At 62.4% G+C, this 110,207-nt stretch carries 123 protein-coding genes, 3 tRNA genes and 1 pseudogene (2 of these 127 only partly in view); 56 read left to right on the top strand and 71 right to left on the bottom strand.

The genetic code is table 11. The features are described 5' to 3' along the window. The 3 genes in view from V1286_RS15165 to V1286_RS15155 are tightly spaced (at most 40 nt apart) and all read left to right on the top strand, a layout consistent with a single transcriptional unit that may run on beyond the window. On the top strand, positions 1-54 hold the 3' portion of the coding sequence (locus V1286_RS15165; RefSeq protein ID WP_334480673.1) for a type II and III secretion system protein family protein. 1,389 nt of this gene lie to the left of the window's left edge; the window shows 54 of its 1,443 coding nt (coding positions 1,390-1,443); its start codon lies off the left edge, out of view; its stop codon occupies positions 52-54. A gap of 40 nt (positions 55-94) precedes the next feature. After that, the gene (locus V1286_RS15160) at positions 95-838 is read left to right on the top strand and encodes a CpaD family pilus assembly protein (protein WP_334480671.1); all 744 of its coding nucleotides are present in this window, start codon (positions 95-97) and stop codon (positions 836-838) included. Next, on the top strand, positions 835-2,118 hold the full coding sequence (locus V1286_RS15155; protein ID WP_334480670.1) for an AAA family ATPase: 1,284 nt from the start codon (positions 835-837) through the stop codon (positions 2,116-2,118). Before V1286_RS15160 ends, V1286_RS15155 begins: the two co-directional genes overlap by 4 nt. A 38-nt stretch (positions 2,119-2,156) precedes the next feature. Here V1286_RS15155 and V1286_RS15150 read toward each other — a convergent pair whose 3' ends face one another. Next, positions 2,157-2,984 carry a tetratricopeptide repeat protein gene (locus V1286_RS15150; protein ID WP_334480668.1) on the bottom strand — a complete coding sequence of 276 codons (828 nt, stop codon included), beginning with the start codon at positions 2,982-2,984 and terminating at the stop codon, positions 2,157-2,159. Between the two features lie 169 nt (positions 2,985-3,153). Then, the gene (locus V1286_RS15145) at positions 3,154-3,399 is read right to left on the bottom strand and encodes a PilZ domain-containing protein (protein ID WP_334480666.1); all 246 of its coding nucleotides are present in this window, start codon (positions 3,397-3,399) and stop codon (positions 3,154-3,156) included. A 260-nt stretch (positions 3,400-3,659) separates the two neighbouring features. On the opposite strand from V1286_RS15145, the gene V1286_RS15140 reads away from it, so the two are divergent. Further along, the gene (locus tag V1286_RS15140) at positions 3,660-5,348 is read left to right on the top strand and encodes a Na/Pi cotransporter family protein (protein ID WP_334480664.1); all 1,689 of its coding nucleotides are present in this window, start codon (positions 3,660-3,662) and stop codon (positions 5,346-5,348) included. Here V1286_RS15140 and V1286_RS15135 read toward each other — a convergent pair whose 3' ends face one another. From V1286_RS15135 to V1286_RS15110, 6 genes are all read right to left on the bottom strand, one after another. Continuing rightward, entirely contained in the window at positions 5,349-5,687 is a 339-nt protein-coding gene (locus V1286_RS15135) for a lipid-A-disaccharide synthase N-terminal domain-containing protein (RefSeq protein ID WP_108519444.1), read from the bottom strand. Further along, a complete protein-coding gene (locus tag V1286_RS15130; protein ID WP_334480661.1) occupies positions 5,687-6,442 on the bottom strand; it encodes a glycosyltransferase family 2 protein in 756 nt (251 codons plus the stop codon). Before V1286_RS15130 ends, V1286_RS15135 begins: the two co-directional genes overlap by 1 nt. A gap of 58 nt (positions 6,443-6,500) precedes the next feature. Then, positions 6,501-7,346, bottom strand: a complete 846-nt coding sequence (locus V1286_RS15125) for a phosphatase PAP2 family protein (protein ID WP_334480659.1) — start codon at positions 7,344-7,346, stop codon at positions 6,501-6,503. A gap of 1 nt (position 7,347) precedes the next feature. Next, on the bottom strand, positions 7,348-9,090 hold the full coding sequence (locus V1286_RS15120) for an ArnT family glycosyltransferase (protein ID WP_334480657.1): 1,743 nt from the start codon (positions 9,088-9,090) through the stop codon (positions 7,348-7,350). A 79-nt stretch (positions 9,091-9,169) separates the two neighbouring features. Beyond that, the gene (gene pbpC, locus V1286_RS15115) at positions 9,170-11,299 is read right to left on the bottom strand and encodes a penicillin-binding protein 1C (protein WP_417021144.1); all 2,130 of its coding nucleotides are present in this window, start codon (positions 11,297-11,299) and stop codon (positions 9,170-9,172) included. Between the two features lie 110 nt (positions 11,300-11,409). After that, entirely contained in the window at positions 11,410-16,620 is a 5,211-nt protein-coding gene (locus V1286_RS15110) for an alpha-2-macroglobulin family protein (protein WP_334480655.1), read from the bottom strand. A gap of 327 nt (positions 16,621-16,947) precedes the next feature. On the opposite strand from V1286_RS15110, the gene V1286_RS15105 reads away from it, so the two are divergent. From V1286_RS15105 to V1286_RS15095, 3 genes are all read left to right on the top strand, one after another. After that, positions 16,948-17,024: transfer RNA gene (locus V1286_RS15105), tRNA-Arg, on the top strand. 265 nt (positions 17,025-17,289) lie between these two features. Beyond that, positions 17,290-17,979, top strand: a complete 690-nt coding sequence (locus V1286_RS15100) for a PEPxxWA-CTERM sorting domain-containing protein (protein WP_334480652.1) — start codon at positions 17,290-17,292, stop codon at positions 17,977-17,979. A gap of 296 nt (positions 17,980-18,275) precedes the next feature. Beyond that, positions 18,276-18,527 carry a PepSY domain-containing protein gene (locus V1286_RS15095; RefSeq protein WP_334480650.1) on the top strand — a complete coding sequence of 84 codons (252 nt, stop codon included), beginning with the start codon at positions 18,276-18,278 and terminating at the stop codon, positions 18,525-18,527. A gap of 353 nt (positions 18,528-18,880) precedes the next feature. On the opposite strand, the gene V1286_RS15090 is transcribed toward V1286_RS15095, so the two are convergent. Beyond that, positions 18,881-19,309 (bottom strand): H-NS histone family protein, encoded by a 429-nt coding sequence (locus V1286_RS15090; protein WP_334480648.1) that lies wholly within the window; start codon positions 19,307-19,309, stop codon positions 18,881-18,883. Between the two features lie 381 nt (positions 19,310-19,690). On the opposite strand from V1286_RS15090, the gene V1286_RS15085 reads away from it, so the two are divergent. Both V1286_RS15085 and V1286_RS15080 read left to right on the top strand, forming a co-directional pair. Next, entirely contained in the window at positions 19,691-19,948 is a 258-nt protein-coding gene (locus tag V1286_RS15085) for a hypothetical protein (protein ID WP_108519525.1), read from the top strand. A gap of 219 nt (positions 19,949-20,167) precedes the next feature. After that, positions 20,168-20,404 (top strand): DUF3551 domain-containing protein, encoded by a 237-nt coding sequence (locus V1286_RS15080; protein ID WP_334480646.1) that lies wholly within the window; start codon positions 20,168-20,170, stop codon positions 20,402-20,404. 56 nt (positions 20,405-20,460) lie between these two features. On the opposite strand, the gene V1286_RS15075 is transcribed toward V1286_RS15080, so the two are convergent. The 3 genes from V1286_RS15075 to V1286_RS15065 form a co-directional block, all read right to left on the bottom strand. Continuing rightward, positions 20,461-20,739, bottom strand: coding sequence for a hypothetical protein (locus V1286_RS15075; RefSeq protein ID WP_334480645.1), 279 nt, complete (start codon positions 20,737-20,739; stop codon positions 20,461-20,463). A 223-nt stretch (positions 20,740-20,962) separates the two neighbouring features. Continuing rightward, positions 20,963-21,313, bottom strand: a complete 351-nt coding sequence (locus V1286_RS39130; protein WP_334480644.1) for a hypothetical protein — start codon at positions 21,311-21,313, stop codon at positions 20,963-20,965. 720 nt (positions 21,314-22,033) lie between these two features. Next, positions 22,034-22,357 carry an H-NS histone family protein gene (locus V1286_RS15065; RefSeq protein ID WP_244608466.1) on the bottom strand — a complete coding sequence of 108 codons (324 nt, stop codon included), beginning with the start codon at positions 22,355-22,357 and terminating at the stop codon, positions 22,034-22,036. 588 nt (positions 22,358-22,945) lie between these two features. Between V1286_RS15065 and V1286_RS15060 the strand changes: the two genes are divergently transcribed. Continuing rightward, entirely contained in the window at positions 22,946-23,248 is a 303-nt protein-coding gene (locus tag V1286_RS15060; RefSeq protein WP_334480643.1) for a septal ring lytic transglycosylase RlpA family protein, read from the top strand. Positions 23,249-23,900: 652 nt separating this feature from the next. Here the strand turns inward: V1286_RS15060 and V1286_RS15055 are convergent. Together V1286_RS15055 and V1286_RS15050 are read right to left on the bottom strand one after the other, a co-directional pair. Continuing rightward, positions 23,901-24,212 carry a hypothetical protein gene (locus V1286_RS15055; RefSeq protein ID WP_334480641.1) on the bottom strand — a complete coding sequence of 104 codons (312 nt, stop codon included), beginning with the start codon at positions 24,210-24,212 and terminating at the stop codon, positions 23,901-23,903. A 593-nt stretch (positions 24,213-24,805) separates the two neighbouring features. Continuing rightward, positions 24,806-25,111: a hypothetical protein gene (locus V1286_RS15050; protein ID WP_417021258.1), complete on the bottom strand. Its 306-nt coding sequence runs from the start codon at positions 25,109-25,111 to the stop codon at positions 24,806-24,808. Here V1286_RS15050 and V1286_RS38900 point away from each other — a divergent pair. After that, positions 24,999-25,313 carry a hypothetical protein gene (locus V1286_RS38900; protein ID WP_417021257.1) on the top strand — a complete coding sequence of 105 codons (315 nt, stop codon included), beginning with the start codon at positions 24,999-25,001 and terminating at the stop codon, positions 25,311-25,313. The two genes, V1286_RS15050 and V1286_RS38900, sit on opposite strands and share 113 nt — an antisense overlap. Here V1286_RS38900 and V1286_RS15045 read toward each other — a convergent pair. Further along, positions 25,228-25,473, bottom strand: coding sequence for a hypothetical protein (locus tag V1286_RS15045; protein ID WP_334480638.1), 246 nt, complete (start codon positions 25,471-25,473; stop codon positions 25,228-25,230). The two genes, V1286_RS38900 and V1286_RS15045, sit on opposite strands and share 86 nt — an antisense overlap. 223 nt (positions 25,474-25,696) lie before the next feature. After that, on the bottom strand, positions 25,697-26,068 hold the full coding sequence (locus V1286_RS15040) for a hypothetical protein (protein ID WP_334480637.1): 372 nt from the start codon (positions 26,066-26,068) through the stop codon (positions 25,697-25,699). A 129-nt stretch (positions 26,069-26,197) separates the two neighbouring features. Between V1286_RS15040 and V1286_RS15035 the strand changes: the two genes are divergently transcribed. Then, positions 26,198-26,551 carry a DUF6481 family protein gene (locus tag V1286_RS15035; protein WP_334480635.1) on the top strand — a complete coding sequence of 118 codons (354 nt, stop codon included), beginning with the start codon at positions 26,198-26,200 and terminating at the stop codon, positions 26,549-26,551. 218 nt (positions 26,552-26,769) lie between these two features. Here V1286_RS15035 and V1286_RS15030 read toward each other — a convergent pair whose 3' ends face one another. Further along, positions 26,770-27,009, bottom strand: a complete 240-nt coding sequence (locus V1286_RS15030) for a pentapeptide MXKDX repeat protein (protein ID WP_334480634.1) — start codon at positions 27,007-27,009, stop codon at positions 26,770-26,772. 391 nt (positions 27,010-27,400) lie between these two features. Here V1286_RS15030 and V1286_RS15025 point away from each other — a divergent pair, with 391 nt between their 5' ends. Continuing rightward, the gene (locus V1286_RS15025) at positions 27,401-28,423 is read left to right on the top strand and encodes a TRAP transporter substrate-binding protein (protein ID WP_334480633.1); all 1,023 of its coding nucleotides are present in this window, start codon (positions 27,401-27,403) and stop codon (positions 28,421-28,423) included. 42 nt (positions 28,424-28,465) lie between these two features. Here V1286_RS15025 and V1286_RS15020 read toward each other — a convergent pair whose 3' ends face one another. Beyond that, on the bottom strand, positions 28,466-29,122 hold the full coding sequence (locus V1286_RS15020; protein WP_334489680.1) for a GntR family transcriptional regulator: 657 nt from the start codon (positions 29,120-29,122) through the stop codon (positions 28,466-28,468). A 174-nt stretch (positions 29,123-29,296) separates the two neighbouring features. Between V1286_RS15020 and V1286_RS15015 the strand changes: the two genes are divergently transcribed. The 4 genes from V1286_RS15015 (at position 29,297) to V1286_RS15000 (ending at position 33,195) form a co-directional block, all read left to right on the top strand. Beyond that, a complete protein-coding gene (locus tag V1286_RS15015) occupies positions 29,297-29,920 on the top strand; it encodes a TRAP transporter small permease (protein ID WP_108519465.1) in 624 nt (207 codons plus the stop codon). Next, positions 29,920-31,185, top strand: a complete 1,266-nt coding sequence (locus V1286_RS15010; RefSeq protein WP_334480631.1) for a TRAP transporter large permease — start codon at positions 29,920-29,922, stop codon at positions 31,183-31,185. The genes V1286_RS15015 and V1286_RS15010 overlap by 1 nt, the downstream gene beginning before the upstream one ends. A gap of 25 nt (positions 31,186-31,210) precedes the next feature. Next, positions 31,211-32,194 (top strand): TRAP transporter substrate-binding protein, encoded by a 984-nt coding sequence (locus V1286_RS15005; protein ID WP_334480630.1) that lies wholly within the window; start codon positions 31,211-31,213, stop codon positions 32,192-32,194. Between the two features lie 74 nt (positions 32,195-32,268). After that, positions 32,269-33,195, top strand: a complete 927-nt coding sequence (locus V1286_RS15000) for a dihydrodipicolinate synthase family protein (protein WP_334480628.1) — start codon at positions 32,269-32,271, stop codon at positions 33,193-33,195. Between the two features lie 5 nt (positions 33,196-33,200). On the opposite strand, the gene V1286_RS14995 is transcribed toward V1286_RS15000, so the two are convergent. The 4 genes from V1286_RS14995 to V1286_RS14980 form a co-directional block, all read right to left on the bottom strand. Next, positions 33,201-34,109: a hydroxymethylglutaryl-CoA lyase gene (locus tag V1286_RS14995; protein ID WP_334480627.1), complete on the bottom strand. Its 909-nt coding sequence runs from the start codon at positions 34,107-34,109 to the stop codon at positions 33,201-33,203. Then, positions 34,106-36,112, bottom strand: coding sequence for an acetyl/propionyl/methylcrotonyl-CoA carboxylase subunit alpha (locus V1286_RS14990; protein ID WP_334480626.1), 2,007 nt, complete (start codon positions 36,110-36,112; stop codon positions 34,106-34,108). Before V1286_RS14990 ends, V1286_RS14995 begins: the two co-directional genes overlap by 4 nt. A gap of 2 nt (positions 36,113-36,114) precedes the next feature. After that, entirely contained in the window at positions 36,115-37,719 is a 1,605-nt protein-coding gene (locus V1286_RS14985) for a carboxyl transferase domain-containing protein (RefSeq protein ID WP_334480624.1), read from the bottom strand. Between the two features lie 112 nt (positions 37,720-37,831). Further along, positions 37,832-39,001, bottom strand: coding sequence for an isovaleryl-CoA dehydrogenase (locus V1286_RS14980; protein ID WP_417021143.1), 1,170 nt, complete (start codon positions 38,999-39,001; stop codon positions 37,832-37,834). 176 nt (positions 39,002-39,177) lie between these two features. Between V1286_RS14980 and V1286_RS14975 the strand changes: the two genes are divergently transcribed. Continuing rightward, positions 39,178-39,846 carry a TetR/AcrR family transcriptional regulator gene (locus V1286_RS14975; protein WP_334480621.1) on the top strand — a complete coding sequence of 223 codons (669 nt, stop codon included), beginning with the start codon at positions 39,178-39,180 and terminating at the stop codon, positions 39,844-39,846. An 18-nt stretch (positions 39,847-39,864) separates the two neighbouring features. Next, a complete protein-coding gene (locus V1286_RS14970; RefSeq protein WP_334480620.1) occupies positions 39,865-40,362 on the top strand; it encodes an Lrp/AsnC family transcriptional regulator in 498 nt (165 codons plus the stop codon). A 53-nt stretch (positions 40,363-40,415) separates the two neighbouring features. Here V1286_RS14970 and V1286_RS14965 read toward each other — a convergent pair whose 3' ends face one another. Next, positions 40,416-40,721: an ETC complex I subunit gene (locus tag V1286_RS14965; RefSeq protein WP_108519475.1), complete on the bottom strand. Its 306-nt coding sequence runs from the start codon at positions 40,719-40,721 to the stop codon at positions 40,416-40,418. A gap of 229 nt (positions 40,722-40,950) precedes the next feature. Between V1286_RS14965 and V1286_RS14960 the strand changes: the two genes are divergently transcribed. After that, positions 40,951-42,096, top strand: a complete 1,146-nt coding sequence (locus V1286_RS14960; RefSeq protein ID WP_334480618.1) for an OpgC domain-containing protein — start codon at positions 40,951-40,953, stop codon at positions 42,094-42,096. 30 nt (positions 42,097-42,126) lie between these two features. On the opposite strand, the gene V1286_RS14955 is transcribed toward V1286_RS14960, so the two are convergent. The 4 genes from V1286_RS14955 to V1286_RS14940 all read right to left on the bottom strand — a co-directional run bounded on the left by V1286_RS14955 (position 42,127) and on the right by V1286_RS14940 (position 47,641). Beyond that, positions 42,127-43,938 (bottom strand): carbamoyltransferase family protein, encoded by a 1,812-nt coding sequence (locus V1286_RS14955; RefSeq protein ID WP_334480617.1) that lies wholly within the window; start codon positions 43,936-43,938, stop codon positions 42,127-42,129. 755 nt (positions 43,939-44,693) lie between these two features. Further along, positions 44,694-45,791 carry an amidohydrolase family protein gene (locus V1286_RS14950; protein WP_334480615.1) on the bottom strand — a complete coding sequence of 366 codons (1,098 nt, stop codon included), beginning with the start codon at positions 45,789-45,791 and terminating at the stop codon, positions 44,694-44,696. Positions 45,792-45,832: 41 nt separating this feature from the next. Beyond that, positions 45,833-46,609 carry a cyclase family protein gene (locus V1286_RS14945; RefSeq protein WP_334480613.1) on the bottom strand — a complete coding sequence of 259 codons (777 nt, stop codon included), beginning with the start codon at positions 46,607-46,609 and terminating at the stop codon, positions 45,833-45,835. 48 nt (positions 46,610-46,657) lie between these two features. Next, a complete protein-coding gene (locus V1286_RS14940; RefSeq protein ID WP_334480612.1) occupies positions 46,658-47,641 on the bottom strand; it encodes a fumarylacetoacetate hydrolase family protein in 984 nt (327 codons plus the stop codon). An 86-nt stretch (positions 47,642-47,727) separates the two neighbouring features. Here V1286_RS14940 and V1286_RS14935 point away from each other — a divergent pair, with 86 nt between their 5' ends. The 5 genes from V1286_RS14935 to V1286_RS14915 are packed head-to-tail and all read left to right on the top strand — an operon-like array spanning position 47,728 to position 51,697. After that, positions 47,728-48,654, top strand: a complete 927-nt coding sequence (locus V1286_RS14935) for an ABC transporter substrate-binding protein (RefSeq protein WP_417021142.1) — start codon at positions 47,728-47,730, stop codon at positions 48,652-48,654. Between the two features lie 11 nt (positions 48,655-48,665). Next, on the top strand, positions 48,666-49,364 hold the full coding sequence (locus V1286_RS14930; RefSeq protein ID WP_334480610.1) for a GntR family transcriptional regulator: 699 nt from the start codon (positions 48,666-48,668) through the stop codon (positions 49,362-49,364). Between the two features lie 4 nt (positions 49,365-49,368). Further along, positions 49,369-50,172 (top strand): ABC transporter ATP-binding protein, encoded by an 804-nt coding sequence (locus tag V1286_RS14925; protein WP_334480609.1) that lies wholly within the window; start codon positions 49,369-49,371, stop codon positions 50,170-50,172. Next, positions 50,169-50,933 (top strand): ABC transporter permease, encoded by a 765-nt coding sequence (locus tag V1286_RS14920; protein ID WP_334480607.1) that lies wholly within the window; start codon positions 50,169-50,171, stop codon positions 50,931-50,933. Before V1286_RS14925 ends, V1286_RS14920 begins: the two co-directional genes overlap by 4 nt. Then, positions 50,930-51,697, top strand: coding sequence for an ABC transporter permease (locus V1286_RS14915; protein WP_334480606.1), 768 nt, complete (start codon positions 50,930-50,932; stop codon positions 51,695-51,697). Before V1286_RS14920 ends, V1286_RS14915 begins: the two co-directional genes overlap by 4 nt. 82 nt (positions 51,698-51,779) lie before the next feature. On the opposite strand, the gene V1286_RS14910 is transcribed toward V1286_RS14915, so the two are convergent. The 8 genes from V1286_RS14910 to V1286_RS14875 form a co-directional block, all read right to left on the bottom strand. After that, positions 51,780-52,070 carry a hypothetical protein gene (locus V1286_RS14910; protein ID WP_334480605.1) on the bottom strand — a complete coding sequence of 97 codons (291 nt, stop codon included), beginning with the start codon at positions 52,068-52,070 and terminating at the stop codon, positions 51,780-51,782. A 76-nt stretch (positions 52,071-52,146) separates the two neighbouring features. Next, entirely contained in the window at positions 52,147-52,371 is a 225-nt protein-coding gene (locus V1286_RS14905) for a hypothetical protein (protein WP_334480603.1), read from the bottom strand. A gap of 72 nt (positions 52,372-52,443) precedes the next feature. Then, complete coding sequence (locus V1286_RS14900) at positions 52,444-52,971, bottom strand: CAP domain-containing protein (protein WP_334489676.1); 528 nt, start codon at positions 52,969-52,971, stop codon at positions 52,444-52,446. Positions 52,972-53,120: 149 nt separating this feature from the next. Beyond that, positions 53,121-53,197: transfer RNA gene (locus V1286_RS14895), tRNA-Pro, on the bottom strand. 88 nt (positions 53,198-53,285) lie between these two features. After that, a complete protein-coding gene (locus V1286_RS14890; RefSeq protein ID WP_334489674.1) occupies positions 53,286-53,732 on the bottom strand; it encodes a DUF192 domain-containing protein in 447 nt (148 codons plus the stop codon). 178 nt (positions 53,733-53,910) lie between these two features. Next, positions 53,911-54,576 carry a cold-shock protein gene (locus V1286_RS14885; RefSeq protein ID WP_334480601.1) on the bottom strand — a complete coding sequence of 222 codons (666 nt, stop codon included), beginning with the start codon at positions 54,574-54,576 and terminating at the stop codon, positions 53,911-53,913. Positions 54,577-54,774: 198 nt separating this feature from the next. Further along, positions 54,775-55,536, bottom strand: coding sequence for an SIR2 family NAD-dependent protein deacylase (locus V1286_RS14880; protein ID WP_190241983.1), 762 nt, complete (start codon positions 55,534-55,536; stop codon positions 54,775-54,777). 150 nt (positions 55,537-55,686) lie between these two features. After that, positions 55,687-55,923 (bottom strand): hypothetical protein, encoded by a 237-nt coding sequence (locus V1286_RS14875; RefSeq protein ID WP_334480599.1) that lies wholly within the window; start codon positions 55,921-55,923, stop codon positions 55,687-55,689. Between the two features lie 197 nt (positions 55,924-56,120). On the opposite strand from V1286_RS14875, the gene V1286_RS14870 reads away from it, so the two are divergent. The 4 genes from V1286_RS14870 (at position 56,121) to V1286_RS14855 (ending at position 58,068) form a co-directional block, all read left to right on the top strand. Next, positions 56,121-56,288, top strand: coding sequence for a hypothetical protein (locus V1286_RS14870; RefSeq protein ID WP_334480597.1), 168 nt, complete (start codon positions 56,121-56,123; stop codon positions 56,286-56,288). 645 nt (positions 56,289-56,933) lie between these two features. Then, positions 56,934-57,080, top strand: a complete 147-nt coding sequence (locus V1286_RS14865) for a hypothetical protein (protein ID WP_190241975.1) — start codon at positions 56,934-56,936, stop codon at positions 57,078-57,080. A 239-nt stretch (positions 57,081-57,319) separates the two neighbouring features. After that, positions 57,320-57,514, top strand: a complete 195-nt coding sequence (locus V1286_RS14860) for a hypothetical protein (RefSeq protein ID WP_108519492.1) — start codon at positions 57,320-57,322, stop codon at positions 57,512-57,514. Between the two features lie 323 nt (positions 57,515-57,837). Then, positions 57,838-58,068 carry a hypothetical protein gene (locus V1286_RS14855; protein ID WP_334480594.1) on the top strand — a complete coding sequence of 77 codons (231 nt, stop codon included), beginning with the start codon at positions 57,838-57,840 and terminating at the stop codon, positions 58,066-58,068. A 12-nt stretch (positions 58,069-58,080) separates the two neighbouring features. On the opposite strand, the gene V1286_RS14850 is transcribed toward V1286_RS14855, so the two are convergent. Together V1286_RS14850 and V1286_RS14845 are read right to left on the bottom strand one after the other, a co-directional pair. Continuing rightward, positions 58,081-58,377, bottom strand: coding sequence for a putative quinol monooxygenase (locus V1286_RS14850; protein ID WP_334480593.1), 297 nt, complete (start codon positions 58,375-58,377; stop codon positions 58,081-58,083). A 76-nt stretch (positions 58,378-58,453) separates the two neighbouring features. After that, complete coding sequence (locus V1286_RS14845; protein WP_334480592.1) at positions 58,454-58,609, bottom strand: hypothetical protein; 156 nt, start codon at positions 58,607-58,609, stop codon at positions 58,454-58,456. 250 nt (positions 58,610-58,859) lie between these two features. Between V1286_RS14845 and V1286_RS14840 the strand changes: the two genes are divergently transcribed. Beyond that, a complete protein-coding gene (locus V1286_RS14840) occupies positions 58,860-59,018 on the top strand; it encodes a Flp family type IVb pilin (RefSeq protein WP_108519496.1) in 159 nt (52 codons plus the stop codon). 112 nt (positions 59,019-59,130) lie between these two features. On the opposite strand, the gene V1286_RS14835 is transcribed toward V1286_RS14840, so the two are convergent. Together V1286_RS14835 and V1286_RS14830 are read right to left on the bottom strand one after the other, a co-directional pair. Beyond that, positions 59,131-59,319 (bottom strand): hypothetical protein, encoded by a 189-nt coding sequence (locus V1286_RS14835; RefSeq protein ID WP_334480591.1) that lies wholly within the window; start codon positions 59,317-59,319, stop codon positions 59,131-59,133. Positions 59,320-59,488: 169 nt separating this feature from the next. Continuing rightward, positions 59,489-59,755, bottom strand: coding sequence for a hypothetical protein (locus tag V1286_RS14830; protein WP_334480590.1), 267 nt, complete (start codon positions 59,753-59,755; stop codon positions 59,489-59,491). 305 nt (positions 59,756-60,060) lie between these two features. On the opposite strand from V1286_RS14830, the gene V1286_RS14825 reads away from it, so the two are divergent. From V1286_RS14825 to V1286_RS14815, 3 genes are all read left to right on the top strand, one after another. Continuing rightward, on the top strand, positions 60,061-60,513 hold the full coding sequence (locus tag V1286_RS14825; protein ID WP_108519499.1) for a VOC family protein: 453 nt from the start codon (positions 60,061-60,063) through the stop codon (positions 60,511-60,513). A 48-nt stretch (positions 60,514-60,561) separates the two neighbouring features. Then, on the top strand, positions 60,562-60,732 hold the full coding sequence (locus V1286_RS14820; RefSeq protein ID WP_190241977.1) for a hypothetical protein: 171 nt from the start codon (positions 60,562-60,564) through the stop codon (positions 60,730-60,732). Between the two features lie 342 nt (positions 60,733-61,074). Beyond that, complete coding sequence (locus V1286_RS14815) at positions 61,075-61,722, top strand: glutathione S-transferase family protein (protein WP_334480588.1); 648 nt, start codon at positions 61,075-61,077, stop codon at positions 61,720-61,722. Between the two features lie 85 nt (positions 61,723-61,807). On the opposite strand, the gene V1286_RS14810 is transcribed toward V1286_RS14815, so the two are convergent. Together V1286_RS14810 and V1286_RS14805 are read right to left on the bottom strand one after the other, a co-directional pair. Continuing rightward, a complete protein-coding gene (locus V1286_RS14810) occupies positions 61,808-62,059 on the bottom strand; it encodes a porin (protein ID WP_334480587.1) in 252 nt (83 codons plus the stop codon). A gap of 36 nt (positions 62,060-62,095) precedes the next feature. Continuing rightward, complete coding sequence (locus V1286_RS14805) at positions 62,096-62,356, bottom strand: PilZ domain-containing protein (protein WP_417021256.1); 261 nt, start codon at positions 62,354-62,356, stop codon at positions 62,096-62,098. Positions 62,357-62,600: 244 nt separating this feature from the next. Here V1286_RS14805 and V1286_RS14800 point away from each other — a divergent pair. From V1286_RS14800 to V1286_RS14745, 12 genes are all read left to right on the top strand, one after another. Then, positions 62,601-62,675: transfer RNA gene (locus V1286_RS14800), tRNA-Glu, on the top strand. Positions 62,676-63,411: 736 nt separating this feature from the next. Then, positions 63,412-64,062 (top strand): PEPxxWA-CTERM sorting domain-containing protein, encoded by a 651-nt coding sequence (locus tag V1286_RS14795; RefSeq protein ID WP_334480585.1) that lies wholly within the window; start codon positions 63,412-63,414, stop codon positions 64,060-64,062. 70 nt (positions 64,063-64,132) lie between these two features. Further along, positions 64,133-64,459 carry a hypothetical protein gene (locus V1286_RS14790; protein WP_334480583.1) on the top strand — a complete coding sequence of 109 codons (327 nt, stop codon included), beginning with the start codon at positions 64,133-64,135 and terminating at the stop codon, positions 64,457-64,459. 418 nt (positions 64,460-64,877) lie between these two features. Then, complete coding sequence (locus V1286_RS14785; protein WP_334480582.1) at positions 64,878-66,107, top strand: Zn-dependent hydrolase; 1,230 nt, start codon at positions 64,878-64,880, stop codon at positions 66,105-66,107. A 20-nt stretch (positions 66,108-66,127) separates the two neighbouring features. Next, positions 66,128-67,342 carry an MFS transporter gene (locus V1286_RS14780; protein WP_334480580.1) on the top strand — a complete coding sequence of 405 codons (1,215 nt, stop codon included), beginning with the start codon at positions 66,128-66,130 and terminating at the stop codon, positions 67,340-67,342. Between the two features lie 109 nt (positions 67,343-67,451). Further along, positions 67,452-68,495, top strand: a complete 1,044-nt coding sequence (locus V1286_RS14775; protein ID WP_334480579.1) for a PrsW family glutamic-type intramembrane protease — start codon at positions 67,452-67,454, stop codon at positions 68,493-68,495. Between the two features lie 116 nt (positions 68,496-68,611). Continuing rightward, on the top strand, positions 68,612-69,196 hold the full coding sequence (locus tag V1286_RS14770) for an HdeD family acid-resistance protein (protein ID WP_334480577.1): 585 nt from the start codon (positions 68,612-68,614) through the stop codon (positions 69,194-69,196). A gap of 221 nt (positions 69,197-69,417) precedes the next feature. Continuing rightward, a complete protein-coding gene (locus V1286_RS14765; RefSeq protein ID WP_334480576.1) occupies positions 69,418-70,506 on the top strand; it encodes a 3-deoxy-7-phosphoheptulonate synthase in 1,089 nt (362 codons plus the stop codon). 229 nt (positions 70,507-70,735) lie between these two features. Then, positions 70,736-70,969: a hypothetical protein gene (locus tag V1286_RS14760; RefSeq protein WP_334480574.1), complete on the top strand. Its 234-nt coding sequence runs from the start codon at positions 70,736-70,738 to the stop codon at positions 70,967-70,969. 52 nt (positions 70,970-71,021) lie between these two features. After that, positions 71,022-71,354: a hypothetical protein gene (locus V1286_RS14755; RefSeq protein WP_334480572.1), complete on the top strand. Its 333-nt coding sequence runs from the start codon at positions 71,022-71,024 to the stop codon at positions 71,352-71,354. A 385-nt stretch (positions 71,355-71,739) separates the two neighbouring features. Beyond that, positions 71,740-72,951, top strand: a complete 1,212-nt coding sequence (thrS, locus tag V1286_RS14750) for a threonine--tRNA ligase (RefSeq protein WP_334480570.1) — start codon at positions 71,740-71,742, stop codon at positions 72,949-72,951. Between the two features lie 264 nt (positions 72,952-73,215). Further along, on the top strand, positions 73,216-73,584 hold the full coding sequence (locus V1286_RS14745; protein ID WP_334480568.1) for a hypothetical protein: 369 nt from the start codon (positions 73,216-73,218) through the stop codon (positions 73,582-73,584). Positions 73,585-73,900: 316 nt separating this feature from the next. Here the strand turns inward: V1286_RS14745 and V1286_RS14740 are convergent, their stop codons facing one another. The 7 genes and pseudogenes from V1286_RS14740 to gvpJ all read right to left on the bottom strand — a co-directional run. After that, entirely contained in the window at positions 73,901-74,206 is a 306-nt protein-coding gene (locus tag V1286_RS14740; protein ID WP_334480566.1) for a gas vesicle protein K, read from the bottom strand. Continuing rightward, positions 74,203-74,400 carry a gas vesicle protein gene (locus V1286_RS14735; protein ID WP_334480564.1) on the bottom strand — a complete coding sequence of 66 codons (198 nt, stop codon included), beginning with the start codon at positions 74,398-74,400 and terminating at the stop codon, positions 74,203-74,205. The genes V1286_RS14740 and V1286_RS14735 overlap by 4 nt, the downstream gene beginning before the upstream one ends. After that, complete coding sequence (locus V1286_RS14730; protein WP_334480563.1) at positions 74,397-75,188, bottom strand: GvpL/GvpF family gas vesicle protein; 792 nt, start codon at positions 75,186-75,188, stop codon at positions 74,397-74,399. The genes V1286_RS14735 and V1286_RS14730 overlap by 4 nt, the downstream gene beginning before the upstream one ends. Continuing rightward, the gene (locus V1286_RS14725; protein WP_334480562.1) at positions 75,185-75,499 is read right to left on the bottom strand and encodes a gas vesicle protein; all 315 of its coding nucleotides are present in this window, start codon (positions 75,497-75,499) and stop codon (positions 75,185-75,187) included. The genes V1286_RS14730 and V1286_RS14725 overlap by 4 nt, the downstream gene beginning before the upstream one ends. Continuing rightward, positions 75,496-75,744 carry a gas vesicle protein GvpG gene (locus tag V1286_RS14720; RefSeq protein WP_334480561.1) on the bottom strand — a complete coding sequence of 83 codons (249 nt, stop codon included), beginning with the start codon at positions 75,742-75,744 and terminating at the stop codon, positions 75,496-75,498. The genes V1286_RS14725 and V1286_RS14720 overlap by 4 nt, the downstream gene beginning before the upstream one ends. Positions 75,745-75,746: 2 nt before the next feature. Beyond that, a complete protein-coding gene (locus V1286_RS14715; RefSeq protein WP_334480560.1) occupies positions 75,747-76,481 on the bottom strand; it encodes a GvpL/GvpF family gas vesicle protein in 735 nt (244 codons plus the stop codon). Between the two features lie 117 nt (positions 76,482-76,598). After that, positions 76,599-76,790: pseudogene (gene gvpJ / locus V1286_RS14710) on the bottom strand (gas vesicle protein GvpJ); the annotation flags it as partial. Positions 76,791-77,301: 511 nt separating this feature from the next. On the opposite strand from gvpJ, the gene V1286_RS14705 reads away from it, so the two are divergent. After that, positions 77,302-77,904 carry a DUF4337 domain-containing protein gene (locus V1286_RS14705; protein ID WP_334480559.1) on the top strand — a complete coding sequence of 201 codons (603 nt, stop codon included), beginning with the start codon at positions 77,302-77,304 and terminating at the stop codon, positions 77,902-77,904. Positions 77,905-78,268: 364 nt separating this feature from the next. On the opposite strand, the gene V1286_RS14700 is transcribed toward V1286_RS14705, so the two are convergent. The 7 genes from V1286_RS14700 to V1286_RS14670 form a co-directional block, all read right to left on the bottom strand. Beyond that, positions 78,269-78,625, bottom strand: coding sequence for a DUF6665 family protein (locus tag V1286_RS14700; protein ID WP_334480557.1), 357 nt, complete (start codon positions 78,623-78,625; stop codon positions 78,269-78,271). Positions 78,626-78,757: 132 nt separating this feature from the next. After that, positions 78,758-79,951, bottom strand: a complete 1,194-nt coding sequence (locus V1286_RS14695) for a lanthionine synthetase C family protein (protein WP_334480555.1) — start codon at positions 79,949-79,951, stop codon at positions 78,758-78,760. Positions 79,952-80,126: 175 nt separating this feature from the next. After that, positions 80,127-80,378 (bottom strand): single stranded DNA-binding domain-containing protein, encoded by a 252-nt coding sequence (locus V1286_RS14690; protein WP_334480554.1) that lies wholly within the window; start codon positions 80,376-80,378, stop codon positions 80,127-80,129. Positions 80,379-80,406: 28 nt separating this feature from the next. Continuing rightward, positions 80,407-80,613 (bottom strand): hypothetical protein, encoded by a 207-nt coding sequence (locus tag V1286_RS14685; protein WP_334480553.1) that lies wholly within the window; start codon positions 80,611-80,613, stop codon positions 80,407-80,409. Positions 80,614-80,619: 6 nt separating this feature from the next. After that, positions 80,620-81,711, bottom strand: coding sequence for a lysine-2,3-aminomutase-like protein (locus tag V1286_RS14680; protein ID WP_334480552.1), 1,092 nt, complete (start codon positions 81,709-81,711; stop codon positions 80,620-80,622). Next, complete coding sequence (epmA, locus tag V1286_RS14675; protein ID WP_334489671.1) at positions 81,708-82,760, bottom strand: EF-P lysine aminoacylase EpmA; 1,053 nt, start codon at positions 82,758-82,760, stop codon at positions 81,708-81,710. The genes V1286_RS14680 and epmA overlap by 4 nt, the downstream gene beginning before the upstream one ends. Before the next feature lie 321 nt (positions 82,761-83,081). Further along, positions 83,082-83,381, bottom strand: a complete 300-nt coding sequence (locus V1286_RS14670; protein ID WP_334480550.1) for a hypothetical protein — start codon at positions 83,379-83,381, stop codon at positions 83,082-83,084. Between V1286_RS14670 and efp the strand changes: the two genes are divergently transcribed. Together efp and V1286_RS14660 are read left to right on the top strand one after the other, a co-directional pair. Then, the gene (gene efp, locus V1286_RS14665; protein WP_214489432.1) at positions 83,371-83,937 is read left to right on the top strand and encodes an elongation factor P; all 567 of its coding nucleotides are present in this window, start codon (positions 83,371-83,373) and stop codon (positions 83,935-83,937) included. The two genes, V1286_RS14670 and efp, sit on opposite strands and share 11 nt — an antisense overlap. Before the next feature lie 51 nt (positions 83,938-83,988). Beyond that, a complete protein-coding gene (locus tag V1286_RS14660; RefSeq protein WP_334480547.1) occupies positions 83,989-85,566 on the top strand; it encodes a M23 family metallopeptidase in 1,578 nt (525 codons plus the stop codon). A gap of 138 nt (positions 85,567-85,704) precedes the next feature. Here V1286_RS14660 and V1286_RS14655 read toward each other — a convergent pair whose 3' ends face one another. From V1286_RS14655 to V1286_RS14635, 5 genes are all read right to left on the bottom strand, one after another. Continuing rightward, positions 85,705-88,881: a DEAD/DEAH box helicase gene (locus V1286_RS14655; RefSeq protein ID WP_334480545.1), complete on the bottom strand. Its 3,177-nt coding sequence runs from the start codon at positions 88,879-88,881 to the stop codon at positions 85,705-85,707. Positions 88,882-88,934: 53 nt separating this feature from the next. Further along, on the bottom strand, positions 88,935-89,726 hold the full coding sequence (locus V1286_RS14650) for a hypothetical protein (protein WP_334480543.1): 792 nt from the start codon (positions 89,724-89,726) through the stop codon (positions 88,935-88,937). 163 nt (positions 89,727-89,889) lie between these two features. Next, complete coding sequence (locus tag V1286_RS14645) at positions 89,890-90,078, bottom strand: carboxymuconolactone decarboxylase family protein (RefSeq protein WP_334480542.1); 189 nt, start codon at positions 90,076-90,078, stop codon at positions 89,890-89,892. Beyond that, positions 90,075-90,821: a C13 family peptidase gene (locus V1286_RS14640; RefSeq protein WP_334480541.1), complete on the bottom strand. Its 747-nt coding sequence runs from the start codon at positions 90,819-90,821 to the stop codon at positions 90,075-90,077. Before V1286_RS14640 ends, V1286_RS14645 begins: the two co-directional genes overlap by 4 nt. Positions 90,822-90,963: 142 nt before the next feature. Continuing rightward, complete coding sequence (locus V1286_RS14635; protein ID WP_334480540.1) at positions 90,964-91,443, bottom strand: carboxymuconolactone decarboxylase family protein; 480 nt, start codon at positions 91,441-91,443, stop codon at positions 90,964-90,966. Positions 91,444-91,634: 191 nt separating this feature from the next. On the opposite strand from V1286_RS14635, the gene V1286_RS14630 reads away from it, so the two are divergent. Both V1286_RS14630 and V1286_RS14625 read left to right on the top strand, forming a co-directional pair. Further along, a complete protein-coding gene (locus V1286_RS14630; protein WP_417021141.1) occupies positions 91,635-92,084 on the top strand; it encodes a MarR family winged helix-turn-helix transcriptional regulator in 450 nt (149 codons plus the stop codon). 67 nt (positions 92,085-92,151) lie between these two features. Then, on the top strand, positions 92,152-93,378 hold the full coding sequence (locus V1286_RS14625; protein ID WP_334480536.1) for a lytic murein transglycosylase: 1,227 nt from the start codon (positions 92,152-92,154) through the stop codon (positions 93,376-93,378). Here V1286_RS14625 and V1286_RS14620 read toward each other — a convergent pair. Then, on the bottom strand, positions 93,333-94,055 hold the full coding sequence (locus tag V1286_RS14620; RefSeq protein WP_334480535.1) for an FMN-dependent NADH-azoreductase: 723 nt from the start codon (positions 94,053-94,055) through the stop codon (positions 93,333-93,335). The two genes, V1286_RS14625 and V1286_RS14620, sit on opposite strands and share 46 nt — an antisense overlap. 110 nt (positions 94,056-94,165) lie before the next feature. Between V1286_RS14620 and V1286_RS14615 the strand changes: the two genes are divergently transcribed. Then, positions 94,166-95,056: a LysR substrate-binding domain-containing protein gene (locus V1286_RS14615; protein ID WP_417021140.1), complete on the top strand. Its 891-nt coding sequence runs from the start codon at positions 94,166-94,168 to the stop codon at positions 95,054-95,056. A gap of 43 nt (positions 95,057-95,099) precedes the next feature. On the opposite strand, the gene V1286_RS14610 is transcribed toward V1286_RS14615, so the two are convergent. Next, on the bottom strand, positions 95,100-95,909 hold the full coding sequence (locus V1286_RS14610; RefSeq protein WP_334480531.1) for an SDR family NAD(P)-dependent oxidoreductase: 810 nt from the start codon (positions 95,907-95,909) through the stop codon (positions 95,100-95,102). Between the two features lie 33 nt (positions 95,910-95,942). Then, entirely contained in the window at positions 95,943-97,784 is a 1,842-nt protein-coding gene (gene recJ / locus V1286_RS14605; protein ID WP_334480529.1) for a single-stranded-DNA-specific exonuclease RecJ, read from the bottom strand. Between the two features lie 305 nt (positions 97,785-98,089). On the opposite strand from recJ, the gene V1286_RS14600 reads away from it, so the two are divergent. The 3 genes from V1286_RS14600 (at position 98,090) to V1286_RS14590 (ending at position 99,822) form a co-directional block, all read left to right on the top strand. Then, positions 98,090-99,184: a methyl-accepting chemotaxis protein gene (locus V1286_RS14600; protein WP_334480528.1), complete on the top strand. Its 1,095-nt coding sequence runs from the start codon at positions 98,090-98,092 to the stop codon at positions 99,182-99,184. Between the two features lie 120 nt (positions 99,185-99,304). Beyond that, the gene (locus tag V1286_RS14595) at positions 99,305-99,532 is read left to right on the top strand and encodes a hypothetical protein (RefSeq protein WP_334480527.1); all 228 of its coding nucleotides are present in this window, start codon (positions 99,305-99,307) and stop codon (positions 99,530-99,532) included. Then, positions 99,529-99,822: a type II toxin-antitoxin system RelE/ParE family toxin gene (locus V1286_RS14590; RefSeq protein ID WP_334480526.1), complete on the top strand. Its 294-nt coding sequence runs from the start codon at positions 99,529-99,531 to the stop codon at positions 99,820-99,822. Before V1286_RS14595 ends, V1286_RS14590 begins: the two co-directional genes overlap by 4 nt. 60 nt (positions 99,823-99,882) lie before the next feature. On the opposite strand, the gene V1286_RS14585 is transcribed toward V1286_RS14590, so the two are convergent. The 5 genes from V1286_RS14585 to V1286_RS14565 all read right to left on the bottom strand — a co-directional run bounded on the left by V1286_RS14585 (position 99,883) and on the right by V1286_RS14565 (position 104,980). Continuing rightward, complete coding sequence (locus V1286_RS14585; RefSeq protein ID WP_334480524.1) at positions 99,883-100,602, bottom strand: haloacid dehalogenase type II; 720 nt, start codon at positions 100,600-100,602, stop codon at positions 99,883-99,885. Positions 100,603-100,752: 150 nt separating this feature from the next. Beyond that, positions 100,753-101,754, bottom strand: coding sequence for a class II fructose-bisphosphatase (gene glpX, locus V1286_RS14580; protein WP_334480523.1), 1,002 nt, complete (start codon positions 101,752-101,754; stop codon positions 100,753-100,755). 75 nt (positions 101,755-101,829) lie between these two features. Next, positions 101,830-103,149 (bottom strand): homoserine dehydrogenase, encoded by a 1,320-nt coding sequence (locus tag V1286_RS14575; protein ID WP_334480521.1) that lies wholly within the window; start codon positions 103,147-103,149, stop codon positions 101,830-101,832. Between the two features lie 27 nt (positions 103,150-103,176). Next, entirely contained in the window at positions 103,177-104,397 is a 1,221-nt protein-coding gene (locus tag V1286_RS14570) for an LL-diaminopimelate aminotransferase (RefSeq protein WP_334480520.1), read from the bottom strand. A gap of 289 nt (positions 104,398-104,686) precedes the next feature. After that, entirely contained in the window at positions 104,687-104,980 is a 294-nt protein-coding gene (locus V1286_RS14565) for a hypothetical protein (RefSeq protein ID WP_334480519.1), read from the bottom strand. A 293-nt stretch (positions 104,981-105,273) separates the two neighbouring features. Here V1286_RS14565 and V1286_RS14560 point away from each other — a divergent pair, with 293 nt between their 5' ends. After that, positions 105,274-107,079 (top strand): PHA/PHB synthase family protein, encoded by a 1,806-nt coding sequence (locus tag V1286_RS14560; RefSeq protein WP_334480517.1) that lies wholly within the window; start codon positions 105,274-105,276, stop codon positions 107,077-107,079. A 70-nt stretch (positions 107,080-107,149) separates the two neighbouring features. Further along, positions 107,150-107,548, top strand: a complete 399-nt coding sequence (locus tag V1286_RS14555) for an MAPEG family protein (RefSeq protein ID WP_334480515.1) — start codon at positions 107,150-107,152, stop codon at positions 107,546-107,548. A 163-nt stretch (positions 107,549-107,711) separates the two neighbouring features. Here the strand turns inward: V1286_RS14555 and V1286_RS14550 are convergent, their stop codons facing one another. From V1286_RS14550 to argC (V1286_RS14540), 3 genes are all read right to left on the bottom strand, one after another. Next, positions 107,712-108,305: a class I SAM-dependent methyltransferase gene (locus V1286_RS14550; RefSeq protein WP_334480514.1), complete on the bottom strand. Its 594-nt coding sequence runs from the start codon at positions 108,303-108,305 to the stop codon at positions 107,712-107,714. Between the two features lie 14 nt (positions 108,306-108,319). After that, positions 108,320-109,369, bottom strand: coding sequence for an N-acetyl-gamma-glutamyl-phosphate reductase (gene argC, locus V1286_RS14545; protein WP_334480512.1), 1,050 nt, complete (start codon positions 109,367-109,369; stop codon positions 108,320-108,322). Between the two features lie 123 nt (positions 109,370-109,492). Beyond that, positions 109,493-110,207 carry the 3' portion of an N-acetyl-gamma-glutamyl-phosphate reductase gene (argC, locus tag V1286_RS14540; RefSeq protein ID WP_334480510.1) on the bottom strand. The gene runs 278 nt beyond the window's last position, so only the last 715 of its 993 coding nucleotides appear in the window; its start codon lies beyond the right edge, outside the window — the gene reads right to left on this strand; it ends in the stop codon at positions 109,493-109,495.

Here is a 110,207-nt window from a genome sequence, read left to right as displayed (position 1 = left end):
CGCGTCGATCCCGTCGGCGGAATCCAGGGCAATTTCGGCTTCATCATTGATTGAAACGCAGAGCTGTTCACCGAGTGGGGACGAGGACAGAACGATGACAACGAGAATTCCGCTCCATCGCGGCAAGGCCTTGCACATGCTTGGCGCCCTCCTCGGCCTCTCGGCCGCGCTCGGCGCCTGCACGCCGCAGACCACGGAAATCGTGACGACCGCCAGCGTGTCCGATGATTATCGCCACCGGCATCCGATAGCAGTGACCGAGGCCAGCCGCTCCATCGTGGTGTTCGTCGGTCATGCCCGCGGCGGCCTCTCCGGGTCGCAACGCACCGACGTCATCGGCCTGGCGCAAACCTGGGTGCGTGAAGGCACCGGCGCCATCATCGCCGACGTCCCGATCGATACGCCAAATGCGCGCGCGGCCGCGGCCTCGTACCAGGAAATCCGGTCGGTGCTGATGGCGGGCGGCGTGCCCTCGCGCGCCATCACGATGCGTCACTATCGGCCGGAAGATCCGCGCACGCTGCCGACGATCAGGCTCAGCTATCCGAAGATTACGGCCGTGGCGGGACCTTGCGGCCTGTGGCCGCAAGACCTCGGACCGAACATCGACAACGTCGCCTACAATGAAAATCGCTCGTACCACAATTTCGGCTGCGCCACCCAGCGCAACCTTGCTGCGATGATCGACAATCCCGCCGACCTCGAACAGCCACGTCCCGAGAGCCCCGCCTATACGCCGCGCCGCGATGCCGCCTTCGAAAAGTATCGCAAGGGCATTGCGACAACGACCACCTATACCGAATCCGACAAAGCCAAACTCAGCGATACAGGCAAATGATCAGCCGCGTCTTTCAAAACTCCGACGATCAAATCGACGACACGCCGGCGCAGCCCGAGGAATACATCTCGCCTGCGCCACGCGTATCGGTACAGGCCTTTTGCGCCAGCGTCGCGGTCGCAACCGCGGCGCGCGCGGCGAGCGAAGACCGCCGTCTCGGCAAGGCCCACCTTTCGGTGCACATGGGCGGCCTGGCCGCCGCCATCGAGGCCTATCATACGGCGCCGACGCCGAACGTCATTGTGCTGGAGACCGAGCCCGGCAGCGATATCCTCGAAGGACTCGACGAACTCGCGACCGTCTGCGACGCCGGAACCCGCGTCGTCGTGATCGGCAACGCCAACGACGTCACGCCTTATCGTGAACTGGTGCGGCGCGGCGTCAGCGACTACGTGACCGGACCGGTCGAACCGATCGACGTCGTGCGCGCAATCTGCGGTCTCTACGCGGCCTCCGAGGCCGTGGCCGTCGGCCGCATCATCGCCGTGGTCGGCGCCAAGGGCGGCGTCGGCGCCTCCACCGTCGCGCACAACGTGGCCTGGGCGATCGCGCGCGATCTCGCGCTCGATTCCGTCGTGATCGATCTCGACCTTGCCTTCGGCACCGCCAGCCTCGATTACAACCAGGATCCGGTTCAAGGCATCGCCAATGCCGTCTTCCAACCGGAACGGCCGGATTCCGCCTTCATGGAGCGCCTGCTGGCGAAATGCACCGACCGCCTCAACCTGCTGGCGGCGCCGGCAACATTGGACCAGGTCTATGATTTCGGCGCCGATGCGTTCGATGCGATCTTCGATACGATGCGCATGACCACCCCCTGCATCGTGCTCGACGTCCCCCATCAATGGTCGGCATGGACCAAGCGCACGCTGGTCGGCGCGGACGACATTCTGATCGTGGCCGAGCCCGATCTCGCCAACATGCGCAACGCCAAGAACATGCTGAACGTGCTGAAGGCGGCGCGGCCCAACGACCGCCCGCCGCTCTATTGCCTCAACCAGGTCGGCATGCACAAGCGCCCGGAGATCTCCACGCGCGAATTCGCCAAGGCGATCGAGAGCCAGCCGATCGCGGCCATTCCGTTCGATTCAAAGATGTTCGGCACCGCCGCCAATAACGGTCAGATGATCGCGCAGATCTCCGCCAAGCATCGCACCACCGCGATGTTCCTGCAGATGGCGCAGCGCCTGACCGGCCATGCCGTGACCAAGCGATCCCGGGTCTCGTTCCTGGAGCCGATCCTCAAGAAACTGCAGGGCACGAAGGCTCGCAGGGCCTGATCAAGAACAACGGCGGCAGCGCCCTGAGCGCTGACGCTCTATTCGACGCGTCCGGCGGCCGCGATCGGCATCTTCCCGGCCTCGGCGCGCGCGTTCTCTTTTTCCTTCCGCGACAGGATCTGTTTCAACAGCGCGACGTTGGCTGCAGCCTCGGCGGGCGGCAGGTCGGCCTTCACGATCTTTTCGGCATCGGCGACACGGCCCTGCAGGCCAACCGCCAGCGCCAGATTGGCGCGCACGCGCGGATCGGTCGCCGCAATGCCGTGGGCGCGACGCAGCGTCTCCTCGGCCTTGGGCAAGTCCTTCGAAAGCACGTAGGACAGTCCGAGATTGGACAGCACCAACGGCTGGTCGGGCGCGATCTTCAGCGCGCTCGCATAATATTGCCGCGCCTCCTCATATCGGCCGAGTTGATCCAGTGTCGCGCCCTGCGCCGAGAGCAACCGCCAATCGGGATCATCGGGGCTGTGGGCGCGGCCGAGCACGTCGAAGGCCTGCTGGAAATTGCCGTTGTCCGCCAGCGCGCGGCCATACGCGGCGAGCAGCAGCCTGTTGCCGGGATTGGCGATGGAGGCCTGTTCGAGCACCGCAACCGCCTGCGACCGCTGTCCCGTCGCGCGCAGCGCCCTGCCGTATTTCAGCGCCGCGTCGGTATCCTTCGGATTGGCGCGATAGCGTTCCTGGTAGAGCTCGACGTCGCGGCGCGGATCGCTGGCGCGGCCGGTATCAGCCTTTTCGTCGATCGAACCGGTAATGTCCGATAGTCCTGAAGTCTGGCAAGCGCCAAGCCCTAACGCCAGGATCAGGGTCGACGTGCACGCGAGAAGTCGCGCAAGGCGGGACGGATGGAGCAACTTCTGTCGCATGTACCTGGGACTCACGGCGGGAACTGTCCAGGAACACTCACAGCTTAACCCTAAGCTCAGGTTAAGTTCACCCATGTTTGCGGTAATCCGTGACCTTTGCGGCGCGCTACGCGCCGGCCAGGCGCTTGCGCCCCGCCTGCGCCGTCCCGTACCCACGCAGCCCAGCAGCCTAGTCGACGAATTGCGCGCCGAGTTCGCAGCCGATCCGCCAGGCCAGCCGGCACTGACGCGGCCTGCCCTCCGAAAAGATCACCGTAAATTCGGAAGGAATTTCGGGATATTCGGCGATGATCTTCACCCCGCCATCCGACATGTCGGAAATCATGCAATCGCGCGGCAACCCGCCGGTCGCGAACTGTATTTTTGCAAAGCTTCTGCACGCCCGTCGTTCGCTGCTGCGGCGATTCGCATACATTTCGATCCCTGGCCTTGTTAGATGTGATCCACCCGTTGGTGCACCAGCTTTACCGAAGAATTGTTGGAATTGGCCTATCGCAACGGCTCGCAATATAACGGTTGCATTCGAACTCCGTTTACCGAACCGGGTGCCCTGGCTGAAGGCCGAGGTCCTCGAACGTGCCTGCGCGGCGCAATTTTCGGCAAATTAAAGGGTTGATCCCCCCTCGTTAGGCGATAGCCTGACCCCTCGACTCGATTTGGCGGAACGAAAAGCGCATGGGAAGTCTGGTTCTTCTCGACCTGATGGGCGGCGTCGCGTTGCTGCTGTGGGGCCTGCACATGGTCCACAGCGGGATCCTGCGCGCGTTCGGACCCGATCTGCGCCTGTTGCTGGCGAAGGCGCTGAGCAACCGCTTCACCGCCATTGGCGCCGGCCTTGGTCTCACCGCCCTGCTCCAGAGCAGCACCGCCACGGCGCTGATCACGAGTTCATTCACATCGGAGGGGCTCGTCAGCCTCGTCCCCGCACTCGCCATCATGCTCGGCGCCAATGTCGGCACCACGCTGATCGTGCAGATCCTGTCGTTCAACATCTCGGCCGTGGCCCCCGTGCTGTTCATCATCGGCCTGGTCGCCTTCCGCAGTGGGCCGCGCTCGCGTGTCAAGGACATAGGCCGCGTCTTTATCGGCCTCGGCCTGATGCTGCTGGCGCTGCACATCCTGCTCAATACGCTGGCGCCGGCGGAGAATGCGCCGGGCGTGCGCGTGTTCATGAATGCCATCACCGGCGATCCCGTGCTCTGCATCCTGTTCGCCGCGATCGTGACCTGGCTGGTGCATTCCAGCGTCGCCAGCGTGCTGCTGGTGATGTCGCTGGCCTATGCGCATTTCGTCACGCCCTACGCGGCGCTGGCGCTCGTGCTCGGCGCCAATCTCGGCAGCGCCATCAATCCGATCGTCGAGGGCGCGCGCCGCGACAATCCCGCCAGCTACCGCCTGCCGCTGGGCAACCTCGTCAACCGGCTCGCCGGCATCCTGCTGGTGGCGCCGTTCCTGCAGCCGATCGCGGACCTTCTGATCTCGTGGCAGCCGGATGCAGCCAAGGCAACCGCCCTGTTCCACATCGCCTTCAACGTTGCGACCGCAGCTCTCTTCATCGGCCTGCTCGACGGCATGGCGCGGCTGTTGAAGAGGTTGCTGCCCGAGCGCGTCAAGGAGGCCGGCGAGTCAGGGCCGCGCTATCTCGACGAGAGCGCGCTGGAGACGCCCTCGCTCGCGCTGGCCGATGCCGCCCGCGAGACCCTGCATATGGGCGATCACGTCGAAATCATGCTGCGCAAGGTGATGGCGGCGATGATGACCAACGACCGGGCACTGGTCGACCAGGTCTCGCAGATGGACAACAGCGTCGACAGCCTCGACGAGGCGATCAAGCTCTACGTCACAAAACTCACCCGCGGCAGTCTCGACGAGCGTGAGGGACAGCGGGCGATGGAGATCGTCTCCTTCGCCATCAACCTCGAGCATATCGGCGACATCATCGACAAGAATCTGAGCGAGCTCGCAACCAAGAAGATCAAGCGCCGCTTCCAGTTCTCGGTCGAAGGCGCCGAGGAGCTGTCCGCCTTCCACAAGCGCACGATGGATTCGCTTCGGATCGCGTTCGGCGTCTTCATGTCCGGCGACGTCAACGAGGCGCGAAAGCTTCTGGTCGAGAAGGCCGCGTTGCGCAATGCCGAACTGGCCGCGACCGAACGGCATCTCGACCGTTTGCGCGAAGGCCGGCCCGAAACAATCGAGACCACCTCGCTTCACCTCGACGTGCTGCGCGACCTCAGGCGCATCCACTCGCACATCTGCTCGGTCGCCTACCCCGTGCTGGATGCCGCGGGCGAACTGGCCGCCTATCGCTCGACGGAGAGCGATCTGGCGGCACTGCCGGCACCGGCGCCCAGCCGGCCCTGATCACCGATCCAGCGTCTTCGACGCCTTGCCGCGATGCTTGACGATCAGCATGATGTTTCTGATGTAGATGATCGTGGCCATCGACTGGCCGACGATGATCACAGGCTCGCGTTTGGCGATACCGTAGATCAGCGTCATCAGCCCGCCGCCCATCGAGAAGAACCAGAACGCAATCGGTATCACGCTTCGCCCGGCGCGCTCACTCGAGATCCACTGCACCAGGAAGCGCGCGGTGAACAGCAATTGCGCGACCAGGCCGAAAGCCAGCCAGAAGTCGAATTTGGCGACGAAGACGTCATAGAGATAATCGCCGAGCGCCTGCCCGAACTGGATGAACATCAGAAAACCTCGGTGACAGCGGGCGTGGACTTCTTGCGGCGGATCAACCACCACACGCCGGCGAGATCCATGATCCCGATCCATAGGCGGTCGAAGAAGCCGTAATTTGATACGCCGGAACGGCGCGGACGGTCGACGACGTCGACATAGGCGATGTCGAAGCCTTCACGGCGCACCAGCGCCGGCAGGAAGCGATGCAGTCCGTCGAAGTATGGCATCGAAAGAAACACCTCGCGCGGAAACGCCTTCAGCCCGCAGCCGGTGTCGCGGGTACCGTCGCTCAGGATAGCCTTGCGCACGCCGTTGGCGATTTTCGACTGCAGCTTCTTGAAGCCGGTGTCCTTGCGCCCGACCCGCTGGCCCGCCACAAGACCCACGCGGCCGCCGCCGCTTTCGACCGCCGAGATCAAGTCGGGCAGGAACGCCGGATTATTCTGGCCGTCGCCGTCGAGCGTGGCCACGATGACGCCGCGCGCGGCCCGCACCCCGCTGCGCACCGCCGCCGATTGGCCGCAAGAGTTGGCATGTTTCAGTTGCCGGAGCTGACTGTGCTGCTTCATCAGATCAGCCAGCCGTTCGGCGGTCGCATCGGTCGAGCCGTCATTGACATAGATGATCTCGTAGACCCACCGGCCGTCGAGCGCGCCGATGATTTCCGCAACCAGCGGCGCGACGTTCTCCGCTTCGTTGCGCACCGGCACAACGATGGAAACGGCGACAGTACCTCTGTCGGAAGTAGTCAAATCGGCACTCATCTGGTTGGTTTGGAAAGGCCCGGAACCGGGCATATCGGCCGCCTGGCGGCGTCCGCTTTTATGGGGCGAAAGCGCCGCGGGCAACCCTTTTGAGGCGCCGGGACGAGGGCCCTACAAGGGACACAATGGTGCCGTCGCGCTGGATCGCAAAACCGAGCCGGCGGGCCGCAAACCAGTAACGCACGAACATCGCGCCGATGAGGCCAACCAGTGCCCCGGCAACCACGTCACTCGGATGGTGGGCGACCAGCACCAGACGGGTCGCCGCAATGACGATGGCATAGACTGCCATCGCAACGCGAGCCTTGGGCCAGATGACCGACACAGCGAAAGCCAGCGCAAAGGCGGTCGTGGCGTGGCCGGAAGGAAAGCTGAAATAAGCGGGGTTGCCTGCGAAGTGCGAGAAGTGGAAGGCATTGGCCTCGCCGCCGACAAATGGCCGACCGCGACCGATGCTGTACTTCAGCACCTCGGTGACCAGACTGGACACGGCGACGGCGCAAAAGATGAACTGCAGCCGTGTTCCGAGACCGAGCAGCAATGAGCGCCTGATGCCATGCAGGACCGGCGAGACGATCGCGACCGCGATCAGCAATCCCCCCAGCACCGCCAGCACATATTCGTCCTTGCCGAAATCGGTGAGAATGCGGACCCACCACAGCGACGGCGTGCCGCGTTTCGGCATCTGGGCGATTTCCCACGCGTCGATCGCGTACATCAGGACGATGATCGCTGCACCAAGACCAGCCGACAGCCACAACACGTGTCGCGCCGCCCGCCGTGCCGCCTCGGCGCGGCGCGAATGCGACGGCGAGCGCACGAGCTGCGCCAGCGACAGCCACGCCAGCGTCCCGAAGCGCGAAAGATAGTTTTTGGATTCGACGACAGCAGGGCTCGCGGCCATCTTACTCCGTACCTTCCGAGCGGAAGATGGCGATCGAGATCGCCTTGCCCTGCGAAATGTTATAGCCCTCGATCCGTTTCGCCACGTTGTAGCGCAGCCCGATGGCTTCGGCGCGCTGGACGAAGGCGCGTTCGGTGCGCGATTCCACCAGTGCGAAGCGGCAACTGCCCTGCCCGAGGAAATCGGCAGCGCCCGATCCGTCGGTGAGCAGCGTGCCGGTGCCGGTCATGAAGACCAGGCTCGGCTCGTGAAAACCTGCCGCGGCGGCTTTCGGCCCGACGCAGACCACGTTGCGAAGCGCGCGCGCGACCTCGGCGCTCGGAAACATGGTGGTCAGCGACGGCATGACGATGCCGTAGATTCCAACCGCCAGAAACATCGCCGCGACCACCGCATTCAGCAGCGAGCGCTCGGCGCGGCTGTCCTCGAACATCCACCACGCGATCAGGCCGAAGATCATCGCCGCCGCCAGGAAGGGCCAGGCCGGAAAAGCCGGGTAATGCGTCAGCTTGATGGCTCCGATGACGGCGATCACGGATGCCCCCGCCGGAACGACAAACCACCAGGCCGCACCGCGCACCAGCCAGGACCGCGACAGCACGCGGCGCTCCAGCGCGCCGGCGGTGAGAATCGCAATCGCCGGATAGAGCGGCAGCACGTAATGCGGCAGCTTGGTCAGCACCAGTTCGAACACGATCCAGGACGGCACCAGCCACGCCAGCAGATATTGCGCGCCGGGCTCGCGCCGCGCGCGCCATACCGCCGGCGCCGCCATCCCGGCCAGCGCCGCTCCCGGCCAGAACGTGACCCAGAACAGCAGCAGATAGAGGCCGGGCGGCGCGCCATGGGATTCCTGCGCGCCGAGCTTGCTCAGCATGTCGCCGCCGAGCGAATTGGAGAAGAATGCCTCGCCCGCGCGCCAGAAGATGGCGACGAACCATGGCAGCACCAGCACCAGCGTCCACATCAGGCCCCAGACCGGGCGCAGCCGCCACAGCCATGCCGCCGAGCGGTCGAGGATCGCGAGCGCCAGGATGGTCAGGCCGACGAACATCAGGATCAGCGGCCCCTTGAGCAGGATGCCGCCGGCCAGCCCGGTCCAGAAGATCGCGGGCGCGCTCCAGGACGGATGCACCGGGTCCTCGCCGCGCTGCCAGGACAGATAGACCCGCGCCATCGCCCCCATCGCGGCGACAACGGTCAACAGCAGCATCGCGTCCGTTTTGGCGAGCCGGGCTTCGGCGCCGAGCAGGACGGAACTGCACATCATCAGCGCCGCCAGCGCGGCCCCGCGCCGCGTGACGAAGGCGAGCGCCGCCCAATAGGTCAGGAGAACCGCGCCGATGGCGCCGATCAGGGAGGGAATCCGGTAGAGCCAGATGCGCAACTGCGCCCGCGGCAGGCCGAGCGATGAGGCGGTTTCGACCACGGCGGCCTGCAGCCAATAGATGCCGACCGGCTTCTTGTAGCGGACGTCGTCCTGAAAGCGGATGTCGACGAAATCGCCACTTTCGACCATCTGCTTGGTCGCCTGCGCGAACCGCGCTTCATCCCGGTCGATCGCCGGAATATTGAAGAAGCCGGGCAGGAAAAGCACGATGCCGCAGAGCACCAGGAACACGATGGCGCGAAAATGGCTCGTGGTGGCGAAGTCGAACGCGGCGGCCAGCCTGCGACCGGAATGCGCAGGTTTTACAGGCTGTTGGCCTGCTCCAAAGCGTGGGGGCTGGAAGGTTTCCACCATGTTGTTCGCATACGATGAAACCGCACTGCAAACAACACCACAGATTCGCCCTATCCGACTGTCCCCAAGCGCTTTTTCCTTACTGTACCCGGATCACAACGGTATCGGCCGCCCCCGTCGCGTCGATCACGGTCAGGCGCGCAAAACCGGGCCCGGGCGGATCGACCAGGCGCTGGCGCCGGCTGTCGATTTCGCCGACCGAGGTGCCGTTCAGCATGATGGTCAGCGGCAGCACGCCGCCGGCCACCTTGACCGGCATCGGCGCGGCCTGCCCGCCGCCTGAACGGTCAACGTCGATCCGTGAGCCGTTCAGCGGAAACTGGATCCGCGGCACCTGATCGCTGCCGGTCCGGATCAGTTCGCCGACGGGACGGAAGCGCCGCAGCGGCAGCGGCAGCTTGGCGTTGCTGGCGATCAGCGCCCCCTTCGGCGACTTCGGCAGCGCCGCCGGGATCTTTCCGGTGCGCGCAAACGCGTCGAACAGGATCGGGGCTGCGGCGGTGCGGCCGACCAGGCCCGGCACCGGCGCGCCGTCGGGCCGCCCGACCCACACGCCGATCGTGAGGCGGCCATCGAAGCCGACTGACCACGCATCGCGATAGCCGTAGCTGGTGCCGGTCTTGAACGCGATTCTGTTGTGCACGCCGTTTTCCGGCGGCGGCGTGCCGAGCAGCACGTTGCCGACCTGCCAGGCGGCGACCTGGTCCATCAGCCGCAGCGGCTCCCGATCGTCTTTATCTTTTTCTTGCGCCAGCATGATCTCGCGCAGCGGCCGCGCCACACCAAGCCGCGCCAACCCAGTGTAGAGCTGCGCCAGGTCCTGCAAGGTGACGCCGACGCCGCCAAGGCCCATCGCAAGGCCCGGCGCCTCATCCTTCGGCAGCACCAAATTGCCGCCGGCCTGCTTCAGCCGCGACGACAACCGGCTGGAGCCGACGCGGTCGAGCAGCGCAATCGCCGGCACGTTCAGCGAGAGCTGCAGCGCCTTGCGCACCGGCACCGTGCCCTGGAACGTCATGTCGAAATTTTCCGGCGCATAGGAGCCGAAGCGAATGGGCCGGTCGTCGATCAGGCTTTCCGGATGGACAAAGCCGTCCTCGAAGGCGAGGCCGTAGATGAACGGTTTCAGCGTCGAGCCCGGCGAGCGCACCGCGCGGGTCATGTCGACCTGCCCGGCGCGCCGCTCGTCGAAATAATCCGACGAGCCGACGCGCGCCAGCACGTCGCCGCTTTCATTGTCGACCGCGATGATGGCGACCGAAATGTTCGGCCCTTGCGCTACGGCACGGTCGCGCGCCAGCGCCTCCAGCGTTTTCTGCAAGGCAGAATCCAGCGTGAGCCTGATCAGCGGCGTATCCTTTACCGTCGCCATCGCGGCGTCAGAGGAATGCGGCGCCAGGATTGGCATCGGCTTGCGCAGCCGCGGCACCGCCACAGCCCTCGCCTGCGCGGCGTCCTCTTTCGACACCACGCCATCCTCAACCATCCGTGCCAGCACGCGGTCGCGCGCGGCGTGGGCGGCTTGCGGATAACGGTCGAGCCGGCGGCGTTCCGGCGATTGCGGCAACGCGACCAACAATGCGGCTTCCGTAAGCGAAAGCCGCTTCGGTTCCTTGCCGAAATAGGCGATGGATGCGGCGCGGATACCTTCGAGGTTGCCGCCGAACGGCGCCAGCGCCAGATAGAGATCGAGAATTTCGTCCTTACTCAGTTGCCGCTCGAGCTGGACCGCGCGTACCATCTGGCGCAGCTTTGCGTACACCGAGCGCTCGCGCCGCGGCTCGATCAGCCGCGCCAGCTGCATCGTAATGGTCGAGCCGCCGGAGACAATGTGGCCGCTGCTGCCGAATTGAAGCGCCGCGCGCCCGAGCGCCAGCGGATCGACGCCGCCATGCGACCAGAACCGGCGGTCTTCATATGCCAGCAGCAGTTTGAGATATCCGGGGTCGACCGCGCTCTTCGCATCGACCGGCAGCCGCCAACGGCCATCCGCCATCGCATAGGCGCGCAGCAATTTGCCGTTGCGGTCCACGACCGTGGTGGAAACTTTTCGGGCCTCTTCCAGCGGCAGCGGCCCGAGCGATACGATCCAAGCCGAGAAGGCGGTGGTGATTACGATGAGCACGAACGCCAGAGCTACAGCCATCCGGAAAAAGCGGCGGCGCCGAACGCCACCGCCGTGATGGCCGGGCTTGTCCCGGCCATCCACGTCTTTGCTTCCGTCAACCAAGGAAGGCGTGGATGCCCGGGACATCTGCGCGAAGATGCGCTTCGCGCTTTTGCCCGGGCATGACGATGAACTATGGTTTCCTGCCTCGCTCATTTCGCCGCGCGCACCTCAACCGTACCTGTGCCGGTCCGGCCGTAGCGCGAGGGGTTGTACATGTCTTCCACATAGGCCTGCGGCAGCACGTACTTGCCCGGCGATACCGCGCGCACGATGTAGGCCACCGTGAACACCGACTTGTCGTCGCTGGCGCGGTCGATGGCTGCCGTGAAGCGGTCATCGCGGAACTCGGTATGTTCCGGCTCCTCGCCGTCCTCGATCCAGTCCAGCGTGCCGCTATCGCCCGACGACACCAGATGCGGGTTGTCGATCTCGAGGCCAGCCGGGAGATAATCGGCCACCATGATGTGCCCGTATTCCGGCTTGGTCTCGGTGATCTTCAACACCACCGCGAAGCGGTCGTTCTGCTTCGCCTTGGTGACGTCGGCGGGCTTGCCGTCGAGCGTGAAGTAATTGCGCTCGATCTTGAAGCCGTTCGACGCCGCGGGCTCGGGGGTAACCGGCGAACCCGAGACCGAGACCACCGCCTGCAGCGGCGCATCGCCGGTGTTGGTGATCTTGACCGGCTTGCCGGCCACCGCCTCGGCCTTGTAGCTGCGATAGACCGCGGCCTTGACCGGCGACCCATCGATATCCAGCGCCAGTGTCTCCTTTGATAGCGCGCGCGCGGCCAGCACCAGCCAGGCATTCTCCTGCGTCGAGGTGTAGGGCGAAAGCCCCCGCGCCACTTCGACCCGCTGAACGGCTTGCGTCAGCGTCGCCCGCGGCGCGTTGCCTTCGCTGGCGAGCGACACCAACGCCGCCGCATCGCGCAGCGCCGAGCCGTAGTCGACGCGGCCGAACTCGAGCACGGGTTTTGGCGCCAGCGCATCAAGCGCCGCGCCATAGACCCGCTCCGCCCGCGTTTTGTCGCCGACCAAAGCCAGTGCGGCTGCGAGCTGCGACTTCGCAATTGGGGTGGCGAGATTGGAGAGCTTGGTGTCGGCGAGATAGCGCAGGTCGCCGATCGGGGCTGCGCCATTGCGGGCGAGCACATAGAGGCCGTAGGCGAGATCGCGGCCGCCGTCCTTTTCCGGCTCGTTGGCGTTGACCACGGAGTTACGGATACGGTCGAGCGCGTTCTTGAACAGCACATCCGGCACCGCAAAGCCCTTTTCGCGGGCGCGGGTCAGGAAATCCGTCACGTAGGCGTCGAGCCAGGAATCGTCGCCGCCGGCCGACCACAGGCCGAACGAGCCGTTCGAGCCTTGGCGGGCCAGCAGCCGTTCGATGGCGTCCTTGATGCGCTGGTCGACCGCGGTATCCATCGCCAGATGCGCACCCGCCGCGAGATCGTTGACATAGAGCAGCGGCATGGCGCGGCTGGTGATCTGCTCGGAACAGCCGTGCGGATAGCGATCCAGCGCCTTCAGAATGGTCGCCGCATCGAGCGCGGTGGACAGGCTGACCGACAGCGACACACTGCCGGTGCCTGACACGAGGTCGGAGAACATGTCCGGCGTCAGCGTCAGGCTCTCGCCTTTTGCCAATGTCCGGATCGAGCGCCGCGCCAGAACCTGCGTCGCCGCCTTGACGTCAAGCGCATAATGCCGCGCCAGTGTCAGCCCGTTCGGGCCCTTGATGTCGACGTCGAGATTGGCGGTGCCGGCGCCGCCGGCGTCGAGCGCCAGCGACATCGAGGTCCGCTGCTTGGCGGCAAGTTTCACCGTGGTGGTCGGATTGCCCGTCACCTTCACCGGCCCCGACGTTTTCACGCTGATGCTGTAGTCGCCGGGCGCGCCCTCGACATTGTCGAGGTCGAAACTCATGGTGCCCTTGTCGCCATTGAGCAGGAAGCGTGGCAGCGTCGCCGTCAGCACCACGGGATCGCGCACGGTGACGTCGATGGTCGCCCGGCCGAGCTTGGTCGAATTCCACGCCACAGCCATGACGCGTGCGGTGCCGGCGAACTCCGGAATATCAAAACTGATTTCCGCGGTACCGTCGGCGCCGACCGTGACGATCCCCGAATAGAGCGCCAAAGGCTTTTGCGTGGGGGGTGAGCCCTTTAGTTCGGCGCCGGCGGAATCGCCGCCGGTCCGGATCTGGCCGCGCGTGCCCTGCATGCCGTCGATCAATTGCCCATAGAGGTCGCGGATCTCGGACGTCAGGCGGCGCTGGCCGAGATAGTAATCATCAGGCGCCGGCGGCTTGTAATTGGTCAGGTTGAGAATGCCGACATCGACCGCGGCAACCACGATCTTGGCGTCCTCGCCGGGATTGAGCCCGCCGAGTTTGACGGGGATCTTGAGCGCTGTGCCGGGCCGCACCAGCGGCGGCGGCGACAGCGCGACCTGCAGCGTGCGCGTCTTCTTGTCGATGCCGAACCACTTTAGGCCGATCGCACGCCCCGGCATCCGCAGCGCTGCCGCATCCAGCGGACGCCGCAGCGTCGCCAGCACATAGGCGCCGGTGCCCCAATCCTTGCCGACGGTAAGCCTAACCTGCTGGGTACCTTCCTTGACGTCGACAGTCTGCGTCGTCAGCAGGCGGTCGCCGAGCACGTTGATGGTGAGCTTGCCGGCAGTGCGGGCATTGACCGACACCACCATGGTGTCGCCGGAAGCGTATTCCGGCTTGTCGACCGAGGTTTCCAGAAGATCCGGCGTATCAGCGCTGCCGTCGGAGTACCAGCCGACGTCGAATTGCACCGACGTGACCGGCCCGTCCGCTTCGGTCGACTTGACGTCGAGGCGATAGCGGCCCGGCTGCGGCGCGAGCGACACCCGCGCCGCCTTGTCGGCTGCAAGCGTCAGGTCGCCGTCGGCGACGCGCTTGGTCGATTTGACCGGCTCATATTCCCAGGACGAGTTTTGGCGATACCATTGATAGCGCGACTCCATCTTCAGGAGTTCGTAGCGCAGGCCATCGCGCGGCAGTTGCTTGCCGTCGGGACCGACGAACACGACGTCGAACTCAGCCTTGTCGCCCTCGGCGACGCTCTTGTCGCCGAATAGCGGCTTGATGCCGATCAGCGCCGCCTGCGGCGCCACGGGCAGCACCAGCTTGCGCTCGACGGCGCGGCCGCCGGTCTCCACCATGCGGATAAAGATCTGTGCTTCCTGCGGACGGGTCGAGGTCGGCGCCTTGGCAAGCGACACCGGGAACGTCGCAACGCCACTGGCGTCGGCCTCGGGCAGGTTCTCGATCGGGGTGCGCTCGTTGGAGGCGGTTTCCTCATCCGCCACGCCGAACTGGTAGCCGGGATAGCCCGGCCGCCCGGAGGCAGCCGGCGCGACCAGCATGTCGCCTTCGAGCTGGAGGCCCGAGGCCGGGGCGCCATAGAGAAACTTGCCGGCGACCTTCAGTTCAACCGGAGTATCAGCCTTGATCACCTTCTCCTTGGCCGAGACGTCGAATTCGATCCGCTCGGGGATGTAGTCCTCGACCATGAAGGTGGTTTCGCCGACGGACGAGCCCTTGGGATCGGTAAACGCGCGCACCCGCCAGGTCCCGGTCGGGACCGCCGAATTGAGTGGCAGGACAAGAGAGCGGCCGCCCGCGCCCTGATCCGGCAACACGGCGCGGCGGAATTCGACGCCATCGGGCCGCTCGATCACCAGCGTCAGCGGCCCGCCGGCCATCGCGTTGCCCTGCCCGTCGCGCAGCAGCGCGGTCAGGTAGACTGTCTCGTTGGAGCGGTAGACCCCGCGCTCGGCATAGACGAAGGCGTCGGCGCCTGATGGTACCACCCGCCCCGACACGCCGCGATCGGTGAGGTCGAAGGCGTTGGTCTTCAGGCTGAGGAAGGCGTAGTCCGCCTTGTCGCTCATGACCGTCAGCAGCGCCGGCGAAAGCCCGCCCTCGCCGCGTGCGAGCCCCGCCTCGAACAGCACGTGGCCGGCATCGTCGGTCTTGCGGGTGGCAAGGATCTCGTTGTTGCGCGCAACCAGCCGCACTTCGGCCTTCGCGACGGCCTCGGTCGAGGCCAGCGAATTGACGAACACATGGATGCCGTCATTGCCGGAAAACGCCGTCAGGCCCATGTCGGAGACGATGAACCATTGCGTCGCCAGCGAGCCGTCATCGTCGCCGCTGCCGGGGCCCTTGGCCGACGCCGTCATCACATAGACGCCGGGCTGCAGGTCACCGAGCGCCTGGTCGACCGGGAACGCCGTCACCACGTCCTGGTTCAGCGTGGAAGCGGTCGCAAGTTCACCCGTCCAGACCTTGACGCCGCGCTCGTTGCCCAGATCCGAGAGCTGGTAGCTGGAGAGCGTCTTCTGGAAATCGCTGTCCACCACCGTGTTGATCAGGTTGCGGTCGCCGATCCGGAACACGTTGACGTTCACCGACGGCGTATTGACGCTGACCAGCGGAATGCCGCGCTGGCCGGTGCGCGGCAGCACATAGGCGCGGCCCGTGAAGCGCACGAACGGCTTGCGGTCGCGCACATAGATGTTGAACTCGGCCGATTTCGGTAAGGATTCCTTAACCGTGGACGGCAGGCCGGCGCGCAGGTTGATGTTGTAGCGCTCGCCGTGCTTCAGCCCGTCGACGCAGAGCTGCTTGCCCTCGCTGGTCAGCGCCGGCTTGTCGATGCCGGCCAACGCCAGGAACGGCGCGAAATCGACCCGCTTGGCGAGGTCCTCGGAGAACTGGAAGCAGGCGCGCGGCGAAGCCCCGTCGGAATCGACGGTGTAGTCCAAGAGCCGGAAACCGTGTTGGTCGCGCATCTTCTCGTACTGGCCGCGGACCTCGGCGACCTCGCGCATGTCGAGCGACAGCCGCAACGCATCCAGCGCCGGACGCCACAGCTTGCGCTCGGACATCGCCCGGCCCAGCACGGCCAGAGCATCGGCCTCCTCGGCCTGGTTGTCGGCGCGCTGATAGGCGATGTAGGCCGCGGTCGAGGCGCGCTCGTACAGGAAGGTCTGTTCGCTGGAACTGGCGGAGCGGATCTGGAAGATGGTTTTGGCGAGTTTTAGCCAGTTGGCGCTGTCCTCGGGCGTGGTGGCGGCGATCTGGCCGAGGATCTGCAAACCCACCCGAAAGTCGGACCGCTTGAAGGCGGCGTCGGCGTCGTTGCGGAGCGTCATGGAGGATTTGGCGACCGGCCCTGCCTCGCTCTTGATCTGGGCTTCCAGCTTGACGGCCGAATCGGCCAGTTCGTCGCGCTTGAACGCCTTGTCCGCGGCCCCTGCCGCCGTCAGGCCAAGCGCCAGCGTGGCGCAAATCACTGTGGCGCGAACCAAACCGATCATGATGGGCTCCTTGCCGCGGACATCAGCCGCGTAACGTCAAAAAGTGCGCGAAAAGGTGACGGACTGATGGCAGTGGATTCGGCTTGCGAAAAGGTCGCATGCATGGCGCTGGCAGTCCAAACGGTCCCGGCCGCACCGCCTGGCGGAAGTGCCGGCGGCTGGCTTTATATTACGGGCGGACCACTGGCTTTAGCCCACCGTCTGCCTTAGTCGCGACCCCAAAGAAATCGGTTCGACCGTCTTGGCGGGAAAGCGGATTTTTCATATTGGCAGTGCTAGATAAGGAAGGCCTATAAGGCGGATACTTGGGGCGGCTACCGCCCGGACGGTCCCATAGCTCAACTGGATAGAGTAACGGATTTCTACTCCGTGGGTTGCAGGTTCGAATCCTGCTGGGATCGCCAAATAACATGGCTAGCAAGCGTAGCCCGGATGAGCAGAGCGACGTCCGGACTGCCATTTCAGCATCTCGCTGCGCTCATGCAGGCTACACCCATCCTGAACCGTCATGTCGAGCGGGAGTTCAATCCTGAGCGCAAGGATACCCATTGGGAATACGCAAGCTCAGGAGAGACCAACGACGGTTTGCGGCTCAGCAACGATTGACAGTATATTAATTAACCGTAACACTGCCGCCCATCGTATTTAATTTATGGAATGACTTAAAATATGAAATTTAAATATTCGTTCGCTTCATTTATTTCATCGAGTGCCGCATTGGCCGTTGTCGCCCTGGCGGGCGTTCAAACTGCCGATGCTGCTACGGTTTTCACCTCGCAAGCAGCATTCAACGCTGCAACGACAGCCCCCGGCGTTGATACCTTCACAGATTTAGGCGTCGTGTTCTCAGCGCCATCACCCATCACCCGGTCTGCGGGCGCCTACAGCTATTCTGCTGCGGCGGAAACCAGCACCTTCTTCATTGCAGGCACGGTCGCCGATCCTTGGCTGTCTACGAACACCGCAGCGGACTCAATAACCTTTTACAATTTCGCGACCACGATCAGCGCGATCGGCGCGAATTTCTTTGGCAGTAATATTGCGGGACTCTTCCAACCTGGCAGCATCGCACTAAGCTTGACTGATAGCTTCGGCGTGACTTCCCACACGATCATTAATGCCACCACGTCAAGCTTCATCGGCTTCGTCTCCGATGGTACTATTACGTCGCTCACCGTCTCCGCCGTACAACCCGCTGGAAGTTTTCTGTGGCCAACGGTCGATGATTTAAGGCTCGCGCAGGGTCTGACCTCGGCCGTGCCCGAGCCTGCCACCTGGGCCATGATGATCCTTGGCTTTGCTGGAGTCGGCTACATGAGCTTTCGCCGCCGCAAGCAGGCTGCGCTTACCGTAGCCTGATCGTTTACCCCAGCAAGCGACCGAGAGACCGCCTTCGGGCGGTCTTTTTGTTTGCGTCCCCACCTGTTCACTTCGGAAAGGACCTTCCCGTTTTCAGAAAGGACCTTCCCTTCCCGGATGCTCCTCCCACCCCGATTGGATTTCTACCAGCGAGTTGCCGGATTTGCGGAACGTTTGGCGGTCGCAGGCATTCGGGTTGTACGTGCCGGTCCGCGCAATGCCCTGACGTGGCGAGAAAACCGACTGGTCAGCGCGAAGCGATCGCTGCACGAGCGCCCCACAGGAGGAACTTGCTCATGCGATGGATCATATCGATAGCAATACTCGCCATGTCGGTCTTGCCTGCGCTCGCCGATCGCCAGGTTACTGAAGACGAACGCGCACGGCTCACCGCTGCGGTCCAAGCTGAAGGATGTTCCGGCGGCAAGTTCGAGATGGACGAAGACGATCAGCAGTTCGAGGTTGACGATGCCGTATGTGCGGATGGAAAGAAATATGACCTCAAGTTTGATATGCAAATGCGGTTGAAACGCAAAAATCTTGATTAATAAGGTCATGCGGCCATTCGAAGCCGATGAAGCATCTTATGTTGCGCGGATAGCACGACACGTCCCAAAAGTGGAACCGTCATCGATCTTCGCGCGCGCTGTGTCGGGCCGGCACTAGCCGACGACCCAACAAGAGAGCACCGTGAACGTGGGGAGAGTTCAGGAAGGGGCAACCACGATGGCGGCGAGAGCAACGCAGGGCAGAACCAAACGGCATCCGTCTGCCTCAAGGAAGCCAATCCGTGAAGGGGCCGCCCGCGAAGGGGCCGCAAAGCTCGCCAGACGGCTGGCCGAGGTGCAGGCACTGCGCAAGCAGGTTCAGAAAGCCGAAGCTGCGCGGCTTTAGTGATCGCCTATGCGGCCTGCCTGATCCGAAAGTCGTCGATCCGCTTGCCGGACTTTAGTTGTGCGGCCAGCCAGCGGGGCTTCTTGCCGCGTCCCGCCCAGGTCTCCGACGGCCGCTCCGGATTCCGATATTTCGGAACGACAGCGGGATAGGGCCGGCGCTCCGTCGACGACTTGGCATGGCGAGACAACTTGCCATGAGATGACTTACCATGAGACGGCTTGGCACTCGAAGACTTGGCATGCGAAGACTTGGCATGCGAAGACTCGGCATCATCAGTTGCATGTTGAATTTCAATGCCGCGCTGGAGTCGCCTCAGGCGGTTTTCAAGCACGTTCTTTTCCGCCGTCAGTGCCGCCGCAAGCCTGGTGGCAATTTCCTCATGGAGCGCCCACAATTCGTCAGTGGACATCGACTTGAAGTCATTCCGGTTCATGACGGTCCCCAATCATGATTCAAAGTTTTGAGCCCTCATCGTCGGCCGATAATCTGAGCATAACAAGGCCGCTTCAAAACGCTCTGCTGGATCAGGTTAGATGGGAGTCGTGCTTCCGCGGAAGAAATATGCGTTGTGCAACGCAAGCTTGACCGAAGGAATTTTCCGAATTCCGACAATACAACCGGAGATTGAGGGCCTCGTCCGGCCGCGGCGGAGGAACCGGTAGCGTGGACTTCGCCGCGCATCGCTCCGCTCAGGCGTCTATTTGTGCATTAAGGCCAAAGAAAACTGAAGCGGCACGGGTGACGATTTGCGGTTTGGGCTTATAATGCCGGCCGGAAATTGCTCCGTTGCCCCTGACAAAGGATGCGGGTCGTCATGCCGAGAAAGGGAATCACCGGCCACGACGAATGGGTAGTCACGGAAGCGCTGGCAACGGCACTGGTCGCGCTTGAGCAACTCGAACCGACCCAGCAATCACGCCAGCAGATGGACGACATCAAGAAATTGCTGGCAGCCAATTGTCAGCCCGGGACCCTTAACCTGCATCTCGCCCAGGCAAAGTGCCGGCTAAACCCCCACGCCGATCGCGCCGCTATCTATCGAGAGTATGGATTTGAGGATCGGGAAGTCTGAAACACGGGCTCGTGGCAAGCGTAGCGTAGCGATATCCGGGTTGCACCCCGCATATCGCGGAGCCTGTCATCACGGTGCGAGCGCAATTGCGCTCGTCGCCGGGCACGCAATCGCGCGAGCTCATGCGGGCTACTTGCTCAAGGTATTGAGAGGATATCAGGATGGAGTTGCGACACGCACCTGCCACAGCAACGGCTTTGACGATCCTAGCCGCGACGATTGCCCTGCCCGCACCTGCCCGCACCTGCCCGCGCCCAGACCTACGATCCGAGCTATCCCGTTTGCCTGCAGATCTACCAGGGCGGCATCGCGGACTTCTATTTCGAGTGCCGCTATCAAACGATGGCGCAGTGTGCCGCGTCGGCCTCGGGCCGCTCCGCCCAATGCGTGGTCAATCCATATTACGGCGGGCCGAAGACCAAGCCTGGCAAGCGTCAGCGGCCACAGCAGTACTGAAAATCGCGCGCTTCGACGACCGCGCTACCCGTTAGGGCGGCGGCCTCTCCGGCGATTCACCAGCCGTAGGTGCCGAGCGCGAGCGGCCTCGATGGGGCCGCCTTGGCGGTTCGCGTCGTGTCGGGCCTCAGGCAGCGTCGGGCTGCTTCGATCTCGGCGTCGCTCGCGCCTTTGCCGCGGGCCCACTGCTCGGCGGCGGACGCACTGTATTGCGCCACGTAGTAGCGCACGACAGGACACGAAATTCGACGCAACACACCGGACTGTTCACCCGCAAATCCGGCGCTTGATGTTCCAAGACACAGCGCCAGCACACATATCCAACGTAAACCCATGTGATTCCCCTCTGCATAACGAGTGAGGCTGGCTTTCACCGGCGCATCAAGCCTGATTGTGAGTTCCGCATACGGAACAGGCGGAGCTGTGCTTAACCCGCAACTGATACTGTCCCGACGGCGGCTGCTCCGCCCGTGGAACACGGTTTATGCGATGACTAAAATTGATTGTTTACGAAGAAGGCCGAAGCTGATTGCCGCCTGAGCGCAATTCGCTGAGCCTTTACTTGCCAGGACCTGACTTGCCAGGATCTGACTTGCGAAGACCTGGCGAAAACTGTTGGAAACTCCGATGGAATTCGAACGCCGATCGATAGCGAGGACGACGATCTCGAAAGACGCGCTGCTGTTCTTTGATGCGCAGCGCGGTGTCCTCACTTGCCGCGTTCAGGATGTGACGAATTCCGGGGCTGGAATCGAACTCCACACCCTCAATTTGCTGCCGCTGGATTTCGAATTGAGCTTCGACAATTTTCACACCGTTCGCGAATGCCGCGTGATCTGGCGGCAAGGCGATTTCGTCGGCGTTGCGTTTCAAAACTGATCGATCTGCAACCCGGCCTTCATCGCGCAAGTGCAAGACGCCCCCTGCACGGCACGCGGAACTCGGGGAACTGACCCCACGTGAACAAAACAGCCTTGGCAATGGAACCAACATCGAGACTCCGCGTCGAATCCCCGGGCTTCCGGTTCCTCCGGAACACGACCCAAGCGGCTTGACCGTTCCGGCGCGCCCCCTTGCACGCTGGAGTCGTTCGGGGGTCTATGACGGGAGTTCAGCATGTCCTGGGATCGTCCGTTCGCTCAGCCTGTCCCACTCCCGGAGGGACCGCCTGCGCAAACCCTGCGAGACGCCGCCGACTACATCCGGAAGCTTCCTCAGCCAGAACGTGATTGTCAGGAATGGCGGCTTGCCGTCCAGATGCTGATCGATGCCGCCGAAGACCGCGGGCCCATGCTGTTTGCGCGGATGGGAATTGTCAGAGCCCTGGAAGCGCATATCGCAAGGACACTCGATTCCAAGGGCCAAGGTCCAAGCCAAGGCCAGGATCGAGGTCAAGGCAATCTGAAGTGCGACCGTGACGCCATCTGATTCCGGATTGACATCATCCAGATCGACATCAACAGCGATGTTGCCGAAATGCCTGAAGGCTTTCCAGGCCGAACAGACGAAAACTCGCGCGCACTAGCGAGCCGCAGCAGATCGGGGGGGCATCCGCAGCCTTCACTTTGGCCAAATTCGTGGATCGGCCAAAAATGCGGGTACACCGCGACCGAGCGGCTGAAAGACTTCTTATGCTACCTGCCTGATGCGGAAGTCGTCGATCCGCTTGCCGGACTTCAATTTTGCAGCAAGCCAACGCGGCGTCTTCCCTCGTCCCGCCCAAGTTTCAGACGGCCGGTCCGGATTCCGAAACTTCGGAACGACGGTTGGATATGGACGCTTCCCTGTCGACGAACTCTCGCGCTCGGCTTCGACGCCACCCTTGAGTTGCTTCAGGCGATTTTCGAGCACACGCTTCTCCGCGAGCAGCGAGGCCGCAAGCCTCGAGGCGATTTCTTCGTGGAGTGCCCACAGCTCATCCGTGGACATCGATTTGAAGTTATTGCGGTTCACGACCGTCCCCAATCATGATTCGATGTAGCTTTCATCGTTGGTAGAAAACATGAGCACAATAAGGCCGACTCAGAACCTCTTTCGGGCCGAAAAGTTCCAGCCAGTTGGCTTCATTTCACAACACAACCGTACCGAATTTGCTGGCAGGCGCACTTCAATTTCCCTTTACAACTGGTGATAGATTGGCCGCGCTACGCGCGCAAGGCATGTGTGAACATCCGAAGCTAATGGTGTCTTGTTGACGGTTCCCTAACGGCAGCTGCGCTCGATCATTGCTGTGAACGTTGGGCGCGTTGCGCGTGCAGGTCCGCTACGGCAGCAGCTTAGCACGTGTTATTCTGGCCGCGCCATATCATCCGGGTTACTTAACATCGTTCGGATTACCCAACTCGGCGCAATGCCGCCCTGCCTCCGCCACGCCAGCGCCAAAGTCGAAACGAAACCTGCGCCTGGACCCTCCGGCGGGCACAAGCCCGCCCCCAGCAGGAATGTTGGCAATCATGGCAGGTATCGCCACCGCAACTGCGGTTTGCGGCGCTGGCGCTGACCTCGTCGCATGCATGCGCCGAGACCTTTCAGGAAAAGTGGATGGGACGGATCGCCCGGCCGCCGGCAGACGACCAGGAAGCCTCCGTCTACTGGGAGGACAAGTGGGACGCGCGCGGCAAGCGCTTCAAGGCCAACGAGGTCTCCTGCGCGCATCGCACCGAAGCGTTTGGCACCATCTTCGTCGTCACCAATCTCGAGAACGGCAAGAAGATCCGCTGCCCGGTGCAGGACCGCGGCCCCTTCGCACGCGGCCGGGTTCTCGACTTCTCGCTCGGCGCCGCGCGCCAGATCGGCTGTGACGGCTTGCGCCGCGTCACTGTGCGTCGCGCCGGTTACGAGTAGCAGGCGTATTCCAGCTCGCCTCCAGGATGTGGCCTAAACTGCACGGCTGTTGCTGCCGGGTGACATCGGTCGCGCAAGAAACCGATAGTCTGGATTTCTGCGGGTCGGCCTGAACGATCGCTGGGCGGCCCCGGTAGTCCGAAACGCTGGACGATGATTGATCCGGAATGCCGGAGCCGGGACCGGCAAGCGGTCGGCTGTAGCGGCAAACCGCCGCCGACGCGCTTGAGGGGCCCACAATAGCCGAGCGCTCGTCTCCCTGGGGTAGGTGTAGGGGCGGCGCCCGGCTATTCGGGCCGCGCGGCGGTGCGGCCTGAACAGGAACTCATTTTTAATTTAAAGAGAATTTAAAAAGCCATTGAATCATAACGATTTTTATGGCCGCAGCCAATTGTTGGCGCTGGCGTCCGGGCTTCAAGGGAACCGAAACGACGCAAAACGGGCCGGAATCCCTCCGAATTGGAAACCGAGCGCCTTCGACGCGTTTCCTATCTCCTGAATTAAAACGGCTGAGCGCAAGGAATCCGTTGAGCCCGCCACCACCCGAATTCGATCGCGGCGAGGTATTGGTGTGCATGGCGCTGGCGTTCTGCCTGGCCGGCGCATCGACCAGCATCGTCTACAGGCTGCTGGGTTAGGGGCGTCCGGACGGCTATTCCTCGGAGACCGCGAAGAACGGCAAATCCACGTCCATGACAAGGCCCAGGAATACGGCAACGCCGCCGATGACCGCCATCAACTCCAGGAGGACGAAGGCGAGCAGCGCGCTCAATCCGATGGCCGCTTTTTTCCAGCCGTTCCACATGGGCACTCCCTTAGCACCGAAAATCCGGCCGTCGGAGCAAAACGGCAATTTAAGGTGAATTTGGAACCCCGGGATCCACGGCGGCGCCTCCGGCCTGACCGGCCGTCCATCGCCGGTGTTGAAGTCCTGCCAACCCCCTTGGCGACCAAATGTCAGCATCGGCTTTCAGGCGCGCGAAGCCAAAAGGGAAAGTGTGATGAGCGGGATCGGCCGCAAGATCACCTACGTCATGCTCGTGATCGTGGTGCTACTGATCATCTGGCAATTTCTCGGATCGCTTTGATCATCGGCACGCAGGCCCGATGACCCGCGCCCCGCGTTGCGTTTTTCCGATGTGATTGTGCCGATGAAGCGGTCGAGCGGCGAAAAGCGGCTCGGCCGATGCGATGAGGAATAGACGAGGCCCGGAGTGCCTAGGAGTCCGGGCCTCGTGGCCTCCAGTGGTAGCCGTTCGTCGTGATGGACGAACGCCCTGCCCCCCGCTGCAAGCGACGTCGTTATAGATGCGCCGTGCTCGCGCAGCCAATCCGTATGAGTACGGGGCGATATTCGTGCGCATATTCCTTGCGTGTGTCCCGCACGCGAGACCGCAAAATTTCTGCCGGGCCGTCATTGCGAGCGCAGCGAAGCAATCCATCGCGCGGCATAAAGAAAGAATGGATTGCTTCGCTTCGCTCGCAATAACGTGGTCAGATCGCGGCGTGCGGGATATCCGCCTTCGGGACATGACGAGAGCAGCTATCCGCCGTGTTCTACCGCTTATCGAACGGAATATACTGATGATACTCTTTCGGCACCGAGCTCCGGTAACGCGCGGGCACCGTTCCACGGTCGACCGAACGGTCGATTTCCTGCTGCCGGGTCATCTTGGCCGGTTTCTTTTTCTTCGGTGCCGCCTTCTCCTTTTCAGGAGCCGTGTTTTCAGAAGCCTTGTTTTCAGGAACCTTGTTTTCGGGAGCCTTGTTTTCAGGAGCCTTGTTTTCAGGAGCCTTGGCTTCCGGCGCGGCAGTGGACGTTGCCGCAGGCGCGGTCCCGCCGCCCGGCGCGCCCTGCGCCAGCGCGACGCCGGCCGGCATGAATACGAGAGCCGCCGCCGACGCGGCCACCATAACGCGAGACAATTTTTGCATGGGAAGCTCCGGTTCCGGTCAACTCCGTTTCCGGCCCGACCCTATTACGTCCGCTGCCGTCCGCACACCGGGATTTTGGCGAGGCGGACGGGCATGGACTGGCTATGCTTGGCCCGGCTGCAGGTCGTGAAGACGAAGGCCAGCCGGCTGCACTGCCAGTCCGGACCAAGGGCTGCACTGGCGGCTGGCTCGGGATAGGACACGCCGAGCACGACGAAGCCCATGAAGGCCAACGCGACGACGGCGGCGGCGAGAACGAGGTATTTGCGGGTCCACCAATTGTGGGGCATGGCGGTCGCTCCTGTTTCGGAAGCCCGGAAGATAGGAACGACCCGCCGCGGTCCCTGTGAACAGGTTCACATTACACGGGTTTGTGCGGGGATCGTGATCGATGCGGATATGGGTATAACTCGCGTAAATCCGTTGCGGACTCACAACCCTTGATCGACACTGCGCATTCGGGGCGAGCGCGTGTGCGGGGCGTGCGATGGACAAGCAGGAAACTGGCTACGACTACATCAGGTACAAGCAATTGCTGGCGGAAGCGGTTGACGAGACCAGGCGGCTCGAGCTGATCGAGACCATGATCAGGGAAAATGCCCGCGACAGGCTGGAGGCGCAGCGGACCGCGGATCGGATCGCGATAACGGCGATGACGGTCGCGCGCGTTCTCGGCCCCCGGTAGCCGTCGCGATAGCTTCTAGGATCGTGCGAAGCGAGCATCGCCAGCGAGCCGACCAGGCCAATCAGCGCGCAGGCGAGAAGGCCATATTGCAGGATCGCCAGCGCCCGGCTTGGGGCTTCGGTCGCCGTTGCCATGTCGTAGAGCAGCCAGGCTGACGTAATCCCGCTGATCAGCATCAGTTTGGGCCATTTGCTGTTCACGCAAGTCTCCCCTGCTCTACCGGCCCCATTTCGACGCTGGCATTTTGCCCCGGGTTCACTTACCTAGGCGCCATTCCGCGCGTGTGGCGCGTCCAACCCCCGAGAGTGAAAGCGACAAGGCCTTTTTTTATGAGTGGATTCAAGGAACCGAACTTCGCGGACCGTCAGAAAGCCGCGATGCAGGCGCGGCAGAACATCCTGGACAAGTTTCGCGCCAAGCCGGGACTCGACGATCCCGAGGTAAAGCGCCGTCAGGCCGAGCGCGAAGCCCAGGCCGCCGCCCGGGCCAAGGCGAGGGAGGCCAAGGAAGCGGCAAAGGCCGAACAGAAGCGTCTTGAGGCCGAGGCTGCGGCGGCGGAAGCCGCCAGGATCGCGCGTGAGAAGGAAGAAGAGGCCGCCAGGCAGGCGGCGCTGGAGGCCGAGCAGAAGGCCAAGCGCGACGCGCGTTACGCCGCGCGCAAAACCAAGGGCAAGAAGAGGTAGGCAAGAGAGAGCGGGCTAGATGCGCGCCGCGGTCTCTTGCCGATGACGGATCAAGCCTTCCCGTCATTCCGGGCCGGTGCGTGAGCGCCAGACCCAGATGCATCCAGACCCCCGATGCATAATGGCGCATCGGGGAATCTCGAACGTCCGGGGTCGATGTTTAAGCATCGCTCCCTTGCGCAAACGCCTTGCGTTGTCGCGGGGAATGACGGCGCGGCTCAGTTCTTTTTCATGCCGTCGTCTTTTTTCATGCCGTCTTTCATCATGCCATCGTGCTTCATGCCGTCCTTCTTCATCATGCCGTCGTTTTTCTTCATCGCGTCCTTGGACATCGATTCCTTCTTCATGCCGTCGTCCTTGCCCATCTTGTCCTGAGCGAAGACGGCTGGCGCAAACGCAAGGCCGAGCGAAACGAGCGCAGCAGACAGGCCGAGGCCGATACGGGTCGTGGTGGTCATGGGTGGTCGTCCTTTGGGTTTGGTTGGTTTCTCGATAGCGACGTCTGCCGCATCCTCAAACGACGATGCCGCGACCGGGTTTGTTACCGGCCACATTCCAAAGTTCTTCCCTGGTCACGGTTAGTTGAAGCAGGCAATTGATGGCGGCTGACGCGCCGCGAGTGCCCAGGGTCGGAAGTCTTGTTGACTGCTCTTCTGCGAACGGGTGTTCCCCGGCGTGCGCCGCGGCAGTATCAGGCTTTGCTCTGAGGGCTGGACGCTGGGCTTGCCGTCGCGTGCTATCACGCAGCCTCGAACGATCAGACCAAAGCAACTTCAGACGAAGACCGGCTAACATGGGCTGAAGCGATCCGGATCGCCGACCCAACAACCATTTTGCAGGGGATCAACCATGCTCACACGCCGCCATGTCATCGCATCCGCAGTTGCCGCGCCCGCTGTCCTTCGTTTCGGCACCGGCACCGCCCATCCCGCCACGACAATGAAGATCTCGCACCAGTTCCCGGGTGGCACTATCGACAAGGGCGACTTTCGCGACCGGCTGTGCCGCATGTTTGCCGCTGAAGTCGCCAAGCGCAGCGGCGGCGAGATCGCAGCGGAGGTCTATCCGAACTCCTCGCTGATCAAGACCAACGCGCAATTCTCGGCGATGCGCAAAGGCGCACTCGATATCAGTCTCTACCCGATGCCGTATGCCGGCGGTGAATTGCCGGAGACCAATATCGGCCTGATGCCCGGCCTGGTCGCGACCTACGACCAGGGCCTGCGCTGGAAGAAGGAGCCGGTCGGCAAGGCGCTGACTGACTTTCTCGCCGACAAGGGCATCGTCCTTTTGACCTGGATCTGGCAGGCCGGTGGCGTTGCCAGCCGCTCCAGGCCGATCGTTGCCCCGGAAGACGCCAAGGGGTTGAAGGTGCGCGGCGGCTCGCGCGAAATGGACATGGTGCTGCAGACGGCGGGTGCCGCCGTGCTGTCGATGCCGTCGAACGAAATCTACGCCGCGATGCAGACGGGTGCCTGCGACGCCGGCATCACCTCCTCCACCAGCCTGATCTCGTTCCGCCTCGTAGAGGTCGCGAAGTCGCTGACCTCAGGCGCCGGCGCCTCGTACTGGTTCATGCTGGAGCCGCTGATGATGTCGAAGGCGATCTTCGACAAGCTGCCCAGGAACCAGCAGGACATCATCCTTTCGGTCGGCAGCGAACTGGAAGCGTTTGGCCGCAAGGGCGCGCAGGACGATGATATCGAGGTCGCCAAGGTCTATGAAAAGGCCGGCGCCAAGGTCAGCAAGCTCGACGTGGCGACCGTCAGCAAGTGGCGTGACATCGCGCGCGATACCGCGTGGAAGGATTACAGCGCCAAGTCGGCGATATCGGCTAATCTGCTGAAGCTTGCCAGCGACGTCCCGGCATGATGCATGGTCCGCTTCCGGATCAACGCTCCGCGCCCGCCACGATCAGCCGCCGCCGACGACCTGCAACAGGTCGGTTCGCACCGCCTCGATATGCTGCTCCAGAAATCGGCAGGCCTGGTCGATCTCTTTCGCCCGGCACAGCTCGATCAGGTGAGCGTGCTCCTTTTCGGCCGTGCCCATTGCCTTGGTATTAGAGAGCTGCAGACGCGTGTAGCGGTCGCTGGTCTGCAAGAGCGCCACGACGATCGCCTTGGTACGCGGCTGCCGGGCGTGAACGTATAGTGCCATATGGAAGTCGGCATTGAGCTGGCCCCACTCGCTGATGTTGCCCGCCTTGATCGCCTTTTCGAAGCGCTTCTGGATGTCGTCCAGCCCGGCAAAGTCTTGTTCCGTAAAGTGCGGCGCCGACTGCGCCAACAACCGCGGCTCCATGATCCCGCGCAGATCGAACACATCGTTGATTTCGTCCAGCGACAGCTCCGAGACGATTGCACCTTTTTGCGGGACGATGCGCACCAGCCCCTCGGCCTCGAGCTGAAACAGCGCCTCGCGCACGGGAATGCGGCTCACGCCGTAGGTATCGCCCAGCGCGTCCTGCCGCAGTTGAGAGCCGGCCGGATAGGTCCCGTCGAGAATGGATTGCCTGAGCTGGTCGACGATCGCAGCCGACAGCGTCCGGTGCTTCAGGGGGCCCTTCATTTGATCTTCCGTCGTCATGGCCGGCCTTTCCGATCGGGCGGCCCCAATTTCGCATGTTGACGTGGTCCCGACCCAGCAAAAGCTAAGCGACCCCGCAAATCTCATTTGACAAGATTGTATAAATTATACATTTTTGAAGTGCACGATAAATCTCAGGGATAGCGGGGGCTCTTTATGATCGAGCAGACGATTGCGGATGCGCCGGCGTTCAGCGCCCGGCGGATCGTTGTCAGGACCTCGAGTCTCCTGCTCGCTTTCGAACGTATCGCCTTGATGGGCTTGATGTATCTGCTGACGGCCTTGATCCTGGTGAATGTCGTCACGCGTTATTCGCACTTCCCGATCTACTGGATCGATGAATCGGCCGTCTATTGCGTGGTCTGGCTGACCTTCATCGGCGCCTCCGCCATGACGCGGTTGCGGCTCGATTTCGCGGTCACCATGATGACCGAGCGCCTCTCGGCGCGGAATCAGAAGATCGCAAAAGTCATCGCGACGGGCATGGTCGTCGTATTCGGCGTGGCCCTGATCGCCACCTGCTTTCTCTGGATGGATCCGATCGGTCTCGCCCGCGCCGGCTTCGACGCGCGCAAGCTCGCCGCCGAGACGTTCAACTTTCTCTACACCGAGCGCACGCAGACGCTGAACTGGCCGACCTGGGTGGTCTACCTGACGCTGCCGATCTTCGCGGTGTCGATGACCGTTCACGGCCTCGCAAACCTGCTGGAGGATCTCGAACTGGTCCCGCGGACGCCGCCAAAGGGTTTTCAGCTCTCCGAACTCGACGGGGTCAACTGATGATCACCTCGGCCGCGTTTATCGCGATCATGCTGGTCGGGGTGCCGATCGGGCTTTGCCTTTGCCTTGCCGGCTTCGTCTATATCATCGCATCGGGAAATCCGGTCCTGTTCCAGTCCTACCCGCTGCAGCTGTTCGGCGGCGTCGACAGCTACGGCCTGATCGCCATCCCCTTGTTCATCCTGATCGGCGAGATCATGAATGGCGGCGGCATCACCCGGCGCATCGTCGACATGGCGATGGCCTTTGTCGGTTCGCTGAAGGGCGGACTGGCCTACGTCAACATCCTCGCCAACATGTTCATCTCCTCCATCCTGGGATCTGCGACCGCGCAGGTCGCGATCATGGCGCAGATCATGGTGCCGGAGATGGAAAAGAAGGGCTACGACAAGACGTTCGCGGCGGGACTGACCGCCTATGGCGGCATGCTCGGGCCGATCATCCCGCCGTCGGTGATGTTCGTCGTCTACAGCGTGCTGGCGCAGGTCTCGGTCAGCGACATGCTGATTGCCGGCATCGTGCCGGGCGTCATCCTGACGGTGATGTTCTGCGTCGTCATCGCGCTGATGGGATACGTCTACAATTATCCCAAGGCCGATTATCAGACCCCGCGGCAGCGGGTAGCAACGATCCTGCGCACCTCGCCGACCTTGCTGATTCCGATCGTGATCGTCGGCAGCATCCTCGGCGGCCTCGCCAACGCGACGGAGTCCGCGGCCGTCGGCGCAGTGGCGGCGGCACTTATCGGAAAATACTGGACCAGGGAGTTCAAGTTCGCGCAGTTGCCGCAGATGATGCTGCGCGCCGGAATCTACTCGGCCATCGTGCTGTTCCTGGTCGCTGCCGCCGCCGTGTTCTCCTGGGTGCTGATCTTCGGCAAGGTGCCGCAGGAAACCGCCCGCTGGATCCAGTCGGTCGCCAAGGATCCGGTCAGCTTCATGCTGCTCTGCAATGTGATCCTGCTGGTGATCGGCACGGTCATCGACGGCATTCCCGGCCTGATCATGACGGTGCCGATCCTGCTGCCGGTTGCGACCGAAATCTATCACATCGATCCGCGTCACTTCGGGGTGGTCGTGGTGATCAATCTGGTGCTCGGATTGCTGTCACCCCCGGTCGGTCTTTGCTTCTTCGTCGCCGCAGCCGTCACCGGGGCCAAGCCCGGAAAGATGTTCATGGTGACGCTGCCGTTCTTCGTCATCAGCTGCGTCCTGCTGGTGCTGCTCTCGCTCTATCCGTCCCTCTCCCTCGTCCTCATCAAGTAGGTCCACCCCCCAAGGAGCCTTGCCAATGTCTCTTTCACGTCGCCGCTTCCTTGCCGCCAGCGCAGCCGTACCGCTGTTCGCGCCGTCGCTCGCGCTTGCCCAGGCCAAGGAATTTCGCCTCGGCCTCATCACGCCCAATGGCCATTCCTGGAACAAGGCGGCGCTGAAGCTCGGTGACGATCTCAAGGCGGCCACCAACGGCCGCCTGACCATGACGGTGTTTCACTCCGGCCAGCTCGGCAACGAGCCGGCCATGATGCAGCAATTGCAGTCCGGCGCGCTCGACATGGGCTTCATCCAAGCCGCTGAGCTCGGCTCGCGCGTACCGCATATTGCGGCAATCAATGCGCCCTACATCGTGCGCTCGACGCCGTCGGTCGCGAAGTTCGTCCGCCATCCGGCGGCGATCAAGCTGTTCGATGTCCTGCCGCAGGAAACCGGAACGATTGGATTGGGCTGGGGCATCACCGGCATGCGCGCCATCTTCTCGGCGAAGGATTTGACCGGTCTCGCCGACATCAAGGGGATGAAGCTGCGCATCAACCCGACGCCGGTCTATCGCGATTTCTATTCCTCGCTCGGCGCCGCGCCGACGCCGATCCCGACGCCCCAGGTGTTCGACGCCATGGCGAACGGCCAGGTCGACGGCCTCGAGGCGGATCTGGAGTTCTCCTGGAACCAGCGCTTCGACAAGGTTGCGAAAGTCATCCTGCAGATGAATGCCGTCTTCATGCCGATGGCGGCGGTCGTCTCCGGCCGTGTCTGGCAGTCGTTGCCGGCGGCCGACCGGGAGCTGATCACCAAGACCGTCAAATCGACGCTCGATGCGCAGATCGATGAACTGGCCGGCAATGAGCCCAAGCTGATCGAGAATTTCAAGAACGCGCCGATCCCGATCCGTCAGGTCCCGGCCGGCGATACCGAGGCCGTCATCGCCGAGTTCGACAAGATCTGGCTGCCCAAGGCGCCCGTCCTTGCCGAGTTGCGAAAGATCGGCGCGACGCTCTGATCCCACCCATCGTTTCCAAGCCAAAGCCCGGCGGATGTGACAATCCGCCGGAAAATTCCAATCGGAGCCAAACAATGAGCCCACGCATTTCCTGGGAAGGCGTCTTCCCGGCCGTTACCACGCAATTCAATGACGACCTGTCGCTCAATATCGATGCAACCGCAAAGGTCATGGACGGCCTGATCCGCGACGGCGTTTCCGGATTGATCGTCTGCGGGTCCGTCGGCGAGAACACCTCGCTGGAGCGCAAGGAAAAGATCGCCATCATGGAGACGGCCAAGTCGGTCGCGGCCGGCCGCGTGCCGGTGCTGTGCGGCATCGCCGAGTTCACGACGGCGTTTGCCGTCGAAACCGCCAAGGAGGCCGCGCGGGTCGGCATCGACGGTGTGATGGTGATGCCGGCGCTGGTCTATTCCTCCAAGCCGCACGAGACCGCCGCGCATTTCCGTTCGGTTGCCAGCGCGACCGATCTGCCTGTGATGCTCTACAACAATCCGCCGATCTACAAGAACGACGTCACGCCGGACATTCTCGCGACCCTCGCCGACGTCGAGACGGTGGTGTGCTTCAAGGACTCCTCCGGCGACACGCGGCGCTTCATCGACACCCGCAACATGGTCGGCGATCGCTTCGTGCTGTTCGCCGGCCTCGACGACGTCATTGTCGAAAGCGTCGCCATGGGCGCCGTCGGCTGGGTTTCGGGCATGTCGAACGCCTTCCCGCGCGAGGGCGAGACCCTGTTCCGTCTCGCCAAGGCGGGACGCTATGCCGAGGCGATGCCGCTGTACGAATGGTTCATGCCGCTGTTGCACCTCGACGCCCGTCCGGACCTCGTCCAGTGCATCAAGCTTTGCGAGCACATCATGGGCCGCGGCACCGCCCTGACCCGACCGCCGCGCCTTGCGCTGCTGCCGCACGAGAAGGCAGAGGTCGAGGCGATGATGGCGAGAGCGCTGAAGAGCAGGCCGATGCTACCGAATGTCGGACTGAAGGCCGCGTAGGCGGCCTACTTCGCGGCCCGCATCTTCGCGTTCAACGCCGCCGCCACGCGGCTGACCGGCGGACGGCCGATCAGCCCGCTGACCACATTGGTCGCCGCGACCAGCTTCGGCATATCGACGCCGGTCGCAATGCTCATGCCTTCGAGCATGTAGACCACGTCCTCGGTTGCGACATTGCCGGTCGCGCCGGGGGCGTAGGGGCAACCGCCGAGGCCGCCGGCGGCGGAGTCGATTACGCGGCAGCCCTCCTCCATCCCGGCATAGAGATTGGCCAGCGCCTGGCCGTAAGTATCGTGGAAATGCATCGCCAGATTGGCCATCGGCACATCGCCCGCCACTGCGCGCAGTAGCTGCCGCGCTTTCAGGGGCGTGCCGACGCCGATGGTGTCACCGAGCGAGATTTCGTAGCAGCCGAGGTCCCACAGCACTTTTGCGACATCGACCACCGCCTGCGGCTTGACTTCGCCCTCATAGGGGCAGCCGAGCACGGTGGAGATGTAGCCACGCACCCGCACGCCGTCGGCCTTGGCGCGGGCGAGCACCGGCTTGAACCGGTCGATCGATTCCGCAATCGAGCAATTGATATTGGCGCGCGAAAAACTTTCCGATGCCGCGGCGAACACCGCGATCAGTTTGGCGCCAGCGGCCTGTGAAGCCTCGTAACCCTTCTCGTTCGGCACAAGCACCGGCAGTTCACAATTCGCATGATGGCTGACGCCGCGCAGCACTTCGGCCGATCCGACCATCTGCGGGATTGCCTTGGGAGAGACGAAGGCGCCGACCTCGACAGTGTGGAGACCCGCACCGATCAACGCCTCGATGAAAGCGATCCGGTCGGCGACGCTGATCGGGGTCTTTTCGTTCTGCAGCCCGTCGCGCGGGCCGACTTCGACGATATGGACGCGATCGCTCATGACGCCGCCGGCTCGACTTCGGCTAGTTCGACGCCTTCGCTGACGATATCGCCGACCTTGCACTTGATCTTCCTCAGCACGCCCGCAAAGGGCGCACGCAGGGTTTGCTCCATCTTCATGACTTCAAGCGTGAGGATCGCAGCGCCCTTTTCCAGCGTCGCGCCCTCTTCGGCCAGCAGCGCCACCACAGTGCCTGGCAAGGGCGCAACGATCTTGTCCTCGCCCACATGCTCCTCGGTCTCGCCGCCGAACGGATCGACCCAATGCAGATCGAAGCGGCCGTTGCGGGTGCGCAAATAAAGCTCATGGCCCTCGATCACGGCAGTGACGCGCGATTTCATGCCGTCGATCGTCAGGTCGAAACTCCCGCAATCGGCAGGCGAAGTCGTGAAAACGAATTCGTGCTTGCCGATCGACACCGTCGATGGCCCGTTGCCATAGTGCAGTGTCACCTTGTGCTCGGCGCCCTGCCCCTGCCGGAACGAGAACACCCGCTGCCGCTTTCCGACCGGCATCCAGCCAAACGTCTGCCACGGCGAATGCGCTTCCTTGCGCGCCGCCTTCTGCTCGTCGTTGACGATCGCGGCCACCGCAGCACAAAGCTCGAGATCGCCAGCTACGCTTGAGGCTTCCGTCAGTTTCTTCAGCTCGCGCTCGATGAAGCCGGTATCGATGGTGTTGGCGCGCACCTGCGGATGCGTCACCAGCGCCGACAGGAACGGGATATTGGTGACGATGCCGCGAACGTCGGTCTCTTCCAGCCCGCGGTTGAGCCGCTCGATGGCGGCTTGCCGCGTCGGCGCCCAGGCGATCACTTTGGCCAGCATGGCGTCGTAATACGGCGACACCGCATCGCCATCGCGATATCCGGCGTCGATCCGCAGGCCGTCGACGCCATCGGGCGTGCGCCAGGTCTTGATCCGTCCCACGGAAGGCATGAAATTCTTCTGCGGATTTTCGGCATAAACCCGCGCCTCGATGGCGTGGCCGTTCAGCTTGATCTCGTCCTGCTTGAGCGGCAGCTTCTCGCCGAACGCCACCCGCAACTGCCACTCTACCAGATCCAAGCCGGTAATCAGTTCAGTCACGGGATGCTCGACCTGCAGGCGGGTATTCATCTCGATGAAGAACACCTCCTTGCCGTCAGAGACGAATTCGATGGTGCCGGCGCCGACATAGTTCACCGCACCGGCCGCCTTGCGCGCGGCGGCGCAGACCGCTTCGCGTTGCGTGGCGTCCAGCGTCGGCGACGGCGCTTCCTCGATCACCTTCTGGTGCCGCCGCTGCAGCGTGCATTCGCGCTCCCAGAGCGAGAGCAGATTGCCGTGGCTATCGCCAATGATCTGCACCTCGATATGCCGGGGGTTTTGCACGAATTTTTCGATCAGCATGCGGTCGTCGCCGAACGCCGCCTTGGCCTCGCGCTTGGCGCTGACGATCGCCGCCGCAAGTTCTCCGGCTGAATTCACCACGCGCATGCCGCGTCCGCCGCCGCCGGCGGAGGCCTTCACCAGCACAGGGAAGCCGATCTTGTCGGCGGATTTTGCCAGCGTCGCCTCGTCCTGGGCCTCGCCGTGATAGCCCGGCACCAGCGGCACGCCGGCCTTTTCCATCAGCGCCTTCGAGCCCGACTTCGAGCCCATCGCGGTCATCATCTCGGCGGTAGGGCCGACGAACACCAGCCCGGCGTTCAGGCACGCCTGCGCGAACTCGGCGTTTTCAGACAGGAAGCCGTAGCCGGGATGGATGGCCTCGGCGCCGGTCTGGCGCGCGGCTTCGATTACGCGTTCGATATTGAGATAGCTGTCGCGTGCGCGCGCGGGTCCCAGCAATACGGCCTCATCGGCCATGGCAACATGCATGGCGTCGCGGTCGGCCTCGGAATAGACGGCGACGGTGCGCAGACCCATGGCGCGCGCGGAGCGGATGACGCGGCAGGCGATCTCGCCGCGGTTGGCGATCAGAAGCGTGCGAAAACGCCGGTAAAGCTTCGAGCGGTCCATCATCACATCCTGAACAGGCCGAATTTCGTCGGTTCGATCGGCGCGTTGGCAGCCGCTGATAATCCAAGGCCAAGCACCAGCCTTGTGTCGGCGGGGTCGATCACGCCGTCGTCCCATAGCCGTGCCGTGGCGTAATACGGATTGCCCTGGTGTTCATATTGCGCACGGATGGGCGCGCGGAACTTGTCCTCTTCCTCCGCCGACCAGCTCTCACCCTTGGCCTCGATATTGTCGCGTCGGACCTGGCTCAGCACCATGGAGGCCTGCTCGCCGCCCATCACGGAGATCCGCGCGTTCGGCCACATCCACAGAAAACGCGGGGAATAGGCGCGGCCGCTCATGCCGTAATTGCCGGCGCCGTAGGAGCCGCCGATCACGACAGTGAACTTTGGCACGCCCGCGGTCGCCACCGCCGTCACCAGCTTGGCGCCGTCGCGCGCGATACCGCCGGCCTCGTATTTCTTGCCGACCATGAAGCCGGTGATGTTCTGCAGGAACACCAGCGGGATATTGCGCTGGCAGCACAGTTCGATGAAGTGCGCGCCCTTCAGCGAGCTCTCGCTGAACAGGATGCCGTTATTGGCGATGATGCCGACCGGATAGCCCCAGATGTGGGCAAAGCCGCAGATCAGCGTCGTGCCATAGAGTTTTTTGAACTCGTCGAATTCCGAGCCGTCGACCACACGCGCGATGATGTCGTGGACGTCGAACGGTTTTCTGCCGTCGGCGGAGACCACGCCGTAGATTTCTTCCGCCGGAAACAGCGGCTCCCGCGGCTCGCGCATGTTCAGCGCCGCCCGCGTCGGCGGCTTCAGCGTGGCGACGATGCGTCGGGCGATTCCGATCGCATGCGCGTCATTCTGCGCGTAATGGTCGGTGACGCCGGAATGCCTGGAGTGCACATCGGCGCCGCCGAGTTCTTCCGCTGTCACCACCTCGCCGGTCGCGGCCTTCACCAGCGGCGGCCCGCCGAGGAAGATGGTGCCTTGATTGCGCACGATGATGCTCTCGTCCGACATGGCCGGCACATAGGCGCCACCGGCGGTGCAGGACCCCATCACGATGGCGATCTGCGGAATGCCCAGCGAGGACATCTGCGCCTGGTTATAAAAGATACGGCCGAAATGCCGCTCGTCCGGAAAGATCTCGTCCTGCATCGGCAGGAAGGCGCCGCCGGAATCGACCATGTAGACGCAGGGCAGATTGTTCTGCCGCGCGATGTCCTGCGCGCGCAGATGCTTCTTCACGGTCATCGGGTAGTAAGTGCCGCCCTTGATGGTGGCGTCGTTGGCGACGATGACGCATTCGCGCCCGGAAATGCGCCCCACCCCTGTAATGACGCTGGCGGAATGGACGTCGCCGCCATAGAGGCCGTTAGCGGCGAGCGGCGACAATTCGAGAAAGGCGGTGCCTGGATCGACCAGCAGGTCAACGCGTTCGCGCGCCAGCATTTTGCCGCGCGAGGTATGCCGCTTGCGCGCCGTCTCGCCGCCCCCGCCGGAAACCACTTTAAGCTTCTCGCGAAGCTCCGCCACCAGGCCGCGCATCACGTCGGCGTTGCGGGCAAACTCAGAGGATGTGGGATCGATGGTGGAGTGAAGCGGCATGGTCGGCGTTTTCTTTGGATGCTGGAGTGCCCTGGGATGGCTTCAGGATGGCCGGAACAGCCCATTCGAAGAGAATGCGACAGCCTGTATCATCTTTGCCCCGATGTGAAGCTTAAGCCGTCTTTTCAAACAGTTCCCGCCCGATCAGCATGCGGCGGATTTCGCTGGTGCCGGCGCCGATCTCGTAGAGTTTGGCGTCGCGCAACAGCCGCCCGGTCGGGTAGTCGTTGATATAGCCGTTGCCGCCGAGCAGCTGGATGGCGTCGAGCGCGCATTGGGTGGCTTTTTCCGCCGCGTACAGAATCGCGCCGGCCGCGTCCTCGCGCGTGGTCTCGCCGCGGTCGCAGGCCTTTGCCACCGCGTACACATAGGCGCGCGAGGCGTTCATGGTGGTGTACATGTCGGCGATCTTGCCCTGCACCAGTTGAAACGTGCCGATCGGCTCGCCGAACTGCTTGCGCTCATGCACGTAAGGCAGCACCACGTCCATGCAGGCCTGCATGATGCCGATCGGGCCTGCCGCCAGCACCGCGCGCTCATAGTCGAGGCCGCTCATCAGCACGTTGACGCCGCGGCCGACTTCGCTCAGCACGTTCTCTTCCGGGACTTCGCAATCCTCGAATACGAGTTCGCAGGTGTCGGAGCCGCGCATGCCGAGCTTGTCGAGCTTTTGCGCGGTGGAAAATCCCTTCATGCCCTTTTCGATGATGAAGGCGGTCATGCCGCGCGGGCCGGCCTCGGGATTGGTCTTGGCGTAGACCACCAGCGTATCGGCCTCCGGTCCGTTGGTGATCCACATCTTGTTGCCGTTGAGCACAAAGCGGTCGCCCTTCTTGTCGGCGCGGGTCTTCATCGACACCACGTCAGAGCCGGCGCCCGGCTCCGACATCGCCAGCGAGCCGACGTGTTCGCCCGAGATCAGTTTTGGCAGGTATTTGCGCTTCTGTGCCTCGCTGCCGTTGCGGCGGATCTGGTTGACGCAGAGGTTGGAATGCGCCCCATACGACAGGCCGACCGAGGCTGACGCCCGCGACATTTCCTCTACCGCAATGCAGTGCTCGAGATAGCCGAGGCCGGTGCCGCCATACTCCTCCTCGACCGTGATGCCGTGCAGGCCGAGCGATCCTATTTTGGGCCAGAGGTCGCGCGGAAACTGGTTGCTGCGGTCGATTTCGGCCGCGCGCGGCGCGATTTCGTTCTGCGAAAACGCATGCACCGTCTCGCGGATCGCATCCGCGGTCTCGCCGAGATCGAAGTTGAGAAGCAGCCTGCTTGAGGCCATCATTTCCCCCGGTGTATTCCTTGGAATTAAACGATCATACGTTTTTTTAACTTGCCTGCAAGCGGAACCTGTCGGACCTCAAATGATAGCTACAGGCAATTGAAACTACTGTCATTTCGTGACAAAATTATACAATCGACCGCTCGTTTCCACGGCGGCGAATGCCCAGAGGCCCCATGGCGCGGACGATCGGTTCTCACGGCCCGAAGACGATGGAGGCGATCCGCAAGGCCGGGCTGCGCCTGATCTTCGAGCACGGCTACGCGGCCATGAGCCTGCGTCAACTTGCGGCCGAGGTCGGAATCCAGTCGGGCTCGCTCTACAACCATATCAGCACCAAGCAGGAATTGCTGTTCGAGCTGGTGCGGGACCACATCAACGAATTGCTTCGCCAGCTCGATCGTGCGCTGCAGGGCAAGCAGCGGCCGGTCGACAAGCTCCGCGCCTTCACAGCCTTCCACGTCACCTATCACATGACCAGGAAGCGCGAGGTCTTCATCGCCAATTCCGAGTTGCGGAGCCTGGAGCCGAAGAACTACGAAGAGATCGTGGCGCTGCGCGGCGCCTACGAACAGCGGCTGGCGGAAATCCTCAGCCAGGGCGTCGCCAAAGGCGAATTCGAGGTCGTGGACATCCAGGTGGCGACATTCGCGATCCTGGCCCTGTTGACCGGCCTCACCACCTGGTACCGGCCCGGCGGGCGGCTCACCAAGGAAGCCATCGTTGCAGCCCACGAAAAGCTGGTGCTGTCGAGCGTCGCTCCCGGCGCAACACCCAGCCGGGCTCAACCCAAACGTTCCCCCTCCCCGAGCACGGCGACGCGTGGCAGGCTGGAACGCCGATGAGGTGCCCGTGAGGAGCCCATGACGGAACGCCACGCCCTCGACGACATCGACCTGAAGATCCTGTCCGAGCTGCAAAGGGATGGACGTATCCGCAACAACGAACTGGCGGAGCGGGTCGGCATTTCGGAGCCGCCGTGCCGGCGGCGGGTTCGCACCTTGCGCGAGCGCGGCTATGTCAGCGCCATCAGGGCCACGCTCGACGAAACGCTGCTGGGCTACGAAGTCATTTCCTTTGTCCTGATCCAGCTCCAGAGCCAGGCCCAGGCCCCGCTGCAGGCATTCGAAAAATCGATCGCCGCGGTGCCGCTCGTGCTGCAGAGCTGGCGGATTTCGGGCGACGCCGACTATCTGCTCAAATGCGTGGCGCGAAACGTCGAAGGCATGCACCAGCAGCTTCTGCAGTTTTCTGCGATGCCTGAAGTGCGCCACATCAGAACCTTCCCGGTGCTTGGTGTGGCAAAGGACGCGCCGCTGCCGATACCCCACGATCCGGCGGCATCGGGCCCGGCGCAGTAGCCCTCGTCCGGGCTCCGGGCGTCGAGCGGCTGCTGAAAAGCACGCCGGCTAGGCTAATGGGTCCAGGGTTCGACGCGCTTGAAGGCGAAATTGTCGGCGTAGGCGGCCGGCCGGCGCACCGAATCCTTGGGCTCGATCACCTGGTAGGCAATGCCCTTGCGCTCGCAATAGGCGATCGCGTCTTCCTTGGTGTCGAACTGCAGCGTGAGCTGCTGCTTCATGTCGCCCGACGAGGTCCAGCCCATCAGAGGCTCGACCGCCCGGGGCTGCTCGGGCTCGTAATCGAGCTGCCATTCCCGGGCCGTGGCCCTGCCCGATTGCATCGCGTTTTTGGCGGGCTTAAAAATGCGTGCGGTCATGGATGGTCGGGTCCTTGCGTATGCGACACGGTAGCGGTTGGTGGAAACGGCCGGGATAGTATAGAGACACCTTTCAGGAAATTTGATCGGTGATTCCGTAAAACCCGGATGTACCATTTCCGTACCGGTATAGTCATTATGCCGTACTGTGACAATCTAGGGCTATCCGGCGGGCGGGACCTGATTCTGCGGCGCCATCCTCCCGAATCATTACTGCGAAACGGCAGCCATGAAAATCAACGCCACCCTGCCAGAAAAAGGACGCGATCTCCGGCTCGACCTGTTTCGCGGGGTCGCGAACTGGGCGATCTATCTGGATCATATTCCTGACAACGTCGTGAACTGGATCACCACCCGCAATTACGGGTTCAGCGACGCCGCCGACCTGTTCGTTTTCATCTCCGGCTATACCGCCTCCTTCGTCTATGCCCGGATGATGCTGGAACGCGGCTTCATCGTCGGCGCGACGCGGCTGACCAAGCGTGTCTGGCAGCTCTATGTTGCCCACATCATCCTGTTCGTGATCTATATCGCCTCGATCAGCTATCTGGCGCTGCGCTTCGGCGATTCCCAACTGGTCAACGACTTCAACGTCGCTGGCCTGATCGACAATGCGACCGAAACCCTGCGGCAGGGATTGTTCCTGAAGTTCAAGCCCGTCAATCTCGACGTGCTGCCGCTCTACATCGTGCTGATGGGCCTGTTCCCGCCGGTGCTGTGGATCATGCTGCGCCAGCCCAACTGGACCATGCTGGCCGCCATCGTGCTTTGGCTGGTGTCGCGGCAAACGGGATGGAATCTGTCCGCCTACCCGATCGGCACCTGGTACTTCAACCCGTTCGCCTGGCAGGTGCTGTTCATATTCGGCGCATGGTGCGCGCTCGGTGGTGCACGGCAGTCAGCGTCAGTGATCATGCACCCGGCCACGCTCTGGTTCTGCATCGCCTACATGATCCTCGCGCTGGTCATGACCATGGCCGGCAAGTTTCCGGCTTTCGGCGAGCTGTTCCCGCACTGGCTGTATTCGACGTTCAATCCGAACGACAAGACCAATCTGGCGCCCTATCGCTTCCTGCACTTCGTCGTCATCGTCATCCTGGTCATCCGCTTCGTGCCGAAGGAGTGGCCGGGCCTGGAGTGGAGGATTTTCGATCCCTTGGTCGTCTGCGGCCAGCAATCGCTTGCGGTGTTCTGCGTCGGCGTGTTCCTGTCCTTCGTCGGACATTTCATGCTGTCGTTGAGTTCAGGCTCGCTGCTCGTTCAGATCCTCGTCAGCGTGACCGGCATCGCGATCATGACCATTGTCGCGTACTACATTTCCTGGTCGAAGCGGCAGGACAAGCCGCTCAAGCCGCCGGCGCCGAAAGCCGCCTGAGCGCTCTTGGCGGGATCGCGGCAGCCGGCCTCAGGCCGGCTGCGCGGTCGACGCCACCAGCGTGCGCACGTCGGCGTAGACGTTGAGCACCGGCGCGACTACCTTGTGCATCGTATTCTTCGAGACGATCGTGTTGTGCATGACCAGATGATCGACGCCCGTGGTCAGAAAGCAGTTCACGGCATCCAGCGGCGTTTCCACGATCGGCTCGCCCTTGATGTTGAATGAGGTGTTGATCAGCACGGGAACGCCGGTCAGCGCCTCGAATTCTTTCAGCAGACGGTAAAGCATCGGATTGGTTGCTTCGCGCACGGTCTGGACGCGCGCGGTGCCGTCGACATGCACGATCGCCGGAATTTTGTCCCGCCACTCCGGGCGCACCGGCTTGGCAATCAGCATGAAGGGCGAGTCCTCCTCGCCTTCGAAAATTTCCGTCATGCGCTCGGCCAGCACGATCGGCGCGAACGGCCGGAACGCCTGCCGGTGCTTGACGCGGCTGTTGAGGATGTCCTTCATCTCGGGCTTGCGTGGATCGGCGATCAGGCTTCGGTTGCCGAGCGCGCGCGGTCCGAATTCCGACCGGTCCTGAAACCAGCCGATCACCTTCTGATCGGCGAGCAGCTTTGCCGTATCGCGGCAGACATTGTCGCTGCTGACGGCATCGACCTGGATCCGCACCAGAAACTTCTGCAGCTCCTTCGCGGCCTCCTGATCGCTATAGCGTTTGCCGACATAGGAATGGTCCATGACGAAGTCGCGGCGCTGCTTCAGGATTTCGAGCCAGCCGTAATAGGCGCAGCCGATCGCAATCCCATCGTCACCGGCTGCTGGCTGGATCCAGACGTTCTCGAATCCCGCTTCGCGGGCGACCCGTCCATTCGCGACGCAATTGAGCGCGACGCCGCCGGCCATGCAGAGGTTTTTTGCGCCGGTGGTTTCGCGCAGCCACCGGGCGCGGGCGAGCAGCACGTTTTCGGTGTCATCCTGCGTGCGCCAGGCGAGATCTTCCCAGTGCCGCATCGCAGGGCTCTTTTCCCAGTTGCTGCCGGGTTCGAACACGTAAGGCTCCTTGAAATCCGCGGTCCAGTGCGGCACCTGCAGCTTGCCGTCATTCAGTTCGAGCAGATGTTTGACCTGGTTGCGGCGACCATAGGGCGCCAGACCCATGAGCTCGCCGCACTTGTTCCAGTCGCCGAAAATGTAGGTGGAGGCGCGGCTGTAGAGCGCACCGAGACCGGGCATGGTGTAGAATTCATCGCTGAGGAAGCCGCGGTCCGGCTCCATCCAGACCTTCTTCAGGCATTCCAGCGTCGCGCCGCTGAACTTGTAATAGCTCTCCGACTCACGCGCGAGCGGCGTCGCCGTGTCGCTGGCGGGGAAAGATTCCATGACGTCGGAGCGGTAGCTGCCGACGCCATCGACGATCATCACGACGCCATCCTCGAACGGCGACACCGCGAACGCGCTGTAGGCGTGCGCCAGGTGGTGGGAGATCGTGACCACCTTGTCCTGACGCGACAGATACAGCGGGTGCTTGGCCGCGTCGCCGCGCTCGAAATCCGGAAGGAAGCCCGGCGCATCGAAGTAGACCAGCCGCTCCTCCATTTCCTGGACCGGCAGGATATAACAATTGCGCACCACCAGATCGACGTCATCGAGTGTGATGCCCTCAGCTTCGAGGCAATAGTCGATCACTTCCTTGTAAAAGCCCGATGCATGCTTGGCCCGCGTGATCCGCTCCTTGGCGATCGCAAACGCGATGGCGCCGTCGCGCAACAGGCAGGCGCTGACATCATGGTCATAGGTGTTCAGGCCAAGGACATAAGTGTGCTTTTTGGGCATGGGTACTCGTTAAGGCGAGGTGGTCTTACGTTGAAAAAATGGAAATCGTGTCGAGATCAAGTTGCCGGCGTGGCATTGCCGTAGCTTCTCTCGAAATTCTGCGGCGCACAATCATCGGCGTTCAGCAAACATTCAGGAAGATGAACGGCGCAATGCAAAAACCCTCGATAAACCGGCTGTAACTTGACCTTACCTGCCCTTCTTAATAAAGTCCCGAAAGCTCGAAAGAACCTTAGTAAAAATATTATCTTAGCGCATCTGAACCGAAAGCTGCCTCGCGCGTCTAAGTGAGATAGTCCCGAAGTCCAGATGCCTTGGAAGTGACCCGGAGATTCCCGAATGGCTAAACGCTACAACGTCCTGACTCGCTGCCTTGCAGCTTTGGCTTTGTTCTTCGTCTACTTCGTCAGCACGTCTGCTGTTCTGGTAGGCGCAACGACTTCGCCGGCGCAGGCGTACCGTGGTGGCCGAGGCGGCTTCCGCGGCGGTCGTGGCTTCTATCGCGGCGGCGGTCGTGGCTTCTATGGCCGAGGTTATGGGCGGGGCTACTACGGACGAGGTTATGGCTTCTATGGCGGGGGTCCGCGCTGCTGGTGGAACCCCTACGGCGTCCGCGTCTGCAGGTGGTGATATAGGCCGGTCGTCGTCGCCTTAGACGGGACCGGAGAAGATCGAGGCGCGCCGGACAACCGGTGCGCCTTTTCTTTTTTATGGATCGCTTCGCGACGTGAGCAGAGGCTCGACTTGCTGCCAAACTAGCTTGCCAATCGCGGTAACAACTTGAGCGCATTCCCCCGCTCGATCGCCGCGATCTGATCGTCTGTGAACACACCCGCCTCGCGCAGTCCCTTCACATGATCAATGCCGGTGCGGTACGGGAAATCCGTTCCGAACACGATCTGCGACGGCGGGATGATCGCCGCCAGCGCCGACATCGCGCCGCGGTTGGAGGTCTGCGCGGTGTCGTAGAAGAAGCGCTTCAGCTCGGTGAGCGTACCGTCAGGCACCGTCTCCTTGGCCTTCGGCACCAGCAGCGGATGGCGGACGAAGCGCTCGATCAGGAACGGCATGGTCCCGCCGGCGTGCGAGAAGATCCAGCGGATTTCGGGAAAGCGCCGTGCGTTGCCGGAGAAGATGATGTCGGCGATGGTGCGCGTCGTGTCAGTGCCGAACTCGATCATTACAGGCGGCTGCGTCGGCGCCAAGTTCACGCAGCAATTGGCCGCCGTCGGATGGGTGTAGACCAGCGCCTTGCGGCGGTTGAGCTCCTCCATGACCGGCAGGAACAGCGGGTCGCCAAGCCACTTGTCGCCGTAGCTCGTCATCAAGGCGATGCCGTCGGCCTTGAGCGTGTCGAGCGCATACGTCAGTTCGCGCAGGCTGCCTTCGGCGTCGCTGAGCGGCAGCATCGCGAAATTGCCGAAGCGCCCGGGATAATCCGCGACCAGTTTTGCGGCATACTCGTTCGACTCGCGGCAGAGCTTTCGCGCCGCATCGCCTTTGGTGAAATTGACCGCGGGCGTTGTCACCGACAGCATCGCGGTGGCAATGCCGGCCTTGTCCATATCCGCGAGCGATTTCTCGATCGTCCAGTTCTTCATCAGCGGATCGCCGAAGCCGCCGTCGTTCGACGCCGTCACGTAGGTCGGCGGCGACAGATGATGGTGAACGTCAATCCGGAACGGTTTTGCCTCGACGGGTTGCGCCCCTGCCCGGTCGCGCCCCATGGCCGCTGATATCGCCAGCGCGCCGGAGCCGAGCATGAAGCCGCGTCGGCTTAGGTTTGAGAGCGACGGACTTGACCGGCCACAGCAGAAGCAGCCCCGCAGCGAGGGCGTACGCAAATCCGTCATTCGTTCTCTCCCCGATTTTTGTTTGTTGTTGCGTGCAGCCTTCAGCCGTCAAGAATGGCGACCGCACGCGTCCACCCGGCCGAAGCGCGTTCGATCTTCACCGGGAAGCACGACACCATGAAGCCGGTCGACGGCAGTTGTTCGAGATTGTGCAGCTTTTCGATGTGGCAATAGCCGATGTGGCGGCCGGCCTTGTGGCCTTCCCAGATCAAACTAGCATCCCTGGTCTCGGCATATTTCTTCGCGGTGTAGACGAACGGCGCGTCCCAGCTCCAGCCGTCGATGCCGGTCAGCCGCACGCCGCGCTCCAGCAGATACATCGTCGCCTCGTAACCCATGCCGCAGCCGGACGTGACGTAGTCCTGCCTTCCGTATTTGACGCCGGCGCTGGTGTTGACCACGACGATCTCCAGCGGCGACAGCGTATGCCCGATGCGCTTCAATTCGGCCTCGACATCCTTGGCGGTCGCGACATAGCCGTCCGGCAAATGCCGGAAGTCGAGTTTCACGCCCGGCTGAAAGCACCATTCCAGCGGCACTTCGTCGATGGTCCAGGCGCGCTCGCCGCGATTCATGGTGGGATGGAAATGCCAGGGCGCATCCAGATGCGTCCCGTTGTGGGTGGAGAGCGATACCTGCTCGACCGCCCAGCCCTGTCCGTCCGGCAGGTCTTCCGCCTTCAGGCCGTCGAAGAACTGCAGCATGCGCGGCAGGCCCTGCTGGTGATCGATGTACTGGATGGTCGGGTGATTGCCGGGCGGATCGGCCGGCACGTCGTTTTGCAAGGGAACAGAGATATCGATCAACTTGCGCGCCATGGCGTTTCCTCGCTGGTGTTCTTGTTTTGCCGACCTGTCCGGAGGCGGCTATTGCCGCTCGACCCGGTTCTTCAAAGTGCCGATCTTTTCGACTTCGAGTTCGATGGTATCGCCGTGCTCAAGATACCAGCCGAGCTCGAGGCCGCAGCCGTTGCCGACGGTTCCGGATCCGATGAATTCGCCGGGCATCAGGGTCTCGTCCTTGCTGACATGGGCGATGATCTCCTCGAACGAGAATAGCATGCCCTCGGTCACGCCCTGAGAACGCATCTTGCCGTTGACGCGTGCTTCCATCTTCAATTTATAGGGATCGCCGATCTCGTCCGGCGTGACGATCCATGGCCCCATCACGTTGCCGCCGTCAAAGCTCTTGCCTTTCGCCGGCCCCAGCCGCCCTTCCATTTCAATGCGCTGGGCATCGCGCGCGGAAAAATCGTTGAAGATCGTATAGCCGAAGATGTGGTCCCTGGCCTTGGCCGCGGAGATGTTGGCGCCCTTGTTCCTGGTGATGATGCCGAATTCAAGTTCGTAATCCATCACCTGACTGTAACGCGGCCATTTCACCGTGGTGTTGGTGCCGCGGACGCTGAAACGGTTGGTGATGTAGTAGATCGGCTGCTTGCGATAGACCTCCGGCAATTCGCCCAGCGGCTCCGCCTCGATCCGCGCCAGCTCGGCCATGTCGTTCTTGGCGCGCGCGGCGAGCTTGAGCTGTCCGCGCGGGGCTTGCAGGATGTGCAGCGGAAACGACATGCCGTCCCGCATCTGCCGCGGCTCGGGGATTGGCGCGAGAATTTCGGCCGTCCCGGTCTTGATGGATAGGCTCTCGTCCTTGCCGTGCTTCTCGAACAGCTTCGCCGCTTGTTCGAGCGCGCTCTCGCCGGCGTCGATCAATGCCAGCATCGATGCGAAGGCCGGATTGGCGCTTCCGCTCCGGTTGGCGGCGGCTGCGAGATCGAACAGAAGCGTATCGGCTGTATGCACGATTCCGATCTTTTCCTGTCCGCCGGATTTGAATGTCGCGAGTTTCACTGGATGACCCCTTGTTTTCCGATGAAATATATGATCAAAAAAAATATCGATAAACAAGACAGAAAAATGTGAGTGGGGAAAACACCGTGAAGAAAAAGGCTCTTGCCGCCCTTGCGGTCGGCGTGGCGCTGACCGGCACCGCCTTTGCCCAGGCCAAGATCCAGGTCGGCTGCACCGCTACCTCAGACTGCGCTTCCGCGATTGTGGCCATCGACGAAGGCATTTTCAAAAAGCACGGGCTCGAGGTCGAGATGACGCCGATCGGCATCAACTCGAATATCCCGGCGGCGATCCTGTCGAACTCGATCCAGATCGGCGGACCGACCTCGACCGTGTTCCTGCAGGCGGCCGACGGCGGCCTCGATCTCGTCGCCGTCGCCGGGGCAACCGTGATGAGCCCGGTGTCGAATGGCAACATCACCGCCTTTGTCCGCAACGGCATCACCATCAAGGAACCGAAGGACTTTGTCGGCAAGAAAGTCGGCGCGCCCGGGCTGAACGCCTTCCTGCATGTACTGTTCGTGAAATGGCTGGTGGAGAAAGGCGTCGATCCCAAGGGCGTCAATTTCGTCGAGGTCACCTTCCCGACCATGGCCGATATCATCAAGTCCGGCGGTGTCGACGCCGTGCTGACCGCCGAACCGTTTGTGACCCGCATGACCAATGCCGGGCTGGGCTCGGTCGGCGCACGCTATGCGGTCGAACTGGCGCGCACCGATCCGATCATCTTCTATGCTGCGTCGCGCGAATGGGCGGACAAGAACGCCGCGGCGATCAAGAAATTCCGCGACGCGCTCGCCGAATCCGCTGTCATCGTCAACAACGACCGCGAAAAGGCGTCGGCCTCGATTGCAAAATTCACCAAGCAGCCGATCGAGGTGGTCAAGGCGACGCCGCCGAACCGCTCCGAACCGGTGCTGAAGCTCGAACAACTGGCCTGGTGGATCGAAGTGATGTCGACGCAAAAGATGCTGCAATCCAAGCTCGACACCTCAAAACTGGTCCTGAAGTAACGGATTGCACGATGCCGGCTTTCGACCGCCAACCGAACCGACCGGTGACCGAGGCCGTCACGCTGAGCGAGCGTGCGGCCATGCTGGTCGAACAGGACATCCTGGCCGGTCATCTGGCACCGGGATCGCGGCTCGGCATCGTCGATCTCGTGCAGCGCTACGAGATCGGCGCGACCCCACTGCGCGAGGGCCTGTCGCGGCTGATGTCGCGCGGACTGATCGTCGGCACCGGACAACGCGGCTTTCGCGTCGCCGACATCAGCCGCGAGGATCTGCTCGACATTACCTGCATGCGCACCGCGATCGAGATCGAGGCCATCCGCCTCGCCATCGTCAATGGCGACGACGCCTGGGAGGCGGGAATCGTCAGCGCCCTGCACCAGATGCGCCGGCACATAGAGCGCACCGGCGATGAATTCCGCGAGGGTGCGGAGGATTTCGACCGGCTGCACAAGGGCTTTCATACCGCGTTGCTGGCCGCCTGCGGTTCAAAACGCATGCTATCAGCCCATTCCGATCTCTACGACCAGGCCTATCGCTATCGCAGGGTGATGATGCGCTCCTTCGACAGCGGCAAGAAGTTCGTACGCGCGCACCAACTGCTCGCCGACCGTATCATCGCGCGCGATATTCCCGGCTCCCAGGCGATGCTGGAAGCGCATCTTCGCTCGACCATGGACTTCGTCTATCCCTCAGGCAGCAAGAGCTGACATCATGGCAAGCGCCGCTAAACGCCTCGAAACCGTCCCGGGTACCCCTGCGCCGCAGATCCGGTTTGACGAAGTCACGCTCCAGCTCGGCGGCAAGACCATCATCGAGAATCTCAGCCTGGGTGTGCAGCCCGGCGAATTCCTCTGCATCGTCGGCGCCTCCGGCTGCGGCAAGACCACGGCGCTGCGTCTGGCGGCAGGTCTCTACCAGCCGACCAGCGGCAAGGTGAATTTCGACGGCCAGCCGATGCGCGAGCCGCGGCGCGAGATCGCGATCGTGTTTCAGGATTACGGCAAGGCGCTGCTGCCGTGGCGCACCGCGGCAGGCAATGTCTCGCTGGCGCTGGAGGCGGGTGGCATGCCGTCCGCCGAGCGCCCGGCCCGCATCGAGGAATTGCTCCGCACCGTCGGCCTGCCCGGACACGCCGGCAAATATCCGTCCGAAATGTCCGGCGGCATGCAGCAGCGCCTGCAGATCGCCCGCTGCCTGGCGCAGGAGCCGAAGACGCTTCTGATGGACGAGCCGTTCGGCGCGCTGGATGCGATGACGCGGCAGGGTTTGCAGGACGAGGTGCTGACGCTGGTGGCGGCAAGCGGCGCGACCGTGATCTTCGTAACCCATGACCTTGATGAAGCCATCTATCTCGGCGACCGCGTGATCGGCCTGTTGCCGCATCCGGGACGGATCGGCATCGAGCTATCGGTCAATCTGCCGCGCCCGCGCGAGCAGCTATCGACCCGCGAACAGCCTGAATTCCTGCGACTGCGGCGGCAATTGTTCGACTTCATCAAGGCGACCGAGCAGTGACCGGCAATTCCGCCAAGGCGCTGGCGCTGCCGCTCGCGGTACTGGTGGCGTTCGAAGTATGGGTGCGCGCCACCCATCTGCAAAGCGACAGCCTTGCGCCGCCGAGCGAGATTGTCATGGCGCTCTTTGGCGCCTTCACCGATCTCTCGATCCTGGCGGCGACGCGCGACACCCTGTTTTCGGCTTTTGCCGGGCTTGCGATCGGCACGGTCATTGGCCTTGCGCTCGGCATTGCCATCGGAATCTCCGATACGCTCAACCGCCTGATGGAAGTGACCGTCGAGGCGATCAGGCCGATCCCCTCGATCGCGCTGTTGCCGATCGCGCTGATCGCACTCGGTTTCGGCTACCGCATGGAAATCGTGATCGTGGCGTTTGCCTGCGTCTGGCCGGTCCTGATCCTTTCCCGCGCCGCGGTGCGCAGCATCGAGCCGCGGCTGATGGAAGTGGCGCGGGCGTTACGCTTGCCGCCGGCGCAGCGGGTCTGGAAGATCATCATCCCGGCGGCGCTGCCGCGGATCTTCGTGGCCTTTCGGCTGTCGGCCGGTATCGCGCTGATCGTCGCCGTGACGGTCGAAATCGCGATCAATCCGCTCGGCCTCGGCGCCGGCATCATGCTGGCGCAGCAAGCGCTGCGCCCCGACCTGATGCTGGCCTACCTGGTCTGGATCGGCATCATCGGCTACGCGCTGAACATCCTTCTGACCGTGGCCCAACAGCGCCTGTTCGGCCGCGCCGCGTTGAGCGGAGACGGTCAATGAACCGGACTGTCATCTTGTGGCGCGTGGCGAGCTTTGCGGTCGCGGCCGGCTTCATCGCGCTCTGGCAATTGATCGCCAATTTGAAACTGGTGTCGCCGGTGTTCCTGCCGGGGCCGGACCGGGCCTGGGCCTCGCTGGTGCGCGGATTTTCCACAGGCGATCTCTGGAGCAAGCTCGCCGGCACCCTCGAACACATGGCCTATGGCTGGCTCGCCGCCTCCATCGCCGGCATCGCGATCGGCGCGATCATCGGATCGTCGCGCACGATGCGGATCTATGTCGCGCCCTCGCTGGAGTTTTTGCGGCCGCTGCCGGTCTCGGCGATCATTCCGGTTGCGATCGCCATGCTCGGATTGACGCAGGCGATGGCGCTGTTCGTGATCGCCTTCGGCGCGATCTGGCCGATCATGCTGGCGACCATCCACGGGTTTGCCGCGGTCGAGCCCCGGCTCTACGAGGTGGCGCGGTCGCTGCAGATGTCGCGGCTCGCCGTGATCTTCAAAATTGCGTTGCCTTCCGCCAGCCCCGACATTCTCGCCGGCATGCGCCTCAGCCTGACAGTGGCGCTGATTCTCTCGGTGGTCTGCGAAATCCTGGCCGGCCTCGACGGGCTCGGCCACTGGGTGCTGCTCTCGGCCCGCGCGTTCCGCTCGGCCGACCTGTTCGCCGGTGTGATCCTGCTGGGCGTCACCGGTTACGTGACGTCGGTGGCGATGTCGCTCGCCGAGCATCGTCTGTTGGCATGGCAGGCCTCGCAGCGCTAATCGATGCGCCTTATCCTTCGAGCGGATGCCATTGGCGCGCCTCGCGCGAAACGCCCCGCGCGGCACTAAGGCTGGAGGCGCTCTAAGGCTGGGAGGCGCTTTCCGGCACGGCGGATGGTGGAACATCGGTCCGGAAGCGCTGCGGCTCACGTTGGAGCCAAAGCGATCGCCGCTTCCCTGCACGCACCAGATCACCGCTCAGGCGCCCGATCGAGCGCAGGAACGCTTTGGGACTGAAGGTGACGAGCACCTCGTGGTGCCGCATCCCCTTGCCGCCCTTGACCAGCCCGAGGTCGCGGATGATGCAATATGTCCCGCTGCTCATGCGGGCGAACTTCGCACCTTGAAAATGATTGCGCACACGCGACAACATGCGTGCAGCATGCATCGCACGTCGATTCAGTCAATCTTGACGACCGCCGAATCAACCGCGTCGAGGTGCGAAGCCGTCAAAGCGTTGCGTTGTTGCCGCGCTCGCCGATGCGATGCACCTTGCCGGTCGGAACCCTGACGCGGCTCAACACCTCCCGGCGATCGCTCATCCGCGCACTCGACGGCTCGCGCTGTGCAAAGCATTCAAGAATCTGGATACGGATTTCCTCCGCGACCGGACCTTCGACCTGGCGCATGCGATTCCAGAGCCGAATTATTTCCCGTTGCTTCTCGACATCCATTGGTCACCTCCGAGGAATGACCAAGAAGAACATAACAGGAACGAGCTTGCAAGCTACAAGTTGCAACTTCCCCTAAAAGCAGATGCTGAGAATCTTCAGTCGGCAGGCCTCAGCTGCGCGCGATTTAGGTCTGGCAGCGGTTGCCTGCTTTGAATCCTTCGGCGAACTCTTGGGTGAACTCTTCGGTTTCTTGGGACGCTCATAGTCGCCAGCAATCACCATGGCCCAATACATACGACCGGTCTTCGCGCTTTTCACGCTGGCTACACCGACGCGCGTGGCGCCGGGCAGCAGCAGGTTTTTTCGGTGACCTGACGAATTGATCCACTGGTCGAGGGTTTTGGGAAAACTGTCATAGCCATACGCAATGTTCTCGGCGGCCCGGCCGGCGCCCGCCGGGTCGACACGCGAATTGAACCGGCCGAGGACATCGTGATCCAGTTGGTCCTTTGCGGCCATCGCCTGGGCTTGATCGTGTGCAATCCGTGTGAGAGCAGCATCCAGGGTGACGCGCTTCTCCCCGTGCTTTAGCCGAAAGTCAGAAATCAGCTGCGCCGGATTGGCCGCGGCCGTCTGGCCCAGGACAGTCAGGACTGTCATGGCCAAACAAAACGCCAGCCCCAGCAAAAGAGCCTGCCGCGCCAGAATGGCTGTCTTCCTGCCCGTCACAAGTATTCCCCTGCCCCTTCCCAACTGGGACCGCTGGGAAGATTCAAATCGAAAAACACGCAGCAAGTCATTGATTTTATTGGTCGGGGCAGCTGGATTCGAACCAACGACCTGCAGTACCCAAAACTGCCGCGCTACCAGGCTGCGCTATACCCCGATCTGTATTGGGAAATGCGTCGATACACGCTTAAACCCCGGCCATCAAGGCGATCTGCAAGACGATCTGCAAGGCCGATCTGAAAGGCTCAGCGCTTGCTGAAGAGCGGGTGCGCCACCCGGTCGCCGGGCTGAATTCCATATTTTTGCGCCGTGCCGGCGATCACTTCCAGCACGCCCTTGGCGAGACCGCCTGAGGAGATGATCCTGGTGGAGAGCGGCTCGGTATTTTCGGCGATGCGCAGGATGCGGCCGTCGGCGCGGATGAAGATCATGTCGAGCGAGATGTAGGTGTTCTTCATCCACATCGAGATCTGCTGCTCCGGCGAGAAATCGAACAGCATGCCTTTGCCGTCAGGCAGTTCCTTCCGGTACATCAGCCCCTGGGTCTTCTCCTCCTCCGTCGTCGCCATCTCGACTGAGAACACGCGCACGCCCGACTTGGTGGCGATCTCGAGCGGCTGAATGCTCGCGGCCCGCGCGGCAGGATTGATGCACAGGGTAACAACAACGGCGGACACGGCAGCCAGCAACATCATCAGGCGGCCGCCGATCCGAAGCCGCGCAACCATCAAAGCGAAATTCATCAATGCACTCATGCCGGATATCTGGGAATTGCCGGGGAACCCTAACCCGACGATTGCGGCAAATGCCAGAGGCCGCCGCGCGGGTGCGCGGCGTCCGGCTCACGTTTGCGTCAGCAGCGCGGCAGCATTAGTGCGAGGACAGCGCCGACGGGCCGGTCTCCGGATGGATCTCGGCCGCCATCATGCCCTTGGAGCCAGGCCCAAAGCGCACGAGCACATACTGGCCAGGACGCAGCTCGGTCATGCCGAAACGGCGCAGCGTTTCCATGTGGACAAAAATGTCGGGCGTACCCTCGCCGCAGGTCAGGAAGCCGAAACCACGCAGCCTGTTGAACCACTTGACCTGGGCCCGCTCCAACCCGCTGGTCGGCGTGACGCTGACATGGGTCCGGGGCGGAAGCATTTGCGCCGGATGGATCGCGGTCGATTCGTCCATCGAGACGATTCGGAACGCCTGATAGCCCTTGGCGCGCTGCACACACTCCACTACCAGCCGCGCGCCTTCATAGGCGGTCTGATAGCCATCGCGCCTGAGCACGGTGACATGCAGCAGCACATCGGGCCAGCCATTGTCCGGCACGATGAAGCCGTAACCTTTGGAAGCGTCGAACCATTTGATGACGCCGGATATTTCGACAAGGTTGGCTGCGGCATCACCGAGCCCCGATAACGCATCCACCGCCGGATCGCGTTGCGTTCCGGTTGTGTATTCACCTGGTCCAAGTCTGTTTTGCCCTGTCCCGCCTGACGGCGGCCCCCCGAGCTTCTTGGACCCAAATTCGTCCGACCCCATGACCCCGGACCTCACACTTCAAAATCGGTCCACTGTCGCCGTCGCGGACCGGAACACGCGCCCTACCATGACCATCATGGTAACGCAGCGCGAATCTCTCGAATCAAAAGATAACACTCCCCATTGCTGCGCATAGCTAAAAAAAACAAAATTGCGGGGGCTATGAACAGGCTTGCACAACTGCGAATCAGTTGGCGATCAATTGCCTACAAACGGTCCGAGCGTTTCCCCGATGTCGAAACGGATCACCAGATCGGCGACATCGTCTTGTTCTGTCGGCTCATTGTTGATGATGACCAGCTTCGCACCGCAATTCCTGGCCATCAGCGGAAAACCTGCGGCGGGCCAAACGACTAGCGATGATCCGATCGCCAGAAACAGGTCGCATTGCCGGGCCAGTTCGGTAGCGCGACGCATCGCGTCTTCCGGCATCGACTGTCCGAACGAGATCGTCGCGGTCTTCACCGGCTCGTCGCAGATGGTGCAGTCAGGCGCGCTGCCGGTTTCTTCGAAACGCGCCTTTACCCAAGGAAGATCATAGGCATGCCCGCAGCCGATGCAGCGGGCATAAGTGGTATTGCCGTGCAGTTCGACCACGTCGTCCGACTTGAAGCCCGACGCCTGATGCAAATTGTCGATGTTCTGGGTGATGATCGCCGGCGTCTTGCCGGCCTTGTAGAGCGAGGCCAGCGCGCGATGCCCGCGGCCGGGCCGGGCCGCCGCAAAGGTCTCTTCCATCGCAAAGCGCCGCCGCCAGGCCTCGGCCCGCGCCTCAGTGCTGGAAACGAATTCGTCGAACGCGATCGGGCGGTTACGGGTCCACAGGCCGCCGGGTGAGCGGAAATCCGGAATGCCGCATTCGGTGGAAATGCCGGCTCCGGTAAAGGGAACGATACACGCCGCTTCGGCGATCATGTTGCCGAGCTGCTCGACGCCGCTGCGCAAATCCTTGGCGATCACCGCTGATATTTCCGAAACTGTTGGGCCGCGCGGACTATAGCACGGCCGCTCGGATTGCCAGATCGATGCGCCCTGCCCGGCAGCATGCGCATCGTCAAGGCGGCCTTATCAGGCCGCCTTATGGGCGGCGCGCGTATCAGGCGGCCCTCATCATGCTGCTTTAGCGACCGGTTCCTTCGGCTGTTTGGCTTCTTCGGTCTTCTTCGCCTTGGGCGCGGGTGCACTTTCCGTCTTCTTCACCGGCTTGCCGTATTGGGCGAGCTTATCCAGTTCGGCTTCGAGCTCGGCGCGACGTGAAGCGACTTTCTCGAACAGCTTGTCTGTCGCGTTCTCGCGCAGACCAGCGAGTTCTTCGATGCTCAGTGAATCCAGATCGATCTTTGCCAATGGAACCTCCCGTTTCGTCTTTCGCTAACGGGAACTCGCGTGAGCGACAAGAATACGTCACAGCTTATCCACTGCCTTCGCTTCGCAACGACGGGCGATCACAATGCCGCAGCCTCGCTTCCGCATTCACGCCCCATTCGCGCGCGCCAATAATGGCGGGGCGCGAATCAAAGAATCAAACAAGACACGGATGGGCGATGACGGAGAAGGAAGAAAGACTCGCGCGCGACCGCGCCGAAATCGAAGCGCGCGTCGCGTGCTTCAGGGAAACCCAGCAGAAGTTTGAACGCGAACGCGAAGAGTATTACGAAGCGACCCTGGCCAATGCGCTGAACGGAACCAGCCGGCCCTCGTTCTGGCGTTGAGGCGAAACCGGTAGAATCCTCCTTCGCCGTTATCGCCGGCGGAATATGTCGCGTGGAACCGCAAGAGAAATTCGCCAAAAGGATTCCTGGAAGAGAATTCCGGGAAAGACCCTGTCTGCATCTTCGGATGTGGCGGGTTTGATTGTGGAGCGAACGGCCCTGCGGCCGCGCGATCGGGATCGCGAGCCATGCGATCGGGCGGGTCTGATCATCGGATTACGCCGGAACTAACCCGGCCCTTGCGGAGTTTATTCGTGGGGAAAGGTGCGTCATGCCCGTGTGGTTGGAAATTCTGATCAATGTGATCGGTTATGCAGGCTTCATAGCCATCGCGACCTATCACCGATCGCCAAGCAACAAATTGCCGGATCGTTGAGCGCCGAACGGTCGGGCGTCAGTCGATCCGGCGCCGATCGCGGGATTGAGAACGGTTGAGAGCAAGACTCCTTTTGTTCTCGCAGAACGAACAGGGGGCGCGTTTTCCGGCGCCGTTGCCTTGTTAAGATATCGTTACCTCGCCACTTCGTCCCCTCACCCATCCGATCGATCCCGCGCGGATTTTCTGTCTCTCATCGCCACGTCCGGTCACGTGCCGGACGTCGAACCTTTTTAGCGCAGCCCGTACATATCTAAAAAGGTGCTGCGATGACCCAAGCCGACCACTATCGAGACCAGTCCAACAGAGCCCGGCGGCTGGCCGAAGCCGTCAAGGATCCGGAAGCCTCGAAGAAGCTGATCGAGATGGCCGAGGAATTCCGCCTCTACGCCGAGCGGCTGGAACAGATGCACTAGGATATTTCGATCCCGACTGAACAGCGCCGGGCTTCAGGTTATCGTTTTGTCGCGTGCGCTTGACGCCGTGTCCCCCGGATCAGGCTTTCATTCGAAAACGCTATAAATTTTTTCGACGCCGGTCAGGGAAACTTAAGCCTCCATTTACCGAGCATCCCTGAAATGCTGCCCCATTAACCCAACCTCTTTACAAAGCGTAAATCGGCGCCTGACAGGGTTTGGCCCAGGAGGGTCATCCCATGGTCATTTATCCCATACCGGTTGAAGTGACGCAGGCCAGAATACAACTCGTTGTCGATCAGAACGCCAAGGCGCCACCGACGACGATCAACCAGGATCTTCAGGCCGTCTATCACGCCAAGGCAGCCGCCGTGGAAGCGGCCCTTGCAGATGTGCCGCCCGACGAACCGTCCCTGCTGGACGTCAAGGTCTGACCGAGCCAGGAAGCCCACGACGAAGCGGGGCTACATCACGTTAATATGTGAGCCGCTGTGCCTGCACGGCGGCGAGCATCATCGCGCCGCCGATTTCGGCAAGTACTGCCAACACAGATCCATTGCGGCCTTTACTTTAAGCCAGGAAAGCGGAGCAAGTCGTAGACACGATCGTCGGCGTGCTAACGACCAATAAAATCCATGCCAGCATCTGAAATGCTCCCAAAGGCAAAGTGCATGCGCAAACGCTAACGCTTCGCATGTGGAGATGACTGTGCCGGCGGTCACATCCGCCTTGCCTGCCGCGATGCTAGCGTTCAGCCATGATGCTGTTTCGCGCCATCGTGCTCTGGACCGTGCAAATGCTGCTGTTCGGCATCGGCATTGGCACGGCAGGACTGCTCGCACATCTGTTCGGCCCCATCATTGGTCAGGCCTTCGCGATCGATGAACTGATACCGACCGCGCTGATCTTCTTCACCGTAGCGGCGGCGTTGGGCTGGCTTGGAAACAGGTTCTGGCCCGAAGACTGGATGCACAATCCCCTGCTCTAGCGCCGCACTTTCCTATCGCGGTATCGCCTCGGCGCGATAGATCTTCGTCCCTGACGTCTCGACGATCCGGCCCTTGAGCGATCTGACAAACACCTTCGAATCTTCGACGGCGAAATGCGTGCGCAACGCCGCCTCATCAGTCCAATGCTCGAAGAAGAACAGCCGCATCGGGTTCTGGCAGTCGACATGCACGTCATGCGAGATGCAGCCCGGCTCCTTCCGGGAGCGCTCGACATGTTCGAGAGACGAGCGGAGCACGTCGTCGAACGTCTCCTCGCGCGCCAAAATGCTGCCAGTTACGAGAATCATGCCGAGCCCCCGTCCACCAACCGCCTGCCCTCGGAAAGGCGCCGGTCTTTGCGCGTCGAGGCGGGCAGACCCTTCGTTAATGCAACAGGCGCGGCACGACAACCGATACCGCCAGCAATACGCCGAGGCTGCTTACCACGGACAATTTCATCCGAGCCGTCCTGGCATCGGTAATCGGTAATACGAAAAAGAAAATCATCGCGAGAATGAGCAGGACGTTGGTCAGAAACATGGTCGATCCTCCTCCGTTGGCGCCACGATGGACGGAGAGGCCAAATCGCGTATGTGTGAGGGATCACGCTGGTAATGCGGCGCTCGGGCTCGCCAAAAGACATTGGTCTGAAAAGCAAGGCGGCGATCGAACGCGATTGAATCAACTCTGGCCTGCAACTCCAATAAAATTTGCAATTTTACGCTTTTGGTTCTCTTGATAGCCACTTGGGCGTGCCACACCATATTCGTCAAAATTCGAGAGAGAATGTATGTTTGGGAAATTCCTGCGCGACGAGTCCGGCGCCACCGCAATCGAATACAGCCTCATCGCCGGATTTATCGCCCTGGCCATTATCGCCGCTGTCGGAATGACCGGCCAAAGGCTCGTCGAACTGTTCGAGAGTCTCATCCCCGCACTGACGCGCTAAGCTACGGCTAAAGCCGTCAAACGCGAAAGACCTCCGAGCCGAAGCTGGAGGCCTTCACTGTCACGAGGGGTACATCCGCCCTTCACGACATCACTGGAGCGCAGCAAGTGCGCTATGATTTTGTTTCGGCAGCTTCACGGGCACGCCGCTCTGCCTTGAGCCGCTCGAAGTTCGCACGAAAAGCGTCGTCGGCCTTCTTACGCGCAATAAGCGCCTTCTCGGCGTCCTTGCGGGCCTGCTCTTTCTTTGCCTCGCGCTCTTCCTTCGTGGGCGACAGCTTCTCGTGGGTTTCGTAATCCATGACCGTCAACGTTTTATGACGTTAAAAGTTCCTGACCCTGAAACCCTCGTTTCCTTGACATACTTGAGTTGGCAGGTATCGGGAAGTTGATGCTGGTTCGCGAAGCAGATCACAGGGGTCGCCGGCGAAACCAGACAAAGAAAAAGCCCGGATTGCTCCGGGCCATTCCTTACCAACCGTCGTAGTACCGGTAGTGGCGATAGTATCGCGGCCCGTCGTAATACGCATACGGTCCACCACCATAATAGCCGTACCTCGGGCCATAGTAGTAACCGTTGTTGTAGGCGTTAGCTGCTGCCGCCGCGCCTAAAACGCCTGCGGCGACGCCGAAGCCGATGGCCGCGTTACGGCCGCCACGCGCTTCCGCCGGGGAGCTGACGACGGCGGTTGTCGCAAGCGCGGTAACGGTTGCGAGTGCAAGTCCTATCTTTCGCATATGGGCCTCCTTTCCGTAGCCGGGTTAACTCCTCCCGCACGAGGGTGTTGCAGGAACTTGCCCAGTTTAGTTTTCGGATTTTTGCGAAACGGATTTCTGTTCCCGTGATTCAGCGAATTTCCTGAAACCGGCTAGCCGACGCGCCCTCGGCGCCATTCACCAAGCGCCCACCTACGATGGGCGGCGCGGGGTGACGCGCAATTGACACGCAACACACTGCCCCGTGATGCATTTTGCTGCTATTTATTGCCCCGAGCGCCCCAAACGCCTGAAAAACAACAAACCTTCTCAAGGAGTTCTCCAAAATGCGCTATCTCCACACCATGCTGCGCGTCCGCAACCTCGATACCGCGATGAAGTTTTACCAGGACGCGCTGGGGCTGAAGGAAGTACGCCGGGTCGACAACGACAAGGGTCGGTTCACGCTGGTGTTCCTGTGCGCGCCCGAGGACGAAGGCCTGTTGAAGGCCGCACCGCAGAACCGCGGCGCGCCGCTGGTCGAACTCACTTACAACTGGGATGAAGAGAAATACGGCGAGGACCGCCATTTCGGCCATCTCGCCTATGAGGTCGACGACATCTACGCGACCTGCGACCGCCTGATGAAGGCCGGCATCACCATCAACCGGCCGCCGCGCGACGGCAACATGGCCTTCGTGCGCTCGCCGGACCTGCATTCGATCGAGCTGTTGCAGAAGGGCGAACCGAAGCCGCCGGCGGAGCCGTGGTCCTCGATGCCGAACACCGGCCACTGGTAGGCCTTGTACAACTTCTTCGTGCACGTCCGCCATCCGAGCTACAGGCTCGTGACACGCGCGGACGCGCCGTTTCCTGACCACACGAGTGCTGGCGAATGGCGACTGACGCGCAGCCGCCATGCTGACGACGTCAACGCCGAGGTGCGCGAGGCGATCGACCGCGACGGCTATTCGCTGTTTCGAATCGGATTGTCGCTCTCGGAAATTCCGAAATCATAAAATGTTCCTTCGCGCAGGCTTCTTTTCTGCGCAGGAACTGCGCCACGACATCGCGCGTTTTCTCCTCGATGCATTTTGAGGAGGAAATGATGGGACGAGGAATTCTGTTGTGGTTGCTTGGCGTGCCTATTCCGGTGATCATTCTGCTGTGGCTGTTCTTCGGCCACTGACCAGCTGACACCAGACCACACGCTGCACGGAAATTAGGGCTCTGTCGCACTGCGGCGGAGCCTGATTTTTTATAAGCCCGATTTTGCAACCGTGTCCTGCCCAAACCGCGCGCTTTTTCGTCGATCTTCGGCTATGAACGCATCAACGAGAGATCAACGGGAGCGACGACGCATGGCCGACAACAAGAAACAACAACTCACCATCTGGGGCCGGGCCAATTCGGTCAATGTTCAAAAAGTGCTGTGGTGCCTCGCCGAACTCGACCTCGCCTACGAACGCATCGACGCCGGCATGCAGTTCGGCAAGAACAATGAGGCGCCGTATCTGGCGATGAATCCCAATGGCCGCGTGCCGACGCTGGTGGACGGCGACTATGTGCTGTGGGAATCCAATTCCGTGATGCGCTATCTCTGCATGGCCTATGGCGAGAATTCGCCGATCTACCCCTCGCAGCCGAAAGCGCGCGCCGGCGTCGACCGCTGGCTCGACTGGACGCTGTCGACGCTGCAGCCGGTCGACCGGCCGGTGTTCTGGGCGCTGGTGCGGACGCCGGTCGAAAAGCGCGACATGGTGGCGATCCAGAAGGATGTCGACGCCGAGGCCGTGGTCTGGCGGATCGTCGAGGCGCAACTGGCGACACGGCGCTTCATCGAAGGCGACCAGTTCACGATCGCCGACATCGCGCTCGGCGCCTATGCGCGGCGCTGGCTGGGAGTCGAGGGCGTCATCAAGCCGAAACTGCCGAATCTCGATCGCTGGTTTGCGCAGTTCGCGGCCCGCCCCGGCTTCGTCCAGTTCATCGCGCCGCCGATGACGTAAGCGCCTTGAATCTCGTCGTGCCCGGGCAAAAGCGAAGCGCGTCTTCGCGCAGATGTCCCGGGCATGACGGAAGTCGCGGCGCTTGTCAGCGCGAGCCGCTGGAAACACCGGCGCCGACGCTCACCGCGCCGCCGATTTTCATGCAGGTGTTGGTGCCTTCGATCTTGACGAAGCCCGCGCCGTACTCCGCGCAGGCGTTGGCCGAATTTGAGCGCTTCAGCGGAAGCTGCTTGCCCGGTGTCGCGGCCTTGTCGGACTTCTGGATACGGGGCTGGTCGGCGAGCGCGGCAACCGCAGGCAACACCACAGCAATCATTACAAGGAGGGATTTTCGCATCCCGCCTTTTATCGCCGCTTGCGGGTCGATGCCAGACTAGCGGACGAACTTGACGCCGACCGATTTGCCGCGGCGCCAGACCACTTCGCAGGGGCGTCCAGTCCTGGCGTCGCGCGAAAACGCCAGCCGCAACTTCGTCGGCAGCGAGTTGGGGTCGTCGATCGTAACCTTCGCCCCCGTCGTGGACAGATCCTTCACCACGCATTGGCGCGCGGCAAAACCGCCCTCGAGGGTAATCCACCCGGGCTGACTCAATGATTTGCGCGACTCGCGCTTCCTGCTCGATAGCAAAGCCATGTCGGAAGTTCCCCCGACGAAAGCCTTACGCCCTGCGGCTTTAAATTCCGTTGCACGGTGGTGGCGCGTCTCCGCCAAGGTGTTCATCGGGGCGCAATCGGCCACAAAAAACCGGTTTCTGAGCGGCTTGCCCACCCGGCCAAACGCCACTATACGTTCGCCCGTCGCCGCCTCCATGGAACATGGACGGCAGGCGGCCAAACGGCCCATCAAGAGTATAACACCTTGATTTTCCGGTTGTTTTGCTCCCTTCGTCTATCGGTTAGGACGCCACCCTTTCACGGTGGAGAGAGCGGTTCGATTCCGCTAGGGAGCGCCATCACGTTCCAAACACTTTCAAAGCCCAAGGCGACCATTTTCAAGGCTTAAGGGAACCATTTTCCCAGCCCAGGTTCCATCCACTGCATAAGTCCAGAAAACGGACATCAGTGCGTAAGAGTGAGGGACAGGAAAATGGATATGGCCGCTATTGCAATCACAACATGCGTCGCGCTTTACCTCGCACTCCGCTTCACGTTGCGAGCCTACTTTCCGCCAGATACCTGACCGCTCCCCCTCACGAGGTTCGGGGATCATGTGCGGGGACTGAAAATTGCCAGGCCCGTTCCCCAAGCTCGTTGACCCGCCAGCGGCCTCTCAAAACAAGCTCTCGACAAGACAGGATAGCCTGACGTTTCCGCTGTTGCCGGCGGCTCGATTACGCCGGCGGCAGCACCGGCAGGCCCCCGCTGAAGCAACCCTCGACCGCACGCACAACGGGAAGATTGTGCATTTCATTATAGAGCGTCTTCGAATTTAATAATGCGCCCCGATCAGGCCATTAAATGAACGGCAAAGGGATTGCAGCAGGCGCAAATACACCCAGAACGAGCGACCAAAGTCAGAAACAGGAAAGCTATAAAACAACCTATAATCGCTTAAATAAATTTTTGTTGCGGTACGATGGTAGAGTTAAATTCCTTTATTAAATTTTAATGGATGCTATAACTCGGGAAAAGTTGGCAAAGCAAGCCGCAGAGAATTATTGAATTCCAGTTTATTGGCAGGAGTAGGTGATGAAAAATCTTCATAAGGCGATGGTCGCAATTTCAATCTCGGCGGCGGCCATGGTCAGCGTTTCGGCTCGCGCCGACATTGTTTCGAGCACCTCGTCGAGCTGGCAAACCAGCAGCACATCGTGGAACGTCGACACCAACAACGACAATGTGAGCAGCTTCAAGGCCCATGTGGGTAGCGAACTCATCAATATTTCTACAGTCGGCATCGTGGACACGGGAAGCGGGAACGCAACGGCCACGCCGGGGACTAAAGACACTCTCTTCACATCGATAACGTTCGACCCCACCAACAACGTGTTCACGTCGTTTTCCTTCCAGGGGCAGCTCGCCATCCTTGGCGATATCTTTGTCGAGGTGAATGACAACTTCGGCATTACCTTCACCTTCACCAACGTCCCCAAGAGCTCAGTCTTCGGACCGTTTGGGGCGGCCGCCGTTGCGGGCAGCGGCCAGTACATCGACAAGGTCAAGGTCTATACTGTGCTCCCCGAAAACTTTAACTCCATCAAGCTGGTCGATTTCGGCAACTACACGGTAGCCGGCGCGGTGCCGGAGCCGTCGACCTGGGCAATGATGTTGCTCGGCTTCTTCGGCGTTGGCTTCCTGGCCTATCGGCGGAAGAATCAAGGTCACGTTCGCCTGGCCTAGCTCTGCACGTCGCATTGTTGGCTGTGGGCAGGCCCCCGATAGGAGGCCTCTCCACGGTCAGCGAACTCTGATGCGTTGCACTACCATCCGATACACGTGCCGTCCGGCCCCGGCGGCATCGTCCTGGGAGGATCGTATGCATCGAGATCCCCGCGCGAAAGAACTGGCCAATCTGAAAGAGGCGCTCGCGAACTTCGAGCATCAGCTCGATGCATTCGAAGCCCGGGTCGGATACCCATCGAAGGCATCTCAAGTTCATTGTCTGGCCTCGACCGATTCTGATTTGGCGTCGATCGATCCTCAAATTGCGTTTGCCAACGAGGTCGTCGCCGCCATGAAGAACCGGCTGGCCGAGGGGCGCGCCATGGCCGGCATGCGGCAAAGCGAACTCTCCTAGCGCCGACGCGACTTTCCATCACGCAGGGGCCTTTTGGTTCGCTCGCAGCCACGGCTGGCGGCCGGCCGAAAACGGCGGCCGTAGCGCTCGCATCGCGACTTTCCACTCGCACGACGCGAACTATCTCTTTCCTGATGCGATAGCGTGAGTGAATATCCTCCCGCAAGCCACGGGCGCATTCACACGTTTTGCGGAAAGTATGCGCGACTACACGTTAAAGGAGAAGACGAGATAACCGCTGGCGCGGTTGCAGCGCTCGTTATCGTGGCGTGGCTTGCAATCATCGCATTGGCGCTGCTGTCCGGAGGATAAATTAAGGGCGGTTGGCGACGTTCACGGAACTTTGTTCTACTCTCGCGAAAACGTGAGGAACTTTGTTCTCCCCCGGAGAACTACGGACTAGCAGGTGACTTCATCCATGATTGACCATCTCTCGCGTGTCGACGGCACGCGTGTTCTCGCCGACCTTCACGCGCTGCGTGCAATCGGCGCGTATAAAACCGGTGTCCACAAGCCGACGTTCTCGGAACCGCACATACGTTCTTTGCACTGGCTGGTGCAGCGCCTTCCCGAGGCCAGCCTCGCCGGTGAGATCGACGGCATCGGCAACGTCCTCGGCGCCAGCACCAAGCCCGGGCCGAAGCTGCTGGCGGGGTCGCATCTTGAAAGCCAGAACCATGCGGGCTGGCTCGATGGACCGCTCGGCGTGATCTATGCGCTCGAAGCCGCCCGCGTCATCAATCGCGATCCGAATATAAGCGGCGCGGTCGAAGTTGCATCATGGTGCGACGAGGAAGGGCATTTCGGGCACTTCCTCGGCAGCCGGTCCTATGTCGGCGGCGTCACCGAAGCCGATATCGACGCGGCGCACGACCGCAGCGGCAGGCGCATGCGTGACGCGCTGCGCGACGCCGGCCTCACCGGCCGCGCCCGCGCGCAGTACGAACGCGGGCGGCATATCGGATATCTCGAAGCCCATATCGAACAGGGCGAGACGCTCGAAAGCAGCGGCCTCAAGATTGGGGTAGTCACCTCCATCGTCGGGATCTGGCAATACCGCATCACGTTCACGGGCGAACAAAACCACGCCGGCACTACGCGGATGGCCATCCGCAGGGATGCTGGGCTGGCACTCGCCAGATTTTGCGTCGATATCGACGAGCGCTTTCCCGCAGCCTGCGGCTCCCGCACAGTGTGGACCACCGGCCGTATCAGCCTCGATCCCGGCGCGCCCAGCATCATCCCCGGCGCGGCAGAAATGCTGTTCCAGATTCGCGACGACGATCCGGCGGTGATTGCGCGGCTGGAGGACCTCCTCCGCAGCATGGCCGCGGAGGTCGACAAGCAGGGCCGCTGCAGCGTCGCCGTGGAGCGCATTCGCACCGGCGCGCCCGCGCTGATGGATGTCGCCTTCCAGCAGGCCGTCGAACAAGCCGGCGCAGCCTGTGCCGGCGGCAGGTCACTGCGCATGCCGAGCGGCGCCGGCCACGACGCCCAGATTCTCGCGACCGTCATGCCGGCGGGCATGCTGTTCGTGCCTTCGATCGGCGGCATCTCGCACCACTGGACCGAGAACACCGCTGACGCCGACATCGTCACGGGGGCCGAGGTCTTTGTCGATACCTGCCGGCGGCTGTTGGCGCGGTGAGACGGCGCGTAAGGGACGACATGGCTGCTGGCACCAAGCCGACCTATTCGATCACGGATATTCCACCGGGCGTATGGGTCCTCGGTTTCGTCTCGATGCTGATGGACGTCTCGTCGGAGATGATCCACGCCCTGCTGCCGATCTACTTGGTTTCGGTGCTTGGCGCATCGATGGTAACGGTCGGAATCATCGAGGGCATCGCCGAGGCGACCGCCTCCATTACAAAAATATTCTCCGGCGTGCTCTCGGACTGGCTCGGCAAGCGCAAATGGCTCGCGGCCTTCGGCTACGGTCTTGCGGCTTTCACCAAGCCGGTGTTTCCGCTGGCGCCAACCGTTACCTGGCTGGTGGCGGCGCGTTTCGTCGACCGGATCGGCAAGGGCATTCGCGGCGCGCCCCGTGACGCGCTGGTGGCAGACCTCTCGCCGGCCGATCTGCGCGGCGCGAGTTTTGGACTGCGCCAATCGCTCGACACGGTCGGCGCCTTCGCAGGCCCCCTGCTCGCCATCGCCCTGATGTGGTGGACGGCAGATAACTTCAAGGCGGTGTTCTGGTTTGCCGTGATTCCCGCCTTCCTGGCGCTGGCGCTGATCGTTTTTGCCGTGCGGGAGCCGGACCGACCGGAACAGCTGCGCGCCGTGCGCAATCCGATCAGCCTGACTGAGATCAAAAACCTCGGGCCGGCCTATTGGTGGGTGGTGGCGGTGGCGAGCGTGTTCACGCTGGCGCGCTTCAGCGAAGCATTCCTGGTTCTGCGCGCCCAGAATGTCGGGCTGCCGATCATGCTCGTGCCTGCCGTGCTGGTGCTGATGAATGTCGTCTATGCCGTCGCGGCCTATCCCGCCGGCGTCATCTCGGATCGCATCAGCCGCACGGCCGTGCTGGCGGGCGGCATTCTGTTGCTGGTCGCTGCGGATCTCGCGTTGGCGCTGCTGCCGTCGATCGGCGGCGTTGCGCTGGGCGTCGTTCTCTGGGGCCTGCATATGGGGCTGACGCAAGGGTTACTGGCCGCCCTCGTGGCGGACACCGCGCCGGCCGAGCTGCGCGGCACGGCCTATGGATTCTTCAACCTGCTCGGCGGCCTAGCGATGCTCGCAGCCAGCATCATTGCAGGCAGCCTCTGGGACATTGCGGGACCGCAGGGAACGTTCCTGGCCGGCGCCGGCTTCGCGCTGGTCGCGCTGGCGGGGCTGCTGATGGTCCATGGCAAGATCGGCCAACGGACAGCGGCCTGAGCGGCGCCGGCTTCGGCCGGGTTCCTTGGTGACAAGGAGTCGCGTTTGACTTTCTTGCAAACGGCGAGATTTGCAGCCATTTACGCTCGCGCGAGGTAAATTTCCCCAGATGTTGTTGCTGCAGGCCCTCCCCACATCGATCGGCGTTGCCGCCATCGCACCGGCATTGCTGTTGCTTTGGCTGGTCATCGCTGCCGACGAGCGCCCAGGCCCGCCTGTGCGGGTGTGGCTCGCCTTCATACTCGGGGCCGCCAGCATTTCTCTATTGGGAATTGCGCGCGCTCCCTTTGCCGCAATCCTCGCGGTGCCGGGAAACCCCTGGATGACGCAGGGCCTGCGCTCGGTCTTCGGCGTCGCCGCGCCCGAAGAGATCGTGAAGGTCCTCGTGATCATTCTGGTGTCATTATCGGTGCGCCGCCGTGCGTTTGCGGACCCGATGGACACCGTGGTCTATGGCGCGGCCGCGGGGCTCGGTTTCGCGGCTTACGAAAACCTCGCTTATCTCGTGCAGCATTCCGATATGTGGCGATCGCTGGCCGCCTTGCGCAGCGTGTTGACGGTGCCGTTTCACGGTGCGCTCGGCATTATCGCGGGCGCCTATATCGCGATCGCGCGCGCGGGAACGGCGCTGGGTGCGCACCGCCATCATCGCGACTGGGCGCGGATTTCAAGCTGGTGTCTGGCGCTGTTCGCGCCGGTCGCGTTGCATGCCGCATTCGATTTTCCGCTGCTGACATTGCAGAAACTTCCCGATCTCGGCCCCAACACGCGAATGCTGCTGGGGACGGCGAGCCTCCTGATCGGCTTCAGTTCGATCGGATTTGCAATTCGGCTGGTGCGGCGCGTCGGCCGCCACCATGCGCCGCGCACGGAGATCGGGCGTGAGCGGCTGAGCCAGTTGCGGCGGATGTGGGCGCTGCTGCTCGTGGGCAGCGGAGCTGGATTCGCTGGGGCGGCTTTCGTGCTGACCTCGCTCCATCACTGGTTCGTCAATCCCGACCGCAACGCGTCGCTGCTTCTCGTTCCGCTCGGCCTGACCTCCATTCTGATCGGCTTGGCGTTGTTGCTGGCGACCTCTGCGGTCTATGTGTTCGGCCGCAACCGCATCAGGAGGTCCTCGGAGGGATTTTCGTCCGCGCCCGAGCCGGGCTGAACGTCATCCTTCCGTCGTTGATCTCGCGCAAAAAGGCCGGCGAACAAATTTTACCCGCGGGCGCGCACGGGCTATATTGGACACTCCATCGGCGCGGCAGGCATCGGGAGTTTCCAATGGCCTTTCCCCAGGATATCCCGCCGGACATCGGCAAATTGCAGTCCGAAATGAACGCCAGGGTGAAGGCGCATTGGAAAGCCTTCCTGTTCGAAGGCATCGTGCTCGTTTTGCTCGGCCTAGCTGCGATGATCGTGCCGCCGCTGGCGAGCCTCGCCGTCACCATCTTCCTCGGCTGGATGTTCCTGATCAGCGGCGTTGCCGGGCTGTTCGTGACGTATTGGGCGCGGCAGACGCCGGGCTTCTGGTGGTCGCTGTTCTCGGCGGCGCTGGCCGTTCTCGCCGGCGGGCTTCTGCTGGCGCGGCCGGCCCAGGGCATCCTCACGCTCACCATCGTGGTCGGTGCGTATTTTCTGGCCGAAGGCGTCGTCACCATCATGTACGCGCTGGAGCACCACCGCGAATTGTCGGAGCGCTGGTCCTGGCTGCTGTTGTCAGGGGTGATGGACCTGTTGATCGCGTTCATCATCGTCGCGGGCCTGCCGGGTTCGGCGGAATGGGCGATCGGCCTCCTGGTCGGGATCAACCTCGTGCTCGGCGGCGCATCGCTGGTCGGCATGGCGCTCGCCGCGCGCCAATCCTGAAGATCGCCGATTATGGGATGACAAGGCCTGCCGGGTGCGCTATAGAGCCCGCCATGATCATGATCGCCGCCACCAGCTTTTGGTATTTTAGCTACGACAGCTCGCTGGCGGTGGGAGGATCGCGCTCAATCTGACGAATTGAAGCCAAGAAGTCCGAACAGCCGCCAACCCTGGCGGCTTTTTTATTGGCCGGCAGGTTCCCAACCACAGGAGCCATAGCCGTGTTGAGCACCACCGACGATCTTCGAATTAGCGAACTGAAAGAGCTGAGTACGCCGCAAGAGGTGATGCGTGAGATCCCGCGCACCTTGACCGCGACGCGGGTGGTGATGGCGGCGCGCAACGCCATCCACGCCATCCTGAACGGCACCGACGATCGCCTGCTGGTCGTCGTCGGCCCCTGCTCGGTCCACGATCCCGTCGCCGCCGTGGCGTACGCCGAGCGCCTAGCCGCCTTGCGCGAAAAGCTTGCCGACCGCCTCGAGGTCGTGATGCGGGTCTATTTCGAGAAGCCGCGCACCACGGTCGGATGGAAGGGGCTGATCAACGACCCCAACCTCGACGGCAGCTTCGACATCAACAGGGGCCTTCGGCTGGCGCGCAACGTGCTGTCGGCGGTGAACAATCTCGGCCTGCCCGCCGGGACCGAATTCCTCGACATGACGACGCCGCAATACATCGCCGACCTGATGGCATGGGCGGCGATCGGCGCGCGCACCACCGAGAGCCAGATCCATCGCGAGCTGGCTTCCGGGCTGTCATGCCCGGTCGGATTCAAGAACGGCACCGACGGCAATGTGCGCATCGCAGCCGACGCCGTGAAGTCGGCATCGCATCCGCACCATTTCATGGCAGTCACGAAGGGCGGCCGCTCGGCGATTGCGGCAACCACCGGCAACGAGGACTGCCACATCATCCTGCGCGGGGGCCACGCGCCGAACTACGACCGGGAAAGCGTCGATGCCGCCTGCCTCGAACTTGTCCGTGCCGGCGTGGCGCCGCGGCTCATGATCGACACCAGCCACGCCAACAGCAGCAAGAAGCCGGAGAACCAGCCGCTGGTCGTGGCCGACATCGCGCAGCAGATCTCGAAAGGCGAGCAGCGCATCACCGGCGTCATGATCGAGAGCAATCTGGTCGCCGGCCGCCAGGACGTGGTGCCGGGCAAGCAGCTAACCTACGGGCAGAGCATCACCGACGGCTGCATCGACTGGGAGACGACGGTGTCCGCGCTGAACGTGCTGGCCGATGCGGTGGCGACGCGGAGGAACGCGCAATCGGGCAATTTGCGGGAGGAGCGTTCGGCCTAGCCACCCGGGTCGAATGATGGCGAAGCAGGGCACGCGGTCGGCGCGTCCTGCTTCCGCCGTTCCATTGCAGCTATAATTCGATCCGGAGTTCACCAAAACGGCCGCTCGCCCCGCGAATGCGCTCAAAGCCGGCACGACAAAAATCGACCAGCCTGTGGCGTACTTCACATGAGAAAGTAGCATTTCGGAATATTGCCTTGTCGGGCCTGCTGTCTCGAATGAGATTCTCATGAAACGACATCCGAGCGACCTGAGTGCAGATGACCTGCGCACCTACCGCCGGTGGACCGGCGGCTTATACCTATCCTATCTGGCCGCTATCATCGTCGCGGTTGCCCTCACTTTCACGAACAGGCCCGCAACCGAACTCAGGGCGTCGAACGAAATCCAGATGGCACGCTTGAAAGGCTCATCAGCATCTATCAACATTCCGGCAGCAGCCAAGACTGTCGCCAAGCCGTAAGCCGCCACCGGCCGACTACTCAAAATAACATTCATTTTTTGGAAATAATGCGATGATTAAACCGATTATTCGATTGCTCCTGATTTCAGCCGTGTTTGCTCCAGGTTCAGCGCTTGCCGACGCTGAACAGGCTCACGTTCAATTTTGTTGGGCGATGGGAAAGTTCGACCATACGATCTACTTCGCCGAAGTTGAGAATCGCGAGGATCGTCAGGCAAGTTTTGATACGTTGCTTGAGATATCAGGCATAGATCACCACGCCGTGAAATGCAGCGCCTCAGATTCTGCAACGCATCGTTTGGCGCGCACGGAGTTACTTAAAAATTGGCGAGCGTCCGAGTTCGAAATCGTGAACACCACGTTCCTGTCGGATCTTGACTACTAGGGGACTCATTAGCCGCTGGTCATCGATCATCAACGAAAAGACGTTTGCCGACTTCAAGCGCGTTGCTCAGCAAACCGGCATCTGACCAAGGCGCCGGATCATCCGCCACAGGAGTATTGATGTCCCCGCGCATCATCCATATTCCGCGACGCCAAGCGGGTGGCGTTGACGCCTGAGCGTTTTCCCGCCATATACAAAGCATGAATAAGCTTCTCTCAGCCGCATTGACCACCACCGCGACCGCTTACGGCGGATCGCCTTCTGGTCGTGCGCGCTAGAGACAAGCGTACTTCACCCAGAAAAGGCCCCGCCGGCGACGGACGGGGCCTTTTCTGTTTTTGATGGTCCCCCGTCCGCGCTTTTTCCCCTCGCAAGGATTACAGCTATGGACGATCTCGACCACAGAAATCTCGGTGTGCAGCTCAAGCTCTGGCATCTTCAGGAAGATGCGCCGGGCATGGTGTTCTGGCATCCGCGCGGCTACGCGGTCTATCGGGTGCTGGAGGACTATCTCCGGCGCAAGATGCGCCGCGCCGGCTATGCCGAGGTCCGGACGCCGCAGCTGCTGCCAAAGGAGTTTTGGGGCCGCAGCGGCCACTGGGACAAGTTCGGCGAGCACATGTTCCGGGTCGACGACGGCGAGCACGCGATGGCGCTGAAACCGATGTCGTGCCCGTGCCACGTGCAGATCTTCAACAAGGGCCTGCGCTCGTGGCGAGAGCTTCCGATCCGCTATGCCGAGTTCGGCGCCTGCCACCGCAATGAGCCTTCCGGTTCGCTCCACGGCATCATGCGGACGCGCGCCTTCGAGCAGGACGACGCGCATGTGTTCTGTCGCGAGCAGGACGTGGAGGGCGAAGTCGCGTGCTTCATCGCCCTGCTGGGCGAGGTCTATCGCGACCTCGGTTTTCCCGACTACGAGGTGGCGCTGGCCACGCGGCCGGCAGCGCGCGCCGGCGACGACGCGACCTGGGACTGGTCGGAGGCGAAGCTCGGCGATGCCGCGCGGCGATGCAGCCTCGCGCCTCAAATCAATCCCGGCGAAGGTGCGTTCTACGGACCGAAGCTGGAATTCGCGCTGCGCGACCGGCTGGGACGATCCTGGCAGTGCGGCACAGTGCAGCTCGACTGTGTGCTGCCGCAGCGGCTCGAGGCGTCCTACGTCGCACCCGACGGCAGCCGCGCCAGGCCCCTGATGATCCACCACGCCATCTTCGGATCGCTCGGCCGCATGATCGCGATCCTGCTCGAGCACCATGGCGGCGTGCTTCCGTTCTGGCTGTCGCCGGAGCAGGTCGCGGTCGCGCCGATCTCGAAAGACCAGGCTGGATACGGCGCGGACGTGCTGGCGGCGTTTTGGGATGCCGGGATCCGGGCCGTTGCCTATGACGGCGCCGATACACTTTCGCGGCGCATCGTGGCGGCGCATGAAATGGCGGTGCCGGTGATGGCCATCGTCGGCGGGCGCGAGATGAGGGACGGCCAGGTGAGCCTGCGCGAGCGCGACGGCTCACAGGCCGACGTTCCGCTGGCCGAGGCGGTGTCCCGCCTGCAGGCGAGGGCCCGGCCGGGCGCCCTTGTGGCTGAAGCCTTGTAGCTGGCGGACGCAGGATCCTAGGCGAGCAGGCCCTGGCAAGAGGGGGTATGTCGCATGCTGGCGACACCTATCGTGGCCGAATCCAGCTGATAATGTCCGCTCACGGGGCTGAAGCGGGCTTCAAGCAATCGCTTGTGGCCCATCGGCGCACTGCCTTTGTGTACCGATCTGCATAACTTTAGGACGCTGCGAGCATATGCAAATTTATTTACGCGGGGCCAACGCGCGGTCCCCGCAGTTCCCTACGCTCTCGGGAGGACCCTGATGACCGATCGCGGAGGGACGCCATCCTTCGACGGTCAGCGTTTTCATGTATCGTCCGATTTGACCGGCGGAGATACGAACATGCGATACGTTTTCGTCATCGCGATGTTGCTTGGGTCGACGCTTCTTGCTCAGGCGGAGCCTATCGATCGTAACAAGTGGATCGCCCAGACTGAAAGAGCGAACAAATCATGCCTCGCTAAATTTCGGCAGAAATTCAGGGAAGACAAGGGCCACAATTACTCAGGCTGTGTGACAGATCAAACCAACAAAGCGATCGATGACTGCGTTGGCAGGAGTGAGTTTTCTAACTGTGTTTTAGAAAAATCATTGAAGGTATTGGAAGTCTGCGACCTATCGAACTGTTGAAAGTACACGTCTCAAGTTGCCTTACCTAATACCTTGAAGGAGCCTCTCGCAACCAACGGATTTGGGGCGCTGAGAATGTCCGTTGATCGGGGCGAACCGGAAGTGGCTGGCCCACGGTCAAAGTGACGCGAATGACCCAAGCAGACATGGCGCGGCGTCAGCCCAGGGGGCCCTCCGCAAATTAGGGGTTTGCAAATGCAGACTTCGCTTGCTCAAAGAGCTGCTTGACCAAAACGACCCCGCTTCCGCAGCGGTTACGGGGTGACGCCTGCGTCTTGGCGTCAACGCGGAACGCTTAATGCGCATCCGCTTTGCATCAGCGCGGAAGTAGTGGACCGAGAGGTCCTAGGTCGATATTCAGGTCCTCGGCGGCGAGCCCGAAGTGCTCCCGCAGGCGCGACATGCGGTCGTCTAGAAGCAACAGCGTCATGCCGACGCGCTCCTCCTCCGCTTCGGTCAAACCGCCCTCGTCGAGACGCAGAAGCGCCTGCCGCTCCATGAGCTGACGCAGCAACTCCACGACGGTGAGCACCAGGCGGGCCAGATCTCGTTCGACCGTGTCAGGCGCCATCGAAATGCGCTGGCGCAGCCCCGGCTCATAATCAGCGACGCTGGCGCTCATGCGTCTCGCTCCGCTACGCCAGGTCGCGTGGTCCGGCCGAGCGACGTGATCAGGGCGCGAAGAGAGATCTGCACCATGTCGATGTCGGCGATCGCCAGCGTGATGTCTCCGGTCAGCACGATGCCGCCCGCCAGGAGCCGGTCGAGCAGGTCGACGAGCGCGATCTCTCGGGCCGGGAGCGCGGCGGGGCTCACGTGCGCTCCCCGTGTTCGCTGCCGGTGAACGAATAGGGCGGCCAGGGACCCGTGACCTCGATCGTCACGTGCGGGTTTTCGGCACCCAGTCGCCGTGCACGGGCGGCGAGCTCTTCGGCGTGCCCGGCATCGACCAAGTAGGCTGCGTTGAATACATTTTCGCCTGGAGCAGCGAACAGCTCGGCGCTCTGCGTTCGGTGTTGGCGGCGATCGATGGCAAGCCCGGCGAGAACGGCGTCCATCTGCTCGGCCGCAGCGGTTGCGCGCCTCCACGCGTGCTGGCGCCGATCGCGCTGCTCGCGGCGGTAGCGCAGGTAGTCCCTGCCCACGCGCGCCGATCCGGACCCGCGGGGTCTCTCAGCCACGGACATCGCACCGGCAGATGCGTCCGCGTGCTGCACGTAGATCTTCACCCCCACCTCCACGCTGCCCGCAAGGCGATCCAGCGTCTCGCGGAAGCGCCGATACTCCCGGCGCAGCAACTGCGCAACGCGGTCGTCGCTGCGGTGAACGGTCGCGAGGCGGAACGGCAGCGTTGGTGTGCACGCGGCAACCGCCGCCACGACCCTGTGGTGTGTACGTGCGATCGCCTCCAGCTCCGCCAGCGTCTCCAGCCTGGCTCGCAGCGCGGTCTCGTCGGCGTCGGCAGGCGCAAGCGGACTGACCACGGCGACCAGGTCTTGGTGGCGGACCAGGTGAATCGCGGCGCCGTCGACGCCGACGAGGCCGGCCGCCCGGGTTGGATCGAACGGGCGCGCGACCGCGTATGTATAGCTCGCCGCACTCATCGCCGTACCTTCAGAGTGCCGGTTTCCAGCGCCTTGACCTGCTTGCGCAATCGCGCGTTCTCGGCCGCGAGCTGCCGCGGCCGCGGGTGGGAAAGCGCCGGATCGTGCTCCCACCAGTCGATCCCCATCGCCTTGGCCTTGTCCACCGACGCGACCAACAGCCGGAGCTTGATGGTCAGAAGCTCGATGTCGAGCAGGTTGATCTTGATGTCGCCGGCGATGATCAACCCCTTGTCCAGAACCCGCTCCAGAATGTCAGCCAAATTCGGCGACGCACCCTGGCGTTCGTGCCACAGACCTTGTTCCATCATGCGATCAGCCCTCGCTTTCGTCCCTCGTCCAGCCGGTCGAGGAGCTCGTCCTCGCGTCGATCGAATTCCTCGGCATCGATTAACCCTTGATCGAGTTGCCGCGAAAGCTCGGCCAGTTCGCGCCGGACGGCTGCCGGGCCGCAATGCTGTTCGGCGGCGGCGTCGACCACCCGGTCGATGGTCCACAGTGCGAAGCGGGCTGGCGCGAGCGGCAGCAACAAGAGATGCGACAGGAGTCCCACCACCGTCACTTCTCCGCTTCGTTGCCGACGAAGCTGTAAGGCGGCAAAGGCCCGTACAACCCGACGCTTGCGTAGCCGGGCAGCTCGCCGCGCAGCCGTGACAGTGCACCGTCGAAGTCCGGCCGGGCACCGGACGCCACCAGGAACGACACGTTGACGAAGCACCCGTCGACCGGCGGGCCCCGGCGCACCTGTGCGGCATGTGGTTGCAGGCGGGCGATAACCTGGCCCGCGTCACGCGCGTTCCGTTCCGCGACGGTGGCGGCCACCTGCTCGCCGAACGCCACTCTATCCTGGTGGCCACCGCCGCCTGCGGCGCGCAGTGCTTGATTCCGCACGCGTAGCTGGTCGTTCTGGAGCAAGACGTCGCGGAGAAGAGCTTCCTCCGCATGTACGCCCTTAACGTTGAGCTCGACATGGCCATCGATGCGGGACAGTAGTTCGCCATAACGGCGCGCCCCCGATCGAAGCTCCGTCCGCACCGCCTCGTCATCGGGCGCGATCATCCCGAACCGCATCGGCAGCACGGTGCCGGCTGCATACGCCCGTCCGATGACCGCATCGTGCTTCACCAGATCGCGCCGCTTCGCGCGCAAGTTCTCCGGCGCGTCGCTAACCACCGCGACGAGATCCTGCTCGCGCACGAGCCGGAGGGCGGGGGCGTGCTCCCCCACCCCCACCGCCCCTTCGAGCGGTAGCGGATGGGAGGCACGCGTGACACAGTAGACGTAGTTGCTCATCAGTCATCCTTTCCGTTGCGTCGCTCCGATTTCCGTGCGCGCCGGCAGTTCGAGCGGCAGCGCGCGGCCGGGCAGCAAGTGGCCGATCCGGGGGCTGCTGCCGGTGAGATCGAGGCGGCCACACACCTCGGCGAAGCGCAGGTAAGCATCGACGCCGGCAACGACGACCCGCGCATCGATGGTGAGCACTTCGAGACCGATCACCGACACACGCACGAACACGTCGATGACCAACCCGCGGTCCAGGATCAATTCAACGACCTTGTACAGTTCGCCCGACAATCTGCCGCCGCCGGTTGCTTGAGGCATTTGAGTCATTGCCATTTCAGTCATACGGTTGTCTCCTTCCGGAGGGCCACGATGGTCGCGGCGAGTGCGATACGAAGGTTGTTCAGCATCATCGTTCTCCCTTTCGATGCGTTTGCACGAGATACTGAGGGCCTCTGCGATGAGTTTTGGCCTGGCGGTAAAACATCTGTGAGGAAGTTAGACCTTCACGATGGCTGCCAAGTAGGAAGCCGCCCGGTTGCCCGAGAGGCCTCTTTGCCATTGCCGGATGGTGCAACTCGGGGAGTGAACGCCAATCGGCGAGGTGAAACCTAACGCCGCCCGCCTATCCCGCGCGTGTCCTGTGACGCTTGAACTCAAGCATCCGAAGGTTTGCGTAAACCTTGATCGCTGGGTGGGAATTGCCGATCCCTTCGTATGACCGATCGCGCCTGCCGCATTCTGCGGAACAAATCAACGTGCTCGTGCGTCGCGATGGTGACATAACGCCGTTGTTTATCGTGCCTACCCTTTAGCGAGAAGGAGCCGATCGATGAAAGCCGAAGACGCCGCGGACATGATGGATCAGGAGAAGGAGAACGACCGCTTCAAGCAGCGCGCGGCGGTCGGCATCGCCATTCTGGCGATGCTGCTGGCCATCACCGGGCTTGGCGGCGCCAACGCCGACAAGGAGGCGACCAACAACAACATCTATGCCGCGAACCACTATGCCTTCTACCAGGCCAAGAACATCCGCCAGACCGACTACAACCTCGCGGCCGACGCGATCGAACTGGCGTTCCTGCAGGACGGAAGCCTCAACGCCGAGGCCAGGACGGCCCTGAAGGCAAAGGCGGAGGCCTATCGCAAGACGGCGGCACGCTACGAGTCCGAGCCCGAGACGCAGGAGGGCAAGAAGGAATTGATGGCGCGGGCCAAGGACTACGAGAGCAGGCGCGACCATGCGCTGAAGCAGGATCCCTACTTCGACTATGCCGAAGCTCTTCTGCAGATCGCCATCGTGCTGATCTCGGTCTCGATCGTCGCGACGCTGCCCTGGCTTGCGATCGTCGGCGGCATCGTCGGTGCCGCGGGTGGCCTGCTGATGGTCAACGGCTATACGCTGGCGGTCGAGATACCGTTTCTGGCAGCATAGTGGTCCGCACGCACGCTGCGCCGGTCGGATGGGTGCTGTTTGGCAAGGACGAGGGGAGCACTAGACTGAGGCCGCTTCAGTTGGCGGGTTCTTTCACTTCGCGAATGTCACCTGTTGGCACAAAGCAGGGATGGAAGCGAGTTTGACGAACGCGAGATAATTGGCGGCGAGCTTGTCATATCGGGTGCCGCCGATGCCCTGAATTTACTTCCGCTTGCGGCAGCACAGCTGATATCGCCGGACTTGCTACTTGCCACGGGCTCGACGGTCGTCAGCGCCCCTTGCAACCATTCCTACGAGCGTTTGGACGGGTTGCGCCGCTGCATGTCGCAAGACAGCGGCGGCCCGCCGCGAAAGGCGAGTCTTAGAACAATGGCGCCCGCGCTTCTGCAGCCCCTATGGTCCTGGTTGGATGCTTGCTCGGCATGGCCAATGGCCCCATGCGGGCAACCACCTCGTTCGGCACCCCGTAGACCTGTATCACGTGGTCGATTTTGTTGAGACCGCAGGCCTCGCGCTGCACGACGAAGAGCCAAAGCGCATACCCCGCCTGTTCGACGAGACCATCGTGGATTTTTCGATCCGAATTGGCCGTCCGCGGGCATGCGGCAAGTGCCGTCAGCGCAGCCTCAAGCCGCCGTCCAAGCCGCGCGAGCGCTGAGACCCTCTCCTCGGCGATTTCGTATTCGAGAGCCGCGTATCCGAAACGAAGCGGGTGCATAGCCGCACTCCGAAAAATGGCCTGCCAATTATCTCTTATATTATTATTCGGCAGGGAGCCGTTCAAGACATAATGCTTTTGCTCATTCCTGGCGCGCGCATTTGCCAACTCTGACGCACCGCCGTGTTCGGATCAGAACACGTCGATCGTCGGGAAACGCGGCTCTCCGGTGATGCAATCCCAAAGGTAAATGGCGAGGCCGACGTCGCCGGTCCAAAGCGAATACCGTCCGCGGCCAACGACGACCTGAGCGTCGCGATACTGGACGATCGCCGTCATGGCGAATTGGCGTGCGCGGTCGAGCCAAACCGGATCGTTCGTGCGATGGTAGAGCTTGAGGAATGCGTAGCCATTCCCACCCGTGCCGTGGCAAAGGCCCGGGCCCTTGATAAGTGGTCCTGCGGCCCAGGTGAAGCGACCGCCATCCACAAGAAGTGCGTCAAATTCAGGAGTAGCAAAGGGCGCATCCGCAAATGTCGTCACCATACCAGGTGCGCCGTGACAATGCTGACATATCCGAAGCCACTTCTCACGCTTGCTTCTCGGGCCCCACGTTGTTCCAACCTCAGACCGCCACGCATTCGCCGCAAGTGTCTTCGGCACAAACTCGGCCACCTGCGCCTGCTGCGCCGGCGTCAACCAATCCCACCCGCGCAATAGCGGAATAACGTTGCCGGCGAAGCCGTGAACAGGCCCGAGAAAACGGTCGCGCTGGCCATAGAGATCCTGTGTCCATAGCGGGCCTTGCGGCGTGTCCTCCAGATCGGCCAGCAGCAGGGCCGCCTGCACCTCGAATAGCTGGCGCCATCGCGTTTCCTGGATCATCTCGGCCATGTGGATGGCGGCCAGCATGGACCCGGGCATGCCCCACATCAGTTCCCGGATCGGCAGTCCATTATTTGCTTCTGCGCGCGTATGCACCAGATCAGCCAGGCTCGGTGTGGGCGCCAGGCGCATGGCGAGGAGTGCCGCACCCATGTCGCCACGGAGCAATGAGCCATGTTTCGCGTAATCGGCCGACGAACTGGCTTCGAAATCGGTGATGGTCCGCTCCAGAAGCTTCGGGAGCACAGGTCGAAAGTCTGCAGCGACGCTGACAGCACCGATGCGATGCAAATAATCCAGCGCCCAGATGACGCCGGCCGCGCCCTTGTAGAAACTGGGGTCACCGTCTTCCTCCCGTTCGCCACTGGGGTGACCCGGCCAGAACGTGTCGGGATCGAAATCGGCGATGGCATCGGTCGCGATTTCTTCGATCGCAGCCCGGACAGCCAATTCACTCCAGGCGTCCTGCGCAAGCGGACGATGACGATCGAGGACAATCATGCCTGAGGGGCTCCTGAGCGCGATCCATCTTGTTTCTTCAGACGAGGGAGTTAAGGATCGCACGATTAAGCGCAACGTATCCAAAAGCGCTGCGCGCGGCAGACAGCGGCAACCGCAATCATTCGCAACGTTCCCGCGGGCACGCGACCTCCCATGTCCGATTTGGGTGCGCGCCCTAGCAGCCGCGGCAGATGCTCTTGATCTTGCGGTCGAGCGCTGCGTTTTCCTTGCTCAGTGGGTCGTTCGGATCGCTCAGGTTCTTTTCGCTGGGCACATCGCTGGCGCGTGGCTGGCGATGACCGACCGGCGCCTGCGGTATCGGCTTGTCCGGGTTCTTCGTCACCGTCGACGATCCACCTTGCGCAAGGGCCTGCGGGCTGCCGCCGATCAGAACCATCAGCGCCATCAAAAGGATTGTTTTTCGCATGTTGGCCCTCTCGTCTTTCTGTTTCTTCCTATCGCACTGGCGCATCGATCGTTGCGCAATTGCGGCGTCCCTGGGCGGCGCAGTCCTGCGCCTTTCGTACATCGGCCATGGTGGCGAGCAACCAGATTCCGGCGGCCACCAGCACCACGAAGAAGCCGAGCATCACGGCGTTTTCGATTCCGCGATGGCCCTCATCTTCCGGCGGCTCCCGTTTCTCCTCGCCGTCCTCCGTCATCACGGGTCACGGCTTTGGCGGATAGAGGTGAACGTCGCCGCAATAGTCGACGATACGATACTGCGTTTCCGAGGATAGATCACTTTCCCCGGAACTTGCATGCGACAAATAATTCGGGCCAATCGGCGCCTTTCCGTGGCCGCCGGGAATATCGAGCACATAATCCGGCTGGCACAGGCCGGAGACACGGCCTCGCAAACGGCGCATCAGTTCCTGGCCTTCTGCAATCGTAGTGCGCAGATGCGCGGTTCCCGGCGCCAGATCGCCATGATGCAGGTAATACGGTTTGATTCGATTTTCGACAAAAGCCCGCATCAGCGCTTCCAGGACTTTAGCATCGTCATTGACGCCGCGCAGCAGCACCGTCTGGCTCACCAGGGGGATGCCGGCATCCGCCAGCCGCGCGCAGGCCAGGCGCGCCTCGCCCGACAATTCGCGCGGATGATTGGCATGAACGGCGACCCAGGTCGTCGCACCGTCAACACGCAACGCCTTGATCATGTCCTCATCGATGCGCGCAGGCGCCGCCACGGGCACGCGGGTATGGATGCGGATAATCTTGACGTGATCGATGGCGGCGAGGTCCGTCATGATCTCGGCCAGCCGCCGTGGCGACAACATCAGCGGATCGCCGCCGGTCAGGATGACTTCCCAGATTTCGGTGTGCTCACGAATATAGTCCAGCGCGTCGCGATAAGCCGCCTCCGGCAGCGCCGTTGCCTTGCCCGGCCCGACCATCTCGCGACGAAAGCAGAACCGGCAATACACCGCGCAGACATGCACCAGCTTGAACAGCACGCGGTCGGGATAGCGGTGGACGATGCCGGGGACGGGCGAATGCGCGTCGTCGCCGATCGGATCGGCGTTTTCGCCTGATCCGCTCACCAGCTCCAGCGCACTCGGAATGAATTGCCGTGCGATCGGATCGTCGGGGTTTTCAGTGTCGATCAGGCCGGCGATATCAGGCGTTACGGCGATCGCATAGCGCGCGGCGACCCGCTCGAGGTCGGCGAGATCGGTAGCCTTCGCCAACCCGCGCTCGACGAGTTCGGCGGGCTGCCGCAGCGTTGCCGCCCATTTCGGATCTATCCTGTTCATGTCTCTCCTGCCGGTGGCGTCCACACCACCTGGTCGACCCGCAGCGCGCCGCTGGCCAGCATCACCAGCCGGTCGAAACCGAGGGCTACGCCGCTCGACGGCGGCATCGCGGCAACCGCTGCGAGAAAATCCTCGTCCAGCGGATAGCGCTCGCCGTAGCGCCGCTCCTTCTCGTCCATCGCAGCGGCGAAACGGCGGCGCTGTTCAGCGGCGTCGGTCAATTCGCCAAACCCATTGGCGAGCTCGACGCCACAGGCATAGATCTCAAACCGTTCGGCGACCCTCGGATCAGCCGCCTTCGTCCGCGCCAGCGCCGCCTCCGGCGCCGGATATTCGAACAAGACGGTCAAACACCCCTGCCCCAAATTCGGTTCGACATGCTCGACCAGCACCTTGCTGAAAATGTCCGACCAGGTGTCATCATCGGTGATCCGCACCCGTCCATTTGCCGCCGCAGCGAGCGCCGCGCGGTCGCCCTCGCCATTCGCAATCGTGGGCAAAAGATCGATTCCGGCAAAACGCTCGAAGGCCGCCGCCACCGTCAGCAGTTCCGGCTCAGTGAAGGGATCGGCCGTTCGGCCCCGGAACGAAAACCGGCCGATTCCGGTCGCCTGTGCGGCATGTGCGATCACGACGATGGTATCGGTCATGACAGCGTCATAGCTTGCATCGGCGCGGTACCATTCCAGCATCGTGAATTCGGGCAGATGCAGATCACCGCGCTCGCGGTCGCGGAACACGCGCGCGAACTCGAATATCTTGGCCTCACCGGCGGCGAGCAGTTTTTTGGCGGCGAACTCCGGCGACGTCCGCAAATAGCGCGTCGCGCGGGTGCCGTCATTGCCGGTGATTTCGGTTCGGGGGGCGTGCAGATGCGTCTCGTTGCCCGGCGATACCTGGAGGATGGCGGTCTCGACCTCGGCAAAACCCTGCTCGTCGAACCAGGCCCGCACCGCCCTCGTGATCGCGCCTCGCGCCATCAGGAACGGCTTCCGATCGGCGTGCCGCGCAGGCGACCACCAGGGCGAGGATTGGTCGGTCCCGACCATCAGCCACGGTCCTTGCTGAGCCACGGAGCGACCTCCGCCGCGCCTAAACGGGCATTCAAGGAATCGGAAAATACCATTGAAATCGTTCGACTTTCTCTGTGATGCCCCCTCAACACGGCAACCTCCCGCGCTTCATCCATCCTGTCATGGCGAAACCCGCTCACCTTGTCCATTCCACTCGATGGAGGGGCCCTGAGTGCTGAACCGTCTGGCCGGTTCCGCAGTCCAATGGCGAGAATTTACAACAGGATACGAGCATGTCTGGCGGCTGGTTGGGAAGAACTGCAATTCTTTTGTTAGTCGGCCTTCGTCACGGTGGCGTCAGCGAGCGCGGATAGTCCCGACCGAAAATTCAAGCCCTTGACGGAAGAGACCTTCACCTCTCCAGAGAGCGCCGACCACAACGCGAAGGCCCTCAAACGGCGCGATCAGGCCAGCCGTAAACCCGGCGAAACCGGGCCGCTTGCAGCCTCCGGCGGGCACCGGAACGGTAGTAAAACGGCTGGCATCGACGGGCAAAATCAGTATGTTGCAGCCCGAAACCGCCCGATCGGCCCCACGGACGCCCATGTCCGGATTCGCCGAAGGCCAGAAATTCAGGAAAACAGCTTTGAAAGTCATCGCCAGTTCTATTCGCAAGGGCAACATCATCGAGCAGGACGGCCGGCTTTACGTCGTCCTCACCGCCGAAAACATCCATCCCGGCAAGGGAACTCCGGTCAGCCAGATCGAAATGCGCCGCATTGGCGACGGCGTGAAGATTTCGGAACGCTACAAGACCACCGACCAGGTCGAGAAGGCGACCGTCGAGGATCACAATTTCAATTATCTGTACGAAGATGCCGACGGCTTCCATTTCATGAATGCCGAGACTTACGACCAGGTCCAGGTTTCCAAGGAAATCGTCGGTTCGTCCGCGCCCTATCTGCAGGAGAACATGACCGTGAAGCTGTCGCTCCACGACATGAATCCGGTCGCGATCCAGCTCCCGCAGCGCGCGACGCTGGAAGTCGTGGAAACCGAGCCGGTCACCAAGGGTCAGACCGCGTCTTCCTCCTACAAACCTGCTATCCTCTCCAACGGCGTTCGCACCGCAGTGCCGCCGCACATTGGAACGGGAACGCGGATCGTGGTCATGACCGAGGATGGCTCTTACGTCGAGCGCGCGAAGGATTAATACCGCGCACTGGAAGTAAGGGGCACGCCGGGGGGCGATGCATTGAATACGATGGCTGTCCGCTTGCTCAGGCGTTGGCTGGCAGCCCTTTGTTTGCTCCCGGCCGGGCTCACCGCAGCCGCCGCCGAGTTCCGGACGCCGTCGATCACGGCCGTCCGCGTCGAATGGCGCGCGGTTCTCGATCGGCTCCGCACCGAGATCGCCACCCAACCGGCGATCGCTTCCCGATTTACGTTCGCCGGCCAGCGGCGCGTGCCGGCATGGGATCCGCGCTCGACGCCCGCGCTGGTGCAACTGAACGCCATCAACGCAAGCCTGTTCGCCGGGATTGGACGCAGTCCGGTGCCGGTGCTGTTGCCGTTCGATACCGCAGGCTATCTCGAAGGCGAGGCCAACGGCACACAGCTGCCGCTGTCGCGCTACCAGGCCGATTTCCGCCCCGCCGACCTGTTCCACGCCGGCCCTTCCGGCTACGACGCGGTGTTTTCGCTGCAGCCTGGCGCAGGCGGCGGTCTGCCGTCGCGAATCTTCGCCAGGCCGGTCGAAGTGCAGATTACCGGCTCGATCCTCGTCTACGACCTCGCCGATCCGCGCGGCGGCAAGGGCGAGCCGGTCAAGGCGCTGGCGTCGCAGTTCCCCGACATGCGCCGCTTCATCCGTGAAGGCTATGTGCGCTACGCCTTCACGCGCTTTGGCGTGCCCTATGTGGTGTCGATCCAGTGTCTCGATTCAACGCCGCGGGCGCGTCGGCTGGCCTGCCGCGAGGCCTATCCCATTGCCGAGCGTTTTCTGAAAGCCTTGCGCATCGCGGGCGGACAACCGGCGCAGCCACGCCACGACATTTCGTCCGATATCGTTGAACGGCCGACGGCGGTTTCGCCCGACTTCACCTATTACCCGGGCGGCGACATCATCGCCCGTAGCAGCGTGCGTCGGCGCGGCGGACGCGCCGATTTCGCCGCCTATTCGCAAATCCGTTTTCCGCTCGCGAAAACCCCGACCGCCGTCCGCTCGCAATCCTTCGGCAGCAAAAAGTCCGAGGGGGGCCGCGGCGTCTATCCGTGGCGGGACAATTTTTGCGAATCCCGCAGCTTCCAGGTCGGGCAATGCGCCGCCGGCTTCGGGCATCAGGGCCAGGACATCCGTCCCGCGCCCTGCCCGCCGAACAGCAACAGCGAAAGCAGTTGCCATCCGAGGAAGCAGGCCGTCGTGGCCGTCCGCGACGGCATCGTGATCCGCTCACTGAAGCAGCAGGCGGCGACGCTGCAGATCAACACCCGCAACGAGCACATCCGTTTCCGCTACATGCACATGAACCCGTCAGCCATGGATGCGGACGGCATTCTCAACGGGCGCCGGGTCGCCGAGGGCGAAAAGATCGGCGTGGTCTCCAACTATCTCGATTTCCCGAACGGCACCTCGTACCATCTCCACTTCGACATACAGGTGTTCACGCGCGACGGCTGGATCTGGGTCAACCCCTACACCACCCTGATCGCATCCTATGAACGGCTGATCCGCGGCCGCGGCCGCGAGATCGGCACCGATCCCCCGATCGCCGCCGCCGTGGCCCACGCGCTACCGGAGGCTGTCCTTCGCCACAGCGCGCGAGAAGGCCGCGAGAACTGAAGCGGGATGGAGCTAGGTTGAATCTATTTGGGACCATGCTGACTGAGCAGGAGGCCAGCATGGATGGGCAAGCCTTACTCTCTCAACCTCCGGAGGCGTGTGGTGGCAGCGATCGAGGTCGGGATGTCGCGCAATCAACTATCCAAGGAGCACCGCCACCTCGATTCTATTTACCGCATCATCCCAAGACTCGCCTTTTTTCGCAGGTGGCAGATGCGGCTTAACGGCAGCAAAGCGATCATGAAGCTGCCTGCGCGATAGTTTGCTTTCTCTGAGGTAGAATCCGAGCGCCGCCTGCTCGTAGGTTTGATAGCCATATCGGACGCACGCGCCCAACTTCGTCAGCGCGGGCCCTAAGTTGGCTTCCTTGCCCTCCGCTGCGCTCTGACGCTGTTTCAGCAACGCGGGCACACCAAACAAGTAGCCCAACTCTGGCACAACACGGAGTACGAATTTCCGCGCGCCAAGACAGGCCTTCAGTTTGCCGGCTGGTGTACCGAGCGCTTCCTCGAGGTCGGTCAAAGGATGTCCTCGTACCCATAGCTTCGTAAGCTTCTTCAGGTAGGGTAAGGCAAACGCGCACCTTTCCTCGCTCGTCTCAAGCGACGTGACGTCTTTCCCAAACAAGTCGTCAATGGTCTCCGGCCGGAAGATTTGAGCGAACAGATCGCCATTGGCTCCGATCCAGCTGAAGAACCACTTCCGCCAATCAGTGACCGTGTCGTGGTCTGTCGCTTCGTCGAGATCCTTGGAGAGGCGCTCCATCACAGGCATTGCGATCCCTAAGGTCGAGGCAACTTGGTGGTCCACCAAATCGTCGTCAGATTCTGGTTTTTGCTTTTGCTGGAAAGCTACCGCTGCCGCGAGTCGTGTTTCGATCCACCCCTGATCACCACGCTTACGCGCCCTAAAGCCGGACAGCGATTTCTTGACCGCGTCCTCAAGCCCCACAGACGCCAATCGAGCAATCGCGTAACGGTCGACGTCCCCCTTGTCGCCCACCGCCGCATGCACACGGTCGAGAATGGCCGTCAACGGGTCGTCTATTTCCAAGCACTGGTCGGACTGGCTGAAGACCTTCTGCAACTCGGTCCAATGCGCTCCGATCGTAGCATCCTTCACATCAATGCCGACCACCTTGCCGGGGATAACTAACACGATGCCGTTCGCATTCTGCCCGGCCCGGCCGGCCCTCCCCGCTGCGTTGAGGAGCTCCTGGGCCTGCAAGACCTCGCGGCGATCTTTGGCTTGATCGAAGCGGCTGTCCTCAGCGATGATCACCACCTCGCTTGGAAAGTTCATCCCCTGCGACACCGTGGACGTCGCCACCATTATCGTTGCGCCGTTTGCGCGCTGGTAGAGGGACTCACACAGTTGCCTTTCTTCAGGCAGCAGCAGGCCGTGATGAACGACGCACGGCGATACTAAACTCCCTTTGCGGACGTCGAGAAACAGATGGTCTGCGCCGCCAACTTCCAGCTCGCTTGTCGCCCACCACCCTCGCTCATCCTCAGTGAGCTTGATCTGAACCTCGCCAAGGCGTTTAGTTATCCTGTTCTTAGCGCTCACCGCGTTCTGGATCGTTTGGAAGAAGACCAGCGTCCTAACGCCAGCGTCCGCCGCCGCTGACGCGATCTCAGATGAGACTAACCCAGAATTGGGAGTTAACTTCCACCACTTGCTAGCTGTAAGGTTGACGGCCTCGTCGAGCAGACCAAGTAGGGTGTAGTCCTCGGTATTGCGAGTTGCCCATGTCTGCTTAAGGCTGAACAGGCCCATAGGTACGCTTTTCAGTTTCTCTTTATCCTTGGTCGACGGTGCTTTGGTCTTTCGCGTGCGGCCAGCCTTCACCAAGCCGTCGCTTAGTTTGTCCACGTCGCTCTGCGGATACACAAGGCTTCCGCGCAGTTGCCGCGTAGGTTTCCACGGAAACGAGAGCGAAAGGCAAGTACGCCCTGTCATCTCTTGGATCCAACCCGCAATCTCGTCTGTATTCTTCATCATTGCGGATAGGAGGAGGAAGCTGGCGCCTGGTACCAAACCCGCAAAATTGAGCAAGCACAGCATTGCGTCGAGCGCCCGCCTCCCTCGACCTTCTTCAGGATGCAACAAATGACATTCGTCAAAAATAAGCAGGCCTACATCTGCAAACACCGTGGGCTCGATGCTCATTTGTGCCAAGCATGACTCCGGTGTCATCACAAAGATTTCCGGTAAGTTATCCTCCTCACTTAAGAAGCCGATTTCATCGAAGCGCTCCTGCTCGACTTTGGTCCTTCTAAAAGTCTTCCGGAGACTTATCGTCGTCTGGCCCACCAAAGCATTGGTCGGAGCGAGGAATACGACTTTCTTTTCGCGGAGCAGCGTAGCGTAAATTTTTAACTCGGATAGCGTCGACTTTCCCGCACCTGTAGGGAAGCTCACCGCAGCGGAGTTCTCGGCCTCCAGATAACCCTCTGCAACGGCCTCGCGATGATTTCTCCACAGGTAAGGTCGCTTACGGGCGATCCGACGCATTGCGTTGAGCCACTTATTCCCATCGAGGCCGGATGGAGGCTGAACACCAGTTACAGCGCTGCCGGACAAATCCCCGGAAACCGCGAGTAGTAGTGAGGCCAAGTGATGCGGGCCGGCGAACGATCCCACTTCTCCCCCAAGCCAGCTTCCACCATCGGGACGGGCTGCCGAGCTCAAGCGCAATACCGACCGGAAAATTTCGGTCGCTTGACTGGCTTCATCATCTCCGCGCAAAAGCTGGTTCGCTAGCGCGCGCACCCCGAGCAATATCTTGTAGTACAGTGCTAGTGCAGCAACCTCAGCTGCGGTATCCCCCGTAACGGCATCCTTCGAAGGTAGGGTGGCTGATGTGATCCCAACAAGCTCACCTCGTGCCAGCGATCGAAGCGCTTCGATCAGCGTGCGCTCAACCGGTGAAAAGCCATCCGAATTTAAATGGCTGCCGATCTCGCTGGCATCTGCCGTTGCCTCAGCAACGAGGAAGAGCAGCATGGCCGCGACGTCGGATGAAACAGCATTTGCATCTATGTATGTACCGCTCGCTTCATCCTCTGCCCCTATCTGCCGGGCATTAAAGCAGAGTTGATGTGCGGTCCCCGCGACGAACGCCGCGGCCGCGCGGTCATCGCGATCCGGGGAAACGGCCACTAAAACTTCATTTGTGAATGCCAGCCGCTGCATCTCAGCAATAAGACCGACGACCTCTTGATCGTCGTCGATTCCACCTTCTCGCAGGCGAAACCTAGCGGCGACAATACGGGCGAATGCCTTTCGATAGCTCCTCTGGAAGTCGCTCACGGTCCAATCCCTCAAGCGGTGGAGCCGAGCGTATCAGATGGGCAGTGTCAGGGTCATACATGCGCAGCAACCATCGCCTTGGCCTTTTTGGCGGCGCAATCAGCAAGCGCTGCCATCCAGGCCCGCAGGTTCTTTAAGTAGAGTACCTCGCCGCGACGTCGGGTGACCTCTCCATTCACCACCACGCTGTAGCCGTCAAAGAGCTTCTGACGGCCGCCTGCATAGTTGTGTTCATCGCCGATGGTGATGGATATGCGATAGTAACGGGCGCTCTTCCACACAATTGTTTCGACCGCCGAGTCCACGTCAATATCCTTTGCCGTCTCTAAAAGTCTCGTGACTTCCGCAGCCAGTTCATTGTCGCGCTCGCCCTTCTGCATTCCTTCGAACTCTTTCCAAATGCGGTCGCGGACCATTTTCCGGGCGTTGTCCGTCGCCTTTTCTTCGCAGATCACGACGCATGTGACTTCCTTGGTTTTAGGATCGAGTTTTACGTGGATACCGTCAAAGCCCTTGTGCGCGTGGATCATATGAGGGTGTGCAATCAGGCCATTTGGGTCTTGAAGGTTCGCTGCGATCCAGGAGATGACCTGAAACATCCAACCGTCACGATGCCACGGCTGTTTGGGATCTGTCGACGTGAGCAGTTTTAGCGCTCCGGCAAGTTCCGTTTCCTTCGCGTCTGGAACAGCGAAGCCGGTTTCTTTAAGCACGCGACGCACATATCGGCTTTGACCAAGAGCAACCTTGGCCACCAACTCTGCCAATTCGTTGTCGTTGGTGATGGTCCAACTGCTACCGGCCCAATCGTCTTTGCTCCCAATAACACTAAATGTAATAGGCATCCCGGACTCCCCGCGACAGTAGTAGGTCTTGGCGAGGCGCCCTGCAACCATAGATGTGCATCACCCAACCGCAGTTATTGGGATTGCTTGTTGCACGGGCTAGGCGTTCTCCGTCGCCCCGCAAGCCAGGGAGGCCTGTCCAGCTGCTAACTAATTTTCATCGTTACGAAGCCGCCGCACCCGCGGCTGGCTTGCGCATCGGCGGCGTCCAGCGAAACGCCGCGCCCAACCTGTTCCAGACGTTGATCGCGGCCACCGCTGACGTGAGATAGGCCAGCTCCTTTTCCGAAAACTCGGCGCTCGCCTGCACAGCACGCCAGTGCTCATGGATGCAAGGCGGCCGATTGTTCAAGGACTCGCGATGAGCAATGGCTGCACGTTTGCGCCGCCTGCCATCAGGGGATTCGATGGCTCGAACTGCTCGCGCAGTTCACGCTTCCGGACGAGCGCGCGCGCAACAACAAAGGCTTCCTTCAGGCTTCTAGCTCGCCGGAGCGCAACGTTGAAAAAGGCATCGCCGAAATAGGTCCACTTGGCCTTGTCCTGGCAGCCGAACGATGGATGGTCGGCATCGGCCGCGGTGATGACCAGGACATCGGGGTTAGCAAGACGAGGGATAAAGACGCCGGAATAGCAGGCCGAGATGACCACCACCTTGTGTCGCACGCTCGTCCGCGCCAACATATCGGCGAGATTGGCCGGCGTGAGCGTTTGCGTGAGTCGCCCCGCTTTGACTGCAAGACCGTCGCGGGAGCCATGCGAGGTCAGAATCAAGAACAGAACGTCGTTCTCGGCGTCCATCCCATTGGCTGCCACTTGCAACGACATGGCCAGGGCCTCGATCGTTGCGCCTCCGCCTTTCTTCGAATTGTATTGCACGTTGACTGGGCCGCTCCCGAAACGGCCCGCCACGACCTGTGCTGCGCCGGTCGCCTCGCGTCTAAACACGCCTTGATCGCCGAAAAGGCCAAAGGACACCACGCTCACCCTGGGAGCGTCCTCAACCGCGTGCGTCGGCGAAACCGACGGCACGACCGTCAGGACGAGCGCGATGAGCGGTGCGCCGAGCCGGCTGATCCAGGAGTTGGACGTCATTGCGAACCTTGTCTCGTCATGGCTACCATAGCATGGCAGCCCAGTCCGTGACACGCGCTGTTGGCCAACTATCTGGCCTTCATCAAACTTACACCCATCAGCATCCTGTTCGGCGGCGCTAGTGAGTCCGCGCCCCTGAATTCTATGACGCTGCCGCGTCCACGGCCTGCTTCCGCGCCGGGGGTGTCCAACGAAAGGCGGCGCCGAACCTGTTCCAGACATTGATCGACGCCACCGCCGACGTGAGATAGGCGAGTTCCTTCTCCGAGAACTCGGCGCTCGCCTCTGCATAGACCTCGTCGCTGACGCCCTCGCTGAGCGATGTCAGCGCCTCGGTCCATGCCAGTGCCGCACGCTCGCGCTGCGAGAACTGCGGCGCCTCGCGCCAGACCACCACGAGATTGAGTTTATCGGTGGGCACGCCGAGCTTCTCGCTCTCCAGGATGTGATACTGCACGCAGAAGGCGCAGCCATTGATCTGTGAGGCACGCAGCTTGATCAGTTCGAGCAGTTGCTTGTCCATGCCCGCCTTGCCCGCGACCTGGCTCAGCGCCAGCACGGCCTCGTAGGCGTCCGGCGTCAGCGACATGAAGTCTCTGTATTCTTTGCGGGCGTGTGACATCTCTTGTGCCTCATGTTATCAGGGCTCTGATTAATTATAAGAGCACTGATATGCTGCGCAAGGCACCACGGGACACCGCGGCGCGATCGCAAAATGCTCCGGCGAAAAATCCACAGCGGGCGCCAAAACCGGTAGCCGGGAGCGCCGGCCGACGGTCGCGGCAAACATCCGCCGGCAACCCCGCCCCGTTGATGCTTCGTCCGCCGCCGCCCGGCGAAGGCAAACGCGGCGAGCAAGGCTACCTCGCCTACCTGCTGCGCCAGGCCCAGGCCGCGACGCGGCTCGCAATGGAGCGGTCGCTGGCCGACCTCGGCGTGACCCCGCCGCAATTCGTCGTACTGACCATGCTCAGGGCCTATCCCGGCCTGTCCGGCGCCGAGCTTGCGCGGGTGGCAATGCTGACGCCGCAGACGGTCGGCGTCATCATCCGCAATCTCGAGCGCGACGACGCCATCAAGAAGACCCCGCACCCCGTTCATGGCCGGGTGCTGCAGTGGACGGTGACGCGGCGGGGTGCTGCTTTGCTCGACAGGTGCAAGCGACACGCGCAAGTGATCGAGCAACGGCTGACGGCCGGGCTGTCTGCCAGGGACCAGGCCATGATCCGCCGCTGGCTCGCCAAAATCGCCGCGGATTTGTGAGGGAATCGCTGGTTCCCGCGGCGTCTTGGCTTTTGGCACCGGCCCGCCGCGCCGCTAGACTGACGGCATGAAACAGCCCGATTCCCCTGATGCCCCGACCCGCCGCGCCGTGCTGAAGGCCGGCATCGGCGCAGGCACCCTGCTCGCCACACCGCTTGCCGCGTTTGCAGCCCCACCCGGCTTCGACCAGTGGCGCGACAATTTTCGCGCGCGCGTAATTGCAAAAGGCATTTCGGACGCGACCTGGACGCGGGTGATGGGCCGCATCGAGCCCGACATGAGCGTGTTCCGGCAGATGCAGAAGCAGCCGGAATTCCACGAGCAGATCTGGCAATACATCAATCGCCGCGCCTCGGACTGGCGCATCATCAACGGCCGTGAAGCCCTGAAGAAGAACGAGGCCCTGTTCGCCCGGATCGAGCAGGATTTTGGCGTCGAACGCGGCACGCTGCTGGCGCTGTGGGGCGTTGAATCAGCCTATGGCGATCCACTGGTGCAGCAGAACCATATGCGTCCCATTTTTCCAGCGCTGGCCGCACTTGCCTGGAACGAGCCGCGCCGCCGCGCCTATTGGGAAACCGAGTTGATCAACGCCCTGAAGATCGTCGATCGCGGCTGGGGCACGCCGGAGGAAATGCGCGGCTCCTGGGCCGGCGCGATGGGTCATACGCAGTGGATGCCCGAAGTCTGGCTCAATGTCGGCATGGACTACGACAAGGACGGCCGCGTCTCGCCGTTCGGCAAGCCGGACGATGCACTCGGCTCCAGCGCACGCTATCTGCTCAACCGCGGCAAGTATCATCGCGGCGAGCATTGGGGCTATGAGGTCCGCGGAGGGTCTTCGAGCGGCAGCCGGACCTACGCGGCATGGGCCAGCGCCGGCGTCACGCGCGCCGACGGCAAGCCGTTCCCGCAGCCGAACGCATCCGCGCAGATGTGGGTGCCGGTCGCCGGCGGTCCTTCGTTCCTGTTGGGGCCGAATTTCTATTCGGTGAAGAGCTACAATCCGTCGATGAACTACGCGCTGGCGATCTGCCATCTCGGCGACCGCATTCTGGGCGCGCCGCCTTTCATCCAGCCCTTCCCCGGCTCCGAGCGTGCGCTGACGCTCGCCGAGGTGCAGGAAGTGCAGACGCGGCTGACAAAGGCCGGCTTCGACACCGGCGGCACCGACGGCCGCGTTGGCAACGACACCATGAAGGCGGTGAGGGATTATCAGACCAAGATGGGATTGCTGCCCGCCGACGGTTACGGCGGGCTGAAGGTGCTGGCGCGGTTGAGACAGGGTGGGTAAACCGCTTGCCGCGCCCCCGCTAGCCGATCGACCAGTTCATCGACGGCGCCTTCCGCCGCCGCAATCGACGCCTGCAATCGATCGCCGCCGAACTCGTCATACTCGATTGCGACGCTGTGGAACGCGGTGACGCCGAGAAAGGCGAAGACATCGCGGATAGCACCCTCCACATGATTGATATGAGCGATGCGGCCGCCCGGATCGTACCCGTAATCGCCGCGGGAACCGAGCAAGATGAGACGCTTGTCCATCCCCGCCAGCAGTGGCGTATAGGGATCGTCAGGCCTCGAACGGTCAAAACCGAACGTGCGGCCGACCCGCACGACGTTGTCGATATAAGCCTTGAACTGCGCGGGCATCCCGAAATTGTACATCGGCACGCCGGCCACGACCAAATCGGCTGCGATCAGCTCGTTGATGAGCGCATCGCTTTCGGCCAGCGCCTCCTTCATCCAGGGCTCACGTTGATCGGGCTTGGTGAAGGCGGCGCCGATCCATTTTTCGGCGACCGGATGCGGCGGTGATTGGCCGACATCGCGACTGATCAGAACATCATTCGGCCGCTGTTGCAGCCAGCGGCGAGTAAACCGCTCGGTGAGCCTGCGCGTATGCGACCCGCGCGAACTTCGGTCTGAGGCTTGGGAACGCGCGCTGGAATCAATTCGCAATAGCTTCATGGCATATCTCCGTTCATCTGTTAGCGGCTTAGATCGGTGCAGCGAGCCGCATTGACAAACGCAAATTACTCAGCCTATGGATGAGCTAAACTCATCTATAGGCCATAGCAATGCGACGTCTGCCTCCATTGATTGGCCTGCGCGCGTTCGAGGCCGCCGCGCGACATCTGAGCTTCAAGCGCGCAGCGCACGAACTGCACGTCACGCCGACGGCGATCAGTCATCAGGTGCGGCAGCTCGAGGAAGCGATCGGCGTGAGATTGTTCGAACGGCGCACGCGCCAGGTGCTGCTTACGGCGGAAGGGCAAGTACTGTTGCCGATTCTGCGCGACGGCTTCGATTCCTTTGCGCGCGTTATCGATGGCTTGAGCCGCACGCGGCGGCGCACCGTGGTGACGCTGTCCGCGACACCTGCTTTCGCGGCCAAGTGGTTAGTGCCGCGCATCGCGGCATTTCGCAAGGCGCGACCGGACATCGATCTCACGTTGCTCGCGACGCTGGAAGCCGTCGACCTCGGTTCGGGCGTCGCTGATCTCGCCCTGCGCTACGGCCCCGGACCCTACCCCGATCTGGTCGCTGAGACCCTTACCGTCGATCGCTTTGCGCCGGTCGTAAGTCCGCGCCTCGGTATCAAGAAAACGAGCGACCTGCGGTCAGCAACCCTGCTGCATTTCGACTGGTATCGTCGCGATCCCCGCAATCCGACCTGGCGTCGCTGGCTGAAAATTGCCGGCGTTGATGGCATCGATGCACGGGCGGGCCTGCGCTTCAGCGATGAGACCCATGCGATCCAGGCGACGGTCGCCGGCGCCGGGATCGCGCTGCATAGCCTGCTGCTTGTCTCCGACGAACTGGCGCAGGGCACGTTGGAGGTCCCGTTCGGACCGGAGCTTGAAGGCTTCTCCTTGCACCTGGTCCGCGGCCGCGACAGACCACTGAGCGAACCGATCGAGGCGGTGCAGACTTGGTTGCGGGCGCAATTCACCGCAGCGCCCCAATAGTGCTCTGACGCGTGTCACACCGAAGAAGCGGATTTCGCCACCCTCACGCCCTCCGCGCCACCCCGCCCGCATTCATCCCGCCATCGATGACGAGCTCCGTTCCCGTCACGTAACGCGAGGCATCCGACGCCAGATACAACACGCCCTGCGCGATCTCCTCAGCCTCGCCGGCACGCCCGAGCGGCGTCACCATTTTGGCCCGTTCCTCAGGATCGATCGGCGCGTTCTGCCCGCTGCCTGTGGCTCCAGCCGGAATCTTGCCCCAGATCGGCGTGTCGATGATTCCGGGATGCACCGAGTTGACGCGGATGCCGTCGCCAAACGTGGCGCACTCCATCGCGATCGACTTGGCGAACAGCCGGACACCGCCCTTGGTCGCGGAGTAACCGGAAAGACCGGCCGCACCGCGCAACCCCGCCAGCGACGACATCATGATGACGGAGCCGCCGCCGGTCTTGCGCATCGCCGGCAGGCAATGCTTCACGGATAAAAATACGCCGTCGAGATTGACCGCGTTCTGCCGCCGCCAATCCGCCAGCGACATCTCGGTGATCGTCGGAACGGAGATTCCGATGCCGGCGTTCGAGACCAGCACGTCCAGCCGCCCGTAGCGCTTCATCACGTCAGCCACGACCTCGATCCAGCGTTCCTCGCTGGTGACGTCGTGATGCCAAAAGCTCGCCTCTCCACCCGCCTTCTTGATCCGCGCGACGACCTCGGGACCTTTCAAATCGTCGACGTCGGTTACGGCAATTGAGGCGCCTTCGCGCGCCAGCAATTCGCAAACCGCCTCCCCGATGCCGGACGCACCACCCGTCACCAGCGCGACCTTGCCCTGAACCTGTCCTGTCATTTCTTCTCCCGTTTGTTGTTCTTGGTTGTCGAATTACCTGATCAAGGCCGGTCCCGGATCCGGCACTGCGACGTCGGTCACGCGCAACTGCACGCGTTCCGAGCCCTGAAAGCGATCGACCGCGAGCGAGCCTGCCACATGCAGCGGCTGGCCGCGGTTCTGCGTCAGCGCGTGGCCGAGCTTCTGCCCGACCGAGCGAAACGCGATGCCGTTGACGATGGCGCCGTCGCCCGACTTGAAGCGCAGGCGCAGATGCGCTTGCCCCACTTCGTCGGCATAGACCAGCTGATGCGCCGGCAGCGCGATCACGGGCTCTGGATTGGCCGCCCCGAACGGCCCGGCGCGGTTCAGCATCGTCGCGAATTCCACGGTTACGCTGCGCGCGCTCACCGCACCGTCGATGAACAGCTCGTGCTCGTGACGGGAGTTGGCGACGTCCTCGGCCAGCGCGCTTTCCATGAAGGCACGAAATTCCGCAAGCTTCTCCTTGCGCAGCGTCACGCCCGCGGCCATGGCGTGGCCGCCGCCCTTCATCAAGAGCCGCTCCTTCACCGCCTGCCGCACCGCCTTGCCGAGATCGACGCCCGAGATCGAGCGGCCCGAGCCGGTGCCGATGCCGCCCGGCTCCAGCGCAATCGCAAAGGCGGGACGTGCAAATTTCTCCTTCAGCCGCGAGGCGACCAGACCGACGATGCCGGGATGCCAGCCCTCGGCGGCGGTCACGATCACCGCGCCCTTGTCTTCGAGCCCGAGCGAAGCCAGCGCTTCGGCCTCGGCTTGCGCCTCCGCCGCCTGCTCGATGATGCGGCGCTCGCTGTTGAGCCGGTCGAGCTCGGCTGCGATCCGCGCGGCCTCCGAGATGTCGCCTTCCAGCAGCAGCCGCACCCCGAGATCGGCGCGGCCGATGCGACCGCCGGCATTGATGCGCGGCCCCAGCATGAATCCGAGGTGCCAGGCTTCCGGCGGTCCGTTCAGCCGCGCCACGTCCATCAGCGCGGTATGGCCGATATGGTCGCGGCGGCGCATCGCGATCAGGCCCTTGGCGACGAAGGCGCGGTTGAGCCCGGTCAGGGGCGCGACGTCGGCCACGGTGCCGAGCGCCACATGGTGCAGCATGCCGAGCAGATCCGGCTCCGGCCGCTCGGCATTCCAGAAGCCGCGGCTACGCAATTCCCGGTTCACCGCCACCAGCGTGATCAGCACCAGGCCGACGGCAGCGAGATGACCGAGGCCTGAGAGATCGTCAGGCCGGTTCGGGTTCACCAGCGCATCGACCTCCGGCAATTCGTCGCCGGTCTGGTGGTGGTCGATGACGACCACGGACATGCCGAGCTTCCGTGCTTCCGCCAGCGGCTCGAGGCTGGTGGTGCCGCAATCGACGGTGACGAGCAGCGTCGCGCCTTTGCCGGCGAGCCCCCGCACCGCGTCGACATTGGGGCCATAGCCCTCGAAGATGCGGTCGGGGATGTGGATCAGCGGATCGAGCCCGCAATGGCGCAGATGCCAGGCCAGCAGCGCCGCCGAGGTCGCGCCATCGACGTCGTAATCGCCGAAGATCGCGACCTTCTCGGCGCGCGCGGCTGCGTCGGCAATGCGCCTCGCCGCCGTCTCCATCGCCGTCACGGTGTGGGGATCGGGCATCAGTTTGCGGATGGTCGGATCGAGAAAATCCTCGACCTCGTCGATCCCGACATCGCGCCCCGCCAGCACGCGCGCCAGCATCTCCGGCAATTGGTAGCGCTGCGTGATCGCCAGCGCCCGCGCCGCCCCCCTGGCATCGAGCCGGTCGCGCCACAATTTGCCGGTCGCCGAACGCAAGACGCCGAGAAACGCCGGCGGCAGTTCAACGGGCAGTGCGGATACGGGGAGCGTCATGATTCCTTCGAGTGATAGGGACAAAGCCGCCGATCGGCAAACTCGGACCATGGCGTGGTACGGATCCGCGCGAATCGCTGCGGCCAAGCCGACACAATCCCGGCCGCACCAGCTTTGAGTCTATGCCGATAAAAACGACTTGCACAAAGAAGATGCAACTTGTCCCCGCAATACTACCCGCGCGAGGCAGAAATTAAACCAATCGTTAGCCATGATCCCCGACAAAGGAGTCAATACGCACTCGTTGAGTCCCGCCGATCCGCAGAAGATCGACATCCGCACAAAGACTGAGGAATTCCCCGCCAATGTCCGTCGCGCTTCGCTCCCAGACAGCAACGATCGCAAAACAGCCAGCCAATGCAGCGGGCGCCGAGGACGAGGCCGACGTTTCCGCGCTGATCGCCAGATTGACCGCCGAGGTCAATCAGGTCGCCTGCGAGAAGACCAAGTCGATCCAGAAGATCACCAACCAGATGAAGATGCTGGCGCTGAACGCGCTGATCGAGAGTTCACGCGCAGGCGCCCAGGGTGCGGGCTTTGCCGTGGTGGCGCAGGAAGTTCGCAACGTCGGCCAGCAAGTCGAGACCATCGCCCGCGAACTCGAAAGCCAGCTCACCAACCGCACCGGCAATCTGATGAATTCGATCGCGCAGATGGCCGACCGCTCGCGCGGCGAGCGCATGGTCGATCTGTCGCTGAACGCCATCGAACTGATCGATCGCAACCTCTATGAGCGCACCTGCGACGTGCGCTGGTGGGCGACCGATTCCGCCGTCGTCGATTGCGCGGCGGCGCCGGAGGCTGCCGCCGTCGCGCATGCGTCGGAACGGATGGCCGTGATCCTCGGCGCCTACACCGTCTATCTCGATCTCTGGCTGTGCGATCTCGACGGCAATGTGCGCGCCAACGGCCGCGCCGATCGCTTTGGCGTCGTGAGCCAGAACGTGTCGCACACAAAATGGTTTCGCGCGGCACGGAACCTGCGCTCCGGCGACGATTACGCCGTCGGCGACGTCGAATGCCAGCCCCTGCTTGGCAACGCCCAGGTCGTGACCTATTGCGCCAGCGTTCGCGCCGGCGGCAAGGCCAACGGCAAACCGACCGGCGTGCTGGCGGTCCACTTCGACTGGGAGCCGCAAGCCCGCGCCATCGTGCAAGGCGTGCGCGTCGGCGCCGCCGACAAGGCGCGCGTGCTGCTGGTCGATTCGAATTTCCGGGTAATCGCGGCGTCCGACGGCCAGGGCCTGCTCACCGAGCGCGTCTCGCTTCCACTGGAGGGACGGCGCTCCGGCTTCCATCAGGACCGCTCCGGCGCGCTGGTCGCGTTCCACGCCACGCCCGGCTACGAAACGTATAAGGGCCTCGGCTGGTTCGGGGTGATCCAGGGCGGGGTGGGATAGGTTGCGCTATTGTGACAGAAACTACGGTGGCGATGCATCGTAGCGTCAAGGCAAAATAAGACGCATACATTTTCCCTTGAAATCCTTCCCTCCCGCTGGGGAAACGCCTATCTTTCAACCATGACCAAACTGCTTGAACATGCAGTCGACAGCGTACGCGGCCTCCCCCCTGAGGTGCAGGACGAACTTGCGCGCCTGCTTTTGCAGGTGGCCGGCGAAGAGCAACCCGTCATTCTGTTGACGTCCGAGGAACGCGCCGACCTTGCCGAAGCAGATGCGGAGATCGCGCGGGGTGAGTTCGCCACGGACGAACTGATGCGTTCGATCCTGACAAAGCGCACTGTGTGAGGCTGCGCGTCACACGGCGCGCGGCGATGCAGATCGAGAAGGCGCTTGACTACATCGAGGCGGATTCGCCCCAAGGGGCAAACCATGTTCGCGAGCGGATTCAAACTCTGTTCCGTTTGCTGGCGCAGCACCCTTACGCCGGGCAAGCGACCGACCTTCCAGGTGTGCGGCGCCTCACTCTCAGCCCTTATCCCTATCTGATTTTTTATCGCGTCACCGATAGCGACGTTATCATTCAGCGTATGCGCCACGCATCGCGCCGGCCGCGCTCCGCGTCAGGCACGCCATGACATGCCCGCTCTGCAGTGCGTCGTGAAAAACGCTGCGCCGCGCCCGGGACACAAGCCACCTCAGCACCCCAACCTGTCGGCGATGCCGCCAAAATCTTTGGCAACGATGTCCCAGTCGCCTTTCGCCTCGAAATCATATTTCTGATGCGGGCCGTATTCGGTGGGACGCGCGACGAAGGCGGTCTTGAGGCCGAGCTTCTGCGCGGCCTTCAGATCGTTGTTGTGCGCAGCGACCATCATCACCTCACCCGGCGGCAGGCACAGCAATTTGGCGGCGCCGAGATAGGTTTCCGGATCGGGCTTGTAATGCTCGAACAATTCCGCGGACATGATGAGGTCCCACGGGAGGCCGGCGAACTTGGCCATGTTGGTCAGCAGCGCGACATTGCCGTTGGAGAGCGGCGAGATGATGTATTTCTTTTTCAGCCGCGTCAGCCCCGGCACGCTGTCGGGCCAGGGATGCAGGCGGTGCCAGCCCATCGTCAGGTAGTGCAGATCGGCGTCGCTCAAGCCTTGAATTGAAAACTGCGCCACCAGTTTTTCCAGCGATTGCCGGTGCAGCGTATCCAGTATCTGATAGCCGCGTTCGGGATGCTTGCGCACCTCGTCCATCGAGGCGGAGTAGACCGCGCGCCAGCCATCGACGAGAGCGGTCCAGTCGGCCTCGATGCCCGAGGTTTCCGACCATTTGGTGAAATCATTGATGAGGCTGGTGCGCCAGTCGACGACGGTGCCGAACACGTCGAACACCAGCGCTTTTACCGCCGAAACATCGGACATGCGAGCCCTCCCCGTTTCTTCTTGTCATTCCGGGGCGCGCAAAGCGCGAACCTCAGATGTGCAATTGCACATCGGGGAATCTCGAGATTCTCAGGTGCGCAATTGCGCACCATAGTTCGATGCTACATCGCCCCGGAATGACGGCCTGCCTCAATCCAAATGGAATTTATCCAGCTGCCGGTGCTCGGCCTTGATGTAGCGCACCGTGCCGGTGACCGAACGCATCACCACCGTTTCGGTCTCGATTACGCTATCCTTGCGGAATTTGACGCCCGTGAGCAGCGAACCCGTGGTGACGCCGGTTGCCGCGAACAGACAGTCGCCGCGCACCATGTCCTCGATGCCGTAGATCATCTTCGGATCGGTCACGCCCATCTTGTGCGCGCGCTCGCGCTTCTCCTCGCTGTCGAGGATCAGCCGGCACTGCATCTGGCCGCCGATGCAACGCAGCGCCGCCGCGGCCAGCACGCCCTCGGGCGCGCCGCCGGTGCCGATATACATGTCGACGCCGGTGTTATCAGGATCGGCACAATGGATCACGCCCGCCACGTCGCCGTCGGTGATCAGCCGCACCGCGGCGCCGGTCGAGCGGATGCTGGCGATGATATCGGCGTGGCGCGGGCGGTCGAGTACCAGCACCGTGATCGCGCCAGGCTCGACGCCTTTGGCCTTGGCGAGCCGGCGAACATTGTCGGCAGGCGATGCGTCGAGCTCGACCACGCCCTTGGTATAGCCCGGGCCGATCGCGAGTTTCTCCATATAGACGTCGGGTGCGTGCAGCAGCGTGCCGCCATCGGCCATCGCCATGGTCGCGATCGCGCCCGGCATGTTCTTGGCACAGAGCGTGGTGCCTTCCAGCGGGTCGACGGCGATATCGACCTGCGGACCGGCGTTGAGCCCGACCTTCTCGCCGATGAACAGCATCGGCGCCTCATCGCGCTCGCCCTCGCCGATCACGACAGTGCCTTCGATCGGCAGCTTGTTGAGTTCGCGACGCATCGCGTCGACGGCCGCCTGGTCGGCGGCCTTCTCCTGGCCATGGCCGCGCAGCCGCGCCGCCGAAACAGCCGCGCGTTCCGTCACGCGCACGATCTCGAGCGTGAGGATGCGCTCGAGCAATAGCTGCGGCGGAACGGAAATATGGGTCGACATCGGCTCACTCCTTTAAACCTGCACGGGGCCCCGGCCCGATCTATCGTTCAACGCGCAACTCATGCAAATCGCGCGCTAGTTTTTCTCGATTCGTATCACCTGCGGCCGGCCGCTGATCACCTTATCGCGCTGTACCGCCTCTAGCGCGCGGTACACCGCATCCTCGGAGGTTGCGTAGGTAATCAGGATGACCGGAACCGGTGACTTTTTTTTCGTGGCGCCATTCAGGTCTACACCTTCGGGATGACGCTGCACGATCGATTCCAGTGAAATCTTCTGTTCGGCGAGGCGGGTGGCGATGGTGGCGGCGGTGCCGGCGAGATCGCGCGCCATCAGGCGGATGTAATAGCCGCCCTCATGGCGCTCCATCGGCGCCTTAGTGGTGTCGCGCAACCGCTCCACGGGACGTCCGAACGGCCTTGCGCGAATACCGCGCGCCACATCGGCGATGTCGGCAACGACGGCGGAAGCGGTGGCACTGCCTCCGGCGCCAGGCCCCACCAGCGTGATCGGCGGGATACCCTCGCCGTCGATAGTCACCGCGTTTGTAACACCCATCACCTGCGCAATCGAGGATGATTTAGGCACCATGGTCGGATGCACGCGCTGCTCGATGCCCTTGGCGGTCCGCACCGCCACGCCAAGCAGTTTGACGCGGTAGCCCAGTTCCTCAGCCGCGCGCAAATCTTCCGGCGCGATCGAGGAGATGCCTTCGACATAGACCGCGCTCTGCGCCACCTTGGTGCCGAAGGCGAGGCTCGCCAGGATCGCAAGCTTCTGCGCGGTGTCGTGGCCGTCGACGTCGAAGGACGGATTGGCTTCGGCATAGCCGAGCCGCTGCGCGTCCTTCAGGCATTCGGCAAATGACAGACCCTCCTGCTCCATCCGGGTCAGGATGTAATTGCAGGTGCCGTTGAGGATGCCGTAGACGCGGTTGACGCCGGTACCGGCAAGCCCCTCGCGAAGGGTCTTGATGACGGGAATGGCCGCGCCAACGGCGGCCTCGTAGTTGAGCGCGCCGCCATGCTTCTCCGCAGCCTTGGCCAGCCGAATTCCGTGTTTGGCGATCAGCGCCTTGTTGGCGGTCACCACCGACTTGCCGGACTTCAGCGCGGCCTCGATCGCCGACAGCGCCGGCTCGCCGGAGCCGCCCATCAGTTCGACAAAGCAATCGATGTTGGGGTCAGAGGCCAGCGCCAGCGGGCTTTTGGCCCAGTCGACGCCGCGCAGGTCCAGCGCGCGCTTCTTCGCCTTCGAGCGCGCCGTGACGGCAACGACGCGCACGCCGCGTCCGCTGCGCTCGGACAGCGTCCGCGACTGCTCTTCGATAAGGCGGACGACTTCGGCGCCAACAGTGCCGAGCCCCGCGATACCCACTTTCAGGGGTGCGACCATGAATGAGAGAACCTGCAATAAAAGGAATTAGCGCCGGTTGGCGAGAGGAACCACGTTGTGCAACGTTTCAATGCCGCTTTCAAGGAAGCGGCGCACCCCGCGGGCCGCCTGGCGGATACGTTGCTCGTTTTCCACCATGGCGATGCGGACATAGCCCTCGCCATGCTCGCCGAAGGCGACGCCGGGCGAAACCACCACGCCGGATTTCTCCACCATCAGGGTCGCGAACTGCATGCTGCCGACGCCCTCGAAGGTCTTGGGCAGCGGCGCCCAGGCGAACATCGAGGCCTGCGGCGGCGGAATCTCCCAGCCCGCCCGGCCAAACGATTCGACCAGCGCGTCGCGGCGCTTGCGGTAGGTGTCGCGCATTTCCTTGATGCAATCGTCCGGCCCGTTCAGCGCGGCGGTGGCGGCGACTTGAATGGGGGTGAACGCGCCGTAGTCGAGATAGGATTTCACCCGCGCCAGCGCCGCGATGATCCGCTCGTTGCCGACGGCAAAGCCCATGCGCCAGCCCGCCATAGAGAACGTCTTCGACATCGACGTGAACTCGACGGTGACGTCCATCGCGCCGGGAACCTGCAACACCGAGGGCGGCGGATTGTCGTCGTCGAAATAGACTTCGGCATAGGCCAGATCCGACAGGATGAAGATCTCGTGCTTCTTCGCGAACGCCACCAGATCCCTGTAGAAATCGAGGTCGGCGACATAGGCGGTCGGATTGGAGGGATAGCAGACGATCAGCGCGATCGGCTTCGGGATCGAGTGGATGATCGCGCGTTCCACCGCCTCGAAGAATTGCGGCGTCGGTTCCGAGGGCACCGAGCGGATCACGCCACCCGCCATCAGGAAGCCGAAGGCATGTATAGGATAGCTCGGATTGGGGCACAGCACGACGTCGCCGGGCGCGGTGATCGCCTGCGCCACGTTGGCAAAGCCTTCCTTCGAGCCGAGGGTTGCCACGACCTGGGTGTCCGGATTGAGTTTTACACCGAACCGCCGCCCGTAATAGGCGGCTTGCGCCTTGCGCAGGCCGTTGATGCCGCGTGAGGCCGAGTAGCGGTCGGTCCGCGGCTTGCCGAGCGTCTCCTTCAGTTTCTCCAGCACATGGGGCGGCGTGGGCAGGTCCGGATTGCCCATGCCCATGTCGATGATGTCGGCCCCGGCATTGCGCGCAGCCGCCTTGGCCTGGTTGACCTTCTCGAACACGTAAGGCGGCAGACGGCGGATGCGATAAAAATCTTCCATGGGACCCTTGCTCCGACAACCGGCAGGACAGAATCGGGGGAACCTTCGCGGCTATCGAAACCGATCGGGCTTCGGTCAGAAGTCGCGCTCAATCAATGATTTAGAGCGAATTCAGGCGCGAGATCCTTTGAGCTCTGGACCCGCAATGCGGTTGAATTGGGTTCTTTTACCACGGGAGCCCGGCAGCGCCAGTTTTTATGGCGTTTTCAAGCAGCCCCGGACTGGTCCGGGTTTGGCCGGTTCGCGCCAGGAGAATGCGCCAGGATAGCGCGTCAAACCGACGAGCCCCTCACTTCTTGGCTGGTTTTGCCGAGGTGGAAGCCGTCGCCTGACGGTCGCGGGCGGCTGTCAAATCTGACTGAATTTTAGCCAGTTCGGCCGGCTTGATCGCCTCCTCGTTACGGTCCGGCGGCAGGTCATGCACCGGTAGATACCCACCGGCTTCCTTCGGACGCTCGGGCGCGTCTGCCGGCACGCCAAGGGCCGGCATATCCGCGATCTGCGTCGAGCAGCCGCCAAGCGCGAATGCCGACGCAAACAGCGCGGCAATCGACCACAGCCTTATCGTTCGATCTGCCGGCATCCGTCCGGAAATCCCCAACTACCTGCGCACCCCCGCATCGCGATGGCATCTATGCGCTGGTACGAGCTTTGCAACGCAGAATCGTCCCGCTGCGTTGATTTCGCTAGAACCGTTCAAACCATTGTCGCCCGAAACGATTAAAGCCCAAAGAGCAAATGTGATCGGTGCGGCTGCAATGTGTGCAACATGTGTAAACACGCAAACTTTATCGCAGTGCAACAGGGTTAACCCCAACCCTCTCGCCGTCAATCGACGCGGTGACGAACGCGAAATGAAGTTATAGTGTCCTTGATATGAGCGACGTCAACACCGAAACCCAAGGTTTGAAGACCTTCAACGCCGAAGCCTTCGCCATGAACATCGCCAAGGCGATGGAGACGAGCGGTCAGGCGCTCGCGGCCTATCTCAGGCCGCGCGAGGACGGGGAACCGAAGGACAAGCCGCCGAGCGAGATCGGTGAGGTCATCAAGACCTTCACCAAGGTGGCTGAATACTGGCTGACGGACACGCAACGCGCCGAAGACCTGCAGACCCGGATGGGCAAGGCCTATCTCGATCTCTGGGGCCAGGCCGCACGCCGCATGGCCGGCGAAGCGGCCAAGCCGGCGATCGAGCCGTCGCCGCGCGACAAGCGCTTCAAGGATCCGGAGTGGAAATCGAACCAGTTCTTCGATTTCGTGCTGCAGCTCTATCTGCTCACCGCGCAATGGGCGCAGGAACTGGTGAAGAACGCCGAAGGCGTCGATCCGCACACGCGCAAGAAGGCCGAGTTCTACGTCCAGCAGATCACCAACGCGATCGCGCCATCGAATTTCATTCTCACCAATCCCGAAGTGCTGCGTGAGACACTGGCCTCGAACGGCGCCAATCTCGTGCGCGGCATGAAGATGCTCGCCGAAGACATCGAAGCCGGCCGCGGCGCGCTGCGCATACGCCAGTCCGACCCGTCGAACCTCGTCGTCGGCGTCAACATGGCGACGACGCCGGGCAAGGTGATCTTCCAGAACGAGCTGATGCAGCTGATCCAGTACACGCCGACCACCGAGACAGTGCTGCGCACGCCGCTCCTGATCGTGCCGCCCTGGATCAACAAGTTCTACATTCTCGATCTCAAGCCGGAAAAATCCTACATCAAATGGTGCGTCGACCAGGGCATCACCGTGTTCGTGATCTCCTGGGTCAACCCCGACAAGGAACTCGGCAAGAAAACCTTCGACGACTACATGAAGGAAGGCCCGCTCACCGCGATGGACATCATCGAAAAGGTGACGGGCGAGATGAAGGTCCATACCGTCGGCTACTGCGTCGGCGGCACGCTGCTTGCCTCGACGCTGGCCTGGCTCGCCGAGAAGCGGCGCCAGCGCGTCACCTCGGCGACGTTCTTTGCGGCACAGGTCGACTTCACCCATGCCGGCGATCTCCTCGTGTTCGTCGATGAAGACCAGATCTCGGCGCTCGAGCGCGACATGCAGGCGGCCGGCGTGCTCGAAGGCAGCAGGATGGCGATGGCCTTCAACATGCTGCGCTCCAACGACCTGATCTGGTCGTATGTCGTCAGCAACTATCTGAAGGGACAGGCGCCCTCCTCGTTCGACCTGCTGCACTGGAATTCCGACGCCACGCGGATGCCGGCCGCCAACCATTCCTATTACCTGCGCAACTGCTATCTGGAAAACCGGCTCTCCTCCGGCAGCATGGTGCTCGACAACACGCTGCTCGACCTGTCGAAGGTCAAGGTGCCCGTCTACAATCTGGCGACCAAAGAGGATCACATCGCGCCGGCGGATTCGGTGCTCTACGGCTCGCAGTTCTTCGGCGGCCCGGTGAAGTACGTGCTGTCTGGGTCAGGCCACATCGCAGGCGTAGTTAACCCGCCGGAGGCTGGCAAGTACCAGTACTGGACCAACGACAACATCAGGGATGTCACCCTCGCCGACTGGCTGAAGAACGCGACCGAACACAAGGGTTCGTGGTGGCCCGACTGGCGGCAATGGCTGGAGAGCCTGGACGCCGAGCAGGTGCCCGCGCGCCCCGTCGGCTCCGAGGAGCTGCCCCCGATCGAGGACGCGCCCGGCAGCTACGTCAAGGTCCGCGCATAGCGCCGAGGCAGGCGGTTCGCTATAATCAGCCGTCCCGCGCCGGGATTCGAAATCGTTTGAGGGGAAACCAATGACGCGTGAATTGTTCTGGCTCACTCTGACCGTGATTTTGACCGGGCTGTTGTGGATCCCCTACATCATCAATCGCTGTCAGGTGCGCGGCCTTTCCGGCGCCATGGCCAACCCCTCGCGCAACGACAAGCCGCACGCCGACTGGGCCAACCGGCTGATGTTCGCGCACGACAACGCGGTCGAGAACCTCGTTATCTTCGCGCCGCTGGTCCTGATCCTCAACGCCATCGACTATTCCGACAAATGGACCGTGATGGCCTGCGCCGTGTATTTCTGGTCCCGCGTCGCGCACCTTATCGTTTACACGCTCGGCCTGCCGGTGTTCCGCACGCTGGCCTTCACCGTCGGTTTCCTGGCGCAGGCCGCGCTGGCGCTGGCGATCTTCAAGGTGGTGTGAGGCTTCCTTTCGGACTTCGAAAGCCAAGGCAAAAAACCCCGGGGCTGAGCTCCGGGGTTTTTCATTGGCGCCTCTGAAAACAGCGCTCAGTACTTCGCAACAACCGGCGAACTCTCGCGCTCAATTGGCAGTGGGCAATTTCAGAACGCCTGCAGGCCGTTCTTCAGCCGCCTTTTCGCGCCACGACGAACAGCATCGTCGCCATCTTGTCGTCGAATCCGATGACTTCGCCGCTTTCGATCGACAACGAGTTCCAGTTCGCCGCCTCGGCATAAGTCGCGCGCAACCAGTCCTGCGAGGGATAATTGTAGTAGCGATCGAGCGTATCGCGGCCGTCGCCATCGCCTTCCTTGTAACTGGCGTAGAAGACGCCCTCGGCCTTCAGCGCGCGCCAGATTCTCGCCAGAACATCCGCGAGCTCCGTCCTCGGAACATGAAGCAGGCAGGCATTGGCCCAGACGGCGTCATAGGCCTCGATCTCGTCGAGTTCATGAAACAGCAGCGTCTCGACGGGGCGGCCGAGATGCTTTGACGCGACGGCAGCCATTTCCGGCGACCCGTCCGTCGCGCGCACATCGAACCCGCGCGCCAGCATTTCCGCCGTGTCGCCGCCGGCGCCACATCCAAGTTCGAGGATGCAAGCACCGGGCGGAAGCTGCGCCAGAAACGCCATCAGCCGCGCCTGTCGCGAGGTGAACGTGCGCTTGGCGTAGGCCTCGGCATTGCCGCGGTAAAATCGCAGCGTCGCTTCGTCCACTGCGGCACCTCCTGTCACGGGAACAGCGCGATCTGTTCCAGCCCCGCGGTCTCGGGCAGCCCGAACATCAGGTTCATGTTCTGGATCGCCTGTCCGGCCGAACCCTTCACCAGATTGTCGAGCGTGGAAATCACGATCGCCCGGTTCTTGATGCGGTCGGCGATGACGCCGATCTGCACATAGTTCGAGCCGCGCACGTTCTGGGTCTGCGGCAGCACGCCCTTCCTGGCCACATGCACGAAGGGTTCGTTGGCGTAAGCCTTCTCCAGCGCGGTCCGCAGATCGTCCGGCGTCGCGCCGTTGAGCTTGACGTAGGACGTGCAGAGTTCGCCGCGCGCCATCGGGATCAGATGCGGCGTGAAGTTGATCGTCACCGCCGAGCCTGCGGCGACGCCGATCTCCTGCTCGATCTCAGGCGCGTGCCGATGGGTGCCGACCGAATAGGGCGACAGCCCCTCGCCCGCCTCGCTGAACAGCGTGTTCTGCTTCAATCCGCGCCCGGCGCCGGTAACACCCGATTTTGCGTCGATGACGATGTCGTCGACGTCGATCAGTTTTGCCTTTGCCAGCGGCACCAGCGCGAGCAGCGCAGCCGTCGGATAGCAGCCGGGACAAGCGACCAGCCGTGCGGAAGTGATCTTCTCCCGGTAAAGCTCGGTGAGGCCGTACACGGCTTCGCCCTGCAGTTCGAGCGCCCGGTGCTCGTGGCCGTACCATTGCGCATAGGTGTCCTTGTTGCGCAGCCGGAAGTCGGCCGACATGTCGAGAACCTTGATCTTCGGGTTGTCCTTGAGGACGGCGGCGATGATCTCCTGCGTGGTGCCGTGCGGCAACCCGCAGAACACTGCGTCGAGGCTGGTCCAGTCGACTTTCTCCCATTCGACCAGCTTCGGCAGATCCAGCATGAAGAAGTGCGGAAACACGTCGCCCATGGCCTTGCCGGCGTGGGTATTGGCTGTCAGAGCTGTGATCTCGGCATTCGGATGCCGCGCCAGCAGGCGCACCGCGTCGGCTCCGGTGTAGCCGGATGCACCGAGAATGCCGACCTTCTTCTTCGAGCTCATCACGCGTTCCTTTCAGGCGTCATTTGCAGGCATCATTTGCAAGCGTCTTTTGATCGTCTTGCCGCGGAAGGATTGCAGCGTCGCTTCGTCCACCGGGCTCGCCTCGCAGCAACGCCCGATCAGCTACTTACCGGCAAGTCCCAGCATCAGCCGCATGTTTTGCACGGCTGCGCCCGACGCGCCCTTGCCCAGATTGTCGAGCCGCGCGACCAGCACTGCCTGACGATGTTTCTCGTTGGCAAAGACGTAAAGCTCCAGTCTGTTGGTCTCGTTGAGTGCCTCGGGCTCGATCCGGCCGCCCTTGGTCGCCGCGTTCTCGAGCGGCATCGCCGAGACATAGGTGCTGCCGGCGTAGCGCTTGGCCAGCGCGGCATGCAGGTCGGCTCCGCTGGGCTTGCCGGGAAGCGTGTCGAGATGCAGCGGCACCGAGACCAGCATGCCCTGCCGAAAATTGCCGACCGATGGCACGAAGATCGGCCGCCGCGTCAGTTTTGAGTAGAGCTGCGTCTCCGGCAGATGCTTGTGCTCGAAGCCGAGGCCATACAATTCGAAGGACGGCGCACTGCCATCCTCGAAACTTGCGATCATCGACTTGCCGCCGCCCGAATAGCCGCTCACCGCGTTGATGGTGACGGGATAGTCTGCAGGCACGAGCCCCGCATCGACCAGCGGCCGCAGCAGCGCAATGCCGCCGGTCGGATAGCAACCGGGATTGGAGACCTTGCGCGCGGCCCGGATTTTGTCGGCCTGGTCAGGCGTGAGTTCGGGAAAGCCGTAAGCCCAGTCGCTGGCTACCCGAAACGCCGTCGACGCGTCGAGCACCTTGGGCGCCGAGGCG

It is taken from the genome of Bradyrhizobium algeriense (genome assembly GCF_036924595.1).
Taxonomy (GTDB): domain Bacteria; phylum Pseudomonadota; class Alphaproteobacteria; order Rhizobiales; family Xanthobacteraceae; genus Bradyrhizobium; species Bradyrhizobium algeriense.
Note: the sequence above shows the minus strand (reverse complement) of the source record. Positions and strands in the feature narration are given on the sequence as shown.

Bases quoted from the DNA above. Each gene is read 5' to 3' on its own strand.
- V1286_RS15160 (WP_334480671.1), top strand. From the start codon at position 95: ATGACAACGAGAATTCCGCTCCATCGCGGCAAGGCCTTGCACATGCTT.
- V1286_RS15155 (WP_334480670.1), top strand. From the start codon at position 835: ATGATCAGCCGCGTCTTTCAAAACTCCGACGATCAAATCGACGACACG.
- V1286_RS15150 (WP_334480668.1), bottom strand. From the start codon at position 2,984: ATGCGACAGAAGTTGCTCCATCCGTCCCGCCTTGCGCGACTTCTCGCG.
- V1286_RS15145 (WP_334480666.1), bottom strand. From the start codon at position 3,399: ATGTATGCGAATCGCCGCAGCAGCGAACGACGGGCGTGCAGAAGCTTT.
- V1286_RS15140 (WP_334480664.1), top strand. From the start codon at position 3,660: ATGGGAAGTCTGGTTCTTCTCGACCTGATGGGCGGCGTCGCGTTGCTG.
- V1286_RS15135 (WP_108519444.1), bottom strand. From the start codon at position 5,687: ATGTTCATCCAGTTCGGGCAGGCGCTCGGCGATTATCTCTATGACGTC.
- V1286_RS15130 (WP_334480661.1), bottom strand. From the start codon at position 6,442: ATGAGTGCCGATTTGACTACTTCCGACAGAGGTACTGTCGCCGTTTCC.
- V1286_RS15125 (WP_334480659.1), bottom strand. From the start codon at position 7,346: ATGGCCGCGAGCCCTGCTGTCGTCGAATCCAAAAACTATCTTTCGCGC.
- V1286_RS15120 (WP_334480657.1), bottom strand. From the start codon at position 9,090: ATGGTGGAAACCTTCCAGCCCCCACGCTTTGGAGCAGGCCAACAGCCT.
- V1286_RS15110 (WP_334480655.1), bottom strand. From the start codon at position 16,620: ATGATCGGTTTGGTTCGCGCCACAGTGATTTGCGCCACGCTGGCGCTT.
- V1286_RS15100 (WP_334480652.1), top strand. From the start codon at position 17,290: ATGAAATTTAAATATTCGTTCGCTTCATTTATTTCATCGAGTGCCGCA.
- V1286_RS15095 (WP_334480650.1), top strand. From the start codon at position 18,276: ATGCGATGGATCATATCGATAGCAATACTCGCCATGTCGGTCTTGCCT.
- V1286_RS15090 (WP_334480648.1), bottom strand. From the start codon at position 19,309: ATGAACCGGAATGACTTCAAGTCGATGTCCACTGACGAATTGTGGGCG.
- V1286_RS15085 (WP_108519525.1), top strand. From the start codon at position 19,691: ATGCCGAGAAAGGGAATCACCGGCCACGACGAATGGGTAGTCACGGAA.
- V1286_RS15075 (WP_334480645.1), bottom strand. From the start codon at position 20,739: ATGGGTTTACGTTGGATATGTGTGCTGGCGCTGTGTCTTGGAACATCA.
- V1286_RS15060 (WP_334480643.1), top strand. From the start codon at position 22,946: ATGGGACGGATCGCCCGGCCGCCGGCAGACGACCAGGAAGCCTCCGTC.
- V1286_RS15055 (WP_334480641.1), bottom strand. From the start codon at position 24,212: ATGCTGACATTTGGTCGCCAAGGGGGTTGGCAGGACTTCAACACCGGC.
- V1286_RS15045 (WP_334480638.1), bottom strand. From the start codon at position 25,473: ATGCCCCACAATTGGTGGACCCGCAAATACCTCGTTCTCGCCGCCGCC.
- V1286_RS15035 (WP_334480635.1), top strand. From the start codon at position 26,198: ATGAGTGGATTCAAGGAACCGAACTTCGCGGACCGTCAGAAAGCCGCG.
- V1286_RS15030 (WP_334480634.1), bottom strand. From the start codon at position 27,009: ATGACCACCACGACCCGTATCGGCCTCGGCCTGTCTGCTGCGCTCGTT.
- V1286_RS15025 (WP_334480633.1), top strand. From the start codon at position 27,401: ATGCTCACACGCCGCCATGTCATCGCATCCGCAGTTGCCGCGCCCGCT.
- V1286_RS15020 (WP_334489680.1), bottom strand. From the start codon at position 29,122: ATGAAGGGCCCCCTGAAGCACCGGACGCTGTCGGCTGCGATCGTCGAC.
- V1286_RS15015 (WP_108519465.1), top strand. From the start codon at position 29,297: ATGATCGAGCAGACGATTGCGGATGCGCCGGCGTTCAGCGCCCGGCGG.
- V1286_RS15010 (WP_334480631.1), top strand. From the start codon at position 29,920: ATGATCACCTCGGCCGCGTTTATCGCGATCATGCTGGTCGGGGTGCCG.
- V1286_RS15005 (WP_334480630.1), top strand. From the start codon at position 31,211: ATGTCTCTTTCACGTCGCCGCTTCCTTGCCGCCAGCGCAGCCGTACCG.
- V1286_RS15000 (WP_334480628.1), top strand. From the start codon at position 32,269: ATGAGCCCACGCATTTCCTGGGAAGGCGTCTTCCCGGCCGTTACCACG.
- V1286_RS14995 (WP_334480627.1), bottom strand. From the start codon at position 34,109: ATGAGCGATCGCGTCCATATCGTCGAAGTCGGCCCGCGCGACGGGCTG.
- V1286_RS14990 (WP_334480626.1), bottom strand. From the start codon at position 36,112: ATGGACCGCTCGAAGCTTTACCGGCGTTTTCGCACGCTTCTGATCGCC.
- V1286_RS14985 (WP_334480624.1), bottom strand. From the start codon at position 37,719: ATGCCGCTTCACTCCACCATCGATCCCACATCCTCTGAGTTTGCCCGC.
- V1286_RS14980 (WP_417021143.1), bottom strand. From the start codon at position 39,001: ATGGCCTCAAGCAGGCTGCTTCTCAACTTCGATCTCGGCGAGACCGCG.
- V1286_RS14975 (WP_334480621.1), top strand. From the start codon at position 39,178: ATGGCGCGGACGATCGGTTCTCACGGCCCGAAGACGATGGAGGCGATC.
- V1286_RS14970 (WP_334480620.1), top strand. From the start codon at position 39,865: ATGACGGAACGCCACGCCCTCGACGACATCGACCTGAAGATCCTGTCC.
- V1286_RS14965 (WP_108519475.1), bottom strand. From the start codon at position 40,721: ATGACCGCACGCATTTTTAAGCCCGCCAAAAACGCGATGCAATCGGGC.
- V1286_RS14960 (WP_334480618.1), top strand. From the start codon at position 40,951: ATGAAAATCAACGCCACCCTGCCAGAAAAAGGACGCGATCTCCGGCTC.
- V1286_RS14955 (WP_334480617.1), bottom strand. From the start codon at position 43,938: ATGCCCAAAAAGCACACTTATGTCCTTGGCCTGAACACCTATGACCAT.
- V1286_RS14950 (WP_334480615.1), bottom strand. From the start codon at position 45,791: ATGACGGATTTGCGTACGCCCTCGCTGCGGGGCTGCTTCTGCTGTGGC.
- V1286_RS14945 (WP_334480613.1), bottom strand. From the start codon at position 46,609: ATGGCGCGCAAGTTGATCGATATCTCTGTTCCCTTGCAAAACGACGTG.
- V1286_RS14930 (WP_334480610.1), top strand. From the start codon at position 48,666: ATGCCGGCTTTCGACCGCCAACCGAACCGACCGGTGACCGAGGCCGTC.
- V1286_RS14925 (WP_334480609.1), top strand. From the start codon at position 49,369: ATGGCAAGCGCCGCTAAACGCCTCGAAACCGTCCCGGGTACCCCTGCG.
- V1286_RS14915 (WP_334480606.1), top strand. From the start codon at position 50,930: ATGAACCGGACTGTCATCTTGTGGCGCGTGGCGAGCTTTGCGGTCGCG.
- V1286_RS14910 (WP_334480605.1), bottom strand. From the start codon at position 52,070: ATGTTGTCGCGTGTGCGCAATCATTTTCAAGGTGCGAAGTTCGCCCGC.
- V1286_RS14905 (WP_334480603.1), bottom strand. From the start codon at position 52,371: ATGGATGTCGAGAAGCAACGGGAAATAATTCGGCTCTGGAATCGCATG.
- V1286_RS14900 (WP_334489676.1), bottom strand. From the start codon at position 52,971: ATGACAGTCCTGACTGTCCTGGGCCAGACGGCCGCGGCCAATCCGGCG.
- V1286_RS14890 (WP_334489674.1), bottom strand. From the start codon at position 53,732: ATGTTGCTGGCTGCCGTGTCCGCCGTTGTTGTTACCCTGTGCATCAAT.
- V1286_RS14885 (WP_334480601.1), bottom strand. From the start codon at position 54,576: ATGGGGTCGGACGAATTTGGGTCCAAGAAGCTCGGGGGGCCGCCGTCA.
- V1286_RS14870 (WP_334480597.1), top strand. From the start codon at position 56,121: ATGACGGAGAAGGAAGAAAGACTCGCGCGCGACCGCGCCGAAATCGAA.
- V1286_RS14865 (WP_190241975.1), top strand. From the start codon at position 56,934: ATGACCCAAGCCGACCACTATCGAGACCAGTCCAACAGAGCCCGGCGG.
- V1286_RS14860 (WP_108519492.1), top strand. From the start codon at position 57,320: ATGGTCATTTATCCCATACCGGTTGAAGTGACGCAGGCCAGAATACAA.
- V1286_RS14855 (WP_334480594.1), top strand. From the start codon at position 57,838: ATGATGCTGTTTCGCGCCATCGTGCTCTGGACCGTGCAAATGCTGCTG.
- V1286_RS14850 (WP_334480593.1), bottom strand. From the start codon at position 58,377: ATGATTCTCGTAACTGGCAGCATTTTGGCGCGCGAGGAGACGTTCGAC.
- V1286_RS14845 (WP_334480592.1), bottom strand. From the start codon at position 58,609: ATGTTTCTGACCAACGTCCTGCTCATTCTCGCGATGATTTTCTTTTTC.
- V1286_RS14840 (WP_108519496.1), top strand. From the start codon at position 58,860: ATGTTTGGGAAATTCCTGCGCGACGAGTCCGGCGCCACCGCAATCGAA.
- V1286_RS14835 (WP_334480591.1), bottom strand. From the start codon at position 59,319: ATGGATTACGAAACCCACGAGAAGCTGTCGCCCACGAAGGAAGAGCGC.
- V1286_RS14830 (WP_334480590.1), bottom strand. From the start codon at position 59,755: ATGCGAAAGATAGGACTTGCACTCGCAACCGTTACCGCGCTTGCGACA.
- V1286_RS14825 (WP_108519499.1), top strand. From the start codon at position 60,061: ATGCGCTATCTCCACACCATGCTGCGCGTCCGCAACCTCGATACCGCG.
- V1286_RS14815 (WP_334480588.1), top strand. From the start codon at position 61,075: ATGGCCGACAACAAGAAACAACAACTCACCATCTGGGGCCGGGCCAAT.
- V1286_RS14810 (WP_334480587.1), bottom strand. From the start codon at position 62,059: ATGCGAAAATCCCTCCTTGTAATGATTGCTGTGGTGTTGCCTGCGGTT.
- V1286_RS14805 (WP_417021256.1), bottom strand. From the start codon at position 62,356: ATGGCTTTGCTATCGAGCAGGAAGCGCGAGTCGCGCAAATCATTGAGT.
- V1286_RS14795 (WP_334480585.1), top strand. From the start codon at position 63,412: ATGAAAAATCTTCATAAGGCGATGGTCGCAATTTCAATCTCGGCGGCG.
- V1286_RS14790 (WP_334480583.1), top strand. From the start codon at position 64,133: ATGCGTTGCACTACCATCCGATACACGTGCCGTCCGGCCCCGGCGGCA.
- V1286_RS14785 (WP_334480582.1), top strand. From the start codon at position 64,878: ATGATTGACCATCTCTCGCGTGTCGACGGCACGCGTGTTCTCGCCGAC.
- V1286_RS14780 (WP_334480580.1), top strand. From the start codon at position 66,128: ATGGCTGCTGGCACCAAGCCGACCTATTCGATCACGGATATTCCACCG.
- V1286_RS14775 (WP_334480579.1), top strand. From the start codon at position 67,452: ATGTTGTTGCTGCAGGCCCTCCCCACATCGATCGGCGTTGCCGCCATC.
- V1286_RS14770 (WP_334480577.1), top strand. From the start codon at position 68,612: ATGGCCTTTCCCCAGGATATCCCGCCGGACATCGGCAAATTGCAGTCC.
- V1286_RS14760 (WP_334480574.1), top strand. From the start codon at position 70,736: ATGAAACGACATCCGAGCGACCTGAGTGCAGATGACCTGCGCACCTAC.
- V1286_RS14755 (WP_334480572.1), top strand. From the start codon at position 71,022: ATGATTAAACCGATTATTCGATTGCTCCTGATTTCAGCCGTGTTTGCT.
- thrS (WP_334480570.1), top strand. From the start codon at position 71,740: ATGGACGATCTCGACCACAGAAATCTCGGTGTGCAGCTCAAGCTCTGG.
- V1286_RS14745 (WP_334480568.1), top strand. From the start codon at position 73,216: ATGACCGATCGCGGAGGGACGCCATCCTTCGACGGTCAGCGTTTTCAT.
- V1286_RS14740 (WP_334480566.1), bottom strand. From the start codon at position 74,206: ATGAGCGCCAGCGTCGCTGATTATGAGCCGGGGCTGCGCCAGCGCATT.
- V1286_RS14730 (WP_334480563.1), bottom strand. From the start codon at position 75,188: ATGAGTGCGGCGAGCTATACATACGCGGTCGCGCGCCCGTTCGATCCA.
- V1286_RS14725 (WP_334480562.1), bottom strand. From the start codon at position 75,499: ATGATGGAACAAGGTCTGTGGCACGAACGCCAGGGTGCGTCGCCGAAT.
- V1286_RS14715 (WP_334480560.1), bottom strand. From the start codon at position 76,481: ATGAGCAACTACGTCTACTGTGTCACGCGTGCCTCCCATCCGCTACCG.
- V1286_RS14705 (WP_334480559.1), top strand. From the start codon at position 77,302: ATGAAAGCCGAAGACGCCGCGGACATGATGGATCAGGAGAAGGAGAAC.
- V1286_RS14700 (WP_334480557.1), bottom strand. From the start codon at position 78,625: ATGCACCCGCTTCGTTTCGGATACGCGGCTCTCGAATACGAAATCGCC.
- V1286_RS14695 (WP_334480555.1), bottom strand. From the start codon at position 79,951: ATGATTGTCCTCGATCGTCATCGTCCGCTTGCGCAGGACGCCTGGAGT.
- V1286_RS14690 (WP_334480554.1), bottom strand. From the start codon at position 80,378: ATGCGAAAAACAATCCTTTTGATGGCGCTGATGGTTCTGATCGGCGGC.
- V1286_RS14685 (WP_334480553.1), bottom strand. From the start codon at position 80,613: ATGACGGAGGACGGCGAGGAGAAACGGGAGCCGCCGGAAGATGAGGGC.
- V1286_RS14680 (WP_334480552.1), bottom strand. From the start codon at position 81,711: ATGAACAGGATAGATCCGAAATGGGCGGCAACGCTGCGGCAGCCCGCC.
- epmA (WP_334489671.1), bottom strand. From the start codon at position 82,760: ATGGTCGGGACCGACCAATCCTCGCCCTGGTGGTCGCCTGCGCGGCAC.
- V1286_RS14670 (WP_334480550.1), bottom strand. From the start codon at position 83,381: ATGACTTTCAAAGCTGTTTTCCTGAATTTCTGGCCTTCGGCGAATCCG.
- V1286_RS14660 (WP_334480547.1), top strand. From the start codon at position 83,989: ATGGCTGTCCGCTTGCTCAGGCGTTGGCTGGCAGCCCTTTGTTTGCTC.
- V1286_RS14650 (WP_334480543.1), bottom strand. From the start codon at position 89,726: ATGCCTATTACATTTAGTGTTATTGGGAGCAAAGACGATTGGGCCGGT.
- V1286_RS14640 (WP_334480541.1), bottom strand. From the start codon at position 90,821: ATGACGTCCAACTCCTGGATCAGCCGGCTCGGCGCACCGCTCATCGCG.
- V1286_RS14635 (WP_334480540.1), bottom strand. From the start codon at position 91,443: ATGTCACACGCCCGCAAAGAATACAGAGACTTCATGTCGCTGACGCCG.
- V1286_RS14630 (WP_417021141.1), top strand. From the start codon at position 91,635: ATGCTTCGTCCGCCGCCGCCCGGCGAAGGCAAACGCGGCGAGCAAGGC.
- V1286_RS14625 (WP_334480536.1), top strand. From the start codon at position 92,152: ATGAAACAGCCCGATTCCCCTGATGCCCCGACCCGCCGCGCCGTGCTG.
- V1286_RS14620 (WP_334480535.1), bottom strand. From the start codon at position 94,055: ATGAAGCTATTGCGAATTGATTCCAGCGCGCGTTCCCAAGCCTCAGAC.
- V1286_RS14615 (WP_417021140.1), top strand. From the start codon at position 94,166: ATGCGACGTCTGCCTCCATTGATTGGCCTGCGCGCGTTCGAGGCCGCC.
- V1286_RS14610 (WP_334480531.1), bottom strand. From the start codon at position 95,909: ATGACAGGACAGGTTCAGGGCAAGGTCGCGCTGGTGACGGGTGGTGCG.
- recJ (WP_334480529.1), bottom strand. From the start codon at position 97,784: ATGACGCTCCCCGTATCCGCACTGCCCGTTGAACTGCCGCCGGCGTTT.
- V1286_RS14600 (WP_334480528.1), top strand. From the start codon at position 98,090: ATGTCCGTCGCGCTTCGCTCCCAGACAGCAACGATCGCAAAACAGCCA.
- V1286_RS14595 (WP_334480527.1), top strand. From the start codon at position 99,305: ATGACCAAACTGCTTGAACATGCAGTCGACAGCGTACGCGGCCTCCCC.
- V1286_RS14585 (WP_334480524.1), bottom strand. From the start codon at position 100,602: ATGTCCGATGTTTCGGCGGTAAAAGCGCTGGTGTTCGACGTGTTCGGC.
- glpX (WP_334480523.1), bottom strand. From the start codon at position 101,754: ATGTCGACCCATATTTCCGTTCCGCCGCAGCTATTGCTCGAGCGCATC.
- V1286_RS14575 (WP_334480521.1), bottom strand. From the start codon at position 103,149: ATGGTCGCACCCCTGAAAGTGGGTATCGCGGGGCTCGGCACTGTTGGC.
- V1286_RS14570 (WP_334480520.1), bottom strand. From the start codon at position 104,397: ATGGAAGATTTTTATCGCATCCGCCGTCTGCCGCCTTACGTGTTCGAG.
- V1286_RS14565 (WP_334480519.1), bottom strand. From the start codon at position 104,980: ATGCCGGCAGATCGAACGATAAGGCTGTGGTCGATTGCCGCGCTGTTT.
- V1286_RS14560 (WP_334480517.1), top strand. From the start codon at position 105,274: ATGAGCGACGTCAACACCGAAACCCAAGGTTTGAAGACCTTCAACGCC.
- V1286_RS14555 (WP_334480515.1), top strand. From the start codon at position 107,150: ATGACGCGTGAATTGTTCTGGCTCACTCTGACCGTGATTTTGACCGGG.
- argC (WP_334480512.1), bottom strand. From the start codon at position 109,369: ATGAGCTCGAAGAAGAAGGTCGGCATTCTCGGTGCATCCGGCTACACC.